Source organism: Streptomyces sp. NPDC029014 (assembly GCF_055564695.1).
Genome location: NZ_JBVHVT010000031.1, coordinates 1 through 92,696 on the forward strand (window position 1 = coordinate 1; position 92,696 = coordinate 92,696).

Sequence of the window (92,696 nt, forward strand, 5' to 3'; positions counted from 1 at the left end):
GTGAGGCACGGGAATCTCCAAGAGGCCAGCAAGGGGCCGGTTGGGGGGGGGGCTTTCCTGGGGGGTGGGGATGGGGACCGGGGGGGGAAACGCGCGGGATCAGTCGGTCGGGGGTCCGACTGATCCCGCGCTCCTTTTTTTGTCGGGGGCGGGTTGTGTCAGGGGCGGGCCGATCCGGCGCCGCCCCTCATTTCAATGGCTCCGTTATTCCAGTGGTCCCGTTCGGCCGGCTCCGGACAATGGGTCCATGCGCATCCGAGCCGTGCACCCGAGCGAACTGGCCGTCCTCCAGGACATCGAGAGGGCCGCGGGGCAGTGCTTCCGGTCCGTCGGCATGCCGGAGATCGCCGACGACGAGCCGCTCCCGCTCGACGAGCTCGCGCGCTACCAGCGGGCCGGGCTGGCCTGGGTCGCGGTCACCGACGCCGACGCCGACGCCGACGCCGGCACTCCAGTCGCCTACCTGATCGCCGACCGGGTCGACGGCAACCTCCACGTCGAACAGGTCTCGGTGCACCCGGACAGCGCACGGCGCGGCATCGGCCGGGCCCTGCTGGACCGGCTGTCGGAGCACGCCGTCCGCGAGGGGGCGCCCGCCCTGACCCTCACCACGTTCACCGAGGTCCCGTGGAACGCCCCCTACTACGCGCGCTGCGGCTTCCGGCTCGTGGACGACGGCGCGCTCACCCCCGGCCTGCGGCGGATCCGCGAGCGCGAGGCGGCGCACGGCCTGGACCGGTGGCCGCGGAGCTGCATGCGCCGGGCGGTGTGACGCCGTGGCGCCGTGACGCCGTCAGACGGCGGCGGCGCTCGGCGAGCGGTGCCGGCCGGCGGCCGCGGCCGCCAGGCGGCCCAGGGCCTCGTCGCGGGCGCAGGGGTGGGCACCGAGGGCCACGTGCCGGGCGACGATGCCCCGCTCGGCCCGCATCAGGCGCAGGCCCCGGCGCAGCAGGAACAGCACCGACTTGCGGCCCTCGCGCAGATCGCGCAGCAGGCGGCGGCGGAACGTGGTGGACGGGCGGCCGCGCAGGCAGATCGCGTCGGCGAGCAGCCCGAGCTCCTGGCAGCGGGCCGCGATGTCGGCCGCGAAGATCCCCTCGGCGATGAAGAGCGGGGTCCGGGAGATGCCGAAGGCCTCCGTGCCGGTCCGGGACGAGGTGGCGATGTCGTAGACGGGGACCTCGGTACGGCCGGTGCGGCACAGCTGCGCGATGGCTTCGACGGCGACGTCGGCGTCCCACGAGAGCGGGGAGTCCCAGTCGATGTCGGAGCTGCCCTCGACCAGGGGGAGGGACGGGTCGTCGCCCTCCTTGTAGAAGTCGTCCAGCCGCAGCACCGGGAGACCGGAGCGGGCGGCGAGCGAGGACTTTCCGGAACCTGAAGGTCCGGTCAACAGGACGACACGCGTAGGCAAAGGAGAGGAGGCGCTCACGGAACACCAGTCTGACGCATTCCCCCGCGCGTGGGATGCCATCTGGCACACGTTGGTATCGAGGATCACACCTCCACTACGCTGCGTGCACACCCGAACACGACCACAGGCGGGATCTCATGGCACGTCACGCAGCCCCCGGCACCTCCCCGGCCCTGCGCCTGCGCTCCGCGGGCCTCACGGTCTCGATGGCCAGTGCGGCCCTCGCGATGGCCGCGGGCGGCGCCCAGGCGGGCGAACTGTCGGTTCCGGCGGCGGTCGCCGGGGTCGTCGACCCGCTCGCGAACCTGAAGGTGAACCCGCTGGCCCACACGGGCGTGGACCCGCTGGACAACGGCATCGCCACGAAGGTGGCGGACTTCCCGTCGGTCGGCACCGGCATGGTCACCGGCACCCTCACCCAGGGCCCCTCGGTCGCCGAACTCCCCGAGGCGGCCGTCGGCTCCCTCCTCGGCCCCCTGACCGGCGGCAAGTAAACCGGACGGCAGAGAACGACCCCGGCAGCACGGGGGTTGCTGCCGGGGTCGGTTCATGGGGGCTCGGCCCTCGGGGGCTGCCTCAGTAGGACGAGCCGGAGGCGCCGAGCGAGCCCGTCGGGTGCCAGACCGTCTTGGTCTCCAGGAACGCCGTCATGCGCGCCGTGCCCTGGTCGCCGGTCCAGTCGCCCACAGGCTGTGGACGCAGGACGCGCTTCAGGTTGTCGGCGGCGGCGATCTCCAGCTCCTTGGCGAGGGCCGCGTCGGCGCCCGCCAGGTCGATCGCGTTGACGTCCTGGTGGGCCGCGAGGTGCGGGCCCATCTCGGAGGCCTTGCCGGACAGGATGTTGACGACGCCGCCCGGCAGGTCGGAGGTGGCCAGCACCTCGCCCAGGGACAGGGCCGGCAGCGGGGCCTTCTCGCTGGCGATGACGACCGCGGTGTTGCCGGTCGCGATCACCGGGGCGATCACGGAGACCAGGCCCAGGAAGGACGAGTCCTGCGGGGCCACGACCGTGACGACACCGGTCGGCTCCGGGGTGGACAGGTTGAAGTACGGGCCCGCAACCGGGTTGGCCCCGCCGACGACCTGGGCGATCTTGTCGGTCCAGCCCGCGTACCAGACCCAGCGGTCGATGGCCGCGTCCACGACCGCGGCGGCCTTGGACTTGGACAGGCCCTCGGCCTCGCCGACCTCGCGGACGAACTGCTCGCGGCGGCCCTCCAGCATCTCGGCGATGCGGTAGAGGATCTGGCCGCGGTTGTAGGCGGTCGCGCCGGACCAGCCGCTGAAGGCCTTGCGGGCGGCGACGACCGCGTCACGGGCGTCCTTGCGGGAGGACAGCGGGGCATTGGCCAGCCAGTTGCCCTTGGAGTCCGTCACTTCGTACACCCGGCCGCTCTCGGAGCGGGGGAACTTGCCCCCGACGTACAGCTTGTAGGTCTTGAAGACGTTCAGACGCGCGGTCGACTCAGACATCGAGGTAAGCCTCCAGGCCGTGGCGACCGCCCTCGCGGCCGAAGCCCGACTCCTTGTAGCCGCCGAAGGGCGAGGTCGGGTCGAACTTGTTGAACGTGTTGGCCCAGACGACACCGGCGCGGAGCTTGTTCGCGACCGCGAGGATGCGCGAGCCCTTCTCCGTCCAGATGCCGGCGGACAGGCCGTACTGGCTGTTGTTGGCCTTGGCGACGGCCTCGTCCGGCGTGCGGAAGCTCAGCACGGAAAGCACCGGGCCGAAGATCTCGTCGCGGGCGATGGTGTGCGCCTGGCTGACGTTCGTGAAGAGCGTCGGGGCGAACCAGTAGCCGGAGGACGGCAGCTCGCAGGCCGGGGACCAACGCTCGGCACCCTCGGCCTCACCGGTGTCCGCGAGGGCGGTGATCCGGGCCAGCTGCTCGGCGGAGTTGATCGCGCCGATGTCGGTGTTCTTGTCGAGCGGGTCGCCGAGGCGCAGGGTGCTCAGGCGGCGCTTGAGCGAGTCCAGCAGCTCGTCGTGGATCGACTCCTGGACCAGCAGGCGGGAGCCGGCGCAGCAGACCTGGCCCTGGTTGAAGAAGATGCCGCCGACGATGCCCTCGACGGCCTGGTCGATGGGGGCGTCGTCGAAGACGATGTTGGCGCCCTTGCCGCCCAGCTCCAGGGTGAGCTTCTTGTCGGTGCCGGCGACCTGGCGGGCGATGGCCTTGCCGACCGCGGTGGAACCGGTGAACGCGACCTTGTTGACGTCCGCGTGCCCGACGAGGGCCGCGCCGGTGTCCCCGTAGCCGGGGAGGATGTTGACGACGCCCTTGGGCAGGCCCGCCTGGCGGCAGATGTCCGCGAAGAACAGGGCGGACAGCGGGGTCGTCTCGGCGGGCTTGAGGACCACCGTGTTACCGGCGGCCAGCGCCGGAGCGATCTTCCACGCCAGCATCAGCAGCGGGAAGTTCCACGGGATGACCTGGCCGGCGACGCCCAGCGGGCGCGGGTTCGCACCGTAGCCGGCGTGGTCGAGCTTGTCGGCCCAGCCCGCGTAGTAGAAGAAGTGCGCGGCGACCAGCGGGAGGTCCGCGTCGCGGGTCTCCTTGATCGGCTTGCCGTTGTCCAGGGTCTCCAGGACGGCCAGCTCGCGGCTGCGCTCCTGGATGATCCGGGCGATGCGGAAGAGGTACTTGGCGCGCTCGGAGCCCGGCAGCGCGGACCACTTCTCGAAGGCCCTGCGGGCGGCCTTGACGGCGCGGTCGACGTCCGCGGCGCCCGCCTGGGCGACCTCGGCGAGGACCTCCTCGGTGGACGGCGAGACGGTCTTGAAGACCTTGCCGTCGGCGGCGTCGGTGAACTCACCGTCGATGAAGAGCCCGTAGGAGGGGGCGATGTCGACGACCGAGCGGGACTCGGGAGCCGGTGCGTACTCGAATGCAGATGCCATGGTGATCAGTCCACCGTCACGTAGTCGGGACCGGAGTAACGGCCGGTGTTCAGCTTCTGGCGCTGCATCAACAGGTCGTTGAGCAGGCTGGAGGCGCCGAAGCGGAACCACTCGTTGGTCAGCCAGGCCTCGCCCGCGGTCTCGTTGACCAGGACCAGGAACTTGATGGCGTCCTTCGTGGTCCGGATACCGCCCGCCGGCTTCACGCCGATCTGGATGCCGGTCTGCGCCTTGAAGTCACGGACGGCTTCGAGCATGAGCAGGGTGTTGGCGGGGGTGGCGTTGACGCCGACCTTGCCGGTGGAGGTCTTGATGAAGTCGGCGCCCGCGAGCATGCCGATCCAGGAGGCGCGGCGGATGTTGTCGTACGTCGACAGCTCGCCGGTCTCGAAGATGACCTTGAGGCGGGCGGCGGTGCCGTCCGGCCGGACGCAGGCCTCCTTGACGGCCTTGATCAGCTCGTACGTCTCCAGGTAGCGGCCGGCGAGGAAGGCGCCACGGTCGATGACCATGTCGATCTCGTCGGCGCCGGCGGCGACGGCGTCACGGGTGTCCGCGAGCTTGACCGGCAGCGCGGCGCGACCGGCCGGGAAGGCGGTGGCGACGGACGCGACCTTCACGTCGGCGCCGTTCAGGCCGGCCTTGGCGGTGGCCACCATGTCCGGGTAGACGCAGACCGCGGCGGTCATGGGCGTCGTACGGTCGGTGGGGTCGGGGTTGACGGCCTTGGCTGCGAGCGACCGGACCTTGCCCGGGGTGTCGGCACCCTCGAGCGTGGTCAGGTCGATCATCGAGATGGCCAGGTCGATGGCGTACGCCTTGGCCGAGGTCTTGATCGAACGGGTACCGAGGGCGGCCGCGCGGGCCTCCAGGCCGACGGCGTCCACGCCGGGCAGCCCGTGCAGGAACCGGCGCAGCGCACTGTCGGACGTCGTCACGTCGGCGAATGCGGGGATGGTGGGCATGGTCACCACATGAGCATATCTACGCGCGTAGCTTCCTGTCACCCCCTCGCGGTGCACATTTGTGCGGGGGTGGGCCCATCCGGGCGCGGGGCCGCGCGGGACACCGGCGGGTAACAAGCGGAATCCGCTGGTCAGGGCCGTTACAGGGCCATGACAGGAACCGCACGCTCCGGGTGAACAAGATCCGTAGATTTTTCTTCAGCAGCCCGCCAGACCTCACCGGATGAAAGCCCGACAGAGAAAACGCGGCATGCGACTCTCCCACCTATCCACGACAGAGCATTCTGGAGTCGTTATGCGTACCGCCCTCCGTACCTCGATCGTCACCGCCGCCCTCGCCGGGGCGCTGCTGGCACCCGCCGCCACGACCGCGTTCGCCGCGCCGGCCGTGCAGGGCCTGACGACTTCGGTGTACGGGACCGTCTCGGACAACGACCGCTACGCGGGCGAGCCGGTCTACATCGGCGCGGGTCTGGTCGCGGTGCTGCGCAACGGGCCCGAGGGCCCCGAGGCCTGGATCCGCGCCGTGGGCGAGCAGTGGAAGCCGGGCGACGCCTACATGGTCCGCGTCCTGACGACGCTGGACCGCTCCCACACCGGCGACACGATCAACGGGCTCAGCCTGAAGCTCACCAAGCTCGACACCTCCGCCCCGGTGCTGACGGTCACCACGGACGGCGCCACCAAGTCCTTCCCGCTGCCGAAGGCCGAGTCCGTGAAGACCCCGCAGAACCCGGTCAAGCCGGCCCCGGAGAAGCCGAAGTCGCCGGAGGCCCCGAAGACCCCGAAGACCCCGGCCACGACGGTCAAGGACCGCTTCGACGGCGAGATCGTGCTCGTCGGCAAGGGCCGGATCGCGGTGCTGCGCAACGACGCCGAGGGCCCCGAGGTCTGGATCCGCGCCGTCGCCGACGACTGGAAGCCGGCCGACGGCCGGGCGGGCCGCGTCCTGGCGACGCTGACCCTCTCCTCCCCCCACGCGGTGGTCGACGGCACCGACTACAAGCTCGCCAAGACGGACGACGGCCGCTACGGCCTCACCGTCCGCGTGCAGGGCGAGGGCGCCGCGGACTTCTACCTGCTGCCGGAGACCACGCGCTCCACCAAGACCGTCGCCACGACCACGGTCGCCGTGAAGTCGGTCGCCGACACGAAGCCGGCCGCCGACGTGAAGCCGCAGACGGTCGCCCAGACGGTGGTCGTGCCGCAGGGCTCGGTCGCCGCGGGCGCCGAGATCGCCGCCGAGGACACGGACGACAGCACCACCCTGGCTGCCGGCGGGGGCCTGGTCGCGATCCTCGCCGGTCTCGGGGCTGCCTGGGCCGCCCGCGGCCGCGCCGCCCGCAACCGCGCCTGACCCACCCCGCCGGCCACCCCGCCGGCACCACCCGCACCACCGCACGATCGGCACTACCCGCACCACCCGCACCACCGCATGTCCCGGCCCTCCTCAGGCCACACCGCACCACCCACACCCCAGCCGGCGGGCCGCCCCAGTGGCGGCCCGCCGGTCCCGTTTCCGGAGCACCCCATGGCCCACCGCACACGCCCGCCGCTCGCCGCCGCCCTCCTCGGACCGGCCGCCCTGCTCTGCCTGGCCGCGCTGACCGGCTGCGCCGGCGCCCCGGCCGGACCGGCCACGCCCCCGCCGCACGTCACGGCGGCGTCGGCGGCGCCCCCGGCCTCCGCCGGCGGCGACGCCCCGGCCGGGCCCGCGGCCGCCCTGCCCGCCTCCGAGCCCGTACGGGTGCGGGTGCCGGCGGCCGGCGTGGACACGGGACCGCTGCTCAGGCTGGGCCTGGCCGCCGACGGCACGGTCGAGGTGCCCTCCGTGGAGCAGGCGGACCGGATCGGCTGGTACACCAAGGGCGTCACGCCCGGGGAGACCGGCCCGGCCGTGCTGATCGGGCACTTCGACACCGCACGCGGCCCGGCCGTCCTGCGCGACGTGTCGCGGATCCGCACCGGCGACGAGATCACGGTGGACCGGGCGGACGGCACCGCCGCCGTCTTCCGCGTCCGGGAACTGGAACAGGTCGACAAGAAGCACTTCCCGACCACCAAGGTCTACGGGAACACCGCCGGCCCCGAACTGCGGCTCATCACCTGCGGCGGTGAGCTCACAGACGGCCACCGCCCCGACAACATCATCCTGTACGCCGACCTCGTGGGCCCCGGCGCCGTGAGGCAGAATCGGGCGCATGAGCAGCCAGCAGCCCGATGACGAGCCGGTCTACGACGACCGGGTCTACCGCTCCCCCATGGCCGTGGTCACGGGGCTCCTGCTGCTGGCCCTGATCGTGTGGCTGTGCGGGGACGCCCTGGTGCGCGGGTCGGACGACGCCCGCTGGGTCGCCGTGGCGATCGCCCTGTTCGCCGTACCGCTGACGGTGGCGTTCACGATCCGCCCGGCCGTCTTCGCCAACGAGAACCGGATGCGGGTGCGCAACCCCTTCCGGGTCATCGAGCTGCCCTGGGCCGCCGTGGACGCGGTCCGTGCCGGGTACTCCGCCGAGGTGCTGGCCGAGGGGGCGAAGTACCAGCTGTGGTCGGTGCCCGTCTCGCTGCGGGAGCGGAAGAAGGCGAACCGGCAGCAGCTCAGCCGTCGCGGCGGGCTCACCGGCAAGGGCCTGGGCGCGGACCACAAGGGCGCCGCCGGTTCGAACGGCGCCGCGGCGCCCGCCGAACCGCAGCGGGCGCACGCGGACCAGGTGGTCGACGAGCTGCGCGAACTGGCCGAGCGCGGTGCCTCGCGGGCCGGGGCGCAGGGCGGTGTGCGCGTGCGCTGGTCGTACGAGGTCATCGCGCCGGCCGTGGTGGGAGCGGTGCTCCTGATCGTGCTGCTCGCCGTCCGCTAGACCGTCCGGGCCGTCACCGTTCGGACCGTCACCGTCCCGATTCGTACGCGGTCGGCTTGCGCTCGGCTGCGGCTCACCAGCGCGCGGGCTCCTTGTCGGTGCACAGGGCCCAGATGATGAACACGGCCACGGCGATGACGACGAGCGACCACAGCGGCTGGTAGGGCAGCCAGAGGAAGTGGACGATCACCGACAGCGAGGCGAGGACGATACCGGCGATCCGCGCCCAGTTCGCACCCTTGAGCAGGAAGATGCCGACGATCAGGACCACGATGCCCAGGATCAGGTGGATCCAGCCCCAGCCGGACAGGCTGAACTTGTAGACGTAGTCGCCGATCCGGGTGTAGAAGATGTCGTCCCTCGCGATGGCGGAAATGCCTTCGATGATCGCGAAGACACCGTTGATCACCATCAGGACACCGGCGAGCATCGTGCCGCCGGACGCCCAGGGATGCGTGGCGCCGGGTTTTCCGGCGGGTGCGGGCGTGGGAGTGGTTGTCATCGCGCCACCTCGCCTCTCGCTCGAATGGGTGGGGGCCATTCGAGCGTGCGGGCGTTGCGGCCCCCCGGCGAGCGGCATTGCGCCGAACGGGTGACGGTCCGTCCCCGCCGCCCCGCCCGCCCGGACCTGCGCGGGGACTCCGGGAGGGCCGCGGGTCGCCGGGCCGCCCGGTTCAGATCTCGCAGGCCAGTTGCACGTTCGTGGCGCTCTCCCCGTCGCAGTCGTCCGTGTCCGCGCCGCCGTTGAGGGTGTCGTTGGCGGGTCCGCCGCGCAGGAAGTCGTCGCCGGCGCCGCCGGTGAGGAAGTCCATGCCGCCCGCGGTGCCGACGGAGTCGTTGGTGAACCGGGCGTCGGCGTTGTCGCCGATGATGCGGTCGTTCCCGCCGCGGCCGTCGATCACGTCGTGGCCCGCTGTCGCGCCGGCGGGGTCGCCGAGGCCGCTGTCCCCGGCGAGGACGACCTCGCCCGCCCTGCCGCCGAGGATGCGGTCGTTGCCGGAGCCGACGGCGGTGCCGGAGTAGGTCTGGTGGTCGCCCCAGGCGCCGAAGCCGCCGTCCTCGCCGAGGTCGATGACGTCGTCCCCGCCGCTGCCGCTGACGTTCCCCAGGATCGAGCTGCTGTCACCGGTGGCGAGGCCGTTGTCCCCGGGGCCCTCCAGCAGGACGTCGTCGCCGGCGCCGGCCGCGTCGTGGAACCCGGCCGAGTCGCCGGTGAGGTTGTCGCTGTCCCGGCCGCCTTCGAGGCGGTCGTCGGCGCCGCCGGTGGCCCGGTCGCCGACGCTGTCGCCGGTCAGGGAGTCCTCGCCGTCCCCGCCGAACAGCAGGTCGGCGGAGGCGCCGTTCGCGGTGCCCTGGACGGCGTAGTGGTCGCCGATCAGGGAGTCGCCCGCGGCCCCGCCGACCAGGCGGTCGCGTCCGGTGGGGCCGGTGGCGTCGCCGGTCCAGGCCATGTCGTCGCCGACCAGCAGGTCGACGCCGGCCCCGCCGTCCAGCTGGTCGTCGCCGGCGCCGCCCGCGATCTGGTCGTCCCCGCTCCCGCCGATCAGTACGTCGTCGCCGCCCAGACCGCAGATCTTGTCGTGGCCGCCCCGGCCGTCGATGACGTCGCGGCCCTCCGTGCCGATGAGCACGTCGTCCCCCGGGGTGCCGACGGTGCCCGTCGCGACCGCGTTGAAGCAGGTCGGCTCCGCGGCGTGCGCCGGGACCGCGCCGAACCCGGTCAGGGCGGCGGCCAGGGCGTGGGCGCCGGCCAGGGCGGCGATCCGCCGGACGGGCCGGGCGCGGCCCCTTCCGGCCCTGCGGTGTCCGAACATGGCTGCCTTCCTCCACTGCATCCGGTGTGCGTCGTCCCGCTCACTGTGCGTGATGACGGCCGGGCGGCGGGAAGGCTCGTCCACAACCCCGGTGTTTTCATCCGATCGGATTCTCATCAGCCCCCACCGTCCGGGGCATTTCGGAACCGAAGCCACCGCCCGCTGCGTCCTCGCCGGTGTGCAGCGTCATGAGGTCGGCCCCCGCGCCGCCACCGCCATACACCTGCGGCTCCGGCTCCTCGGCGGGGGCCTGCTGGTCGCTCATCTGCTCCTCGTCGGCTGGCTCACCCTCCGCCCCCTGGACGTGCCCTGGGCGGCTGCCCCGAACCTGACCCCCTTCGAGGGGATCCGGGCCGATCTCGCGCTCGGGCCGCTGGAGGCAGCCCGCCGGATCGGCGAGGGCCTGGCGCTGCTCGCCCCGCTCGGCGTCCTGCTGCCCCTGGCCGGCGGGAGCCTGGCGCCGTCGCCGCTGGCCGCGTGGTCCTCGCTGGCGCGGACGGCCGCCGCGGGCGCGCTGGTGTCGATCGGCATCGAGATGCTGCAGAGTGCGGTCCCGGGCCGGGTGCCCGACGTGGACTCGGTGCTGCTGAACACCCTCGGCGTGGTGCTGGCGCACGCGGTCGTCGTACCGGCGCTGCGGGCCCGGCTGCGCCGCTCGCAGCGGGCGCGCGCTTCCCGACCGACTCAGGGGTCCACCCCGAGAATTACCAGGGTCGGGCTGGGACCCTGGACCGACGTTCTGTCAGCGGTGCCGCGGGAGTATTGAGGCATCGCGGGAAACCCCCGCGAAATGCGACAGAGGAGACCCCATGAGCGCCCTTACGCGCCCCCGTGACGGCCGTTGGATCGGCGGCGTCTGCGCCGGCCTGGCGCGCCGCTTCGGAATTTCCGCGAACACGATGCGGCTGATATTCGTCGTCTCGTGCCTGCTGCCCGGCCCGCAGTTCCTGATCTACCTGGCGCTGTGGCTGCTGCTGCCGAACGAGAAGTCCTCGTCCGCCGCCTGGTGACCCTCCGCCGGCCCGCCGTCAGGTGGCGCGGCGGACCTTCTCCAGCTGCTTGTCCGCCACCTCGTGCGGCACCTGGGCCTGCTGCCCTGCGCCGGTCACGTTGAGGGCCATCAGCCGCACCACGGTGTCGCCCTGGCGCACGACGACGACGTGGACCTGGGCCGAGACGCCCTGGGCGGAGGCGGTCGTGGTCCAACTGACGGTGTCGTCGCCGGCGGTCCGGTAGTCGGCCGCGCGCACGTCCCGGTAGCTGCCGCTCTGCTTGTCGACGGTGGCCGTGAAGCCCGTACCGCAGGCGGCGACCGCGTCTTCGAGGCGGGTGATCAGGGCCTTCGCGTCGCGTTCGGCGTAGGAGCTGACGGAGGCGGAGACGGCGAGGCCGACCTGCTTCTGCGAGCCGATGCCGCGGTTGACGGTCTCGCGCGCCGCCGGGTCCGGCTCGTCGCCCATGATGTCGGCCAGCGGCTGACAGGTCTTCCGGTCGGCCTGGGGCTGGCCGTCGGGGGCGTTCGGGTTCTTGCCCTGCGCCGAGACCTGGTAGCCGGGCAGGTCGCCCTGTTCGAGGGCGGAGCGCTCCAGCCTGGTCCCCCCGGTCTTCGCCGGGGCGGCGGCACCGGACGGGGGGCCTGCGTCCGGAGAGCCGCCGGGTGTCGTCCCGGCCGGGGCGGAGTCCTTCTGGTCCGGGGCCTTCCCGCCCGCAGGGGCGCCCGCACCGCATCCGACAGCCCCCAGCAGGAGGGCGGGCAGCAGGGCGGCGGCGGCCGCTCCGACCGTGCTTCGGGGCATCAGGCGCATGACCGGTGACCTCTCCCCCGGCTACCGCCGGGTGGTACCCCCGCCCGTCCGTCGACGGGCGGTTGGCGGGGATCCTGGCACACCGCGCCGCGGGGCGCACACCCGGTCGAACCGGCATGCGCCCTGCGTGCGCGCGTACGAATCGGCGCGGATCCCGGGTGGATCCGGTGCGGAACCAGGTGCGGATCCGGCTGCGGGTGCGGGTGCGGATCCGGCGGGGATCCGGCGGGGATCAGCCTCCGCCGAGGGCGCCGACCGGCAGGCCGCCGACCAGGGGGCCGACGGTGTCGGTCAGCTGGGTGACCGCGGCGCCGGGGTCGCTGGCGTCCTGGCCCTTGGGGCTCACGTGCTGCTGGCTGGTGAGGCCCTGGAGCGCGCCGGTCGCGGTGCCCAGCGCGTCGGTGACGCCGATGGCGGGGACGGCGGCCGAGGCGGTACCGGCCGCGACGGCGGCGAAGGCGGCACCGAGGGCGGCGACACCGAGGGTCTTGGCAGCTGACTGCTTCATGGAGGTTGGTCCTTGGGACTGGGGAATCGGGCGGCTCCGCAAACTAGCCACTGGAAACCGCGGCCCGCAAACATCCTCAAATATGAGAAAGCGCCCGGGAATTGTTCCTCCCGGACGCTTTCCTTCGGTCAGGCCGTGGCCTAGGCCGAAACAGAACCGCTGGTCGAAGCGGTCTGCCGGAACAGCCATTCCGACTTCAGCTCGGCGTAGCCGGGCTTGATCACGTCGTTGATCATGGCCAGTCGTTCATCGAAAGGAATGAACGCGGACTTCATGGCATTGACGGTGAACCACTGCATGTCGTCGAGCGAGTAGCCGAAGGTGTCGACCAGGTGCTCGAACTCGCGGCTCATGCTGGTGCCGCTCATCAGCCGGTTGTCGGTGTTGACCGTCAGCCGGAAGTGCAGCTTGCGCAGCAGGCCGATCGGGTGCTCGGCGTACGAGGCGGCCGCGGCGGTCTGCAGGTTCGACGTCGGGCACATCTCCAGGGGGATGCGCTTGTCACGGACGTACGAGGCCAGCCGGCCCAGCTTGACGGAACCGTCCTCGGCGACCTCGATGTCGTCGATGATCTTCACGCCGTGGCCGAGGCGGTCCGCGCCGCACCACTGCAGCGCCTGCCAGATCGACGGCAGGCCGAAGGCCTCGCCCGCGTGGATCGTGAAGTGGTTGTTCTCGCGCTTGAGGTACTCGAACGCGTCGAGGTGGCGGGTGGGAGGGAAACCTGCCTCGGCGCCGGCGATGTCGAAGCCGACGACGCCGTTGTCGCGGTAGCGGTTGGCCAGCTCCGCGATCTCCAGCGCGCGGGCGGCGTGGCGCATCGCGGTGAGCAGCGCGCCCACGCGGATGCGGTGGCCGCTCTCCCGCGCCCGGCGCTCGCCCTCGCGGAAGCCCTCGTTCACGGCCTCGACGACCTCTTCGAGGGTCAGGCCGGCCTCCAGGTGCTGCTCCGGCGCGTAGCGGACCTCCGCGTAGACGACGCCGTCCTCCGCGAGGTCCTCGGCGCACTCGGCGGCGACCCGGAAGAGCGCCTCCTTCGTCTGCATGACGGCGCAGGTGTGCGCGAACGTCTCCAGGTAGCGGGGCAGGGAACCGGAGTCGGCGGCGTCCCGGAACCACACGCCCAGCTTGTCGGCGTCGGTCTCGGGGAGCTTGTCGTAGCCGACCGCGCGGGCCAGCTCGATGATGGTGCCGGGACGCAGGCCGCCGTCGAGGTGGTCGTGCAGCAGCACCTTCGGGGCGCGGCGGATCTGTTCCGGGGTGGGCAGTTCGGTGGTCTGGCTCGTCATCTGCGCACTCTAGCGCCTACGCGCGTAGAGCTGGGTCACGGCGCAGGTCCGATATCCAACAGAGACCGTACGGACGGGTCGCGTACACCTGTCAGTCTGAGACTGTTCCGCCATGTCTCATGATGCGCCTCCGGCGCGCGGGGCCCGCCTGGGGCGGGCGGCCGGCGCGAACGACTCGGTCTCGACGGTCAGCGGTGTGGTGCTCCTGCTCCCCGGGGCGACCCGGTGGCCCCCCGGTCCGGTGCGGCCGCTCGCCCGGGCCCTGGCCCGCGCGGGCCGGGCGGAAGGGCTGGTCACGCACACCGTGGCGTACGGCGGGGACGGCAGCCGGGAGGGCGACGCCCGGTGGGCGGCGGACGAGGCGGTCCGCCGCTACGGGGACGTGCCCCTCTGCCTCGCCGGCCACGCGGCGGGCGGCCGGGCGGCGCTGCTCGCCGCGGGCCACGGGGCCGTCAACTCCGTTCTGGCGCTCGCGCCTTCGCTGGACGAGGCGGCGGGACCGGACACACCTGAACCGGTGAAGCAGCTGTCCGGCCGGCAGGTGCTGATCGTGCACGGGACGAACGACGCGCGCAGCGCCCCTGAAGCATCGTTCCGCCTCGCGGCGCGGGCGAAGAAGGCGAACCGGACGACGTGCCGGTTCGAGGTCCACTCCGACGGCCACCGGTTACGGGACCACCAGGCGGAAGTCGTGGCGCTGTCCGTGGACTTCGTCCTCGGGGCCCTGTTCACGGGCCGGTACTCGCGACCGGTGACCGATGCCCTGGCGGCCCCGCCGCCGCTGGGCCTGCGGATGCCGCTCGCCGCCGGGTTCGGCCGCTCGCTGCGGGGTTGAGCCGCTCGCTGCGGGGTTGAGGAGGGCCACCGGCGTTAAAGTGAGAAATGGACTCGGGGCCCACCTCCGCAACCCCTTCGGGAGGCGATGGGGCATGACCATGGTGCGCAGGAACTTCGACGAGGCCGACGAGACGCGTCCCTTCGAGGACGGCAAGGGCCGGCTGGACCTGATCCAGACCGACGGCGGGCCCGTGGGCCGCGCCGTGTTCGAGCCGGGCTGGCGCTGGTCCGAGCACATCAAGCCGATCGCCGGCACCGACAGCTGTCAGTCCGCGCACACGGGGTACGTCATCAGCGGCCGCATGCACGTCGTCATGGACGACGGGGAGAGCAGCGACTACGGCCCCGGCGACTTCATGCAGCTGTCGCCCGGCCACGACGCCTGGGTCCTGGGCGACGAGCCGTGCGTGGCCGTCGACTGGACCGGCTACGGCGACTACGCGAAGCCCTCCGGCGGCTAGCGCCCGTCCTCCGGAGGCGGGCGCGCCGGTCCGCCGGTGCCCTCCGCTCCGCCCCCGTGCGGCCGGATGGCACGGCGGGGTCCGGCGCACCCATCACCGCGCGCGCGTCCGCACAGCGGACGGCCCGATGTTCCACTGTGCCGGTCTCGGCCCGCGGGCGGCCGGGGCGATCACCGAGCTGGCCGCCGCCCACCTGCTCCAGCAGGCCCCGGCGGCGACCCGGACCGGTGGAGCGCCGTGGCCCCGCGGGCGGCGGCGTCCCGGGCCGCGGCGCCGCTGGCCCTGCTCGTCCGGGACGCCCACGACGAGGTGGACCGGCCGCGCGGCCGCCTGGATGCGCTGGTGCCGGCGTACGAGGCAGAGGCCGCGCAGCGCGACCGCAGCGGGCCGGGGCGGCAGGAGCTGGAGACGGTCACCGACCTGGGGGCGGTGCGCGCGCTGGTCCCGGAGCACACAGGGCTGATGACGGTGCCGGACCGCGCGGGGGCGGCGCTGGTGGTGCGGGGGCCCGGCGTCGTGCACTTCATGGCCTCGGCCTTCGAGCGCTGCTGGCTGAAGGCGGACCGGTTCCCGGCGACGGTGAGCCGGGAGGCGGCCCGCTCGCTCTCGGACCAGCTGCGGCAGACGATCGTGCGGCTGCTGTCGGAGGGGCTGGAGGACAGGGCGATCGCGCGCCGTCCGGGCATGTCCGAGCGGACCTGCCAGCGCCACATCGCGGAGATCATGCGGGCGGTCGGCGCCAAGTCCCGCTTCCAGGCGGGCTACCTGCTCTCCGCGGTTCCGCTGTCGGGCGCGGCGGCCGCTTCGGAGGCCGGCGCGTCCTGAACCGGGCCGTGGTGGGTCTCCGGGATCAGCCGGCCCCGCCGGGACAGCAGGAACCGCTTGAACTGGGCCACCGGCGGGGTGTCGGGGTGGCCGTCGAGCCAGGCGACCCCGATCTCGCGGACCGCCCGCGGGGCCGTCACCGTCAGCTCGACCACACCGGGGCGCGGCACCGCCGGCGGCGGCAGCAGGGCCACGCCGAGACCGGCCGCGACCAGCCCGCGCAGCGTCTCGGCCTCCTCGCCCTCGAAGGCGACCCGGGGGGTGAACCCGGCCTCGGCGCACAGGTCGTCGGTGATGCGGCGCAGCCCGTAGCCGGGTTCCAGGGTGACGAAGGTTTCCTCGGCGGCCTCGGCGAGGCGGATCCGCTTGCGGGTCGCGAGGCGGTGGTCGTCGGGGACGACCAGGCGCAGCCGCTGCTCGTCCAGCCGGCGGGCCACCAGGTCGGGGGCGACCGGGAGGGGCGAGGTCAGGCAGAGGTCGAGCTCGCCGGCCCGCAGCCGCTCCAGCATCGCCTCGCCGTAGTTCTGGACGAGGGAGAAGCGGACGCCGGGGTGGTCGGCGCGGAAGGCGCGGATCAGGCCGGGTACGGTCTCGGGGCCGAGGGTGTGCAGGAATCCGAACGCCACCTTGCCGTAGGCGGAGTCGGCGTCGTGCTGGACCGATCCGGCGGCCCGGGCGATCTCGGCGAGCGCCTTCTCGGCCGCGCCGAGGAAGGTCCGGCCGGCGGTGGTGAGCGCGACGGTACGGCCCGTACGGGCGAACAGCGCGACGCCCAGGTCCTGTTCGAGCCGGACCATGGCCCGCGACAGGGTGGACTGCGGAACGCCCAGCTCGTGGGCGGCGCGGGTGACGTGCTCGTGCCGGGCGACCGCGGCGAAGTACGCCAGCCGCGGGGCCAGCAAAGCTGTCACAGCGGTGTCTTCTTCGTAACGGTTCATTGACAAGCGCCCCTCTGAGCTGTGCTGATGCACCAGAGGATCGATTATCGCGATTTCGTGCATTGGACGCATGAAACGGGGCGGGTCTACGGTCGAGACATGCCTCCCGTTCATACCGGGGCACCCGTCATCCCGGGTGCCTCCACCCCGTCGTCCCCGCAGGAACCCCGGGCCCACGCCCCCGGCCGCCCCGGCTACCGCCGGATGAGCCTCGCGCTCTTCGCCGCCGGTCTCGCGACGTTCGCCCTCCTCTACTCCACGCAGGCCCTGCTGCCCGCCGTCTCCGAAGGCTTCGGCGTGACGGCCGGCCAGGCCAGCTGGACCGTCTCCGCGGCCACCGGTGCGCTCGCCCTGTTCGTACTGCCGCTCAGCGCGCTCTCCGAGCGCTTCGGCCGGACCCGGATGATGACGGTGTCCATGGCGGTCGCCGTCGGCATCGGGCTCCTCGTGCCGTTCGCGCCGAACCTGGAGTGGCTGGTGGCGCTGCGCGCCGTGCAGGGTGCGGCGATCGCCGGCATCCCCGCCTCCGCGATGGCGTACCTGGCGGAGGAGGTGCAGCCGAAGGCACTGGTGGGAGCGATCGGCCTGTTCGTGGCGGGCAACTCCATCGGCGGCATGAGCGGCCGCCTCGTCACCGGCTGGGCGGCCCAGGCCTGGGGCTGGCGGGCCGGCCTGCTCGCCGTCGGCGCGATGGCGCTGGCCTGCGCGGTCGCCTTCTGGGTGCTGCTGCCGCGGGCACGGTTCTTCCGCCCGGCCTCGCTGGACCCGCGCGCGGTGGGCGCCGCCGTCGCCGGACACCTGCGCAATCCGCTGCTACTGCGCCTGTACGGGATCGGCGCCCTGTTCATGACCGTCTTCGGCGCCGTCTACACCGTCATCGGCTACCGGCTGGTCGACGAGTTCTCCCTCGGCCAGGGCGCGATCGGCTCGATCTTCCTGATCTACCTGGTCGGTACGGTCTCCTCCGCCGCCGCGGGCCAGCTCGTGGCCCGCATGGGGCGGCGCGGCGCCCTGTACCTGGCGGTGGCCACCACCGCCCTCGGGCTGCTGCTCTCGCTGGCCGACTCGGTGGCCGCGATCGTCGCCGGGCTCGTCCTGATCACCGCGGGCTTCTTCGCGGGCCACGCGGTGGCCTCCGCCGCGGTCAGCCGGACCGCCGTGTCGGGCCGCGCGCAGGCCTCCGCGCTGTACCAGTCCGCGTACTATCTCGGCTCCAGCGCGGGCGGCACGCTGGGCGCGCTCGCCTACCACTCCGGGGGCTGGGCGGCCACGGCCGCGATCGCGCTGCTGGCGGTGCTGGGCGTCGTGTCGATCACCCTGTACGGCTCGCACGCGGCCCGGGCGGAGCGGCGGCTGCTGGCGGCCCGCTGAAGCGGGAACGGCCCGGTGGCGCCGGGCGGTTCCGCGCCGGGCTGCGGCTGTCGGACCCCTCCGGTAGGTTCCGTTGCACGGGGACCGACCAGGGGAGCGACACAGATGACGGACACCGCCGGCCTCGCCGCCAGCCGCGCCGCCGACGCCGACGCGGGACTGGACGCGGCGCTCGACCGCTACCGCGTGGAGCTCACCGGCTACTGCTACCGCATGCTCGGCTCCTCCTTCGACGCCGAGGACGCGGTGCAGGACACGTACGTCCGCGCCTGGCGCGCCTACGGGAAGTTCGAGGGGCGGTCCTCGCTGCGCTCCTGGCTGTACCGCATCGCCACCAACGTCTGCATGGACCTGCTGAGCGCCGGCAACAAGCGGGCCCGCCCCATGGACCTCGGCGCCCCGCAGCACCAGGCCTCCGCCGTGCTGAACGAACGGCCCGAGGTGACCTGGCTGGAGCCCGTCCCGGACGGACGGGTGCTGCCGCAGACCGCCGACCCGGCGGAGGCGGCGCTGGCGAAGGAGTCGGTGCGCCTCGCGTTCGTCGCGGCGCTGCAGCACCTGCCGCCGAAGCAGCGGGCCGTGCTGATCCTGCGCGAGGTGCTGGCCTGGAAGGCCGACGAGGTGGCGACCCTGCTGGACACCACCACCGCCTCGGTGAACAGCGCCCTGCAGCGCGCCCGGGCCACGCTGGCCGCCCGCCCGGCCCGCGACAGCCAGCCCGCCGACCCGCTCGACGCGGAGCAGGCGAAGCTGCTGGAGCAGTACGTGTCCGCCTTCGAGGCGTACGACATCTCCCGGCTGACCGCACTGCTCCACGAGGACGCGGTGCTGTCCATGCCGCCGTTCGACCTGTGGCTGCAGGGTCATGCGGACATCGCCGCGTGGCACCTGAACCAGGGCATCGGCTGCAAGGGCTCCCGCCTGGTCCCCACCACGGCCAACGGCCTGCCCGCCTTCGGCCAGTACCGGCCGCGGCAGGACGGCCGGCCGGGCCACGTCCCGTGGGCGCTGCAGGTGCTGGAGGTCTCAGGCGGGCGGATCACCGGGCTCAACGCCTTCCTGGACACCGACCGCTGGTTCCCCCTCTTCGGCCTCCCCGAGGAGCTCGGCGAGTCCCACGAGGCCGAGCAGGGCGCGTAGCCCGGGCCCCGCGCCGGTCACCGTCAGGCCGCGGTCCCAGCGGCGGGCGGTCAGCCGCAGCCGGGCCAGGGTCTCGACGGCGGCCAGTGCGGGCGGGCCGGGGAGGACCGCGAGGTCGCACTCCACGGAGCCGGCCCCGGCCCCGTACAGCTCCGCCAGGCGCAGGCACGCCGCGTCCGCCCCGCCCGCCGCGACATCGGCGCCGGTCAACTCCAGGATCCGGTTCGTCATACCGGTCCGACCGGTCGGGACGGCGGAACTCATCGGTGCGGGGGCAGGCTTCGACGGTTCACCCGTCGACAGGGCCGTCGACGGGGCCGTCGACGGGGATCTCCCACACGCCGCGGTTGCGGGTTCCGGCGCGCAGCAGCCGGGCGTTCGGGTGCAGGACGATGTCGCCGACCAGGGCGTTGGGCAGCCGGTCGGCGAAGGGCTCCCAGCCGGCCCCGGCGTCGACGGACCGGTAGACGCCCAGGTCCGCGGCGACCCAGAGCCGGTCATGGTCGAGCGGGTCGACCTCGACGGCGTTGAGCGGCAGCGGCGGCAACCCGGCGGAGCGGTCGTCCCAGGTGGCGCCGCCGTCGGCGGAGTGCCAGATGCGGCCGCCGCCGATGGTGCTGTGCGTGATCCAGATCCGGTCGGTGTCGGCGGGGTCGACGTGGATGTCGCTGATCCAGGCGTCGGCGCGGGGCGTCGCCAGCGCGGTGAGCGGGCTCCAGGCGCCGCCCTGCCAGCGGGTCCGGTACAACCGGCCCCGGGTGGTGCCGACCAGGACCTCGTCGGCGTGCGGGACGTACATGGCGCTGCCCACGCCCGGGGCGGGGAACGGCAGCCGCTTCCAACTGCCCGCGTCGTCCCGGGAGACGTACAGGGCCCCGCCGCCGAAGGCGACGGTCCGCCCGGCGGTGGCGCTGGTCTCCAGGGGCGGGTAGAACAACGCGGCCTCCCCGGCCGGCACCGGGGGCGACACCCCGGTCCAGGTGCCGAAGTCGCCGCGGCTGCGGGAGCGTTCCAGGTTCATGTCGTAGAAGGTGTGGAAGACGGTGCGCGGGTCGTCGCGGTTGACGGCGCAGTCGCCGCCGTCGCCGTCCTGGACGTGGGTCCAGCTCGGGGAGCCCGTCCAGCGGTTGGTGCCGTTGTCCTGGGTGCCGCCGAGCAGCCAGGTGTCGGAGGCGTGGTCCTGCGCGAGGTACTCGAACTCGCCGATGACGAGGCCGTGGTTGAGGTCCTCCCAGTGCACGCCGCGGTCGGGGCTGCGGAACAGGCCGCCGTCGTTGCCCACGTACACCACACCGGGGGCGCCGGGTTCAAAGGCGATGGCGTGCTGGTCGGGGTGGATGGAGTCGCCGCCGGTCTCCCGGCTGGAGACGTCCTGCCAGCTCCAGGTCGTCCCGGTGCGGTCGCCCCGGTAGATGTCGATGGCGCCGAGGTAGACCTGGTCCGCGCGGTCGGGGGAGACGCCGAGGAACCAGTCGTACCAGGCCTGCCCGGTGGCCAGGCCGGGTGGCACCGGGATCCGCTTCCAGGCCGTCCCGCCGGACCTGCGCCACAGCCGGGCCACGTGGTCGGCGTCGGCCGCCCAGGCGTACGCGACGCCGGGGTCGGACGGGGCGACGGCCGCGGCGAACCGCGCGTACGGGAAGGAGCCCGGGGTGGGCAGGGAGACGGGGAGCCAGACGGCCCCGCCGTCGTCCGAACGGAACATCCCGTCCGAACGGGCCGCCAGGGCCTCGCCGTTCGCGGACACCGCGACCGACCAGGTGGCGCCGGCCCGGCGCAGGGTCCAGCTCGCGCCGCCGTCGGCGGAGCCGTACAGGCCGGCGGTGGTCCCGGCGAGGACGGTACCCGGGCGGGTGGGGTCGAAGGCCAGGTCGTAGAAGCCCTGGCCGGTGAACGGGTCGGTGCACAGCGGCGCCCAGGTCGTGCCGCCGTCGGTGGAGCGGATGACCCCGGTGCCCAGCCAGGACCAGGCGTTGCCCTCGCCCGTGCCGGCGAGCACGGTGCCCGGGGCGGCGGGGTCGAAGGCGAGGGCACCGGTGGTGAGGGTGGCCGCGTCGTCGGTGCGGGGCGCCCAGGAGGCGCCGCGGTCGGTGCTCTCCCAGATGCCGCCGCCCGCGGCCCCGGCCAGCAGGTGCGCGCCGTTGGCCGGGTCGACAGCGATCGCGGAGATCCGGCCGGAGACGTTGACCCGGCTCAGCCCGTACGTCTGCCCGCCCGGCACGGTCCAGGGGCCCAGGGAGCGCCAGACCGGGCCGGGGGCGCGGGGCGGTGCGGCCAGCCGTTCGGCCGTCTCCCGGTACACGACGGCGAGGGACTCCGCGTCCGCGGCGCCCGCCCGGACGCGCTCGGCGGCCTCCCGGGGCGGCGGGGCCCCCTCCTCCCGGCCGTCCTCCGCGACGGGCGGGCGCGGGGCCCGGTCCCGGGCGGGCGGCCGGACCTCGGGCGGCCCCACGGCCTCGGTGATCAGCTCCTGGCGGCGGCTCCCGCCGAGTCCGGGCACGGCCCTGTCGACCGCGGCGGCGGCCTGCCGGCCGCGGCCCGTGCGTTCGAGTTCCTGCACCAGCCGGGTCAGCGCCTTGCCGCCGGGCGGGCGGGGCCGCCGGGCGCGGGTGCCGCGCCCGCCAGGGGCGCCGTCTTGCGTGCCGTCGGGTCCGCGGTCGTCGGGAGCGGTCGGATCCTGCATCGCTGCACCTCTTTCGGCCTCTCGGCCCCTTCCGGGGCGGGCGCCGCCGCCGTCGCGGGGGGCGCGGTGCTCGGCCGTGACCGGGATGCGGCGGGCGCGGGGGTGCCGGGTCCTGCTGCGGGGTCTTGCGCGGGCTCGGGGGCACGGGCTCGGGGGCACGGGCCGGGAGGCCGAGGGCGCCGCGGGGGTCCGGCCGGGTCCGGCCCGGGCCCGCGGGCGCCTTCCGCGTCCCGGACCCGGGCCGGGTCCCGGCCCTCACCCCGGTCCCGGTCCCCTGCCGTCCGCGGGTGCTCCGGCGGGCCCGGGGGGCTCCGCCGGCGGCTCCCGGGCGGCGGAGGACTCCTCCGGCCGCCGCGCGGCCCGGCCGCCCCTCCTGCCCGGTGCGGGACCGTCGGCCGGCTCCGGGGACCGTCCCTCGATCACACCTCAGGCTACGTCCGGGGTACCGCCCCCGCATGCGGGAACGCCGGCCCCGGTGGACGGGGCCGGCGTTCCGGCGGGGCGTGCGGACCGACCGGATCAGGCGATGCGGTCCAGGACGATCGGGTTCGCGGTGAACGCCGTGCCCGCCGGGGCGATGTCGTACGAGCCCTCCAGCGAGGCCAGGGCGTAGTCGAACTTCTCCGGGGTGTCCGTGTGCAGCGTCATCAGCGGCTGACCGGCGACGACCTGCTCGCCCGGCTTCGCGTGCAGCTCGATGCCGGCACCGGCCTGCACCGGGTCCTCCTTGCGGGCGCGGCCGGCGCCCAGGCGCCAGGCGCCGACGCCCACCGCGTACGCGTCCAGGCGGGTCAGCACGCCCGACTCGGGCGCGGTGACCACGTGCTGCTCGCGGGCGACCGGCAGGGTCGCGTCCGGGTCGCCGCCCTGCGCCTGGATCATGCGGCGCCACACGTCCATGGCGGAGCCGTCGGCCAGGGCCTTGGCCGGGTCGGCGTCCTTGATGCCGGCGGCGTCCAGCATCTCCTTCGCCAGGGCGATGGTCAGCTCGACCACGTCGGCCGGGCCGCCGCCGGCCAGGACCTCGACGGACTCGCGGACCTCCAGCGCGTTGCCGGCGGTCAGGCCGAGCGGAGTGGACATGTCGGTGAGCAGGGCGATGGTCTTCACGCCGCTGTCGGTGCCCAGCGCCACCATGGTGGAGGCGAGCTCGCGGGCGTCCTCGATGTTCTTCATGAAGGCGCCGGAGCCGACCTTCACGTCGAGGACGAGGGAGCCGGTGCCCTCCGCGATCTTCTTGGACATGATGGAGGAGGCGATCAGCGGGATGGCCTCGACGGTGCCCGTCACGTCGCGCAGCGCGTACAGCTTCTTGTCGGCGGGGGCGAGGCCGTCGCCGGCCGCGCAGATGACCGCGCCGGTGGTGTCCAGGACGTTCAGCATCTCCTCGTTGGAGAGCAGCGCGCGCCAGCCGGGGATGGACTCCAGCTTGTCGAGGGTGCCGCCGGTGTGGCCGAGGCCGCGGCCGGACAGCTGCGGCACGGCCGCGCCGCAGGCGGCGACGAGCGGGGCCAGCGGGAGGGTGATCTTGTCGCCGACGCCGCCGGTGGAGTGCTTGTCGGCGGTCGGGCGGGAGAGGGAGTCGAAGTTCATCCGCTCGCCGGAGGCGATCATCGCGGCGGTCCAGCGGGCGATCTCGGACCGGTTCATGCCGTTGAGCAGGATGGCCATGGCCAGCGCCGACATCTGCTCGTCGGCGACGACGCCGCGGGTGTACGCGTCGATGACCCAGTCGATCTGCTCCGGGCTCAGCTCGCCGCGGTCACGCTTCGTACGGATGACGGAGATGACGTCCATGTGGTGCTTCCTTCTACGCGCATAGAGGGTGGTGCGGGGGTCCGCTGGAGTACGGAAGTGCGACGGCCCCTCGCCTCGCGGGGCGAAGGGCCGTCGGCACGGTTATCTCAGATGGTCCGGCCCGAAGGCCTGCGGCAGCATGTCCGCCAGCAGGAGGATCCCCTTCGGGGTCTCCACCAGCAGTTCCGGTCCGCCGAATTCGTAGAGCAGCTGGCGGCAGCGCCCGCACGGGACGAGGACGTCGCCCTTGCCGTCGACGCAGGTGAAGTGCGTCAGGCGGCCGCCGCCCGTGGCATGGAGCGAGGACACCAGCCCGCACTCGGCGCACAGGCCGAGTCCGTAGCTCGCGTTCTCGACGTTGCAGCCGGTCACGATCCGGCCGTCGTCCACCAGGGCCGCGACTCCGACCGGGAAGCCCGAGTAGGGGGCGTAGGCCCGGGACATGGCGTCCCGGGCGGCCTCGCGCAGGGCCTCCCAGTCGGGAGTGAGCGCCGTCGTCACTTGCCTTGTCCCTTGCGGTACGGCATGCCGTCCGCCTTCGGCATCCGCAGGCGCTGCGCCGACAGGGCGAGCACGAGCAGGGTCGTGACGTACGGGGCGGCGTCGACGAACTGGCTCGGGACGGCGTCGACCAGCGCGTACCAGACGAACAGGCCGGCGGCGCAGGCGGCGGCGATCGCGGCCTGGACGTGCTTGCGCTTGTACAGCTGCCAGACGACGACGGCCACGAGCAGGATCGCCAGGAGCAGCAGCATCGCGTGGACGTTCTCGGCGCCACCGCGCAGCTTGAGGCTGTAGGTGAAGCCGAACAGGCCCGAGCCGAGGGCCATGCCGCCCGGCATCCAGTTGCCGAAGATCATGGCGGCGAGGCCGATGTAACCGCGGCCGCCGGTCTGGCCCTCCTGGTAGATGCCGGTGGAGACGATCGCGAGGAACGCGCCGCCGAGGCCGGCCATCGCACCGGAGACGACCACGGCGATGTACTTGTACTTGTACACGTTGACGCCGAGGGACTCCGCGGCGATCGGGTTCTCGCCGCAGGAGCGCAGTCGCAGGCCGAAGGCGGTGCGCCACAGCACCCACCAGGTGGCGGGGATCAGCAGGATCGCGACGACCGTCAGCAGCGACAGGTTGGTGACCAGGCCGCCGAGGACGCCGGCGAGGTCCGAGACCAGGAACCAGTGCTTGGCCTGGAGCGTGGCCAACCCGTCCGACAACCCCGGGACGGTGATCTCGGTGATCGGCTCGATGCGCGGGGACTGCTTGGAGGAGCCGCCGGGGACCGTGTCGAAGGTGAAGTTCGACAGGTACTGGGTGAAGCCGATGGCCAGGATGTTCACGGCCACACCGGAGACGATGTGGTTGACGTTGAACGTGACGGTGATGATCGCGTGCAGCAGGCCGCCGAGGGCGCCGCCGACGATGCCCATGAGGACACCGGTCCACGGGCCCCACTGGTAGCCGGCCCAGGCACCGAACCAGGTGCCGAGGATCATCATGCCTTCGAGACCGATGTTGACCACGCCGGCGCGCTCGGCCCACAGGCCGCCGAGACCGGCCATGGCGATCGGCACGGCGAGCTGCAGCGCGCCGGAGACCTGGCCGACGGAGGTCAGGTCGTTGGCGCCCGAGATCGTCCGGACCAGCGAGATCAGGACGAGGCCGCCCGCGATGATCAGCAGGATCCAGGGCAGGGTGAGCTTGCGGCGGCCGCCGCCCGTGGGCGCGGCGCTCGTCGCGGAAACGGTGCTGGTGCTCACGCCGCGACCTCCTTGTCGGTCTTGATGGCGTGGCCGGCGGCCAGCTCCTCGCCGACCTTCTGCTGCTGGCGGCGGATGCCGTAGCGGCGGACGAACTCGTAGCTGACGACGACCGCGATCACGATCAGGCCCTGCATGATCGTGCCGATCTCCTTGGCGTAGCCGGCGGTGTCGAGACCGGCGGAGGCCTTGTCGATGAAGGCGATCAGGAGGGCGGAGAAGAAGATGCCGAGCGGGTTGTTGCGGCCCAGCAGGGCGATGGTGATGCCGGTGAAGCCGATGCCCGCCGGGAACGACAGGTTGTACGTGTGGGACTCGCCGAGCAGCAGCGGCATGCCGGTGAGGCCGGCGACGGCGCCCGAGATGAGCATCGAGGTCATGATCATCTTCTTGGCGTCCACACCGGAGGCCTGTGCGGCGGACTCGCTGGCGCCGGTGGCGCGCAGGTCGAAGCCGAACCGGGTGCGGTTGAGGACGAACCAGTAGACGATGCCGAGCGCGAAGGCGACGAAGGTGAAGCCGTAGACCTCCAGGCCCGGGCCGATCTCGACGGCCGGGAACCAGCCCGACTCCGGGATGTCACCGGTGGTCAGGTCGTTGGAGCCGGGCAGCTGGACGCCCAGGTTCTTGGGCAGCAGCAGCCAGGCGATCACGGAGGTCGCGATGGCGTTCAGCATGATCGTCGAAACGACCTCGCTCACGCCGCGCTTGGCCTTGAGGATGCCCGCGATACCGGCCCAGAAGGCACCGGTGAGCATGGCCACGACCACGATCATCAGGATCTGCAGCGGACCGGGCAGCGTGACCGCGGCGCCCACGACGGCCGAGATCATCGCGGCGAGTCGGTACTGGCCGTCGACGCCGATGTTGAAGAGGTTCATCCGGAAGCCGACGGCCACGGCCAGGGCCGCCAGGTAGTAGATGCCCGCCTGGTTGAGGATGAGGACCTGGATGTCCTCGTAGCCGGCCTGCTCGATCATGATGCGCAGCGGGTCGATCGGGTCCACGCCCGAGGCGGCCAGCACGATCATGGTCAGCACGAAGGCGCTGACCAGGGCGAGCACCGGGCCGGCAGCTGCCAGGAGCAGCCGGTCCTTGTCGATTTTCTTCATCGGGCCTCATCCTCCGTCGTGTCACCGTCGGCAGCGACAGAGCCTTGGTCGGGGTGGGTGTCGGTGGCTTCCAGGTGGCCGCGCGCGGCACCCGTCATGGCGGTGCCGAGCTCCTCCGGCGTGATGGTCGCCGGGTCGGCGTCCGCGACCAGGCGGCCGCGGTAGATGACGCGCAGCGTGTCGGACAGGCCGATCAGCTCGTCGAGGTCGGCGGAGATCAGGAGCACGGCCAGGCCCTCGCGGCGGGCCTCGCGGATGGCGTCCCAGATCTGCGCCTGCGCACCGACGTCCACACCGCGGGTGGGGTGGGCGGCGATGAGGAACTTCGGGTTGTGGCTCATCTCGCGGCCGACGATCAGCTTCTGCTGGTTGCCGCCGGAGAGCGAGGCCGCGGTCACGTCGATGCCCGGGGTGCGGACGTCGTACTCGCGCACGATCCGCTCGGTGTCCTTGCGGGCGGCCTTCGGGTCGAGGATGCCGCGCTTGGAGTTGGGCGCCTCGGTGACGTGGCCGAGGATGCGGTTCTCCCACAGCGGGGATTCCAGCAGCAGGCCGTGGCGGTGGCGGTCCTCGGGGATGTAGCCGATGCCGTCCTCGCGGCGCTTGCGCACCGGGTGCTTGGTGATGTCCTGGCCGTCGAGGGTGATCACGCCGGAGTCCGCGGCGACCATGCCCATGAGGGCCTCGATCAGCTCGGTCTGGCCGTTGCCCTCGACACCGGCGAGGCCGAGGACCTCGCCCTTGTGGATCGTGAAGTCGACGTCGTCCAGCAGCAGGCGGCCGGCGGGCACGTGCTCGTGGACGTTCTCCGTGTCCTCGTTGCGGTCCGCGTCAGCAGCCACCAGCGGCGCGGTCACCGCGCTCCCCGTCTCGGCCAGGGTGAGGCCCTTGACCTGGAGCATCGGGACGTCGGTGACCGTCGACTCGCGGGTCTCCGGGGTGGGCAGCTCGCTGCCGACCATGAGCTCGGCGAGCTGCTTGGTCGTGGCGGTCTTCGGGTCGGCGGTGCCGACCGTGGTGCCACGGCGGATGACGGTGATGTCGTCGGCGACCTTCAGGACCTCGCCCAGCTTGTGCGAGATGAAGATGACGGTCAGGCCCTCGGCCTTGAGCTCGCGCAGGTTGTCGAAGAGCGCGTCCACCTCCTGCGGCACGAGCACGGCGGTCGGCTCGTCGAGGATCAGCGTCCGGGCGCCGCGGTAGAGGACCTTGAGGATCTCCACGCGCTGCCGGTCGGCGACACCGAGGTCCTCGACCAGCGCGTCGGGGCGGACACCGAGGCCGTAGGCGTCCGAGATCTCCAGGATCTTCTTGCGGGCCTTGGACCCGATGCCGTACAGCTTCTCGCCGCCGAGGACCACGTTCTCCAGGACGGTGAGGTTGTCGGCGAGCATGAAGTGCTGGTGGACCATGCCGATGCCGCGGGCGATGGCGTCACCCGGGTTGTTGAAGGAGACCTGCTCCCCGTCGATGGCGATGGTGCCCTCGTCCGGCTTCTGCATGCCGTAGAGGATCTTCATCAGGGTCGACTTGCCGGCACCGTTCTCACCGATGAGGGCGTGGACCGTGCCCTTGCGGACGGTGATGGCGATGTCCTTGTTGGCGACGACGCCGGGGAAACGCTTGGTGATGCCGTGCAGTTCTACGGCAGGGGGGCTGGACGCGTTGATGACGCACTCTCCTTGGCGCGAAAGGAGCTGGAAAGATGCCGCTGGGCGGGGGGACAGGGCGGGGAGAGAAGGTATCGCGTCCACGATGCCTCTACGCGCGTAGCACTGTCGAAAGTGAAAACTTGCGGCCAAGTGGCCACAAGGAATCACGGAATGCGGTTCGGGGGGGGGGGGGGGGGGAAAAAACCCCCCCCCCCCCCCCCGACCCCCCCCCCCCCCCCCCTCTCCCCCCCCCCCCCCCCCCCCCCCCCCCCCCCCACCCCCGAGACCTTACTTCACGTCAGGGACGGCCTTACGGCGCGGTCTTGACGTTGATCTTCTTGGCGATGATGTCGGCCTTGGCCTTCTCGACGGCAGCCTGGACATCGGCCATGTTCTTGTACTCCGGGTTGGACGGAGCCAGGCCCACACCGTTGGTGTCGAGGCCGTAGCGGACCTCACCGGTCTGCGGCTTGCCGTCCTGGACCGACTTGATCAGGTTGAAGACGGCACCGGACACGTCCTTGGTGACCGAGGTCAGGATCTTGTCCTTGTACTTCGCCAGACCGGCCTGGTTGTACTGGTCCGAGTCGACACCGATGGCCCACTTGCCGGCGGTGGCGGTGGCCTCGATCGCACCGGAGCCGGCGAGGCCCGCGGCGGAGTAGATCACGTCGGCGCCGTTGTCCAGCTGGCCCTTGGCGGCGGCCTTGCCGAGGTCGGGCTTGGCGAAACCGGAGAAGTCCGGCGGCTGGGTCAGGTAGGTCGACAGCACCTTGGCGTTCGGGTTGGTGTCCTTGACGCCCTGGGCGAAGCCCGCCTCGAACTTCTTGATCAGCGGAACCTCGACACCGCCGATGAAGCCGACCGTGCCGGACTTGGAGGCCTTGGCGGCGGCGACGCCGGCCAGGTAGGAGCCCTGCTCCTCGTTGAAGACCAGGTTCGCGATGTTCTTGTCGGTCACCGAGGTGTCGTCGATGAGGCCGAACGTGGTGTTCGGGAACTTCGCCGCGACCTTCTTGATCGCCGGCGCGTAGGCGAAGCCGACGCCGATGACCGGGTTGTTGCCCTTGCGCGCGAGCTCGGTGAGGCGCTGGACCTTGTCGGCCTCGCTCTCGCCCTCGGTGGGCTCCGCCTCGGCGCCCTTGATCTTCAGATCCTTCTCGGCCTTCTCCAGACCCGCGAACGCGGCGTCGTTGAAGGACTGGTCGCCACGGCCGCCGATGTCGTAGGCGATGGCTGCGGACTTCTCCGCCGAGTCGGTGGACGACGCGGTGTCGGAGGACTTCTTTCCGCCACAGGCGGTGGCCGAGAGGGCCAGCGCCGCGGACGCGAGGCCCACGGTGGCGATCCTGGTGATCCGGCGCAAGGGGAGGCTCCTTCAAAACCTGACCGAAAGCGCCTACTGACCGGCGCTGGTTTTCGCGGCGATCGTAACGCGCGTAGATGTCAGTTAAAGGCCCGTTCATGAGTCGTTATCGGATCGTCGCGAACCGGACAGTGACCGATCAGTGACGCGTACTGCGTCCAGCCCTTGGGACACAAGGGCTGGACAGGTGTGCCGGGCTTCGCTCAGATGAGGTAAAAATTCCTACGTGATCGGCCTCGAACGGTGCCCGTCGATCACTGCGGCGGCCGTGAAGAACTCCACGCCGACCCCGATCGCCGCCTCGTCCACGTCGAAGTCTCCCCGGTGGAGATCCTTCTTCACGCTGGCGCCCGGCGGGTGCACGCCCAGGCGGGCCATGGCCCCCGGCACGTGTTCGAGGTACCAGGAGAAGTCCTCCCCGCCCAGGCTCTGCTCGGTGTCCTCGACCGACTCCGTGCCCCGCCGGGCGGTCATCGACTCGCGCAGCAGCTCCGTGATCACCGGGTCGTTGACGACCGGGGGCACCCCGCGCACGTAGGTGATCTCCGACTTGGCCCGGTGCACCGCGGCGATCTCGTCGATCGCGGCGTGGATCTGGTCGGGCGCCTCGTGCCAGGCCTTGATGTCCAGGCAGCGGATCGTCCCGGAGAGCTCGGCGTGCATCGGGATCACGTTGCAGGCGTGCCCGGACTCGATCCGGCCCCAGGTGATCGACATGCCCGAGCGGGCGTCCATCCGGCGGGCGACCACCGCGGGCAGGTCGGTGGCGACCCGGGCGGCGGCCGTCACCAGGTCGGTGGTGAGGTGCGGCCGGGCGGTGTGCCCGCCCGGGCCCTCCAGCGTGATCTCCAGGCGGTCGCAGGCGGAGGTGATCGGCCCGGCCCGCAGACCGATCTTCCCCGCGTCGACCCGGGGGTCGCAGTGCACCGCGATGATCTTGCCCACGCCGTCGAGGACCCCGGACGCGATGGCGTCGGTGGCCCCGCCCGGCAGCACCTCCTCGGCGGGCTGGAACAGCAGCCGCACCGGCCGGGGCAGCAGGCCCTGCCGGTCGAGCTCGGCGAGGACCAGCCCGGCGCCGAGGACGACCACCGTGTGCACGTCGTGGCCGCAGGCGTGCGCCCGGTCGGGGAAGGTCGACCGGTACGCGACGTGCGTCTTGGCGTCGGGGATGGGCAGGGCGTCGATGTCCGCGCGCAGCGCCAGCATCGGCCGGCCGCCGTCCCAGGTGCCCACGTCGCAGATGAGTCCGGTCCCGGACTTCAGTACGCGTGGCCGGAGGCCGGCTTTCTCCAGTCGGGCCTTGATGGCCGCCGTGGTGCGGAACTCCTGGTGTCCTAGCTCCGGGTGCATGTGCAAGTCCCGGCGGAAGGCGATCAGTTCGGCACGCAGGTGGTCCGGAAGAGTGCCGGGCAGCTCGGGCTGGGCGGGCGTGCCGGGCAGGACGGGCTGGGACTCGCGGGACATCAACTGGTTCACCCGTTGAAGGGTAGGCGCACGAATGGCCCAACTGGATGGAGATCAGGAAAAGTTCATGCCGTCAGGGGAAAAAAACCAGACCTCTGGACGCATGAGCGCATGCAGCCGGGGGTAAACTCGCGCGCTCAACCGGCCGCCGGGACCGTCCCTGCGTGGATTCTGCGCACATCGCGGGCGGTGTCGGTGACGCCCGCGAGGAAGCTCTGCGCCCGCGGCGACGCGGAACCCGTCAACCAGGCCGGGTCGACGTCGCATACGGCAACGGTCACACCCGTGCCGCTCAGCGCGTACGGCAGTGTGTGGACGACCGTGGACGGGAAGCTGACGACCGTTCGGCCGATCGGTCCGCGGCGGGCGATCAGCTCCAGCGGCAGGTCCGGGCGGACGATCTCCAGGCCGGTCGCCTCGCTCAGGGCCCGCAGCTTCTCGGCCGACTCACGGCGGTGCGCGAAGTAGCGGGTGGCCCCGTGGCGCTCCGTCAGGGCGCGTACGGCCTCCAGGTAGCCGGCCGCGTCCACCACCCCGGTCTCCACGAGCGAGGTGCCGACCAGGTCGGTGCCGCGGGTCAGCCGGGGCGGGCCGAACCGGGCGCGGGTCCAGGCGAAGTCGTTGACCCGCAGGGTCATGGTGCCGTGCACGGTGACGGGCATCGAGGTGAACACCTCGACGCGGCGGCCCGTGCCGGGCCCCGGGGTGAAGCGGCGCCGCGCGGCCGACGACACCGGCGCGTAGGCGAGCTCGCGCAGCGTGCCGACCGCTCCGCCGCGGCCGATGCGGTGCCAGCGGACGAGGCGTTCGCCGCGGGCGGTCTGGGCGGCGAACTCCATGGTGGCGGTGCCGTCGTCGACGACCACGAGCTCCTCGGCGCGCACCAGCGTCAGCAGCAGCTGCACGTACCGGGAGAACGGGTCGCCGACGATGACCCGCGCGGCGGCGCGCACGTCGCGGGCGAGCGCGGCGAGCGCCTTGACCGGGGCGAGCCGGCTGCCCCGGGCCTCCTGCCAGCGGACCTCGTACCCCTCGTCCCGGGCGAGCGCCGCCATGCGGCGGAGCTGACCGCGGGACATCGGGTCGGTCGGCGGCAGCACGACGATCCGCAGCCCGCCGGCCGCGCCGCCCGCGGCGGCCGTGGCCGCCGCGGGCGGCGTGCCGCCGTCGGGGGCGTCGGCCGTGCCGCCGGACCGGGACCCGGGCCTGCCCGCGGTCCGGGCGGGCTGGCTCGGGACACCGTCCAGCAGCGGGGCGCCGCCGTCCGGGCGGGTTCCGTACGCGTGCGCCCACTCCAGCACGTTCAGGAGCTGGACGGGGCTCTCGACGAAAGCCAGGGTGGTGGCGGAGGGGGTCACCGTGCACTCCTCGTCAGGGACGGGTTGGGGCAGGGGCGCGGGGCTTCGTACGGGCACCGGGCGCCGGGTCAGACGGCGATCGGCTCGCCCTGGACGCGGCGGAGCTTGCGCATGGGGGCGAGCTCGGAGTCGTAGACCCGCTTGACGCCGTCGCCGAGCGCGGTCTCGATGGTGCGGATGTCGCGGACCAGGCGGGTCAGGCCGCCGGGCTCGACGGAGGCGGCCTGGTCGGAGCCCCACATCGCGCGGTCGAGGGTGATGTGCCGCTCGATGAAGGTGGCGCCGAGGGCGACGGCCGCGAGGGTGGTCTGCAGGCCGGTCTCGTGGCCGGAGTAGCCGATCGGGACGTTGGGGTACTCCTCCTGGAGGGTGTTGATCACCCGCAGGTTGAGCTCCTCCGCCTTGGCCGGGTACGTGGACGTGGCGTGGCAGAGCAGGATGTTGTCGCTGCCGAGCACCTCGACGGCGTGCCGGATCTGCCTCGGGGTGGACATGCCCGTGGACAGGACGATCGTGCGGCCGGTCGCGCGCAGGGCGCGCAGCAGCTCGTCGTCGGTGAGGCAGGCGGAGGCCACCTTGTGGGCGGGGAGGTCGAACTTCTCCAGGAAGGCGACCGCCCCGGTGTCCCACGGGGAGGCGAACCAGTCGATGCCGCGCTCCTTGCAGTGCTCGTCGATGGCGCGGTACTCGGCCTCGCCGAACTCGACGCGGTGGCGGTAGTCGATGTACGCCATCCGGCCCCAGGGGGTGTCGCGCTCGATGGCCCACTGGTCGCGCGGGGTGCAGATCTCCGGGGTGCGCTTCTGGAACTTGACGGCGTCGCAGCCGGCCTCGGCGGCGGCGTCGACCAGCGCGATGGCGTTGTCCAGCTCGCCGTTGTGGTTGATGCCGATCTCGCCGACGACGTAGACGGGGCGGTCCGGGCCGACGATGCGCGAGCCGAGGGTGCGCAGGCGGGGGTGCAGGGTGGTGGCGACGCTCATGGCAGCAGGGGTCCTTCGTTCGGTGCGGGGTGCGGTGCGGGGTGTCATGGGGCCGGCGGGGTGGCCGGTGAGGAGGCAGAAGGAGAAGGGGAAGAAGGGGAGGGGGTGTCGAGGAGCGGGGCGAGGAGGCGCGCCCGGGCCAGGTCATGGGGGTCGTCGATCTCCAGGACCCGGGCGGGGTCCGTGGCGACGGGAAGGGTGCGGCCGAAGAAGCGGTGCCGGACGCGGCGGAAGCCGGCGGCGTCCATGGCGTAGGCGGCGCCGGTCTCCAGCAGGTCCTGCGGGCGGTCCTGGCGGCGGGGGCGGACGGAGCGGTCGTGGTTGACGCCCGTCGCGCCGGGGTCCTCGGCGGCGGGGCCGCCGGGGCCGGAGGAGCCGGGGGGCTGCGGGGTCGTCTCCCGCCACAGGAAGCCGTGGAACGGGGCGACGGTGAGGGCGGTGTCGGCCGCACCGGAGGCGACGGCGGCCGCGACCGACTCGACCTCCGAGGAGGTGATGAACGGGCTGGTGCACTGGACGAGGAGGACGACGTCCACGGCCACGGAGTGCAGTTCCTCGAAGGAGTCGAGGGCGTGCATCACGGCGGTCTCGCTGCTCGCCGTGTCCCCGGAGAGGGCCGCGGGCCGGCGCAGCGGCTGGGCGCCGGCGGCTCGGGCGGCCGCGGCGACGGCCTCGGAGTCGGTGGAGACCAGCACGTCCGTGACGGTCGCCGCGCCCCTGCAGGCGGCCACGGCCCGGGCCACGAGCGGTACGCCGCCCACCTCCGCGAGGTTCTTCCCGGGGACCCCCTTGGAGCCGCCGCGGGCCGGGATCACCGCGAGCACCCGCTTGCGGGGGCCGCCGCGGTCGGCGTCGGGGGCGTGCTCCGCGCGGGGTGCGGGCGGGGCGGCCGGTGCGGGCACGGGCGCGGGTGCGAGCACGGGTACGGGTACGGGCGCGGGTGCTTCGGTGCGGGTGGTCACAGCTCCCCCAGTCGGCGGATCACCGGGGCCACGCGCTGCACCCCGTGCCGGTAGGCCCCGCGGGCGGCCTCGCGCAGGTGCCGCCGCAGCAGCCGCCGCAGCCGGGACCCGCCGGCCGGGTCGCGCAGGGCGCCCGGCAGCGGGGTCCCGTCGGGGGCGAGGTGCTGGCGGGCGAGGATCCCCGGGAGGTACCCGGGGGCGGTGGTGCGGGTGTAGTACGGGTCGACCGGCGGCAGCCAGGGCCGCGCGGCCAGTTCGGCGACCCGGGCCCGGGCGGCGGCGTACGGGTCCGCGGCGTCGGCCTCGGTGTCGGCCGCGGTGTCGGCGGCGGCCGTGCGGTCTCCCGGGACCCCGTGCGCGGCGAGCCAGGACGGGTCGGGCTGCGGGAGCAGTCCGGCGTCCAGCTGGTCCCAGGAGGCGAGGCAGCCCGAGCCGATGAAGTGGTGGTTGCCCAGGGCCTCGCGGATGCCGAGGTCGGTGAGGACCGCGGTCGGGATGCCCCGGTGCAGGGATTCCAGCGCGGCGGTGGAGGAGACGGTGACCAGCAGGTCGGTGCCGTCCAGGACCTCGCCCATGTTCCCGTAGGCGAGCCGGCAGTTCGGCGGCAGCCCGCCGGGGATCCGCTCGGCGAGCCGCTGGTACGGCTGTTCCTCCAGGTGCGTGGTGTGCTCCCCGGGGCGGCTGCGTAGTTTGACGAGCACCTCGCGGTCCGGGTGCGAGCGGGCGTGGGCGGCTGCCCGTCCGAGCAGGTACGCCCGGTCCCCCCGGGTCTCGGGCACCGAGGGCTGGACCGCGAAGACGACCCGCAGGGCGCGGCTCGGGGCCGCACCCGCCGCCCGGTAGGTGCCGCCGGGGCCGGCGTCGGCGAGGAAGGGGAGGGCGGTCTCCGTGACGGAGTCGGCGGCGGCGCCGACGCCCTCGTACACGGCGCGGAAGCGTTCGGCGTCGTGCCGGGAGTTGGCGAGCACGAGGTCGGCGCCGTGCCGCAGCAGCAGTCCGTCGGCGAGCTTCTCGTAGACGACGCCCACGTAGCCGGTGACGAGGACCGGGCGGGCGGCCGGCTCGGGCCACAGGGCGCGGATGCCGTGCAGGACGGCCTGGACCGCGCCGCCGACGAGGGCGAGGACCACCACGTCGGGGCGTTCGCGTTCCAGGGCGGCCAGGAACTCGGGGCAGGTCACCTCGGTGATCCGGTCGACCCGCACCCCCACCTCGCCGAGCTGGCGGGCGGTCGGGGTGGCGCGGCCGCGCAGCAGGTACCCGGAGAGTTCGCCGTGGTCGGGCACGAGGCGGCGGGCGGTGAGGGCACCCCATTTCCAGCGCGTGTCGGAATCCGCGAGGACCGCGACGGAGAGGCCGGTGCGCGGCGTGCGCGATGCACGTGATGCACGGGATGCGATGGTGTCTGCGCGATTGCTGACTGGCACCTGGCAGAAGTTATTCGGGGATTTCGCAGATAGGCCCAACGACCGCACAACATCGGGTTAACAGGCCGTCGACGAAATACGAATCCGCGCCGGTTAACGCTCCCGCCCCGCACCGTTCACGCGGAATACGCACGCGGGTCACGGTGAATGCCACACGGCGTCTTAATGTCTCACAGGTGCCCAAGCTCTCTGTTGTCGTGCCGTTCTACAACGTGCAGACATACGCGCCGGATGCCCTGAAAAGCCTCGAACTCAATGCGCGGGACGATTTCGAGTTCCTGCTGGTCGACGACTGCTCGACGGACGGGACGCCCGCGCTCCTGGAGCGGGCGGCGCGCGAGCTGCCGGGGGCGGTGCACGTCGTGCGCGACCGGAACGGCGGCCTGGCCACGGCCCGCAACACGGGCCTGGACGCGGCCCGCGGCGAGTACATCGCCTTCCTGGACGGCGACGACTGGCTGGCCCCCGGCCACCTGGCCCGCACCCTGGCCGCCATCGAGGCCCTGAACTGCGATTTCGTCCGCACCGACCATGTCACGGTGACGGGCCGGACGCGCGCGGTCCGGCACGTCCCGCACGGACCGCAGCTGGTGCCCACCGATCCGCGGGCCGGGATCCTGCCGGCCGCCCGGTCGACCTGCGTGGACTACCCGTACGCCTGGGCCGGCATGTACCACCGGCGGCTGCTGGACCAGGGGCTGCTGCACTTCACGGACGGGCTGCGCACGGCGGAGGACCGGCCGTGGATCTGGCGGCTGCACCGCCGGGCGCGGTCCTTCGCGGCGGTCGGGCAGTCCGGGGTCTTCTACCGGCGCGGCATTTCCACCTCATTGACGCAGATCAAGGACGAGAGGCAGCTCGATTTCATCCGGGCATTCGATCAAGTACTGGACGACACGGCAGCCGATCCCGATTTCGAACAACTGCTCCCGAAAGCCGTCCGAACATATTGTGCAATCATCGCGCACCATGTCGGGTCCATCGAAAGGTTCGAACCACCCGTGGCCGAAAAACTCCGACTCATGAGCGCGGGCGCCCTCCGGCGCATGCCCCCTGAGCTGCTGGACCAGGCCCTGGACGTGATGGACCCGGCGCGCAGCACCCTGCTGCGCCGCCTGCGCCGCCTGCGCCGCCTGCGCAGCGGCAGGGGGTCCGCCTGATGCCCGTCCCCGGACACGCACCGGGGCCGGCCCCCCGCCCCTTCCCCGGCACCGGCCCCCTCCCCGGCACCGGCTCGGTCCCCTGCACCCAGGTCTTCCTCGCCTCCACCCTCTACGGCACGGCCACGCTCGCCGCCGGTATCGACGCCGGCTGCTTCCCGCCCGCCCACCGCCGCATCCTGCTGACCAGCAACCACGCCGTCGCCGCCGAGGCCACCGCCGGCCTGGCCGACATGCCCGGTTTCGCCGAGCTGCGCACCCGCTTCGACGAGGTGATCGACTGGAACGCGGTCATCGCCCCGCTGCACCCCAGCTCCTGGACCCCGCGCCCCGAGGACGTACCCGCGTGGGAGCGCCAGCTGCGCGCCCTCTGGGACCTCGGCGACGACCGCGTCGAGCTGATCGTGGAGTCCCTCCAGGTCCCGCCGGCCCGCGCCCTGTGCCAGCTCTTCCCCGGAGCCGCCGTCGACGTGTACGCCGACGGCCTGATGAGCTACGGCCCCACCCGCTTCCGCCTCGACGCCCAGCTCGGCACCCGCGTGCGCCGGGTCCTCCACCCCGACCTGGTGCCCGGTCTGGAGCCGCTGCTGCTCACCGAGTTCGGCGTGCCCGCCGAACTGCTGCCGACCGAGGCCCTGCTGAAGGTCCTCGACGGGCTCCCCGCCGAGGCGCCCGAGCTCGCCGGGGTCGGGGAGGGTCCGGCGCTGCTGCTCGGCCAGTACCTCTCCGCGCTCGACCTGCTCTCCCCGCGTGAGGAGGAGGACCTGCACGTGGGCATGGTCCGCGGGGCGCACGCCCTGGGCCACCACGAGCTGGTGTTCAAGCCCCACCCCAGCGCCCCCGCCGAGTACTCCCGGCGCGCCGCCGCCGAGGCCGAGCGGCTCGGCGTCCGACTCACCGTCGCCGCCGCACCGGTGCTGGCCGAGTGCCTGTACCGGCGGCTCCGCCCGGCCCTGGTCGTCGGCTGCTTCTCCACCGGACTGCTGACCGCGGCCACGCTGTACGGGCTGCCCGTCGCACGCACCGGCACCGAGGCCGTGCTGGCCCGCCTGACCCCGTACCAGAACAGCAACCGGATCCCGCTGACGGTGGTGGACGCCCTGCTCCCCGACCTCGCGGACGCGACCGCCGTCGCCGGCTGGGCCGCCCCCGGCCCGGACCAGGTCCGCGGCCGGCTGGCCGGGCTGGTCACCGCCGTCGGCTACGCCATGCAGCCGCAGGTCCTGGCCGAGCGCCGCGCCGAAGCCGAACGGCACCTGGCCGCGCACCCGGACCGGCGCACCCGCGGCTACATCACGCGCCGACGCCTGACCGCCCTCGCACTCCCCGGCGGCATCCCGGCCGGCCTGGCGTTCCTGCCGCAGAACCCGACGGTGCGGCGCGTGGTCCGCAGGCTGCGGCGGCTGCGCGTCGCGGCGCGCTCCTGAGGCCGGGCGGTCGGGCAGCCGGAGCCACTGCGCCGTCGCCCGGCCGTCAGCCGGTGGCGAGCTTGGCGGCGAAACCGAGGAAGAGGACGCCGGCGGCCGAGGTCGCCCCGGCCGACAGCCGCCTGCGGCGGCGGAACGCCGCGGACAGCCGGGTCCCGCCGAATATCAGCAGCGTCAGGTAGAGGAAGCTGCCGAGCTGGAGCAGCGTGCCCAGCAGGAGGAAGGAGAGCGCCGGGTAGGCGTAGGCCGGGTCGACGAACTGCACGAAGAAGGAGACCAGGAACAGGATCGCCTTCGGGTTGAACAGGCTGATCAGCAGCGCCCGGCGGTACGGCCGCTCGGCCTCGCCCGCGTCCGCCTCCACGGCCGCGGCGGCCTCCGGCTCCGGCTGCGGCCCGGTCCGCGACCGCCACAGCGACCAGGCGCCGCGCAGCATCCCGACGGCGAGCCAGGTCAGGTAGCCGGCGCCGAGCAGCTTGACGACACCGAAGAGGACCGGGCTGGCCTGGAGCAGGGCCCCGGCCCCGGTGGCGGCGAGCGCCATGAGCACGGCGTCGCCCGTGAACACCCCGGCGGCGGCCTTGTAGCCCGTACGCACCCCGCGCCGGGCGGCGACGGAGAGCACGTACAGGGAGTTGGGACCCGGCAGGAGGATGATCAGGACGAGGCCGATGAGGTAGGTCGGCAGATCGGTGACACCCAGCATGCGCAGGAGTGTCCCATGCAGTTGCTCCTGTCGCACGGGTGTTCCAGCATGCGGTCACCAGCGCGATTCGGACGGCTCGTAGGCACCCCACACCTCCCGGAGGGTGGTGCAGACCTCGCCCACCGTGGCCCGGGCGCGCAGGGCCTCCTTCATCGGGTAGAGGACGTTGGCCGTGCCCCGCGCCGCCTCGCGCAGGGCGGCGAGGGCCGCCGCGACCGCCCCGGCGTCCCGCTCGGCGCGCAGGGCGGCGAGGGACTCGCGCTGGCGGACCTCGATGGCCGGGTCGACGCGCAGCGGCTCGTACGGCTCCTCCTCGGCCAGGGCGAAGCGGTTCACCCCGACCACCACCCGCTCGCCGCCGTCGGTCTCCTGCGCGATGCGGTACGCGTTGCGCTCGATCTCCGCCTTCTGGAAGCCGGCCTCGATCGCGGCCACCGCCCCGCCGAGGTCCTCGACGCGGCGCATCAGGTCGAGCGCCGCCGCCTCCACCTCGTCGGTCATCCGCTCCACCGCGTAGCTGCCGGCGAACGGGTCGACGGTGTGCGGGACGTCGGTCTCGTGGGCGAGCACCTGCTGGGTGCGCAGGGCCAGCCGGGCCGCCTTCTCCGTCGGCAGGGCGATGGCCTCGTCGAAGGAGTTCGTGTGCAGCGACTGGGTGCCGCCGAGCACGGCCGCCAGGGCCTGGACCGCCACCCGTACGAGGTTCAGCTCGGGCTGCTGCGCCGTCAGCTGGACGCCGGCGGTCTGGGTGTGGAAGCGCAGCATCAGCGACTTGGGGTCCCGCGCCCCGAACTCCTCGCGCATGACGCGGGCCCAGATCCGTCGGGCGGCGCGGAACTTCGCGACCTCCTCCAGCAGGGTGGTGCGCGCGACGAAGAAGAACGACAGGCGGGGGGCGAACTCGTCGACGGCCATCCCGGCGTCCAGGGCGGTGCGCACGTACGCGATCCCGTCGGCCAGGGTGAAGGCGATCTCCTGCGCGGGCGAGGCCCCGGCCTCGGCCATGTGGTAGCCGGAGATGGAGATGGTGTTCCAACGGGGGATCTCGGCCCGGCAGTACCGGAAGGTGTCGGCGGTCAGCCGCAGCGAGGGCCCGGGCGGGAAGATGTACGTCCCGCGGGCGATGTACTCCTTCAGGACGTCGTTCTGCACGGTCCCGGTCAGCTGCCCGCCCGCGATCCCCTGCTCCTCGGCGACCAACTGGTACAGCAGCAGCAGGAGGGCGGCCGGGGCGTTGATGGTCATCGAGGTGGACACCCGGTCGAGCGGAATCCCGTCGAACAGCATCCGCATGTCGTCGATCGAGTCGACGGCGACGCCGACCTTGCCGACCTCGCCGTGCGCGAGGGGCGCGTCGGAGTCGTGGCCCATCTGGGTAGGCAGGTCGAAGGCGACGGACAGGCCGGTACCGCCGCCCGCGATGAGCTGCCGGTAGCGGGCGTTGGATTCGGCCGCCGTCCCGAAGCCCGCGTACTGGCGCATCGTCCACGGCTTGCCGGTGTACATCGACGGGTAGATCCCCCGTGTGTACGGATACGCCCCTGGTTCGCCCAGTTTGGCGTGCGGGTCCCACCCCGTCAGAACCTCCGGCCCGTAGACCGGTTCGATCGGGATGCCGCTCTCGGTGTTCGACATGTGACCAAGCCCTCCGTAGAGCAAAGGGACCCGGGGCTGGTACAACCTTCCCCGCGACGGCTGCCGGCCGTCTCCCTGACGGCTGCTGGTCACAATGGCGCAACATCCCCGCACTCCGTGCAACTCTCCACGCCCGCCAGGCATCACCTAGACACACGACGACCGCAGAATTCGGGGGGACAGCAACATGCACCGCCAGAGAGCCATAGTCCGCACACTCGGGGCGGCCGCCGCCGTCGCGCTCGCCGCGACCGCGTGCGGGCCGAAGGCGACGCCGGCCGGCTCGGCCTCCCCGGTCGCCCCGTCCGCGGCGACGAGCACCTCCCCCGAGGCCTCGCCCTCGGCCGACGACAAGCAGGCCTCGCCGTCCGCGTCGCCGTCGCAGTCCGCCTCCCCGTCCGCCTCGGCCTCGGCCTCGGCCTCGGCTTCCCCGACGGTCAAGCCGATCATGGCGAACGGCGACGACAGCGACCAGGTGCGCGAGCTCCAGGCCCGCCTGAAGCAGCTCAAGTTCATGTCGGTGAAGCCGACCGGCTTCTACGGCACGAAGACGACCACCGCGGTCAAGAACTTCCAGTCGAAGTACGGCCTGCCCGCCACCGGCTCGGTCGACGAGGCCACCTGGAAGAAGCTGCAGGGCGCCAGCAAGAAGCCGACGGCCGACGAACTGCGCCCGCCGGAGGTCAACGAGGCCGACGCGCCCGACCCGCGCTGCATGCAGGGCCGCGTCCTGTGCATCAGCAAGGAGAGCCGCACCCTGGCCTGGATGATCGACGGCAGGGTCGTCTCCACCATGGACGTCCGCTTCGGTTCGGAGAACACCCCGACCCGCGAGGGCGAGTTCAGCGTCGGCTGGAAGGCCAAGGACTGGACGTCGACGATCTACCACACGCCGATGCCGTACGCGATGTTCTTCAGCGGCGGCCAGGCGGTGCACTACTCGGCGGACTTCGCGGCGCGCGGCTACAAGGGCGCCTCGCACGGCTGCGTCAACGTCCGCGACAAGGGCAAGATCGCCGCGCTGTTCGACCAGGTGAAGGTCGGCGACAAGGTCGTCGTCTACTGGTGAGCCGTGGCGGCCTAACGGCCCGAGTCCGGACCCGGGGGGGGCGGACCCGGGCCGTTTTTCTTTGTCCGTGGAACCGGCGGCGCCGGGGGCTCGAACGGGCCGCGCGCGGGTGGTGCCGGGCTGCGCACGGCCCGGGGCCGGAGCCCGGAGGGCCGGGGGAACGGAAGGAAGAAGGGGGGCGCGGGCAGGGCCGGGGGAACGAACCCCGCCCGCGCCGGGTGCGCAGAGCCCAGGGGTACGGGGGGAACCCCGGCTCATGCGCCGCCGATGACCAGTCGGCTCGTTATGTACTGCGCCACGGGTTCGAAAAGTGTTACAGGGTGTTCGTGGCACCTGCCGCGAACAGCGCGAAGGCCCCGCACGGAGCGTCGTCGCGGGGCCTTCGGAGTACGTCGGGGCGGGCGGTCAGCGCGGTACGCGCACGCCCGGGGAGGCGGTCCCGACCGCCGGGGACGGGTGGGTCATCGGTGCCGCCCGGCCGGGCGTCGGGGCCTTGAGGACCTCGCCACTGCCCTCGGTGCTGCGGGGCGCGGTGCCGGTCTTCGACCCGCGGGGCCCGTCGAGCAGCACCTCGCAGTACTGCGGGATCCGCGAGAGCCCCTTGGCCAGCTTGGACAGCTTGTCGCGGCGGTCGGTGTTCATGCTGCCGGAGCGGTACGCCTCGCACAGGTCCACCGCCTTGAGGCGGGTCTGATTGTCCTGGCCGTGCAGCTCGGTCGCACCGCCGCCGAGGGTCTCCTTGCCGACGCCGCCGGTGCCGCCCGCGGAGGCCGTGCCGGACGAGGTGTCCGTGCCGGGGCCGAAGCGGGAGTCGGCTCCGGTGGCGCCGCCGTCGGCCGTGTCCGGACCGGCCGCCAAGCCGTCCGGGGTGCCGGGCGCGGTGCTCCCGCCGTCGGCGCTGCGCAACGGGTTGGGGCGCAGCTGCGGTGCGGAGGTGGGGCCGACGCCGCCGGACAGGGCCGGGTTCTCCTCGGCGCTGAGCGTCGCGGCCGGCGCGGGTCCCGCGGAGGTGTGGGTGGCGCGGTCCAGCAGGCCGGCGCCGGCGGCCGCCGCGATCCCGCCGACGGCGACGCTGGCCAGCGCCGCGGCCAGCGCGAACCGCACGGGGCGGCCGCGCCGGGACGACGGGGCGGCTCCGGCCCGGGGTGCGGGCAGGGGGATCACGGGGCCGAGGTCCACGACGGGCCCGACCTCCGGGGCGGACCCTGCGGACCCTGCAGACCCGGCGGGCCCGGCGGCCCGGGCGTCGGCGGCGCCCGGCGCTCCTGCGCGGGCGGCGCGGAACGCGGCCAGCGCGGCGTCCTCCCCGGGCAGTTCCGTCCCGGCGGGGGCCTGCGGCGGCACCAGCATGTCGAGGGCGGCCCGCAGCCGCAGCTCGGCATCCCGGGCGTGGCGATCGGCGTCCGGGGCGGCCGGCGCGCCGCGCAGCACGCGCTCCGCCGCCGCCCCGTCCAACCACCTGTTGCGCTCGTCGGCCATCACATGTCCTTCTGCGTCCGCCAACGTGAATGCGTCACACCGGTTTGTTCTACGAGGCCGCCGCCCCGGCCGCGCTGGGCGGGAACGGCGTCGAGGTCGCGCTGACCCCCGCCCTCCCGGATCGGGCCACCGGCATTATGGCCGACCGTCGGCGCCCGGTCCGACGCAGGCTCCGCTTCCGGCCCGCCCACGCCCTCGGCGCACAGCAGCTCCGCCAGCTTCTTCAGTCCTCGGTGGGCCGCGGTGCGCACCGCTCCGGGCCGCTTGCCGAGGGTCTCGGCCGCGCTCTTGGCGTCGAGTCCGACCACCACGCGCAGCACCACCGCCTCGGCCTGGTCCTGCGGGAGCCTGGCGATGAGGGCCATGGTCCGGCCGGTGGAGAGGGCCTCCATGGCCTCGCCCGCGGTGTCGCTGTCGGCGGCCCGGCCCGTCAGCTCGGTCTCGTCGCCGCCGATGGCGGGGCGGCGGCCGCGCATGCGGACGTGGTCCAGGGCCCGGTTGCGGGCCACCCGTGCCGCCCAGCCGCGGAAGCGGTCGGCGTCGCCGGTGAAGGAGTCGAGGTCGCGGGCGATCTGCAGCCAGGCCTCGGAGGTCACGTCCTCCGCGTCGCCGTCGCCCACGAGCGTGCGTACGTACCCGAGCAGGCGCGGGTGCACGGTGCGGTACACAGCACGGAACGCGTTCTCATCGCCGTCCTGTGCCGCGAGCACCGCGGCGGTCAGCTCCGCGTCGTCCCCCAGCAAAGTCCCCAACCCGTTCACTGACTGTCCTGTACGTGTGGCGCAAATCAGCACGTTACGGCTTTCAAGTACCTTCGTCCACGAGTTGTACGGGGAGCAACCAATCGTGCGCGAACCGGGGTGTGACACAAAACGCATCCGCGACGCTGTCATGGGTACGGGCTTGTCGCACGAGTCCGTACGGACGGCGACCGGGGCCTCTCCTGTGGGGGGTGGCGGCCTCGGTCGTCTTCCACCCCGTTCCCGTGGACCTCACCACGTCATCCTTTCGGCTCACTTCCGGGGGAAAACCCCGCACCGGCCCGGCGCACCCCGTCCGGCGTCGCTAGCGTGGCGGTACGCCCGTACCGCGCCCCGAGGAGCCCCCGCTGTCCAGCCATCTTCCGGCACCGGCCGGCGGCCTGGCGCGTTTCAACGCCCTGTCCGCCGAAGCGGCCGAGGCCGTCCTGATGGAGTGCTGCGGCAGCCGGCGCTGGGCGCACCGGGTGGCCGCCCACAGACCGTACCCGGACTCGGGCGCCCTGCGGGCGGCGGCCGACGAAGCCTCGTACGACCTCAGCCAGGCGGACCTGGCCGAGGCGCTCGCCGCGGAGTTCCCGCCGGAGCTGGGCCACGGCGCCCCGTACGCGGCCCTGCTGGCACTGGACGCGGCCCACGCGGAGTACGAGCGCACCTTCGGGCACGCCTTCGTGGTCTGCCTGGACGGGCACCCCCCGGAGGAGCAGGCCGACCAACTGCTGGGGGCGATCCGCCGGAGGATGGTCCTGGACCGCGAGGAGGAGCGGGCCATCTCGGCGGACGAGCTGCGCCGGCTGGCCCTGGCCAGGCTCACCGACCTGACGGATTGGCTCACCTCCCCGGACGGTGTGTCTGCGGCCGAAACGGGGCTATTCGCCCCGGTGGGATAGGCCGTCCGTGCCTGTTTGATCACACCGGAGGACCCCGGGCGAAGGAACCGACAAAGCGTCGCTACGATGTCCGGGGCCGGTGGACCGTACCCGGCCGGGCCCGACCGACAACGAAGCCGGCAGGCCCCCGCCCCGCTTCCGGAGGGTTTTCCGTGCCGGCTGGAACGTTGTACCGCGGCCGGGAAGGAATGTGGTCCTGGGTGGCTCATCGAGTCACCGGCGTCCTCATTTTCTTCTTCCTGTTCGTACACGTCCTCGACACCGCTCTCGTCCGCGTCTCCCCTGAGGCGTACGACGATGTCGTGGCTACCTACAAGACGCCGATCGTCGCGTTGCTGGAATACGGCCTCGTGGCCGCCATCCTGTTCCACGCGCTGAACGGTCTCCGTGTCATCGCAGTGGACTTCTGGTCCAAGGGCCCCCGCTACCAGAAGCAGATGCTCTGGTGGGTCCTGGCGATCTGGCTGGTGCTGATGGTCGGGGCGCTGTACCCCGTCCTCGGCCACGCTTACCTCGAACTGTTCGGGAAGTGACGCGCATGTCTTCTGACACTTCTTCCGCTCAGGCCATCGGCGACGTGGAGGGCGTGAGCCTCTACGACGTCGACAACCCGGCGCCGTACATCGAGGCACCGCGCAAGCGCACCGCTAAGACCCCGCGTTCGACCCGCGGCAACTTCGAGATGGCCGCATGGCTCTTCATGCGCCTGTCCGGCATCGTCCTCGTCGTCCTGGTCATCGGCCACCTGCTGATCCAGCTGGTGCTGGACGGCGGCGTGTCCAAGGTCGGCTTCGCCTTCGTGGCCGGCCGCTGGGCGTCCCCGTTCTGGCAGGTCTGGGACCTGCTGATGCTGTGGCTGGCGATGCTGCACGGCGCCAACGGCCTGCGTACCGTCATCAACGACTACGCGGAGCGCGCGAACACGCGTCTGTGGCTGAAGGGCCTGCTCTACACCGCCACGGTGTTCACCATCCTCCTGGGCACGCTGGTGATCTTCACCTTCGACCCGAACATCCGCTAGGCAACGGGGCTGAGGCGACACATCTCATGAAGATCCACAAGTACGACACCGTCATCGTCGGCGCCGGTGGCGCGGGCATGCGCGCCGCCATCGAGGCGACGAAGCGCAGCCGCACCGCCGTGCTGACCAAGCTGTACCCCACCCGCTCCCACACGGGCGCCGCGCAGGGCGGCATGGCCGCCGCGCTGGCCAACGTGGAGGAGGACAACTGGGAGTGGCACACCTTCGACACGGTCAAGGGCGGTGACTACCTGGTCGACCAGGACGCCGCCGAGATCCTGGCGAAGGAGGCCATCGACGCCGTCCTCGACCTGGAGAAGATGGGCCTGCCGTTCAACCGCACCCCGGACGGCACCATCGACCAGCGCCGCTTCGGCGGCCACTCGCGCAACCACGGCGAGGCCCCGGTCCGCCGGTCCTGCTACGCCGCGGACCGCACCGGCCACATGATCCTCCAGACGCTGTACCAGAACTGCGTCAAGGAGGGCGTGGAGTTCTTCAACGAGTTCTACGTCCTGGACCAGCTGATCACCGAGGTCGACGGCGTCAAGAAGTCCGCCGGCGTGGTCGCGTACGAGCTGGCCACCGGTGAGATCCACATCTTCCAGGCGAAGGCCGTCGTCTACGCCTCGGGCGGCAACGGCAAGTTCTTCAAGGTGACCTCCAACGCGCACACCCTCACCGGTGACGGCCAGGCGGCCTGCTACCGGCGCGGCCTGCCGCTGGAGGACATGGAGTTCTTCCAGTTCCACCCGACGGGCATCTGGCGCATGGGCATCCTGCTGACGGAGGGCGCCCGCGGCGAGGGCGGCATCCTCCGCAACAAGGACGGCGAGCGCTTCATGGAGAAGTACGCGCCGGTCATGAAGGACCTCGCGTCCCGTGACGTCGTGTCCCGCTCCATCTACACGGAGATCCGCGAGGGCCGCGGCTGCGGTCCCGAGGGCGACCACGTGTACCTGGACCTGACGCACCTGCCGCCGGAGCAGCTGGACGCCAAGCTCCCGGACATCACGGAGTTCGCGCGCACCTACCTCGGCATCGAGCCCTACACGGACCCGATCCCGATCCAGCCCACCGCGCACTACGCCATGGGCGGCATCCCGACCAACGTCGAGGGTGAGGTCCTGTCGGACAACACCACCGTCGTCCCCGGCCTGTACGCGGCCGGCGAGGTCGCGTGCGTGTCGGTGCACGGCGCCAACCGCCTGGGCACCAACTCGCTGCTGGACATCAACGTCTTCGGTCGCCGCGCGGGCATCGCCGCCGCCGAGTACTCCGCCACGTCCGACTACGTCGAGCTGCCGGAGAACCCGGCCGAGGTCGTCGTCGACCTGGTCGAGCGGCTGCGCAACTCCACCGGCTCGGAGCGGGTCGCCGACCTGCGCAACGAGCTGCAGGAGACGATGGACGCGAACGTGTCGGTGTTCCGCACGGAGCAGACCATCAAGACCGCGGTCGAGAAGATCGCGGAGCTGCGCGAGCGCTACAAGAACGTCTCGATCCAGGACAAGGGCAAGCGGTTCAACACGGACCTGCTGGAGGCCATCGAGCTGGGCAACCTGCTCGACCTGGCCGAGGTCATGGCCGTCTCGGCCCTGGCCCGCAAGGAGTCCCGCGGCGGTCACTACCGCGAGGACTACCCGAACCGCGACGACGTCAACTTCATGCGCCACACCATGGCGTACCGCGAGGTGGCGGCCGACGGCAAGGACTCCGTCCGGCTCGACTACAAGCCCGTCGTCACCACCCGCTACCAGCCGATGGAGCGTAAGTACTGATGGCCACCCCGACCCTCGAAAAGGCGGAGACCGGTCCCTCGGCGTCTGCCGCCTCCCCGTACATCACGGTCACCTTCCGGATCCGCCGCTTCAACCCCGAGGTCTCCGACCAGGCCGAGTGGCAGGACTTCCAGGTCGAGATCGACCCGAAGGAGCGCGTGCTCGACGGTCTCCACAAGATCAAGTGGGAACTGGACGGCACGCTCACCTTCCGCCGCTCCTGCGCGCACGGCATCTGCGGCTCCGACGCGATGCGGATCAACGGCAAGAACCGCCTCGCGTGCAAGACGCTGATCAAGGACATCAACCCGGAGAAGCCCATCACCGTCGAGCCCATCAAGGGCCTGACCGTGATGAAGGACCTCGTGGTCGACATGGAGCCCTTCTTCCAGGCGTACCGGGACGTCATGCCGTTCCTGGTCACCAAGGGCAACGAGCCGACCCGCGAGCGCCTGCAGTCGGCGGAGGACCGGGAGCGCTTCGACGACACGACGAAGTGCATCCTGTGCGCGGCCTGCACCTCCTCCTGCCCGGTGTTCTGGAACGACGGCCAGTACTTCGGCCCGGCGGCGATCGTCAACGCGCACCGCTTCATCTTCGACTCGCGTGACGAGGCCGGCGAGCAGCGCCTGGAGATCCTGAACGAGAAGGACGGCGTGTGGCGCTGCCGCACGACCTTCAACTGCACGGACGCGTGCCCCCGTGGCATCGAGGTCACGAAGGCGATCCAGGAAGTCAAGCGCGCCCTGATCACCCGCCGCTTCTGACCCTCCGGTCACCCGCGTTGCACACACGAGGGCCCCGCACCCGGTTCACCCCGGGCGCGGGGCCCTCGCGCCGTACCGACCCCCGCGGGTGAACGCCCGACGGGATGAACCTTTCATCGGGCCGGGCGGCCGCCCGGAGGGAGTAGCGTCGCCGATGCTGCTCGTACCGGGGGTGCTTCTCATGTCTGCTCTCGCCCACGGGGCGCCGGACGACCCGGGCCTCGACGAGGTCCTCTGGCAGGCCTGGAAGGCGATGGACCTCCCGGAGGGCTACCGGGCCGAGATCATCGAGGGCACCGTGACCGTGTTCAGCTGCCCGGATCCGGAGAAGGGCGTGTACGCCACGAAGACCACCGCGGCCTACGGCACCCCCACGGCCGTCCCCGACGGTCCCGCCAAGGGCCTCGAACTGACCGCGGACCTGACCCGAGCCCGAGCTGGCGGAGGCCCTCGCCCGTTCGGGTGAGGGCGCGGAATGCGGCCGCCGGAGGGGTCCGCGTCCTACGATGATGCCCTCGACAGCAGCCCACGGGAGGCACGTGATGTCCGCAGCACCCGCTGAGCAGCCCTACGGCGACCGGTCCCTCCTCGACGAGGCCAACCGGCTCATGGAGCGGAACCCCGGCTACCGCGTCGAGATCATCGGAGGCGTCATCGTCGTGACTCCGCCAGCCGACCTGGCCCATTCCAGGGCCGTCAAGAAGCTCGACCGTCCCTTCCTGGCCGCAGGCCTGGACGACGGCGAGACGGAGGTGCACCAGGGCATCGGCCTGTGGCTGCCTGCCGGCCCCTCGGACTACGCCATCCCCGATCTCTGCATCGTCGACGCCGACGCGGACGAGTACCTCGTCGAGAACAACTGCTACGACCCCGTCGTCTTCCGCCTGGTCCTGGAGGTCACCTCCTCCAACTACCAGGCCGATCTGCGCACCAAGGTCACCGCCTACGCAGACGCCAAGGTCCCGGTGTACGTGATCGTCGACCGCAGGCACAACCGCCTGCACGTCCTCACCGACCCGACCGCCGACGGGTACGGCACGCACCGCGTCCATGCGCCCGGCGAGCTCGTCACCCTGCCCGAGTCGATCGGCGCCAAGGTCACCCTGGACGTCGCCGAGATCCTCGCGGCCGGTGGGCGCAGGGACGGAGCGGGGTAGTGCGGCCGGGAGGGTCTCGGTGGCCAGGTTCTGCGTAACGGCCGCATGAGCGATCAGCAGCCGAATCCCTAACCCTCCGTCAGCTGCTCCCGGCCGGATCCCGGGATGCCGTGCGGGACTCCAGCGCCGCGTCGAGGAGCTTGCGGGTCGGCTTGTGGGTGACACGGCCGGCCAGCCGGGCCAGTTCGGCGAGGGCGGGCTCGCCGTCGGTACGGGCCAGTGCCGTGATGCAGGCGCCCGCAACCCTCGGGCGCAGGGCCCCGTGCCCCTCCAGCCAGCACAGCGCGGCCTCGGCGAGGCGACCGAGGGCGGGCACGGAATCGGGGTGCGGGGGCAGGACGGCCAGCATCCAGGCCAGCCCGCGCAGGGCGGTGGCGTTGTGCGGGTCCCACATCGCGTTGGCGTCGGGCTCGTACCCCCCTTCCTCGACCAGCGGCACGGTCCGCGGCGTTCCCACGAGTTCCAGCCAGCCGAGCACCTGCTCGCGCACCGGCCCGGCGCCGACGGCGTCGCACAGCGAGCGGGCGGTCCGCTCCCAGCGGGCGGAGGGCCTGACGGCGGTGGCGGTCATCGCGTGGGCCAGCAGCGGCTGCCAGCGCTCCCCGTCGGCCAGGGCCCGGTCCGCCCAGGCCTCGCCGACGTTGAGCACCGGCCCGGCGAGCTTGGGGACGACCGCGTCCAGGCCCTCGCAGTAGTAGGGCGACAGGTGGCTGCGGCGCAGGGTGGCGACGACGACGGGCGCCAGGTTCCGCCCGGCGGCCAGCTCACCGTCCACCAGCGCCCGCTCCCAGGCCGAGTAGCTCGTGCGCCACCAGACGCCGACCGTGTCGAGCTGCCGCCGCCGCTCGGTGACGAGCACCTCCTCGGACAGGCCCCGGCCGATGAGGGCGACCAGGGCCAGCAGGTGCCTCCCCGGCTCGGTGTCCGCGTCGGCGGTGCGGAAGTGTCCGGCCAAGGCGTCCCTGAGGCGTCGGCGCGCCGGGGCGGGGCGGGCGCACAGGTCGGCGAGCACCTGCGCCACGAGATCGTCCCGGTAGTTGAACTGGCGGCGGAAGGACGCCTCCAACAGCGCGGCGGCGAGCTCCTCGGCGGCGCCGCCCCCGGCGATGACGCGGCGCACTTCGTCGGTGTGTACGGGGTCGTACCCCATGATGCCCCCTGACCCGTCGTCAAACCCGCCTGCCCTGGAGCGTACCCCCGGGCGCCGACAGTGGCCGTCCGGGGGATTTCCGCAGGCGGCGGTCGGTCGCTGAGGGACCACCTCGGCATCGGGCGGGCGCCCCCGACGGGTGACCCGTCCGGCCCCCGCGCGACACGGCTCCCCGGGCCGTGAACAGCTCCGGGCCGCCCCCGCACAACAGGCTTGAACCTGTTCAAAAAGAGGTCTACAGTCAGTCCTGCCAACGAGTTGAACACGTTCAAGGGGGGCGAGGGCATGGACCTCACCGTCGTCGCATACGTCATCTACCTGCTCATCAGCATCGGCCTGACCATCTGGGTCGCCAGGACGCTCAGCCGCAACGGACGGGTCTTCATCGCCGACGTCCTGAACGGGAACGAGAAGCTCGCGGACGCCGTGAACCACCTCCTGGTGGTCGGCTTCTACCTCGTCAACATCGGCTTCGTGACCCTCTACCTGCGGTCGGCCGACACCATCGACTCCGCCCGCACGCTCTTCGAGGTCCTCTCGGTCAAGCTCGGCGTCGTCCTGCTCGTCCTCGGCGTCATGCACCTCGGCAACGTGTGGGTGCTGAACAAGATGCGCCGCCGCGGGATCATGGAGCGCCAGCAGACGCCGCCGGTCGCACCGCAGGCCTGGACCGCTCCGGCTGCCGGAGCCTGACGATGGCACCGGCAACAGGGGCTACCGCCACCCGGCACCTGACCGTCCTGTACGACGCGGACTGCCCGCTGTGCGTCCACATCCGGCACTGGCTGCTCGGGCAGCCGTGGCTGGTCCCGCTCCGGCTCGTGCCGGCCGGGTCCGCGCAGGCGCGGCGGCGGTTCCCCGGCCTCGACCACGCCTCGACGCTCCGCGAGATCACCGTGGTCGGGGACGCGGGCCAGGTGTGGACCGGCACCGACGCCTTCATCGTCTGCCTGTGGGCGCTGGCCGAGCACCGGCCGAAGGCGAACTGGCTCGCCACCCCGGCGGGCCGGCCCTTCGCCCGGGGCGCCATGTACACCGCCTCCGCCTGGCGGCAGGCCGTACGGACCGAACCCGGCTCGGAGCCCGGCTCGGAGCCCGGCTCGGAGCCCGGACCGGGCGCGGAGGCACCCGCCTGTGGCGAGCACTGCCCCGCACCCCGATAGGCTCGGACACCGTGACTGATCAGAAGGCTCCCAAGAGCGAGCAGACCCGCACGCTCATCCTCGAAACCGCGCTCCGCCTCTTCCAGGAGCGCGGCTTCGACAAGACGACCATGCGGGCCATCGCCAAGGAGGCCGGAGTCTCGGTCGGCAACGCCTACTACTACTTCGAGTCGAAGGAACACCTGGTCCAGGGCTTCTACGACCGGATCGGCTCCGCCCACCAGGCGGCGGTCCGGCCCATCCTGGACAACGAGACCGACCTGCAGAAGCGGCTCGCCGGCGTACTGCTGAGCTGGCTCGACATCGCGGCGCCGTACCACGAGTTCGCCTCGCAGTTCTTCAAGAACGCCGCCGACCCGGAGAGCCCGCTCAGCCCCTTCTCCCCCGAGTCCGAGCCCGCCCGCAAACTCGCGATCGACATGCACCGCGAGGTCCTGGCCGGCGCGAAGACCAAGGTGCCGGACGAACTCGTCGACGTGCTGCCCGAGCTGATGTGGCTCTCGCACATGGGGCTCGTCCTGTACTGGGTCTTCGACCGGTCCCCCGACAGCGTCAAGACCCGGCGGCTCGCCGAGCGCGGCGCCCAGCTCACCGCCCGCGGCATCGTCCTGGCCCGCTTCCGGGTGCTGCGCCCGCTGGTCCGCGAACTGCACGAGCTGTTCGCGGACTTCCTGCCCGGCATGGCGCAGACGGCCGTGTCGAAGAAGAAGCGCGCCTCGGACCCCGCCCCGGAGCCGGGGACGGAGACGGAGACGGCGCCCAAGTCCTAGGGGCGCGCCGGTTCCGCCGGGCGGACCGTGATGGCGGTCTTGCCACGGGCCTGACCCGCCGCCAGGCGGCGTACCGCCTCGGGTACGTCGGCCAGCGGGTGGGTGGCGCCCACGACCGGGGTCAGCCGCCCGGCCTCCACGAGCTCGTTCAGCGCTTCGAGGTCGGCCCGCCGGGTCTTCGCGACGAACATCGTCAGCCGCTGCCGCACGAAGGGCGACAGCACGACCGCCCGGAACTGCCGACCGAGCCCGATCCAGTCCCCGGCGTCCTCGCCGCCCGCGATGACGAGGGTCCCGCGCGGGGCGAGGGCCCGGCGCAGCCGGGACAGGCTGCTGCTGCCGCCGATGTCGAGGACCACGTCGTAGCGCGGGCCGCCGGCCGCGAAGTCGGTGCGGGTGTAGTCGACCACGTGGTCCGCGCCGATCGAGCGGACCAGCTCCGTCTTGGCCGTGCTGCACACCCCGGTCACCTCGGCCCCCAGGGCCTTGGCCACCTGCACGGCGTACGTCCCCACCCCGCCCGACGCGCCGATCACCAGGACGTGCTGCCCCGGCCGGACCCGGCCCGCGTCCCGCAGGCCCTGGAGCGCGGTGAGCCCGGAGACCGCCACCACGGCGGCCTCCTCGAAGCCGAGCCGGGCCGGCTTGTGCACGATCCGGTCGGCGCGGGCGACCGCGTACTCGGCGAAGGAGCCGGACGCGACGCCGTACACCGCGTCGCCCTCCGCGAAGCCGGTCACGCCCGGCCCCACCGCGACGACCGTGCCCGCCACGTCCTGCCCGACCGCCGGGTTCCGCGGCCGGCGCAGTCCGAGGGCCAGCCGCACCGCGTAGGGCCGCCCCGCCATGAGGTGCCAGGTGCCCCGGTCGACGCCGGCCGCGGCGACCCGGAGCAGCACCTCGCCCTTCCCGGCGGAGGGCCGCGGGAGCTGCGCCAGCCGCAGGACCTCGGGGGGGCCGTAGCCCTCCTGGACGACCGCCTTCATCAGGTCCATTCCGCCCGCCTCTCTTCCGTACTAAGTACGACTTACTTAGTACGGTAGCCTCCGGGCAGCAGGAAATCCATGAGGCGTCCGGACGGAAGGCGATATGGCGAAGCAGGTTCCGCTCAGCCGCGAACGGGTGCTCGCCGCGGCGGTCCGCGTCGCGGACGAGGGCGGCATCACCGCGCTGACGATCAGGTCCGTGGCGCAGGAGCTCGGCGTCAAACCGATGTCGCTGTACCACCACGTGCCCAACAAGGAGGCGATCGTCGACGGCATCGTCGACGCCGTCTTCGCCGAGATCGACCTGCCGCCCGAGGGCACCGACTGGCGGACCGCGCTGCGCCACCGCGCCCACTCGGCCCGGGCCGTACTGCGCCGCCACCCCTGGGCGACCGCGGTGATGGACTCGCGCGCCCACCCGGGCCCGGCCACGCTCCGGCACCACGACGCGGTGATCGCCACCCTGCGGGGCGGCGGCTTCCCCTTCGCGCTCGCGGCGCACGCGTTCTCGCTGCTGGACAGCTACGTCTACGGGTTCGCCCTGACCGAGGCCGCCCTGCCGTTCGAACCACAGGACGTGGGTGAGGCCGTCGTCGACTTCCTCGCGCAGTTCCCGGCCCGGGAGTACCCGCACCTGGCCGAGTTCGCCCGGGAGCACGTCATGCAGCCCGGGTACGACCACGGGGCCGAGTTCGACTACGGGCTGGACCTCGTCCTCGACGGCCTGGAACGGCGCCTGGCGGGCGGCTGAGCGGCTGCCGGCGCCGTCCGGTCAGGCCTGGTACGAGGCGAGTTCGACGACGGTGATGTCCGAGGGCGCGCCGACCCGGACCGGCGGCCCCCACGCGCCGGCTCCGCGGGACACGTACAACTGGGTGTCCCCGTAGCGTTCGAGGCCGGCGACGGTCGGGTTGGCCAGCTCGGCGAGGTACTCGCCGGGCCACATCTGCCCGCCGTGGGTGTGCCCGGACAACTGGAGGTCGACGCCGTGGCGGACGGCGTCGTGGATGACCACCGGCTGGTGGGCGAGGAGCACCGCGGCGCGGGACCGGTCCCGGTCCCCGAGGGCCGCGCGGAAGTCCGGGCCGCTGCCCTCCCGCTCGCCCTGGACGTCGTTGACCCCGGCGAGGTCGAAGTGCGGCAGGGCGCGGCGGGCGTTCTCCAGCGGGGTCAGGCCGAGCTCGCGGACGTGGTCGATCCACTGCTGCGCCCCGGAGAAGTACTCGTGGTTCCCGGTGACGAAGTACGCGCCGTGCCTCGCCCGCAGTCCTGCCAGGGGTTCGGCGGCGGGGCCGAGGTCGGCCACGTCGCCGTCGACGAGGTCGCCGACGATGGCGATGAGGTCGGGCTGGGTGCGGTTGACGGTCTCGACGATCCGGGCGGCGTGCGCCCGGCCGAGGACGGGCCCGAGGTGGACGTCGCTGACGACGGCGATGCGGAAGCCGTGGGCGGCGCGGGGCAGTTTGGCGAGGGGGACCTGCACCCGCTTCACGCGCGGCCCGCGCATCACCCCGTACGTCCCGTACCCGACGGTCCCGGTGGCGGCTGCGACGGCGACGCCGGCGACGGCGCGGGCGACGAACAGCCGCCGGCCGATCCCGGCCTCCGACGGCTCCTGCGAGCTCTCCTCCGAGGGTTTCTCCGAGGACTCCCCCGACCGCCCGGACGGCCCCGACGGCCCTTCCGGCGCGGGTGCCGCCGGGCCCGGCTCGGGGGCGGCCTGCGCCGCGGCCCCGACCGGGGCGGAGGCCTGCGGCTGCGGCTCGCGCGCCCGTTGGGCCGCCGGCCCCGGCTGCGGACCGCCCGCCGGGCGGCGGCGCAGGAGCACGGCCCGGACCGGCTCCGCGACCAGCAGGGCCATGCTCAGGTACAGCAGGACGGCCAGCCACAGGTAGCCCGGCCAGGCCACCACCTGCTCCAGCACGAAGGGGGCCCCGGCGCGGCCCGCGGTCAGGGCGGCCAGCGACAGCAGCGGCAGTACGACGGCGAGGACGGTGCCCACCGTGCGGGCCCGGCTCCCGGGGCGGGTGGTGTCGCGGACCAGGCGGACCCACAACCACCGGTGGACCAGCCCCAACAGGGCCAGTACGAGCAGGGCGACGACGGCGAAGAGCACGACGGTCACTGCTGCGGCCCGCCGCGCGACTCACGGCGCAGTGCCAGCACCCCGCGCAGCCCGATCACACCAACGGCCGTCCCCAGGAGAAAGGACGTCACGGCCAGGAGAAGGTGTACCCAGAAGTACGCGGTGGGCTCGCCCGCCGCGTCGAAAGCCATACCGCTGCTGTCCTTCCACAGGTTCCGGACGAAAGACACCCAGATGAACCAGCTCCACACGCCGAAGGCGAGCAGGAACCAGGAAGCAGCACGGCTGAGTTTCATGCGACCAGTATCGGTTCGGTCCCCAGGACGGACGCGCCGGGGTGGGCTGTCCCGGCGGTGGTTGGGCCGACTTGGCCGGTCCCCGGCGGTGGCATGCCCATCTGCATGTACGTTCACCTGCGTGTCTGCCAAGAAGACCGCGATGGCGGTCCTTTCCGCCGCGCTCCTGGCCCCCGCCCTCCTCACGGTGCCCGCGCACGCCTCGCCCACTCCCCCGGCCGACGGCAAGGGGCAGCCGCAACAGGCACCGGGCGCGCCCGCACCGCCCGCGTCGATGTCGACCGTCGGCGGGGCCCTGCTCGGCAAGCCGGGCGTGCAGGTCAATCCGCTCGCCGGGGCGCCCACCCTGCCGGCGAACCTGACCGGACGGTCGTGGATCGTGGCCGACGCCGAGACCGGGGAGGTCCTCGCGGCGAACAACGCGCACTGGCGGCTGCCCCCGGCCTCCACGATGAAGATGCTCTTCGCCGACACGCTGCTGCCCGGCCTCCCCAAGGACCGGCTCCACAAGGTCACCGAGCAGGAGCTGGCCGGTGTCGGGGCCGGCTCCAGCCTGGTCGGCATCAAGGAGGAGCTGGAGTACTCCGTGCACGACCTGTGGCTCGGGGTGTTCCTGCGGTCCGGCAACGACGCCGTGCACGTGCTGTCCGCCATGAACGGCGGCATCGAGAAGACCGTGCGGGACATGCAGGCGCACGCCGAGGAACTCCAGGCCCTCGACACCCACGTCGTCTCGCCCGACGGGTACGACGCCCCCGGGCAGGTGTCGAGCGCGTACGACCTCACCCTGATCGCCCGCTCCGGCCTGCAGAAGCAGGACTTCCGCGAGTACTGCGGCACGGCCAGCGCCCGGTTCCCCGGCGAGCAGGAGACGGGCAAGCCGCGCGAGTTCTTCGAGATCCAGAACACCAACCGGCTGATGACCGGTGCCGGCGGCCTCACCCCGTACAAGGGCATCGCGGGGGTGAAGAACGGCAACACGACGATGGCCGGGGCCACCTTCACCGGCCTCGCCCAGCACGGCGACAAGAAGCTGCTGGTCACGGTGATGAACACGGACGGCGGGGCGAACTCCGTCTACGAGGAGACCGCCCAGCTCCTCGACTGGGGCTTCGCGGCGGCCGGGAAGGTCAAGCCGGTCGGGGAGCTGGTGCCGCCCCACGGCGCCGACAGCTCCCCGCACGGCTCCCCCGCCCAGTCGCACGACCGGGACCCGTCGGCGGACGGCGCCGGCGGGGGCGGCGGGCTCGGCACCGCGCTCGGCGTCGCGGGCGGGGCGCTGGCCGTCGTCGCGGTCGGGGCGTACGCCGTCAACCGGCGCTGGCCGCTGGCGGTACGCGGCCGCCGCGAGGAGCGGGCCGGAACCGACGTGCCCTGAGCCGGGCCGGGAGGGTCAGTTCTCGGTCGCGCCCCGGCCCCCGGCCCCCTGCCCGCCCCCGGGCTCGGCCTCGTGCCCGTGCCCGTTCCCGCCCTCGGCCTCGCCCCCGTCCGCGGGGCGGGGACGGGTCGCCGTCCAGGCCGCGCAGAACAGCAGCAGCTTCGCGGTGAAGTTGATCCAGAGCAGCAGGGCGATCGGCACGCCGAAGGCCCCGTACATGCTCTTCGTGGCGACGCCCCGCATATAGCCGCCGAGCAGCAGTTTCAGCAGTTCGAAGCCGACCGCGCCGATGAGGGCGGCCTGGATCAGGCTGCGGCGCGGCGGCTCCACCCCGGGCAGCAGGGTCAGCAGGTACAGCAGCACCAGGAACGCGGCGACCACGCCGACCAGGAAGGCCGCGGTGCGCAGGACCACGCCGCCCGCGCCCTGCTGGGGGATGCCCAGCCAGCCGCCGAACTTGCCGACGGCGGTGGCGCCGATGATGGAGGCGGCGGCCGAGGCCAGGCCGACGGCGCCGAGGCCGAGCAGGACGAGGGTGTCCTTGCCCTTGCGGACGAGGGCGTTCTCCTCGCCCTCGTCGTCCTTCTCCCAGACGGCGCGCAGGCACTCCCGCATGCTCCCGATCCAGCCGATGCCGGTGAGGAGCAGCAAGGCGCCGGCGACGAGTCCGATGGTGGCCGCGTTGTCGACGAGACCGGCGATGTTGAGCTGGTCGGAGATGCCGGGGACCTGTTCGGCGAGGGTCTTCTGGAGCCGGTCCAGCTGCTCCTGGCTGAGCAGGGCCGCGCCGACGGCGGCGGCCACGGCGAGGAGCGGGAAGAGCGCGACGAAGCTGATGAAGGTGATCGCGGCGGCGAGCCGGGTCCAGTGGGTGCGGTCCAGGCGTTCGTACGAGCGCCATGCATGGGTTTGCATCAGCCGGGTGGCCGCCGGGCCGACCACCGGGAGGTTCTTCAGCCAGTCCATGGGCTCACCGTAAAGGAGCCGACGCAAATCGCCGGGATTGCGACCTTCTGGGACTACGGTCGTCGATTGTGACTTTCCGCCACGGTCTTCGCCCGTTCCACCAGCTGGTCCTGCGCTCGATCGGATTCCGGGCCCGCCGGGTCCTGCGGCCGCTGCGGCAGGAGCCGCGTCAGGGCTGCTGTACGGAGGTGTCCGCGACGGCCTCATCGGCCGGGGCGCCGGCCTGCGCCGGGACGGTGCCCGCCGCGCCGCTGCCGAAAGGGTATTCGCGCAGCTTGCGCCACACCCCGTCCGAGCCCTGCTCGTAGAGCGCGAAGCCGGTGCACATCCACCCGGCCGCGTAGTCGGCGAGCTCGGCGAAGGCCAGGTCCATCGCCTCCTCGGAGATCCCGTGGGCGACGGTGACGTGCGGGTGGTACGGGAACGCCAGCTCCCGGTCGAGCGGCCCGGCGGGGTCGCGGACCAGGCCCTGGAGGCGGGTGCAGCCCGCGCCGCCCTCGGCGACCTTCACGTAGACGACCGGGGAGAGCGGGCGGAAGGTGCCGGTGCCCTCCAGCCGCATCGCGAAGGGCCCGAAGGCTTCCGCGACCTCGGCGAGGTGGGCCCTGATCTGCGGCAGCCGGTCCGCGTCCACCTCGGTGGGCGGGACGAGGGTGACGTGCGTGGGGATGCCGTGCGCGGCGGCGTCACCGAAGCCTGCGCGCAGCTCCTGGAGCTGGGTGCCGTGCGGCTCCGGGACCGCGATCGAAACGCCGAGCGTTACGGTCCCCACGTAGCTCTCCTTGGTCGTCCGTGTGCCGGATGTGTGCGTGCCGTGCCGATCCAGTGTGCGGCCGAAGGCCCCCGGAATGCCAGGGGCCTTCTTCCGCCGGGACTCCGCCGGGTGCTCCGGCGGGGCCGGGTCAGTGCTTCGCGGGCAGGAAGCCGAGGCGGTCGTACGCCTGTGCCAGGGTCTCGGCGGCGACCGCACGGGCCTTCTCGGCGCCCTTGGCCAGGATGGCGTCGAGCGTCTCCGGGTCGTCCAGGAACTCCTGGGTGCGCTGCTTGAACGGCGTGACGAAGTCGACCATCACGGCGGCGAGGTCGGTCTTCAGCGCGCCGTAGCCCTTGCCCTCGTAGCGGGCCTCCAGGGCCGGGACGGTCTCCCCCGTCAGGGTGGAGTAGATCGTGAGCAGGTTGCTGACGCCCGGCTTCTTCTCCGTGTCGAAGCGGATCTCGGCCTCGGTGTCGGTGACCGCGCTCTTGATCTTCTTCTCGGTGGCCTTCGGCTCGTCGAGGAGGTTGATCAGGCCCTTGGGGGAGGACGCGGACTTCGACATCTTGATCGTCGGGTCCTGGAGGTCGTAGATCTTCGCGACCTCCTTGACGATGTGCGCGGCCGGGAGGGTGAACGTCTGCCCGAAGCGCTGGTTGAAGCGCTCGGCCAGGTCGCGGGTCAGCTCGATGTGCTGGCGCTGGTCCTCGCCGACGGGGACGGCGTTCGCCTGGTAGAGCAGGATGTCGGCGACCTGGAGGATCGGGTACGTGAACAGGCCGACGCTGGCTGCGTTGACACCGCCCTTGGCGGACTTGTCCTTGAACTGGGTCATCCGGCTGGCCTCGCCGAAGCCGGTGATGCAGTTCATGACCCAGGCGAGCTGCGCGTGCTCGGGGACGTGGCTCTGGACGAAGAGGGTGCAGCGCTCCGGGTCGAGGCCGGCGGCGAGCAGCTGCGCCGCGGAGAGCCGGGTGTTCGCCCGGAGCTCCTTCGGGTCCTGCGGCATGGTGATCGCGTGCAGGTCGACGACCATGTAGAACGCGTCGTGCGTCTCCTGGAGGGCGACGTACTGGCGGATCGCTCCGAGGTAGTTCCCGAGGTGGAACGAACCGGAGGTGGGCTGGATGCCGGAGAGCGCGCGAGGACGATCAGAAGCCATGGCTTCATTCTCTCAGGTGCGCGCACCGGCTCGGGCCGTTTACTGGCCGGAAGCCGTGCGCTGCCCGCGGGGGTGCGACACGGCTCACACCCCCGCGGGCCTGCCCGGCCCGGCCCCCGTCCACGTACCGGGCGGTAGCCGGGCGGCCGGATCCCGCCCCGGCCGAGCGACCGCTTCCGGCCGCGCCGCGTTCGAGGTGCGGGGGTCCGGGGGCCGAGCCCCCGGGAAGCCGGCCCGCGGGGTCGGGACGACGGGGAGCCGGGGCGGTGTCAGGACAGCGGCAGGCCCGGCGCCGGGTGCGCGGCCATGAGGTCGGCGACCTCGGCCCGGATCGCGGCCAGAGCCACCTCGTCGCCGCCCGCGGCGGCAGCCACGGCCCGCGCGATCCAGTCGGCGACCTGCGGCATGTGCTCCGTGGTCAGACCGCGCGAGGTCAGCGACGGCGTACCGATCCGGATCCCGGACGGGTCGAACGGCTTGCGCGGGTCGAACGGCACCGTGTTGTAGTTCACGACGACGCCCGCCCGGTCCAGCGCCTTCGCCGCGACCTTGCCCGGAACCTCCTTGCGGGTCAGGTCGATCAGGATCAGGTGGTTGTCGGTACCGCCCGACACCAGGTCGAAGCCGCGCTCCAGCAACGCCGCGGCCAGCGCCTTCGCGTTGGCCACGACCGCGTGCGCGTACGCGGTGAACGACGGCTGCGCCGCCTCGTGCAGGGCCACCGCGATGCCCGCCGTCGTCTGGTTGTGCGGGCCGCCCTGGAGGCCGGGGAAGACGGCCTTGTCGATGGCCTTGGCGTGCTCCTCGCGGCACATCAGCATCGCGCCGCGCGGCCCGCGCAGGGTCTTGTGGGTGGTCGTGGAGATGACGTCGACGTGGCCCGCCGGGGAGGGGTGGGCCCCGCCCGCGATCAGGCCCGCGATGTGGGCGACGTCGGCGACGAGGACCGAGCCCGCCTCCTTGGCGATGGAGGCGAAGGCCTCGAAGTCGATCGTGCGGGGCAGGGCGGTGCCACCACAGAAGATGATCTTCGGGCGTTCGGCCAGCGCGAGGTCGCGCACGGCGTCGTAGTCGATCAGCCCGGTCTCCGCGGTGACCCCGTACTGCACGCCGCGGAACCAGCTGCCCGTCGCCGAGACGCCCCAGCCGTGCGTCAGGTGGCCGCCCATCGGCAGGGCCATGCCCATCACCGTGTCGCCGGGCTGCGCGAAGGCCAGGTACACGGCCAGGTTCGCGGGCGAGCCGGAGTACGGCTGGACGTTGGCGTGGTCGACGCCGAACAGGCCCTTGGCCCGCTCGACGGCCAACGCCTCGATCCGGTCGATGTTCTGCTGGCCCTCGTAGTAGCGGCGGCCCGGGTAGCCCTCGCTGTACTTGTTCTGCAGGACGGTGCCGGAGGCTTCGAGCACCGCGGCCGACACGTAGTTCTCACTGGGGATCAGACGGAGCGTCTGCGCCTGGAGCTGCTCCTCGGCGGCGACGAAGGACGCGAGTTCGGGATCGGTCGCGGTCAGGGCGGGGTGGCGGTGCGCGGTCACGGCGGCTCCTCCGGGGTCGATGTCGGTTCTCGTCCCCGCGAGGCCCAGGCGAGCGGCCCTGTATGCGGTCGTGCGCGCACGACTCCCCCGGAGTTCGTTCTCCGTGCGCCAGTCGCCGTGCGTACCGCCCACCTTAGCGGGCACGCCACCGGAAAGGTTTCCGCGTCCGGTATACGAGCGACGTATAGCCGTATACAAGGGGACACCACCGTGTCACCCCTCCCCGCCCGCTGACGACGATCGGAGACCCCGTGTCGACCACTGCAGAGAGCATCGCCGCCGCCGAGGCCCACAGTGCGCACAACTACCACCCGTTGCCCGTGGTCGTGGCGACCGCGGAGGGTGCGTGGATGACCGATGTGGAGGGCCGGCGCTACCTCGACATGCTCGCGGGCTACTCGGCGCTCAACTTCGGCCACGGCAACCGCCGTCTGCTCGACGCGGCACGGGCGCAGCTGGAGCGGGTCACGCTGACCTCGCGGGCCTTCCACCACGACCGGTTCGCCGACTTCTGCACCGCCCTCACCGAACTGTGCGGCAAGGAGATGGTGCTGCCGATGAACACGGGCGCGGAGGCCGTGGAGACGGCGGTGAAGACCGCCCGGAAGTGGGGGTACGAGGTCAAGGGCGTACCCGACGGCCACGCCAAGATCGTGGTGGCGTCCGACAACTTCCACGGCCGGACGACGACCATCGTGAGCTTCTCCACCGACCACGAGGCCCGCGACCACTTCGGGCCGTACACGCCGGGGTTCGAGATCGTCCCGTACGGGGACCTCACCGCCCTCGCCCACGCCATCACCTCCAACACGGTGGCCGTGCTGCTGGAACCGATCCAGGGCGAGGCGGGGGTGCTGGTGCCGCCGGCCGGCTACCTGCAGGGCGTACGGGAGCTCACGCGCGAGCGGAACGTGCTGTTCATGGCGGACGAGATCCAGTCCGGGCTGGGCCGCACGGGCCGCACCTTCGCCTGCGACCACGAGGAGGTCGTGCCGGACGTCTACGTCCTCGGCAAGGCGCTGGGCGGCGGCGTGGTGCCGGTCTCGGCCGTCGTCGCCGACCGGGACGTGCTCGGCGTCTTCAAGCCCGGCGAGCACGGCTCCACCTTCGGCGGGAACCCGCTCGCCTGCGCGGTCGCCCTGGAGGTCATCGCGATGCTGCGGACCGGCGAGTACCAGCAGCGCGCCACCGAACTCGGCGACCACCTGCACCGGGAGCTGAACCTGCTGGTCGGCGGGGGCGCAGTGACCGCCGTACGCGGCCGCGGCCTGTGGGCCGGCGTGGACATCGAGCCCGGCCACGGCACGGGCCGGGAGGTCTCGCAGCGGCTGATGGAACGGGGCGTCCTGGTCAAGGACACGCACGGCGCCACGATCCGCATCGCCCCGCCGCTGGTGATCAGCAAGGAGGACCTGGACTGGGGCCTGGACCAGCTGCGCGCGGTCCTCGCCGCCGGCTGACGACCACCCCGGCGGGCCCGGCCGCGGTGGTGTGCCGCGCCGGCCCGCCGGAGGGTCCGCCGGCGGAGAGGAACGGCGTACGGGGGCGCGCCCGGGCGGGAGCCGTCAGAGCGGCAGCCCGACCAGCCCCCACCGGCGCCGCCCGGCCTCCCCGACCACCTCGGCCCAGCCCGACAGCAGCCGGGTGAAGTCCTCGAAGTCCGCGATCCACCGTCCCGGGCCCGCGGCGTGGCGCGCGTACGGCTCGCGCAGGCTCGGCAGGGCCATCGCGGCCTCCCGCCAGTCGCGGCCCAGCCGGGCCACCGCGTCCGGCCCGCGGGCGATGAGCGGCCCCGACCGCCACAGCGGGGCGAGGGAGGGGAACAGCCCGGGGTCCACGTGCTCGGCGTCGGTCCCGGGATCGGGCCCCGACCAGACCAGCGCGCCCAGGAACGCGTCCAGGGCCGCCCGCAGCCCGGGATCGGCGGCGCCCCGGACGTCCTCCCACGCCTCTGCGGCCCAGAAGTGCGGCTTGTACGAGCCGAGCGTGCCGGCGAACTCGTACCGGCCCAGCCAGGACCTGTCCGGCTCGGCCGGCCACACCCAGCCGGCGTCGAGGACCGGGGCGTCGCCGACCCCGTCGTCGTCCGGGTACGCCGACTCCTGCAACACGGTGAGCCGCTCGTCCGGCGGGATCCGCACGAGGTGTGCCCAGTCGACCGCCAGGACCGTGATGTCCGCACCCATGCGGCGAGGTTAGCCGGGGCCGGCAGACCCCCGGCGACGGCACTAGAGGATGACGTGCGGAAGGAAGCGGGCGTACTCGTCCGTGACGGGGCCCGCGGACTCGCGGATTCCCAGGCCCGCGGCCTCCTCCTCGACGACCCAGGCACCGAGCACGACCCGGTTGCCGTCGAAGTCGGGCAGCGGGGCCAGCCCCTGGTACACGTACCGCTCGCCCTCGGCCGGGGTGAACGGCTCGCCGCCGGGGGTGTGCAGGCTGACGCCGGCGCCCTCGCGGCCCAGCAGCGGCTTCGCCGCGAAGCCGGTGGTGTCGGCCAGTTCGCGGGGGCCGTCGAGGTAGGCGGGCAGCAGGTTGGGGTGTTCGGGGAACAGCTCCCACAGGATCGCCAGCAGCGCCTTGTTGGACAGCAGCATCTTCCACAGCGGTTCGATCCAGCAGGTGGTGCCGGAGCCGCCGCCCTGGTCGTAGGTGTCCAGGACGTGCGGGCCGAACTCGTCGGCGGCCAGCCACTCCCACGGGTAGAGCTTGAAGATGCCGCGGATGAACCGCAGGTGCTGGTCGACGAACCGGCCCGAGAGGGTGTCCCAGCCGATCTGCTCGACGGACAGCGCCTCGGTGTCCAGGCCCGCCTGCTCGGCGGTCTCCTGGAGGTAGGCCACCGTCATCAGGTCCTCGCCGAGCTCGTCGGCCGCGGAGTGCGCGAAGTGCACGGGGCCGGGCGGCAGCAGCTCCGCCTGCCGGCGCCAGGCGTCGACGAGACGTTCGTGCAGGGAGTTCCACTGGTCGGCGCCGGGGAAGCGCTCCTCCATCCAGAACCACTGCGGACTGGCCGCCTCCACCAGGGAGGTGGGGGTGTCGGCGTTGTACTCCAGCATCTTGGCGGGGCTGCCGGAGCCGTCGTAGCGCAGGTCGAAGCGGCCGTACAGGGACGGCTGCTCGGCCCGGCGCCGCCAGGACTCGGCGATCATCGCGGCGAGCTTCGGGTCGGTGATGCCGAGGTCGGCGAAGCGGTCGTGCTCGACGATGTGCGCGGCCGCGGCCAGGCACATGGCGTGCAGTTCCTCGACGACGTTCTCCAGCGCCTCGACCTCGGGGAGCGAGAAGGAGTAGTAGGCGCTCTCGTCCCAGTACGGGCGCAGGGAGTCGTCGGGGTAGCGGGTGAGGGGGTAGACGAGCCCCTGCTCCTCGACGGTCTTCTGCCAGTCGGGCCGCGGCTCGATGGTGTGGCGCTGCACGGGTTCAGCCTCCGCTGGAGCTCTTGCCGCCGCCGATGCCGCCGGTCTTGACGGCCGACTTGTCGAAGCTCCCGCCGCCGACCCTGTTGTTGGTGACGGTGCCGCCGTAGTAGTACGAGCCGCGGCCGCCGCTCCTGCACTCCTTGGTGTTGAGCTTCTCCAGGGTCACGCGGTCGGCGCAGCGCTTGTCCGGCTCGCTGCTGCTGCCGCAGGCGACGAGGGCTGCGGCGAGCAGGCCCATGCCGCCGAGGGCGACGCCGCCGGAGCGCATGCGTCGGGTGGTGCTGCCACTGCTGCTGTCCATGGCCGACAGACTAGAACGGGGCATCGAAGGGATGGAATCCGGCCGTCGAAACCGTCACCGAGACTCCATGATCTAGAGTCGATTCGTGCTGATCGGTATGGTTTGCGCCCTCGGAGCAGCGGTCTGCTTCGGCACGGCATCGGTCCTGCAGGCGGTCGGCACCCGGGCCGTCGAGCCCGGGTCCGGATCCGGCGTGGACACCGCGCTGCTGCTGCGCGCCGTGCGCCAGTGGCGGTATCTGGCCGGTCTGGGACTGGACGCCGCCGGGTTCGTGCTCCAGATCATCGCCCTGCGGCACATCCCGATCTACGCGGTGGGCGCCGCCCTGGCCGCGAGCCTCGCGGTGACGGCGGTGGTCGCGGCGCGGATGCTGCGGATGCGGCTGAGCGGGGCCGAGTGGTCCGCGGTGGGCGTGGTGTGCGCGGGGCTCGCGATGCTGGCGCTGTCCGCGGGCGAAGAGGGCCCCGGGCAGGGGTCGTCCGCACTGGAGCTGGGCCTGCTGCTGACCGCGGGCGGGGTGCTGGCCGTAGGCGCGCTCTGCGGCGGCCTGCCGGACCGGCCGCGGGCGCTGGTCCTGGGTCTGGCCGCCGGGACGGGCTTCGGGGTGGTGGAGGTCGCGGTCCGCCTCATCGACGGCTTCTCCCCCGCCGAACTGCGCAACCCCGCCCTGTACGCGCTCCTGCTCGGCGGGGGCGCGGCCTTCCTGCTGCTGACCTCGGCGCTGCAGCGCGGCTCGGTCACGGTGGCCACGGCGGGCATGGTGCTGGGCGAGACGATCGGCCCCGCGGTGGTCGGGGTCGTCTGGCTCGGGGACCGCACCCGCGAGGGGCTGACCTGGCTGGCGGTCCTCGGCTTCGTCGTGGCCGTGTCCGGAGCGCTGGCCCTGGCCCGCTTCGGCGAACTCCCGGGGCCGGGGCCGGGGCCGGGGCCGGGTCCGGGTCCGGAACCGCGGCCGGGGCCGGCGGCGGGGAGCGCCCCGTAGTGCCGCGGCCGGCGCCGGACCGTCAGGGCAGGGAGGCCACCAGGGCCGCCAGGGACGCGGACCAGGCGCTCGTCGAGGGGGTGCCGTAGCCGACGACCAGGGCCTCCCGCGGCGGCTCCGCCGCGTCCGGGTGGGCGTAGCGGGACAGGGTCTCCAGGGCGACGTCGTGCCAGGCCGCCGCCCGCAGCACCGCCTCCTGCGCCCCCGCCGGGAGGTCCAGCACCGCGTGCAGGCCCGCCGCGATGCCCGAGACGGCGACCCGCCCCGACACCGCCGCCAGCAGCTCGTCCCGGCGGCGCCGGTAGCGCAGCCGCATGCCGCGCACGTGGCGGTCGTACGCGCCCGAACGGATGAACTCCGCCAGGGTCAGCTGGTCCAGGGCGCTCGACGCCCAGTCGAACCGGCCCTTGGCCGCGAGGACTTCCTCCAACAGTCCCGGCGGCACCACCATCCAGCCCATCCGCAGCCCCGGGGCCAGGGACTTGCTCGCCGTGCCGAGGTACACCACCCGGTCGGGGTCGAGCCCCTGGAGGGCGCCGACCTGCTGGCGGTCGTAGCGGAACTCCCCGTCGTAGTCGTCCTCCAGGATCAACCCGCCCGTGGTCCGGGCCCAGTCGACCGCCGCCGCCCGCCGGGCCGCGGTCAGCGCCACCCCGGTCGGGAACTGGTGGGCGGGCGTGAGCAGCACCGCCCCCGCGTCGCCGGCGGACAGCTCCGGGGTGCGGGCGCCCGCCCCGTCCACCGCCAGCGGGGCCGTCCGCAGCCCGGCCCGGGTCAGCAGCTCGCGGTGCTCGCCCAGGCTGTACCCCTCCACCGCCACCTCCCGTACCCGGCGCGACCGCAGCACCCGCGCCAGCACCGACAGCCCGTGCGCGAAGCCGGAGCACAGCACGATCCGGTCCGGGTCGGCGTACACCCCGCGCGCCCGCGCCAGGTAGCCGGCCAGCGCCTCGCGCAGCTCGACCCGGCCGCGCTGGTCGATCCCGTAGCCGAAGGCCTCGTTCGGGGCGTCCGTCAGCGCCCGCCGGGCCGCCGCCAGCCAGGCCGCGCGCGGGAATCCGCCCAGGTCCGGGGTGCCGGCCAGCAGGCTGTGCGCGGCCCCCCGGAGCGCCGGCGGCCGGACGCGGGCCGCGGCCACCGCGGACCGGCGGGGCCGCGCGCGCTCCGCGACCCGGGTGCCCGAACCCTGGCGGGCCGTCAACCAGCCCTCGGCGACCAGTTCGGCGTAGGCCTCCGCGACCGTGTTGCGGGCGATCCCGAGGTCGGCGGCGAGCGACCGCGAGGACGGCAGCCGGGTTCCGGGAGCGAGCCGGCCGCTGCGCGCGGCGTCGCGCAACGCCTCGGTGAGACCGGCCCGCAGGCCGCGCCCGGCGGACAGGTCCAGATGCAGGTCGGCCCCGAAATTGGCCCATGATTCCGTCATGAACATGGACCATATCCGCGGGCCGCCTGCGCCCTAGGGTGGGGGCATGACCACGACTCACGACCACAGCACCGACTACGCCCCCGAGCACACCCCCCGCATGGGCTGGACCAAGCACGTGCCCGAGGTCTACAAGGCGATCGTCGCCCTGGAGGTTGCGTCGAAGAAGGGCCTGGACCCGCTCCTGGTGGAGCTCGTCAAGATCCGTGCCTCGCAGCTGAACCACTGCGCGTTCTGCCTGGACATGCACTCGAAGGACGCGCTGGCCGCGGGAGAGAGCCTGCAGCGGATCGTCCAGCTCAGCGCCTGGGAGGAGTCGCGGCACTTCTACACCGAGAAGGAGATCGCCGCGATCGAACTGACCGAGGCGGTGACCGTGCTGACGGACGGCTTCGTGCCGGACGAGGTGTACGAGAAGGCCGCGAAGCACTTCGAGGAGAAGGAACTCGCCCAGCTGATCGCCGTGATCGCGACGATCAACGTGTGGAACCGCTTCGCCGTCACCACCCGCATGGTCCCCGGCCACTACACCCCGGGCAAGCACCACTGAGGCGACCCCCGACAGGGGAACGGGGAACGGGGGAACCGGGGGAACGGAGGGAACGGGAAAGGCCCCGGCGCGCAAGTGCGCCGGGGCCTTCGCCGTGATCGGTCCGGATCAGATGAGGCCGAGCTCGCGGACCGCGTCGCGCTCCTCGGAGAGCTCCTGCACCGAGGCGTCGATGCGGACGCGGGAGAACTCGTTGATGTCCAGGCCCTGGACGATCTCGTACTTGCCGTCCTTGCAGACCACCGGGAAGGAGGAGATGAGACCCTCCGGCACGCCGTAGGAGCCGTCCGACGGGATGCCCATGGAGGTCCAGTCGCCCTCGGCGGTGCCGTTGACCCAGGTGTGGACGTGGTCGATGGCGGCGTTGGCGGCGGAGGCGGCCGAGGACGCGCCACGGGCCTCGATGATGGCCGCGCCGCGCTTGGCGACGGTCGGGATGAAGGTGTCGGCCAGCCACGCCTCGTCGGCCACGACCTCGGCGGCGTTCTTGCCGGCGATCTCCGCGTGGAAGACGTCCGGGTACTGGGTGGCGGAGTGGTTGCCCCAGATCGTCAGGCGCTTGATGTCGGAGACGGCGGCACCGGTCTTGGCGGCCAGCTGCGAGATCGCGCGGTTGTGGTCCAGGCGGGTCATCGCGGTGAAGCGCTCCGCCGGTACGTCCGGGGCGGCCGACTGGGCGATCAGGGCGTTGGTGTTGGCCGGGTTGCCGACGACGAGGACCTTGATGTCGTCCGCGGCGTGGTCGTTGATGGCCTTGCCCTGCGGCTTGAAGATGCCGCCGTTGGCGGAGAGCAGGTCGCCGCGCTCCATGCCGGCGGTGCGCGGGCGGGCGCCCACGAGCAGGGCGACGTTCGCACCCTCGAAGCCCTTGTTCGGGTCGTCGAAGATGTCGATGCCCTTCAGCAGCGGGAAGGCGCAGTCGTCGAGCTCCATGGCGGTGCCCTCGGCGGCCTTCATGCCCTGGGGGATCTCCAGCAGGCGGAGCTTGACCGGCACGTCCGCGCCGAGCAGGTGACCGGAGGCGATGCGGAAGAGCAGCGCGTAGCCGATCTGGCCGGCGGCGCCGGTGACGGTGACATTCACAGGAGTGCGGGTCATGGCCTTCTCCGTTAGACAGCTGTGGGTGGGGCGTCCCTGCCCCATGTGCTGGCGGACGCCGCTTCCCTGCGAATCTTGACGTGAAGAGACATCCGGCGTCAGGCTATCCGACTCCCAAGGGCCCCAACCCCCCGGTCCGTGTGGTCCGTGGCACACGGACCGGGAGTTCGAAGGCGAGCAGCCGTACACGCCCCCGCAATTCGCCCGCCCGGCTCATCCGGACGGGTGGATCCGGTGGGTCCGGCGCCGCTGGTGGGGCGGCCGCCGGACCTGCCTGCGGGTCAGCGGACGGTGAAGCGGACCGCGTCCTCCAGGAACGGGACGTCCAGCCACGGCTTGGGCGCGACCACCAGCGCGAGCAGCGTGATCGCCGCGCCCAGCAGCCCGTACGTGATCATGTCCGTGAACCGGGAGCGCACGGCGAGCATGCCCACGTCCGGCAGGACGCGCCGGAGCACCGCGGCGCCCAGCAGGGCCACGCCGATGACCAGGCAGCCGACCCGCGGCTGGTCCAGCGCGGTGAGCAGCAGCCCGATCGCGGTCGCGGCGAGCACGCTGAGCATCGGCCACTGACGGGCCGCGAGCGCGTCCCCGGGCCCGGCCCGGCCCGCGCCCTCGGGGCGGGCCGTGTCCTGCGTGACGGAGGGGAAGCGGCGTGACCTCGGGGTCTGCTCCGCCGACCCGTCGGCGCCGGTCCCGGCCTCGGCGCCGTTCCCGGTTCCGGCCTCGGCGCCGGTCCCGGTTCCGGCATCGGCCTCGGCGCCGGTTCCCGCCTCGGCGTCGTGCTCAGCCCGCACTGGTCGCCGTCCGTTCGGCCGCGTCGACGACGTTGACGAGGAGCTGGGCACGGGTCATCGGGCCGACGCCGCCCGGGTTCGGGGAGATCCACGCGGCGACCTCGGCGACACCGGGGTGCACGTCGCCGACGATCTTGCCGCTCTCGTCGCGGCTGACGCCCACGTCGAGGACGGCCGCACCCGGCTTGATGTCCTCCGGCTTGACCAGGTGCGGGACGCCGGCCGCCGCGACGACGATGTCGGCGTGACGCAGGATCCCGGACAGGTCGCGGGTACCGGTGTGGCACAGGGTGACGGTGGCGTTCTCGGACTTGCGGGTGAGCAGCAGGCCGATCGAGCGGCCGACCGTGATGCCGCGGCCGACGACCACGACGTGGGCGCCGTTGATCTCCACGCCGTGGTGGCGCAGCAGCTCGACGATGCCGTACGGGGTGCAGGGCAGCGGTCCCGGCTCGTTCAGGACCAGCCGGCCCAGCGACATCGGGTGCAGGCCGTCGGCGTCCTTCGTCGGCTCCATCAGCTCCAGCACGCGGTTGGTGTCGATGCCCTTGGGCAGCGGGAGTTGGACGATGTAGCCGGTGCAGGCAGGGTCCTCGTTCAGCTCGCGGACGACCGCCTCGATCTCCTCCTGGGTGGCCGTGGCGGGCAGTTCGCGGCGGATGGACTCGATGCCGACCTCGGCGCAGTCCTTGTGCTTTCCATTGACGTACCAGCGGCTGCCCGGGTCGTCGCCGACCAGCAGGGTGCCGAGTCCGGGGGTGACGCCCCGGGCCTTGAGGGCCGCCACACGGGCGGTCAGTTCGGACTTGATCGCGGCCGCGGTGGCCTTGCCGTCGAGAATCTGGGCGGTCATGTGTCCATCCTCCCGGATGGGGCGGCCCCGGTTCCACTCAAGGGGCGGCCGTACGGTCACAGGCTTGAACCAATCGTTGCACTTGCACAACAAGTGACGGTGCGGTTGCAATAGACGCTGGACAAGTCCGCCCCGGTCGGCCGACGATGAGCAAAAAGAGTGCCGCGGGCAGTGCCGGGGGGCGGGCCGCAACAGCAGTACCACCTCCGTGCGTGCCGTGCGTCCCCGCACTTCCACGGAGGAACACCCCAAGATGAGCTTCGGCGATCCGAACAACCCGTACGGGCAGCAGCCGCAGGGCCAGCCCGGTTACGGCTACCCGCAGCAGCAGCCCCAGCAGGGCTACCCGCAGCAGGGCGGCTACGCCTACCCGCAGCAGCCCCAGCAGGCGTACCCGGGCTACCCGGCCGGCCCCGGCGGCTACCCGGGCATGCCGATGCAGATGCCCGGCCTGCTGAAGACCGCGCGCGTGTTCCTCTACATCATCGCGGGCATCCAGCTGCTCGTCGGCGTCTTCGCCCTGCTGGGCGCCGCCTTCCTCTCCAGCAGCGACTCGCTCGGCAGCAGCTCCACCGGCGACGCCGCGGCCGGCGTGATCGCGGCCATCGCCCTGGTCTCCATCGCGCTCGCCGTCTGGGCGATCGTGCTCGCCGCGAAGTTCGCCAAGGGCGGCAACGGCGTGCGCGTCACGACGATCGTCTACTCCGTGCTGTTCCTCCTGAGCAGCCTCGGCAACTTCGCCAACCTCGCGGGCAGCGAGGCCGCCCCCGGCTCCATGGTGGGCGGCGTGGTCGGCCTGGCCATCGGCGTGCTGATCCTGGTCGCGGCGGTCAACAAGGACTCCGTCGCCTGGTTCAACCGCCCGCGGTACTGAGCCCGGCGGGGAGTTCCCCGTACGGGGGAACGTGGCAAGAGCGGCGAAGGCCGCGTCCCGCAGTGGTGCGGGGCGCGGCCTTCGCCGTAGGCGCCGTTGCTCAGTGGAAGAAGTGGCGGGTGCCGGTGAAGTACATGGTCACGCCCGCCGCCTTCGCGGCCTCGACGACCTGCTCGTCACGGACCGAACCACCCGGCTGGACCACGGCCTTGACGCCCGCCGCGGTCAGGATCTCCAGCCCGTCCGGGAACGGGAAGAAGGCGTCGGAGGCGGCGTACGAGCCCTGCGCGCGCTCGGCGCCGGCCCGCTCGACGGCCAGCTTGGCGGAGTCCACGCGGTTGACCTGGCCCATGCCGACGCCCACCGAGGCGCCGTCCTTGGCGAGCAGGATCGCGTTGGACTTCACGGCCCGGCAGGCCTTCCACGCGAAGGCGAGCTCGGCGAGCTCCTCCGGGGCGAGGGCCTCTCCGGTGGCCAGAGTCCAGTGCTTCGGGTCGTCGCCGTCGGCCTGGAACACGTCGCTCTGCTGGAGCACCGCGCCGCCCGAGATCGGCTTGAGGTCGCCGGGCTGGTGCGGGCTGCCGTCGACGCGCAGCACGCGGATGTTCTTCTTCTTGGACAGGATCGCGAGCGCGCCCTCCTCGTAGGCGGGGGCGGCGATGACCTCGGTGAAGATCTCCGCGACCTGCTCGGCGAGCTGGACGGTCACCGGCCGGTTGACGGCGATGACGCCGCCGAAGGCGGACAGCGGGTCGCAGGCGTGGGCCTTGCGGTGGGCCTCGGCGACGTCCGCGCCGATCGCGATGCCGCACGGGTTGGCGTGCTTGATGATCGCGACGCAGGGCTCGTCGTGGTCGTGGGCGGCGCGGCGGGCGGCCTCGGTGTCCACGTAGTTGTTGAAGGACATCTCCTTGCCGTGCAGCTGCTCGGCGTTGGCGAGCCCGCCCGGCTGCCCGTCGGTGTAGAGGGCCGCGGCCTGGTGCGGGTTCTCGCCGTAGCGCAGGACGGCCTTGCGGTCCCAGGCGCCGGCCAGGAACTCGGGCAGCACGGCCTCCGGCTCCGGGGCGTACGCGTTGGTGAACCAGGAGGCGACGGCCACGTCGTAGGCGGCGGTGTGCTGGAAGGCCTCGGCCGCCAGCCGCTTGCGGGCGCCGAGGTCGAAGCCGCCGGCCTTGGCGGCCGCGAGGACGTCGGCGTACCGGGCCGGGCTGGTGACGACGGCGACGGACGGGTGGTTCTTCGCGGCGGCGCGCACCATGGACGGGCCGCCGATGTCGATCTGCTCGACGCACTCGTCGGGGGTGGCGCCGGAGGCGACGGTCTCCCGGAACGGGTAGAGGTTGACGACCACCAGGTCGAAGGGCTCGACGCCCAGCTCGGCGAGCTGCTCGCGGTGGCTGTCGAGGCGCAGGTCGGCGAGGATCCCGGCGTGGACGCGCGGGTGCAGGGTCTTGACGCGGCCGTCCAGGCACTCGGGGAAGCCGGTCAGCTCCTCGACCTTGGTGACGGGCACGCCGGCGTCGGCGATCCGGGAGGCGGTGGAGCCGGTGGAGACGAGGGAGACACCCGCCTCGTGCAGGCCGCGGGCCAGTTCTTCCAGTCCCGTCTTGTCGTAGACGCTGACGAGGGCGCGCCGGATCGGTCGCTTCGACGAGGTGGTGCTGCTCTCTGCGGCGGTCACTGGATTGTTACCTTTCGTCCCTCAATGCGGTAGCCGTGCCGGGCCAGGCGCCCCACGACGTCGACGAGCAGCTTGCGCTCGACTTCCTTGATGCGCTCATGGAGAGCGGCTTCGTCGTCCTCGTCCCTGACTTCGACCACACCCTGGGCGATGATCGGACCGGTGTCCACGCCCGCGTCCACCAAGTGGACGGTGCAGCCGGTGACCTTCACGCCGTAGGCGAGGGCGTCCCGGACGCCGTGGGCCCCGGGGAAGGCCGGGAGGAGGGCGGGATGGGTGTTGACGATGCGACCGCCGAAGCGGCCGAGGAACGTCTTGCCCAGGATCTTCATGAACCCGGCGGAGACGACGAGGTCCGGCGCGTGCTCCTCGGTCGCCGCGGTGAGCGCGACGTCCCATTCCGCGCGGCTCGCATGGGCCTTCACCGCGCACACGAAGGTGGGGATGCCGGCCTTCTCGGCCCGTTCGAGGCCGGCGATGTCGTCGCGGTCGGCCCCCACGGCGACGACTTCGGCCCCGAAGCCCTCGGCTCCGCCGGGGTGGGCGTCGATGGCGTCGAGCAGGGCCTGGAGGTTGGTGCCGGAGCCGGAGACCAGCACGACCAGGCGGGAGGCGGCCATGGGAGGCCCTTTCTCGCGGAGATCGTCGTTCGTTTTTGTATGGTCATACGAAACTTCGATGCCCTGTTTTACGGGGGACCCTACGAAGCCACCGACCGCCTGCAACGATACCGGCACACGGGACGGCCCCCGCGGGACGGGGGGACGGCCGAGGGGTAGCGTCTGGCATACAAGCCGCGCACGGTGCGGTGTTGAGGGGGCCGCGCAACCCCCGACGCGCCGCGCACGACCACCCGCGACGCATTTCGACGCCGCCGCCCCGGCCCCGGCCGGACGCGCCGGCGTCCACGACACAGGGGAAGTAACGCACTCGATGCCGGACCGCCGTCAGCCCGACTCCTCCACCGACGACAACCCCTTCGCGGCGCCCCCGGAGGGCCGGCCCGACCAGCCGTGGCAACCGCGCGGCGGCGACGGCGGGCGCCCGGGCCAGGACCCGGGGTCCGGTCCGGGCGGACCGGGCGGACCGGGCGGCGGCGCCGGCGGGCCGGCGCGCTGGGACCCGACCGACCCGGTCCAGCGGCGCGCCCGCTACGCGCTGCTCGCCGGCATGTGGGGCTTCTTCTTCGGGATCTTCGGGATCCCGTCGGTGGGACTGCTGCTCGGCGCGCTCGCGGTGTACTGGGGCATCAGCGGCCTGCGCGGCCGGACCGCCCCGGCGCGGACGGACGCGGTCGCGGCCCTGACGGGCGCCGCCGCGGCCGGCGGTACGAACGGCGGCGCGGTCGGCGGCGCCACCCCGGAGCAGGCGGCCCGGGGCGGGCTCGCGGAGTTGGGGCCCGCGGCCGGCCCCCAGCGCGCGGCCGCGGTGAGCGGCCTGGTGACGGCCACCCTGGCGATCCTGCTGGCGCTGGGCTCGTACGGGGTACAGCTCGCCTACAAGGACTTCTACATCTGCCGCGACGACGCCCTGACCAAGCAGGCGGAACTCCAGTGCAACGCGCTGCTGCCGGACAACGCCCTCGGCGAGATCCTGAAGGTCCGCCCGTAGCCGGTCAGGCCGGGGGTCTGCGGCGCGGCAGCACCCGGGCGCCCGCCACCGGGAGCACCGGACGTTCCCGCAGCGCCGGTGCGGCGGCCACCTGCCGCACCGGGGGCGGAAACTGATCCAAATCCAGGTGAAGTCCCGTCACGAGGGTGACCGGGCGGGGCCGTTTGGCCGCTCCGTCTCCCCGATCGGGTGCCGTCGCAGAACCGGGCGCGGGTGCGGGTGCGGGTTCCGGTGCGGGTGCCGGGACGGGTGCGGAGGCGGGCGGCGGGGCGCCCCCGGCCGCCGGGACGGCAGCCGCGGACCGGTCGTCGGCGGCGGGGGCCCCGGGCCGGGCGGCCGGGTCCTGCGGGAGGTCCGGGACCAAGGTGTCCGCCGCCCGCCGCAGCGCCTCCCAGCGGATCTCCCGCACCCCGGCCGCATGCCACGCGTCGTCCTCGGCGGGCTCCGCCCGTCGGACCGGCCGCATCCGCCAGGCGTGCACCGACACCGCCAGCGGCACGGCGGGCAGCAGCGTCCAGCAGCAGGCCGCCGCGCCGGTCGCCCACCACACCGGCCCGAACCGCGCCAGCTCGCCCGAACCCAGCGGGCCGCCCGAGGCCGCCGCGAGGCCGGCCATCACCAGCCCGCACACCAGCGCCCCCAGGGCCGCCGTCAGGGCCGTCTCCCCGTACGAGACGTCACGCGGCCTGCGTACCGCGAACCAGCCGACCACCAGCCCGGCCGCCACCGGAACCACCGCGGTCGCGCAGGTCAGCGGGGTCCCCGGCCCCTGCGGCGGGAGCGCCGCCAGCAGCGGGAAGTCCGGCAGCGCGGGCGATCCGGCGAAGCCGAGCGGGGTGGCGCTCACCCCGCTGCCGAGGGAGAATCCGGGCCCGAGGGCGTACGCCGCGCCCCACACCATCGCGTTCGGGAGCAGTGCGAGCGCGAGCAGCAGGACCGCGAACCGGCCCGACCACACGCTGGTCAGCGCCAGGAACCCGTCCTCGACCGCCCGGCCGTGCCAGCCGAGCGAGAAACCGACCAGCAGGGCGCCCCCGCCGACCAGGACGAGCGCCCCGGCCGCCCCGGCCCGCAGTGCGACCGCGTAGCGGGGGCGGGCCACCGCCCTGCGCACGGCCGCGGGGACCCGGCGGGGCAGCGGTCCGACCGGGTGGCCCCTGGCGGCCCACACCCCGGCGCCGGCGGCGAGCACCGCGACGAGCGGGACGTGCCAGGCGGCACTGAGCGGGTTCGCGGGCATCGGGCCGGCGGCCGCGTAGGCCGTGGCCAGGGAGCCGACGGCCAGGTACCCGCAGAGCACCGCGGAGAAGACGGCGCTCGCGGGCAGTCCGCCGTCGGGCGGACCACCGCCGGCACCCTCGCCACCGGCACCACCGGCTCCGCCGGCACCACTGCCGGCTGCGCCGGCTCCGCCGTCGGCGTCGGCGTCGGCGTCGTTCCCGGCGTCGGCGCGTGCGTCGCCGGAGGCGCTGCCGAGGCGGCCGGCGCGGCGCATGAGCAGCGCGGGCAGGCCGATGAGGAGCAGCGGGGTCACCCCGACGGGGGCCGGCACCCCCGACAGGGTGTCGTAGCGGACCAGTTCGGTGCCGTGGGCGAGGAGCCACAGGCCGGCGGCCAGGTGCAGGGCCCCGCCGGGGCCGCTGTCGGGGTACGGGGAGCTGATCCACAGCACGATGACGAGCACGGCGAGGAAACCGAGCCCCAGCCCGGCGGCCAGCGCGCCGCCCAGCACGCAGGCGGCCGCCTCGGGCGAGCGGCGCCGCCGCCGGGCCGCGGCGTGGCGGGGCCCGGGCCGCAACGGAGTTCCGCGTTCGGTCACTTGTGTCACCCCGTCATGGTGCACAACGACACGCGATATGGGCGGTTAATAGGCGAATGTCTGTTGTGTCGCTAAAGATACGTTTATGTACTTTTTCGGCATCGCCGGGAGTGTGGCATGACAGAGAGCGTCGAGGAGCCGGACAACACCCGCTTCCTGCCCCCGCCTCCGGCGGACCCCCCGTCACACCGGGGTCCGTCGCCCCGCGTTGCCGAACCGCCCGGCGCGCACGGCGGGCCGGACGCGGCCGAGGAGCTCCCCGCGGGGCCCCGCGGCGCGTTCGATGCGCTGTACCGGCAGGCCGCGCCCGGGCTCGTCCGGCAGACCTACCTGCTGACCGGGCGCCGCTTCCTCGCCCTCGAGGCCGTGGAGCGGGCGTTCCAACAGGCCTGGGCGCGCTGGCCCGAGGTCGCCACCGATCCCGACCCGGCCGGGTGGGTGCGCGCGGTCGCGTACGACTACGCCCTCTCCCCCTGGCACCGGCTCCGCCGCGGCATCCAGGACCCCCACGATCCGGACCTCGCCGATCCGGACGACGCGGGCGACCCGGACGCCCCGGACGGCCGGTACGGCCGGGGTGACGCGGCCGACCCGGACGACCCGGACGACCCGGACGACCGGATCCTGATGGACGCCCTGCTGGGGCTGTCGCCGATCCACCGGCGCACCGTGCTGCTCTACCACGGCGTCGGCCTCGACCTCCCCGACACCGCCGCCGAGACCGAGGCCAGCACCCCCACCGCCGGCATCCGCCTCCTGAACGCCCACGACGAGCTCGCCGCCCGCGTCCCCGAACTGGCCGGTGCCCCGCCCGAGGAGCGGCTCGCCCTGCTGGAGCAGCGGCTCGGCGCCCTGGAACCGGGCGTGCCGCTGGTGCCGCGCCCGGCGGCCGCCGTCCGCGGCACCGCCGAGCGCCGCACGCGGCGCTGGACCCGCGCCGTCGTCGGCGTGACCGCGATGATCACGGTCGCGACCTCGTACACCCTCTCGACCGCGCCCACCCGGTACGAGGCCCCGGTCTCGCCCGGCGTCAGCGTGTCCGGGGTGCCCCCGCTGAGCGGCCCCCAGCAGCTCACCGAGGAGCGCAGACAGCTCCACGACAAGCTGCGCGACGACCCGGCCGCCGGGCCCGCCCGGCTCGCGCCGCTCAGCGAATAGGGCGCCGGGAAAAGGGCGTGGGCCGCACCCCCGAAGGGATGCGGGCCACGCCCGTACGCAGGTCGCCGGACGGCAGAAGGGTTACTTCGCGCCGTTCAGGATCTCGCGGGCCAGCTTCGCGGTCTCGGTCGGGGTCTTGCCGACCTTGACACCGGCGGCCTCCAGGGCCTCCTTCTTGGCCTGCGCCGTGCCAGAGGAGCCGGAGACGATGGCGCCGGCGTGGCCCATGGTCTTGCCCTCGGGGGCGGTGAAGCCCGCGACGTAGCCGACGACCGGCTTGGTGACGTTCTTCGCGATGAAGTCCGCCGCGCGCTCCTCGGCGTCGCCACCGATCTCACCGATCATGACGATCAGCTCGGTGTCGGGGTCGGCCTCGAAGGCCTCCAGGGCGTCGATGTGCGTGGTGCCGATGACCGGGTCGCCACCGATGCCGACGGCGGAGGTGAAGCCGATGTCGCGCAGCTCGTACATCATCTGGTAGGTCAGCGTGCCGGACTTGGACACGAGACCGATCTTGCCGGGCTTGGTGATGTCGCCCGGGATGATGCCGGCGTTGGACTGGCCGGGGGTGATCAGACCCGGGCAGTTCGGGCCGATGATGCGGGTCTTGTTGCCCTTGGCGGTCGCGTACGCCCAGAAGGCGGCGGAGTCGTGGACCGCGATGCCCTCGGTGATGACGACGGCCAGCGGGATCTCGGCGTCGATGGCCTCGACGACGGCGGCCTTGGCGAAGGCCGGCGGGACGAAGAGGACGGAGACGTTGGCGCCCGTCTTCTCCATCGCCTCGGCGACCGAGCCGAAGACCGGGACCTCGGTGCCGTCGAAGTCGACGGTGGTGCCGGCCTTGCGCGGGTTCACGCCACCGACGATGTTCGTGCCGTCGGCGAGCATCAGCTTGGTGTGCTTCATGCCCGTGGCACCGGTCATGCCCTGGACGATGACCTTGCTGTCCTTGTTGAGGAAGATAGCCATGGTGAGTCTGTGACCTCGTCCCTTTACTTCGCAGCCGCAGCGAGCTCGGCGGCCTTGTCGGCCGCGCCGTCCATGGTGTCCACGCGCTGGACCAGCGGGTGGTTGGCGTCCGAGAGGATCTTGCGACCCAGCTCGGCGTTGTTGCCGTCGAGGCGGACGACGAGCGGCTTGGTGACCTCTTCGCCCTTGTCCTTGAGCAGCTGCAGGGCCTGGACGATGCCGTTGGCGACCTCGTCGCAGGCGGTGATGCCGCCGAAGACGTTGACGAAGACGGACTTGACGTCCGGGTCGCCGAGGATGATCTCGAGACCGTTCGCCATGACGGCGGCGGAGGCGCCACCGCCGATGTCCAGGAAGTTGGCGGGCTTGACGCCACCGTGGTTCTCACCGGCGTACGCGACGACGTCCAGGGTGCTCATGACGAGACCCGCGCCGTTGCCGATGATGCCGACCTCGCCGTCGAGCTTGACGTAGTTGAGGCCCTTCTCCTTGGCAGCGGCCTCCAGCGGGTTGGCGGCGGCCTTGTCCACGAGCTCCTCGTGGGACGGCTGACGGAACTCGGCGTTCTCGTCCAGGGAGACCTTGCCGTCGAGGGCGATGACGTCGCCGGAGACGACCTTCGCGAGCGGGTTGACCTCGACGAGGAGCGCGTCCTCGGCGACGAAGGTGTCCCACAGGGTGACCAGGACCTCGGCCACCTTCTCGGCGACGTCGGCCGGGAACTGGGCCAGCGCGACGATCTCGCGGGCCTTCTCGATGGAGACGCCCTCGTTGGCGTTGACCGGGACCTTGGCGAGCTTCTCGGGGGTCGTCGCGGCGACCTCCTCGATGTCCATGCCGCCGGCGACCGAGGCCATGGCCAGGAAGGTGCGGTTGGTGCGGTCCAGCAGGTAGGAGACGTAGTACTCCTCGACGATCTCCGGAGCGGTCTCCGCGATCATCACCTTGTGGACCGTGTGGCCCTTGATGTCCATGCCCAGGATGTCCGTCGCGCGGGCGACGGCCTCGTCCGGGGTGGCGGCCAGCTTGACGCCGCCGGCCTTGCCGCGGCCACCGACCTTCACCTGCGCCTTGACGACAGACTTGCCGCCCAGCCGCTCGGTGGCCTCGCGAGCCGCCTCAGGCGTGTCGATCACTTCACCGGCCAGCACCGGTACACCGTGCTTGGCGAAGAGGTCCCTCGCCTGGTACTCGAACAGGTCCACGCGCGTCCGTCCCTTGTCTTCAAAGATTCGCAGTAATTCGCGGTTGTCTGCGTGGGCGTGCCGCGGAGGGCAACGTGACGGCGCTGTCACAGGGGATGCGCACACGGTGACCGTGGACGCGGCATGTCCGTCCCGCAGGTTATCCCCGGGACACCTGCCTCCCTAAATCGCAGATCACACCTGAGCGGTGATACCTGTCACAGATCCGCTCAGGGTCGGGCCGCACATTCGTGCGATCCGCCGATGTCCCGCCGGGGCCGGTCGGGCACGGATCGAGCCACCGATCGGCCTCCGATCGGGCCCCTGCTCAGGGCGCCGGTCGGGCCGTCGGTCAGGGCGTCGGGAGGGGGCGCCTCTCCAGGGCCGCCGCCATGACCTCCGGGAACAGGTCGGGGGTACAGGCGAAGGCCGGGGCGCCCAGGGCCGCCAGGGCCGCGGCGTGCTCCCGGTCGTAGGCGGGGGCGCCCTCGTCGGACAGCGCGAGCAGCGCCACGAACTCGGTCCCCGCCGCCTTCATCGCCGCCACCCGCCGCAGCATCCCGTTGCGTATGCCGCCCTCGTAGAGATCACTGATCAGGACCACGACCGTGTCGGCAGGGCGGGTGATCTTCGACTGGCAGTGGGCCAGCGCGCGGTTGATGTCGGTGCCGCCGCCGAGCCGGGTGCCGAAGAGGACGTCCACCGGATCGTCGAGCTGATCCGTCAGGTCGACGACGGCGGTGTCGAAGACGACGAGGCGGGTCGCGATCGAGCGCATCGAGGCCAGCACCGCCCCGAAGACGGAGGCGTAGACGACGGAGGCCGCCATCGACCCCGACTGGTCGATGCAGAGGACCACCTCCTTCTTCACCGATTGGGCCGCACGGCCGTACCCGATCAGCCGCTCGGGGACGACCGTCCGGTACTCGGGCAGGTAGTTCTTCAGGTTCGCCCGGACGGTCCGGTTCCAGTCGATGTCGGCGTGCCGGGGGCGGCTGGTGCGCGCGGACCGGTCGAGGGCGCCGCCGACGGTGGCCCGGGTCCGCGCGGCCAGCTTCTCCTCCAGCTGCTCGACCACCTTGCGGACCACGGCCCGGGCCGTCTCCCGGGTCGTCTCGGGCATCGCCTTGTTGAGGGAGAGCAGCGTGCCGACCAGGTGCACGTCCGGTTCGACGGCCTCCAGCATCTCCGGCTCCAGCAGCAGCGCGGACAGGCCGAGCCGCTCGATGGCGTCGCGCTGCATCACCTGGACGACGGGGGCGGGGAAGTACGTACGGATGTCGCCGAGCCAGCGGGCCACCGAGGGAGCGGAGCCGCCGAGCCCCGCGGACCGCTCCCCGGACGCCCGGCGCGGGCCGCCGGCCGCCCCGCCGCCGTAGAGGGCGCCCAGCGCGGCGTCCATCCCGGCGTCCCGGCCGGTCAGGGTGCACCCGGTACCGTCCGCCTCGCCCCCGCCGAGCACCATCCGCCACCGGCGCAGCCGCTCCGCCTCCTCCGCCGTGCCGTCCACACCGTCCGCACCGTCCACACCGTCCGCAGCCACCACGTGCCCCGTCCCGCTCATCCGTCCGTCCCCCTTCGTGTCCTGTGCGCCGCCGGTCACCGGCCGCCGGCCCTTCCTGCCCGCCGCTGGCCTCAGGGGCCCGCGGTCCGGGTGCTGGCTCCGGCTCCGGCTCCGGCGAGGATCAGGTGGACCAGGTCCACGACCGCGTCCGCGCGGGCGGGGTCCAGCTCCGGGGCGAAGCCCTCGGGGGCCGCGCCCGCACCGACCGGTCCGGGCCGGGCGCCGGGCCCGCGGCGGGCCAGTTCGCCGAGGGTCCGCCGGACGCCCGGCTCGTACGCCCCGAAGGTCCGCCGCAGCAGCGGCAGCACGTCGGTGAACGCCCCCGCCGGCACCGAGACGAGCCAGGCGTCGATCAGCCCGAGCAGCCGCTCGTCGTGGACCAGCAGCGTGCCTCCGCCCGCACCGCCCCCGGCGAAGCCGTCGATCCAGCCGGCCGCGTCGGCGGGGGCGGCGGCCGGCGACAGGGCGAGCCCCATCAGCCGGGCCGTCTCCTCGGCCGGCAGCCGTCCCTCGTCGAGCAGCAGCCGGGCCGCCCGCCCCCGGATCAGCCCGGGTACGGATTCCCGCCCGGCCAGCGTCCGCAGCACCGCCGACCACCGCTCGCGCAGCCCGCCGTCCGCCAGCAGGGCGACCGCCCCGTGCACCGCGTCCACATGGCCGCGCAGCTCCGCCGCCGCGTCGGCGTCCAGGCCGGCGGAGCAGGCGGGCGGCAGCGCCACGCAGATCCGCTCCGCGAGCCCGCCCGCCACCGCGCCCAGCGCCGAGGCGTCGGTGCCCCGGACGTCCCCGTAGCGCAGGGAGCGGGCCAGGGCCGGCAGGGCCTTGGAGAGCCGCGCCACGTCCGTGTCCAGCGCGGCCAGGTCGGCGAGGGCCCGCAGGACCGCGGGCAGCGCCTCGGACAGCCCCGCCAGCAGGCACCGCTCGGCCAGCGCCGTGACGTCGCCCAGCTCCGTCGCCGAAGCCGCGTCCGCCTCCGCCTTCGCGGTGGCCGCCGCGAGGACGGTGGTGCCCCAGATCCCGGCCTCGGCCACCCGCACCGACAGCTCCGGCTCCCAGCGCAGCCGCCACGTCTCCCGGAAGGTCCCCGTGCCGGCCCGCGAGGCGGTGGGTCCGCCCCAGTCGACGCCGAGCAGCCTCAGCCGGTGCAGCAGCAGTGACCGGGCCGCGTCGGTGTCCTTGCGCAGGTCGAGCTCCAGCTCGCGCTCCTGGGCCTCGACCTTGAGGCGCAGCGAGCGCTGCTGCCGGGTCAGGTCCCGCTGAAGTGGCACGGCGGGCGCGCCGTCCGGGACGCTGCCCAGCACGTCGCCGACGACCAGGCGGTCCTCGACGAGCGCGAGCGGGACGTCGGAGCCGTCGCACATCACGGCGCGGACCGCCTCCAGGGTCTCGGCCAGCCCGGGCAGCGGCCGGCCGCGCACCGCAGTCAGCGTCTCGGCGAGCCGGACCGCCTCGATGACGTGCGCCGTGGAGACCTGCCGGTCCTCCTCCCGCAGCAGCCCGGCCACCTTGGTCAGCCACCGCTCGACCGGCCGGTCCCGGGCGGCGAAGAGGTGGGCGTACCAGCCGGGCGAGGCGATGCCCGCCCCGTACCCCCCGGACCGGGCGAGGCGCCGGTGCGTCCAGGGCACCCAGGTCGTCTCCACCTTGGTCCTGGGCAGGCCGGTCAGCAGCTTCCTGTCGGCCGCCGCCGTGGTCCCGGCGCGCAGGGCCGGGACGTGCCAGGCGCCGCACACCACGGCGTAGGAGTCGCCGAACTCCCGGCGGGCGGCCCGCATCCGCTGCCGCATGTGGGCCTCGCGCACCAGGTCGCGGGGGTCCTCGCGGTCCGCGTACGTCTCGCGCAGCGCGGCCATGGCCTCGCCGAGCACCTCGAAGACGGCCGCCGGGTCCTGCGGCCCCGCGCCCGTGCCCGTGCCCCGGTGCTCGACGACGTCCTCCCACCAGCGCTCGGGGTCGTCGTACCCGGCGGTCCCGGCCAGTGCGGCGAGCGGGTCGGGCCGCACCGCGCCGGGCGCGCCCGGCCCCTCCTCCCCTTCCCCGTCGGACGCGGATTCCGGCCGGACGGCCAGGGTGTGCGCGGCGGGCAGGTCGATGAAGCGGACCGGGACCGGTTCGGGCTGCTGCTGCGCCCAGCGGATGGCCACCCATTCCGGGGAGAACTCGGCCAGCGGCCAGAACGCGGCCCGGCCCGGGTCGCCGGCGGCGTGCGCGAGCAGCGCCACGGGCGGCCGCATCGCGGGGTCGGCGGCCAGCGGCAGCAGCGCGTCCCCCTCCGGCGGCCCCTCGATCAGGACGGCCGCCGGCCGGGCCGCGTCCAGGGCGGCCCGCACGGCGCGGGCCGAGCCGGGCCCGTGGTGGCGCACGCCCAGCAGCAGCGGCCCCCGCGCGGGCGCCGCCGGACTCATGCCGTCACCTCCCGGCAGGCGCGGTAGAAGTCCTTCCAGCCGTCCCGCTCGCGCACCACGGCCTCCAGGTACTCCTGCCAGACCACCCGGTCGGCGGCCGGGTCGCGGACGACCGCGCCGAGGATCCCGGCGGCCACGTCGGACGGGCGCAGCACGCCGTCCCCGAAGTGGGCGGCCAGGGCCAGGCCGTGGGTGACGACCGAGATGGCCTCGGCGGTGGACAGGGTGCCGCTCGGCGACTTCACCTTCGTCCGGCCGTCGTCGGTGACGCCGTCGCGCAGCTCGCGGAAGACGGTGACGACCCGGCGGATCTCGTCCAGCCCCTCGGGCAGGGCCGGCAGGTCGAGGGCGCGGCCCAGCTGGTCGACGCGGCGGGCGACGATGTCGACCTCGGCGTCGGTGGAGGCGGGCAGGGGCAGCACGACGGTGTTGAAGCGGCGGCGCAGCGCGCTGGACAGCTCGTTGACCCCGCGGTCGCGGTCGTTGGCCGTGGCGATGAGGTTGAAGCCGCGCACGGCCTGCACCTCCTGGCCGAGCTCCGGTATCGGCAGCGTCTTCTCGGACAGGATGGTGATGAGGGTGTCCTGGACGTCGGCCGGGATGCGGGTGAGCTCCTCGACGCGGCAGGTCGCGCCCTCGGCCATGGCCCGCATGACCGGGCTCGGCACGAGCGCCTCGCGGCTGGGCCCGTGGGCGAGGAGGCGGGCGTAGTCCCAGCCGTAGCGGATGGCCTCCTCGGGGGTGCCGGCCGTGCCCTGGACGAGCAGGGTGGAGTCCCCGCTGACGGCGGCCGCGAGGTGCTCCGAGACCCAGGTCTTGGCGGTGCCGGGGACGCCGAGCAGCAGGAGGGCGCGGTCGGTGGCGAGGGTGGTGACGGCGACCTCGACGATGCGGCGCGGGCCGACGTACTTGGGTGTGATGACGGTGCTGTCGTCGAGCGTGCCGCCCAGGAGGTAGGTGGCGACGGCCCACGGGGAGAGCTTCCAGCGGGCCGGGCGGGGCCGGTCGTCCGCCGCTTCCAGGGCTTTCAGTTCGTGCGCGAAGGCGTCCTCGGCGTGCGGGCGCAGTGCCTCGGCGCCGGTGGCGTTCCCCTGCGTGGTCATGGTCCCCCTCCAATGCTCCGCAGCCGCTCCCGACTGCTGCTCCCACGGTGCACCACGGCACTGACAACAGCCGCTGATGGCAACGTCGTTGCAGGTCAGAGCGATTGTCAGTGGGGGTCCCTACGGTGGTTGCCATGACCGATCAGCAGGTCCGCTGGACAGCGGAACAGGTACTGGCCCTGGCTCCTGACGTTGCGTCACGCAAGGCCGGCGCCAAGCTGGGCGGGGCAGGCCCCTGGTCCGAGACCGGAAGTTCCGCTTCCGGTGCGGTGTGGGGGGCGTGCAAGGGCAGCGGCGCCACGCCGTACCGGACGGTGGTGGACCTCACCGGCCCCGCCTTCAAGTGCTCCTGCCCGAGCCGGAAGTTCCCGTGCAAGCACGCGCTGGGACTGCTGCTGCTGTGGGCCGCCGAAGGGTTCGGCGAGCCTGCCGGGGCACCGGAGTGGGCCGGCTCCTGGCTGGCCGGACGGGCCGCGAGGACCGCCCGCCCGGCGGCCGCGGCGGCCGGGCCGGCCGATGCGGAGGCGGCGCACCGCCGGGCCGAACGGAGGGCGGCCCGGATCGGCGCGGGCGTCGCGGAGCTGGAGCAGCGGCTCGCCGACCTGGTCCGCGGCGGACTCGCCGGCCAGGAACAGGCGGGATACGCGCCCTGGGAGGAGACGGCGGCCCGCATGGTCGACGCCCAGGCGCCCGGACTTGCGGCCCGCGTCAGGGAGTTGGGGACGATACCCGGTTGCGGCGCCGGCTGGCCCGCCCGGATGCTGGAGGAGGGCGCGCTGCTGCACCTGCTGAACCGGGGCTGGCTCGGGGTGGCAGGCCTGCCGGAGCCGCTCGCCGCGACGGTACGGAGCAGGGTGGGGCTCCCGAACGCCGCCGCGGAGGGGGAGGCCGTACGGGACCGCTGGCTGGTGCTGTCCCAGTACGACTCGGTGTCGCCGGACGGCCGGCTCACCACCCGCCGGACATGGCTGCGCGGGCTGGAGAGCGGGCGCCCGGCCCTGGTCCTGGACTTCGGGCCGCCCGGGCGGCCGCCGGCGCTCGCGCTGCCGGTCGGACTGGCGGTGGAGGCGGAAGCCCGCTTCCGCCCCGGTTCGGCGGGGCTGCGGGCGGACCTCGGGGAGAGGTTCGCCCCGGCCGCGCCGTGCGACCTGGTCCCGGCCGGGACCGACACAGGGACGGCACTGGAGGCGTACGGGGCTGCGCTGCGGGAGGACCCGTGGCTGGAGTCGTGGCCGGTGGTGCTGGGCCCGGTGGTCCCGATACCGGGAGAGCTGGGCTGGCAGCTGGCGGACGCCGAAGGCTCCGGCGCACTGCCGGTCCCGCTCTCCGGGGCGGGCAGCCGGCCCCGGTCGGGCCTGTGGCAGCTGGCCGCACTGTCGGGCGGGGGGCCGCTGACGGTGTTCGGCGAATGCGGCCACCGCGGATTCACCCCGCTGACGGCCTGGCAGCCGGGCTGCCCGGAACCGGTCGCGCTCGGCTGACCGGACGGCCCGGACCACCACCGACAACACGACCGACAACACGACAACACGACAACACGACGAGACGACGGGGGACCAGGAGACGAGGCAGACGGTGCACAGGGGGCCACGGGGAACCGAGGACGGGCGGCGCGGGGGCGCCGTCCGAGGAGGGGCGCGCGGACGCGGGGGCGTCGGCGCGAACGACGACGAAGCCGGGGGGCTTGAAATGAACGACAACCACGCCAGCTGAAGGGCCGGCCGGGGGGACGAGAGCGGCTCCGGTCCCGCGGAGGGGGCGGGACCGGAGCACGGAAAGAGCAACGAGAGGGAGGGAACCGATGGCCACCACGGCCGAGTACACGGGGTGCGGGGAGTGGGAGGAACTGGTCGGCGCCGCGCTGCTGGGCACCGAGCGGCGGCAGGGCGATCCGGCGGCCCTGCTCGACGCGGCGGCCCTGCAGACCGTACGGCGCCGGGCCGGGCTGCGGCCCGCCGCCCCGGGACCGCGGCCGCAGCCCGCTCCGACAGATCCGCGGCCGGAACCGCCGGAGCCGGCCCGGCGGCGGCTCGCCCAGCTGCTGGCCGGGCGGACCGGCGCGGGCAGCGGCGGCGGGCGGCGGGGGGCCGCCCCGGACCTGACGGAGCTGCTCCCGCAGTGGCTGGCCGCCGCCGGACGGCACGGCTACCGGGCGCCGGCGGCACTGCTGCCGGCGCTGCTCGACGCGGCCCGGGCCCGGACGGACCTGCGGCCGCAGGCCCTCGCCCTGGCCGGGCCGCGCGGGGTGTGGCTGGCCCGGCTCAACCCCGACTGGCGGTTCGCCCTGCGCGGCGGGTCGGGCGGCGCGGAACTGCCCGACCCCGAGGACCGGGCGGGGGTGGAGCAGCTGTGGCAGGAGGGGCTGTTCGCGGAACGGGTGGCCCTGCTCGGCGCCGTACGGACCCATGAGCCGGCCGCGGCCGTGCGGCTGCTGTCCGGCACCTGGGGCACCGAGCGGGCCGAGGATCGGCTGATGTTCCTCGACTCCCTGCGGCAGGGGCTGTCGGAGGACGACGAGCCGTTCCTGGAGGCCGCCCTCGGCGACCGGAGCCGCAACGTCCGGGCGACGGCCGCCGAACTGCTGTCCGCGCTGCCCGGATCGGCGCTGGCCGGGCGGATGGCAGAGCGGGCCACGGCCTGCGTGGGGCCGGAAGGAGTGGTCCCGCCGACCGCGTGCGATGCGGGGATGCAGCACGACGGGGTGGTGAAACGGCCCCCCGCCGGGCGCGGGGAGCGGGCCTGGTGGCTGGGCCAGCTGGTGGAGGCGGCGCCACTGTCCTGCTGGCAGGACCGGTTCGGTGGGCTCGACCCGCAGCGGATCGTGGAACTGCCGATCGCCGACGGCGAGAGCTGGCGGGAAGAACTTCACGCGGCGTGGTGCCGGGCGGCCATGCGGCAGCGGGACGCGCAATGGTCCAGGGCGCTGCTCGGCGCGGCGTCGGCGCCGCCCGCCACCGCGCCGGGGACGGCGTCGCTCGCGGAGCGGGCCAAACTGCTGTCCGTCCTGCCGGACGGGGAACGGGCCGACTGGGTCGGGCAGTTCGTGCGGGCGCACGGGCTGTCGGAGGCGTTCCAGCTGCTCGGCGTGTGCGACGTGCCGTGGGCGGGGACGCTCGGGCGGGCCGTCGTCGACGCGTTGGACGCGGCGCGGGAGGCGGGCAGCTACCCGTGGAGCTTCAGCGGGGTGATGGGGCTGGCCGAGCGGTGCCTGGATCCTGCGGAGGCGGACCGGTTGGATGCACTCACCGCCACCGCCGGCGCGGCGGACTACCCCGGGGAGGGGGCTGCCGGGGCGGCTGCGTACTGGGCCGAGGCGTTCCAGCGGCTCGTCGCCACGCTGCGGTTGCGGGCCGCCATGCGGGCCGAACTGGCTCCGGCGCCGCCCTTCCCCTGACGGGTCGAGCAGGGTCGGGCCGTACCCCTGGCCGGGGATCCCGCCGCGTCCCGGTGCGGCGCCGTTCCGGGGGCGCCGCCCCCGCGCCCCCGCGCCTCAAACGCCGGCGGGGCTGGAATTGCCCCGGCGGGGTTGGGATGGCGCGGGCGCGTGGGATTGCCCCGGCCGGGTTGGGATGGCGCGGGCGCGTGGGATTGCCCCGGCCGGGTTGGGATGGCGCGGGCGCGTGGGATTGCCCCGGCGGGGTTGGGATGGCGCGGGCGCGTGGGGGTTGCCTCCCTGGTTGGGAGGGCGGGGATGGCCGGGTTAGCGGCGGATGTTTTCGCGGACCCAGTCGACGATGGACGTCGTCGTGGCGCCCGGGGTGAAGATCGCGGCCACGCCCTTCTCCTTGAGGGGGGCGATGTCGTCCTCCGGGATGATGCCGCCGCCGAACACCTTGATGTCCTCGGCCTCGCGCTCCTTGAGGAGTTCCAGGACGCGGACGAACAGGGTGTTGTGCGCGCCCGACAGGATCGACAGGCCGATCGCGTCGGCGTCCTCCTGGATCGCGGTGTCCACGATCTGCTCGGGGGTCTGGTGCAGGCCCGTGTAGATGACCTCCATGCCGGCGTCCCGCAGGGCGCGGGCGATCACCTTCGCGCCGCGGTCGTGGCCGTCGAGACCCGGCTTCGCCACCACCACACGGATCGGACCGGTCACACCCATCGCACTGCCTCCTGAGTGAACGAACGTTAAGTACAGCATCGCGCACACCGCCGTTTCGCGGTCAAGCAGGAGGGGGAAATCACACGTGGGACGGCGTGATTCACCGCCAGGAGCCGCACCGCACCGGATCGCCGCGCCACCGTACCGACAGCCGCACGGCACGGCGGCGCGGCCGGCCGCAGTCCCGTTCACGGTCATGGGGAGGCCAGGGGAGGCCGTCGATGGGGCTGTCCACACCCGTATCCACATCCACATCTGCGTCCACATCTGCGTCTGCATCCGGGGTCGGGGGCGGGGGTGTGTCGGGGGCCCTGCTGCGGGCCGGGGTCCTTGAGGCGATCCTGTTCGGCGCCCACCTCCTGCACTATCCGACCGGGATCCGGCAGGAGCGGCCCGTCGGCGCGGACTGCGGATCCGACCCGCGGCCGCCCGTGTTGCTGCTGCACGGGTTCAGCGACAACCGGTCCGTCTTCGTCCTGCTGCGCCGCGCCCTCGCCGCCGGCGGCCTACGGCGGGTGGAGGCGCACAACTACTCGCCCCTCACCCTCGACCTGCGCGTCGCCGCCCGCGGCCTCGCCCGGCGGGTCGAGGACCTGTGCGAGCGCACCGGCCGCGAGCGGATCGACCTGGTCGGGCACAGCCTGGGCGGGCTGGTCGGCCGGTACTACGTCCAGTGCCTCGGCGGGGACGCCCGCGTCGGCACCCTCGTCACCCTCGGCACGCCCCACGCCGGCACGCGGATCGCACCCTTCATGGACGCGCACCCCCTGGTCCGCCAGCTCCGCCCGGACTCCGCGGTGATGGCCGAGCTGCGCGCGCCCGCGCCCGGCTGCCGCACCCGGTACGTGGCGTTCTGGACCGAGTTCGACGAACTGGTGGACCCGCCCGGGGCGGCCCGCATCGAGCATCCGGACCTGCGTACCGAGAACGTCCTGGTGACGGGCATCGGGCACCTCGCGCTGGCGGCCCATCCGGCCGTCGCGGCCGCCGTCCTGCGCGCCCTCGACGGCCCCGGTCCGGCGGCCGTCGAACCCCCGGGAGACACAGCCTCCGTCGCCTGAACACCAACCGGCCGGAAGTCGAACGAATTTCGAACTCAAGGCCAAGGCTGCGCATGAAGTCGACCGAAACACGGCCGAATGCCCGGTTCCGCTCAGCTTGGAGCCCGCCGAAGATTGTCGTGGCCAGTGACCGCCGGGTACAGTCACGCCACTGCTCTCCCCAGGGAACCTCCCCCGATCCCTGGCCACCCAGGCCCCCCACTGCCGAGGCGAAAGAGAAGTTGGTGAACGACCGCCCCTCGTCGGGCCTGTACCCGGAACCCGGGTACGACGGCCTTTCCACCACCAGCTTCGCCGGCGATTCGTCCTACGCCGCCTATGAAACGCAGGGTCAGGGCTACGCCTACGCCTCGTACGGCTCGTACGACACCGGCACGTACGACACCACCGCCTGGGCCCCGCAGGCCACTTACCCCCAGGACGGCTACCTGTCGACCGTCCCCGCGCAGGGCTCCTCCACGGACGCCGGCACGGGCACGGGCCAGTGGGACACCACCGCCTGGACGGCGCAGACCCCGGACTACCAGTCCACCGCCACCGCGTTCGGCTACGAGCAGACCGGCCAGTGGGCGGCGCCCGGCTACGGCGCCACCGGCACCGAGACGGGCGCGTACGACGCCACCGCCTGGAACACGGTCCCGCAGGACCAGCAGCAGACCCAGACGTTCTCCTTCGAGTTCGACCAGCAGCAGCAGTACGGCTACTCGGAGCCGGCCGCTGCCCCTGACGCGTACACGGAGACGGCCGTCTTCCAGGCCCTCGACGACGAGTCCGCCGAGCCCGCCCAGGTCGCGGACCAGGACCTGGACCTGGACCTTGATGCGGACCTGGACCTGGACGTCGACCCGGCGCTGGACTTCGACGCGGAGTCCGACCTCGGGCTGCTCGACGGCCAGGTGCACGACATGCCGACCCAGGCGATGCCCGTGACCCCGGCCGCCTCCCCCTCCGGCTCCCCTGCCGGACCGCGCGCCTCGCGCCGCGCCGGCTCCAAGGGCCCGCAGACCTCCGGCAACAGCCGGCGCCGCACCCCGGCGAAGCGTTCCGCCCTGCTGACGGTGGCCGTTCCGTCGGCCTGCGTGATGGGCATCGCCGGTGTCGCGGCCGCCTCCGTCGGTGGCCTCACCGGCGGCGAGAAGCCCTCCGAGGACACCACGACGATGGCCGCGCCCGACCCGGCGTCGGTCAAGCCCGTTGCGGCCAACAGCAAGCTCGACACCCAGCTGGCGGCGCTCAGCGCCGACGCGGGCGACTTCGCGGACCGCGCGAGCCGCACCCAGGAGCGCATCGACCTGCGCCAGCGCCAGGACGAGGAGCGCAAGCGGAAGGCGGCCGAAGAGGCGGCCAAGGAGGCGGCCCGCCCCAAGTTCGCCATCCCCGTCGCGCAGCACGGCCTCAGCGCAAGCTTCGGCCAGGCCGGCGGCATGTGGATGTCCGTGCACACCGGCATCGACTTCCCGGTCGGCTACGGCACGCCGGTCATGGCGGCCACCGACGGCACCGTGCGCACCCAGTGGAACAGCGCCTACGGCAACATGGCGATAGTGACGTCCCCCGACGGCACCGAGACCTGGTACTGCCACCTGGGCAGCACCAAGATCCGGTCCGGCAAGGTCAAGGCCGGCGACGTCATCGCGTACTCGGGCAACTCGGGCAACTCGACCGGCCCGCACCTCCACTTCGAGGTCCGGCCCGGCGGCGGCTCCGCGATCGACCCCGCGGCCTGGCTGCGCAGCCACGGCCTCGACCCGAGCTGAGCCGAGCGACCTCCGGTCCCGCACTCGCACCCGTACGCACTCCGCAGGTCCTGCACGCCGCGCGCACGCCCGTAGGCCCCGCGCGCCCGGGGGGGGGGGGGGGGGGGGGGGGGGGGGGGGGAGGGGGGGGCGGGGGGGGGGGGGGGGGGGGGGGGGGGGGGGGGGGGGGGGGGGGGTGGGGGGGGG

General features: G+C 73.2%; 86 protein-coding genes, 2 pseudogenes and 1 riboswitch. Of the genes and pseudogenes, 37 read left to right on the forward strand and 51 right to left on the reverse strand.

The features are described from left to right. Positions 1–247 precede the first annotated feature (247 nt). On the forward strand, positions 248–772 hold the full coding sequence (locus ACZ4VL_RS18580) for a GNAT family N-acetyltransferase (RefSeq protein ID WP_468200825.1): 525 nt from the start codon (positions 248–250) through the stop codon (positions 770–772). 21 nt (positions 773–793) lie between these two features. Here the strand turns inward: ACZ4VL_RS18580 and ACZ4VL_RS18585 are convergent, their stop codons facing one another. Beyond that, on the reverse strand, positions 794–1,474 hold the full coding sequence (locus ACZ4VL_RS18585; RefSeq protein ID WP_361093425.1) for a uridine kinase family protein: 681 nt from the start codon (positions 1,472–1,474) through the stop codon (positions 794–796). A 77-nt stretch (positions 1,475–1,551) separates the two neighbouring features. On the opposite strand from ACZ4VL_RS18585, the gene ACZ4VL_RS18590 reads away from it, so the two are divergent. Next, positions 1,552–1,908, forward strand: a complete 357-nt coding sequence (locus tag ACZ4VL_RS18590) for a hypothetical protein (RefSeq protein ID WP_468200827.1) — start codon at positions 1,552–1,554, stop codon at positions 1,906–1,908. Between the two features lie 82 nt (positions 1,909–1,990). Here the strand turns inward: ACZ4VL_RS18590 and ACZ4VL_RS18595 are convergent, their stop codons facing one another. From ACZ4VL_RS18595 to deoC, 3 genes are read right to left on the reverse strand one after another with little or no spacing between them, the layout of a single operon-like run. Continuing rightward, positions 1,991–2,887 (reverse strand): aldehyde dehydrogenase family protein, encoded by an 897-nt coding sequence (locus tag ACZ4VL_RS18595; RefSeq protein ID WP_468200830.1) that lies wholly within the window; start codon positions 2,885–2,887, stop codon positions 1,991–1,993. Then, a complete protein-coding gene (locus tag ACZ4VL_RS18600; RefSeq protein WP_468200833.1) occupies positions 2,880–4,316 on the reverse strand; it encodes an aldehyde dehydrogenase family protein in 1,437 nt (478 codons plus the stop codon). The genes ACZ4VL_RS18595 and ACZ4VL_RS18600 overlap by 8 nt, the downstream gene beginning before the upstream one ends. Positions 4,317–4,321: 5 nt before the next feature. Continuing rightward, a complete protein-coding gene (gene deoC, locus ACZ4VL_RS18605; RefSeq protein ID WP_361093671.1) occupies positions 4,322–5,281 on the reverse strand; it encodes a deoxyribose-phosphate aldolase in 960 nt (319 codons plus the stop codon). Between the two features lie 295 nt (positions 5,282–5,576). On the opposite strand from deoC, the gene ACZ4VL_RS18610 reads away from it, so the two are divergent. From ACZ4VL_RS18610 to ACZ4VL_RS18620, 3 genes are all read left to right on the forward strand, one after another. Continuing rightward, the gene (locus tag ACZ4VL_RS18610; RefSeq protein WP_468200835.1) at positions 5,577–6,638 is read left to right on the forward strand and encodes a hypothetical protein; all 1,062 of its coding nucleotides are present in this window, start codon (positions 5,577–5,579) and stop codon (positions 6,636–6,638) included. A gap of 174 nt (positions 6,639–6,812) precedes the next feature. Beyond that, complete coding sequence (locus ACZ4VL_RS18615) at positions 6,813–7,505, forward strand: class F sortase (protein ID WP_468200838.1); 693 nt, start codon at positions 6,813–6,815, stop codon at positions 7,503–7,505. After that, positions 7,483–8,139, forward strand: coding sequence for a PH domain-containing protein (locus tag ACZ4VL_RS18620; protein WP_468200840.1), 657 nt, complete (start codon positions 7,483–7,485; stop codon positions 8,137–8,139). Before ACZ4VL_RS18615 ends, ACZ4VL_RS18620 begins: the two co-directional genes overlap by 23 nt. Before the next feature lie 73 nt (positions 8,140–8,212). On the opposite strand, the gene ACZ4VL_RS18625 is transcribed toward ACZ4VL_RS18620, so the two are convergent. Beyond that, positions 8,213–8,641 (reverse strand): DUF7144 family membrane protein, encoded by a 429-nt coding sequence (locus ACZ4VL_RS18625; protein WP_468200842.1) that lies wholly within the window; start codon positions 8,639–8,641, stop codon positions 8,213–8,215. A 172-nt stretch (positions 8,642–8,813) separates the two neighbouring features. After that, entirely contained in the window at positions 8,814–9,953 is a 1,140-nt protein-coding gene (locus ACZ4VL_RS18630) for a calcium-binding protein (protein ID WP_468200845.1), read from the reverse strand. A gap of 178 nt (positions 9,954–10,131) precedes the next feature. On the opposite strand from ACZ4VL_RS18630, the gene ACZ4VL_RS18635 reads away from it, so the two are divergent. Then, positions 10,132–10,719: a VanZ family protein gene (locus tag ACZ4VL_RS18635; protein ID WP_468200848.1), complete on the forward strand. Its 588-nt coding sequence runs from the start codon at positions 10,132–10,134 to the stop codon at positions 10,717–10,719. A 43-nt stretch (positions 10,720–10,762) separates the two neighbouring features. Beyond that, positions 10,763–10,963, forward strand: coding sequence for a PspC domain-containing protein (locus tag ACZ4VL_RS18640; RefSeq protein WP_468200850.1), 201 nt, complete (start codon positions 10,763–10,765; stop codon positions 10,961–10,963). Between the two features lie 18 nt (positions 10,964–10,981). On the opposite strand, the gene ACZ4VL_RS18645 is transcribed toward ACZ4VL_RS18640, so the two are convergent. The 3 genes from ACZ4VL_RS18645 to ACZ4VL_RS18655 all read right to left on the reverse strand — a co-directional run bounded on the left by ACZ4VL_RS18645 (position 10,982) and on the right by ACZ4VL_RS18655 (position 13,555). After that, on the reverse strand, positions 10,982–11,749 hold the full coding sequence (locus tag ACZ4VL_RS18645) for a hypothetical protein (protein WP_468200852.1): 768 nt from the start codon (positions 11,747–11,749) through the stop codon (positions 10,982–10,984). Positions 11,750–11,990: 241 nt separating this feature from the next. After that, positions 11,991–12,266, reverse strand: coding sequence for a hypothetical protein (locus ACZ4VL_RS18650; protein ID WP_468200855.1), 276 nt, complete (start codon positions 12,264–12,266; stop codon positions 11,991–11,993). 140 nt (positions 12,267–12,406) lie between these two features. Further along, positions 12,407–13,555: an adenosine deaminase gene (locus tag ACZ4VL_RS18655; RefSeq protein ID WP_385847578.1), complete on the reverse strand. Its 1,149-nt coding sequence runs from the start codon at positions 13,553–13,555 to the stop codon at positions 12,407–12,409. A gap of 112 nt (positions 13,556–13,667) precedes the next feature. Here ACZ4VL_RS18655 and ACZ4VL_RS18660 point away from each other — a divergent pair, with 112 nt between their 5' ends. The 3 genes from ACZ4VL_RS18660 to ACZ4VL_RS18670 all read left to right on the forward strand — a co-directional run bounded on the left by ACZ4VL_RS18660 (position 13,668) and on the right by ACZ4VL_RS18670 (position 15,678). Continuing rightward, entirely contained in the window at positions 13,668–14,390 is a 723-nt protein-coding gene (locus tag ACZ4VL_RS18660) for an alpha/beta hydrolase (protein ID WP_468200858.1), read from the forward strand. A 94-nt stretch (positions 14,391–14,484) separates the two neighbouring features. After that, positions 14,485–14,853, forward strand: coding sequence for a cupin domain-containing protein (locus ACZ4VL_RS18665; protein WP_468200860.1), 369 nt, complete (start codon positions 14,485–14,487; stop codon positions 14,851–14,853). A gap of 237 nt (positions 14,854–15,090) precedes the next feature. Next, positions 15,091–15,678 carry a helix-turn-helix transcriptional regulator gene (locus ACZ4VL_RS18670; RefSeq protein ID WP_468200863.1) on the forward strand — a complete coding sequence of 196 codons (588 nt, stop codon included), beginning with the start codon at positions 15,091–15,093 and terminating at the stop codon, positions 15,676–15,678. A gap of 17 nt (positions 15,679–15,695) precedes the next feature. Here the strand turns inward: ACZ4VL_RS18670 and ACZ4VL_RS18675 are convergent. Continuing rightward, positions 15,696–16,652 (reverse strand): annotated as a pseudogene (locus tag ACZ4VL_RS18675) (LysR family transcriptional regulator); the annotation flags it as partial. 63 nt (positions 16,653–16,715) lie between these two features. Between ACZ4VL_RS18675 and ACZ4VL_RS18680 the strand changes: the two are divergent. After that, positions 16,716–17,987: an MFS transporter gene (locus ACZ4VL_RS18680; RefSeq protein WP_404238542.1), complete on the forward strand. Its 1,272-nt coding sequence runs from the start codon at positions 16,716–16,718 to the stop codon at positions 17,985–17,987. Positions 17,988–18,092: 105 nt separating this feature from the next. Further along, entirely contained in the window at positions 18,093–19,127 is a 1,035-nt protein-coding gene (locus tag ACZ4VL_RS18685; RefSeq protein WP_468200866.1) for a sigma-70 family RNA polymerase sigma factor, read from the forward strand. Here ACZ4VL_RS18685 and ACZ4VL_RS18690 read toward each other — a convergent pair. The 13 genes and pseudogenes from ACZ4VL_RS18690 to ACZ4VL_RS18750 all read right to left on the reverse strand — a co-directional run bounded on the left by ACZ4VL_RS18690 (position 19,014) and on the right by ACZ4VL_RS18750 (position 35,667). Further along, complete coding sequence (locus tag ACZ4VL_RS18690) at positions 19,014–19,391, reverse strand: STAS domain-containing protein (protein WP_468200868.1); 378 nt, start codon at positions 19,389–19,391, stop codon at positions 19,014–19,016. The two genes, ACZ4VL_RS18685 and ACZ4VL_RS18690, sit on opposite strands and share 114 nt — an antisense overlap. Positions 19,392–19,416: 25 nt before the next feature. Continuing rightward, the gene (locus ACZ4VL_RS18695; protein WP_468200871.1) at positions 19,417–21,810 is read right to left on the reverse strand and encodes a WD40/YVTN/BNR-like repeat-containing protein; all 2,394 of its coding nucleotides are present in this window, start codon (positions 21,808–21,810) and stop codon (positions 19,417–19,419) included. Positions 21,811–22,329: 519 nt separating this feature from the next. Next, the gene (locus ACZ4VL_RS18700; protein WP_468200873.1) at positions 22,330–23,607 is read right to left on the reverse strand and encodes a thymidine phosphorylase; all 1,278 of its coding nucleotides are present in this window, start codon (positions 23,605–23,607) and stop codon (positions 22,330–22,332) included. Between the two features lie 102 nt (positions 23,608–23,709). Beyond that, positions 23,710–24,108 (reverse strand): cytidine deaminase, encoded by a 399-nt coding sequence (locus tag ACZ4VL_RS18705; protein WP_468200876.1) that lies wholly within the window; start codon positions 24,106–24,108, stop codon positions 23,710–23,712. Beyond that, the gene (locus tag ACZ4VL_RS18710; RefSeq protein WP_468200878.1) at positions 24,105–25,367 is read right to left on the reverse strand and encodes an ABC transporter permease; all 1,263 of its coding nucleotides are present in this window, start codon (positions 25,365–25,367) and stop codon (positions 24,105–24,107) included. Before ACZ4VL_RS18710 ends, ACZ4VL_RS18705 begins: the two co-directional genes overlap by 4 nt. Beyond that, complete coding sequence (locus ACZ4VL_RS18715) at positions 25,364–26,479, reverse strand: ABC transporter permease (protein WP_468200881.1); 1,116 nt, start codon at positions 26,477–26,479, stop codon at positions 25,364–25,366. The genes ACZ4VL_RS18710 and ACZ4VL_RS18715 overlap by 4 nt, the downstream gene beginning before the upstream one ends. Then, complete coding sequence (locus ACZ4VL_RS18720) at positions 26,476–28,149, reverse strand: ABC transporter ATP-binding protein (protein WP_468200995.1); 1,674 nt, start codon at positions 28,147–28,149, stop codon at positions 26,476–26,478. The genes ACZ4VL_RS18715 and ACZ4VL_RS18720 overlap by 4 nt, the downstream gene beginning before the upstream one ends. 292 nt (positions 28,150–28,441) lie before the next feature. Further along, on the reverse strand, positions 28,442–29,497 hold the full coding sequence (locus ACZ4VL_RS18725; protein WP_468200884.1) for a BMP family lipoprotein: 1,056 nt from the start codon (positions 29,495–29,497) through the stop codon (positions 28,442–28,444). 222 nt (positions 29,498–29,719) lie between these two features. Continuing rightward, positions 29,720–30,964 (reverse strand): amidohydrolase, encoded by a 1,245-nt coding sequence (locus tag ACZ4VL_RS18730; RefSeq protein ID WP_468200997.1) that lies wholly within the window; start codon positions 30,962–30,964, stop codon positions 29,720–29,722. Between the two features lie 137 nt (positions 30,965–31,101). Next, positions 31,102–32,322 carry a hypothetical protein gene (locus ACZ4VL_RS18735; RefSeq protein ID WP_468200887.1) on the reverse strand — a complete coding sequence of 407 codons (1,221 nt, stop codon included), beginning with the start codon at positions 32,320–32,322 and terminating at the stop codon, positions 31,102–31,104. Positions 32,323–32,390: 68 nt separating this feature from the next. After that, on the reverse strand, positions 32,391–33,305 hold the full coding sequence (locus ACZ4VL_RS18740) for an N-acetylneuraminate synthase family protein (protein WP_468200890.1): 915 nt from the start codon (positions 33,303–33,305) through the stop codon (positions 32,391–32,393). Positions 33,306–33,394: 89 nt separating this feature from the next. Next, positions 33,395–34,129: pseudogene (locus ACZ4VL_RS18745) on the reverse strand (acylneuraminate cytidylyltransferase family protein); the annotation flags it as partial. Positions 34,130–34,263: 134 nt separating this feature from the next. After that, positions 34,264–35,667, reverse strand: a complete 1,404-nt coding sequence (locus ACZ4VL_RS18750; RefSeq protein ID WP_468200999.1) for a DUF6716 putative glycosyltransferase — start codon at positions 35,665–35,667, stop codon at positions 34,264–34,266. 203 nt (positions 35,668–35,870) lie between these two features. Here ACZ4VL_RS18750 and ACZ4VL_RS18755 point away from each other — a divergent pair, with 203 nt between their 5' ends. After that, positions 35,871–36,854, forward strand: coding sequence for a glycosyltransferase family 2 protein (locus ACZ4VL_RS18755; RefSeq protein ID WP_468200893.1), 984 nt, complete (start codon positions 35,871–35,873; stop codon positions 36,852–36,854). Next, entirely contained in the window at positions 36,854–38,281 is a 1,428-nt protein-coding gene (locus ACZ4VL_RS18760) for a polysialyltransferase family glycosyltransferase (protein WP_468200894.1), read from the forward strand. The genes ACZ4VL_RS18755 and ACZ4VL_RS18760 overlap by 1 nt, the downstream gene beginning before the upstream one ends. A 46-nt stretch (positions 38,282–38,327) precedes the next feature. Here the strand turns inward: ACZ4VL_RS18760 and leuE are convergent, their stop codons facing one another. Together leuE and ACZ4VL_RS18770 are read right to left on the reverse strand one after the other, a co-directional pair. Beyond that, positions 38,328–38,987 carry a leucine efflux protein LeuE gene (gene leuE, locus ACZ4VL_RS18765; RefSeq protein ID WP_468200897.1) on the reverse strand — a complete coding sequence of 220 codons (660 nt, stop codon included), beginning with the start codon at positions 38,985–38,987 and terminating at the stop codon, positions 38,328–38,330. A gap of 54 nt (positions 38,988–39,041) precedes the next feature. Continuing rightward, on the reverse strand, positions 39,042–40,622 hold the full coding sequence (locus ACZ4VL_RS18770; protein WP_468200899.1) for an acyl-CoA mutase large subunit family protein: 1,581 nt from the start codon (positions 40,620–40,622) through the stop codon (positions 39,042–39,044). A gap of 187 nt (positions 40,623–40,809) precedes the next feature. On the opposite strand from ACZ4VL_RS18770, the gene ACZ4VL_RS18775 reads away from it, so the two are divergent. Further along, positions 40,810–41,691, forward strand: coding sequence for a L,D-transpeptidase family protein (locus ACZ4VL_RS18775; protein ID WP_468200902.1), 882 nt, complete (start codon positions 40,810–40,812; stop codon positions 41,689–41,691). 405 nt (positions 41,692–42,096) lie between these two features. Here ACZ4VL_RS18775 and ACZ4VL_RS18780 read toward each other — a convergent pair whose 3' ends face one another. Together ACZ4VL_RS18780 and ACZ4VL_RS18785 are read right to left on the reverse strand one after the other, a co-directional pair. Beyond that, a complete protein-coding gene (locus tag ACZ4VL_RS18780) occupies positions 42,097–43,170 on the reverse strand; it encodes a hypothetical protein (protein ID WP_468200904.1) in 1,074 nt (357 codons plus the stop codon). After that, entirely contained in the window at positions 43,170–43,913 is a 744-nt protein-coding gene (locus ACZ4VL_RS18785) for an RNA polymerase sigma factor (RefSeq protein ID WP_468201002.1), read from the reverse strand. The genes ACZ4VL_RS18780 and ACZ4VL_RS18785 overlap by 1 nt, the downstream gene beginning before the upstream one ends. A gap of 398 nt (positions 43,914–44,311) precedes the next feature. On the opposite strand from ACZ4VL_RS18785, the gene ACZ4VL_RS18790 reads away from it, so the two are divergent. From ACZ4VL_RS18790 to ACZ4VL_RS18820, 7 genes are all read left to right on the forward strand, one after another. Continuing rightward, entirely contained in the window at positions 44,312–44,818 is a 507-nt protein-coding gene (locus tag ACZ4VL_RS18790; RefSeq protein WP_468201004.1) for a 2-oxo-4-hydroxy-4-carboxy-5-ureidoimidazoline decarboxylase, read from the forward strand. 152 nt (positions 44,819–44,970) lie between these two features. Continuing rightward, positions 44,971–45,351: a succinate dehydrogenase, cytochrome b556 subunit gene (gene sdhC / locus ACZ4VL_RS18795; RefSeq protein ID WP_361093522.1), complete on the forward strand. Its 381-nt coding sequence runs from the start codon at positions 44,971–44,973 to the stop codon at positions 45,349–45,351. A 5-nt stretch (positions 45,352–45,356) separates the two neighbouring features. Continuing rightward, positions 45,357–45,839 carry a succinate dehydrogenase hydrophobic membrane anchor subunit gene (locus ACZ4VL_RS18800; protein ID WP_361093525.1) on the forward strand — a complete coding sequence of 161 codons (483 nt, stop codon included), beginning with the start codon at positions 45,357–45,359 and terminating at the stop codon, positions 45,837–45,839. A gap of 26 nt (positions 45,840–45,865) precedes the next feature. After that, the gene (gene sdhA, locus ACZ4VL_RS18805; RefSeq protein WP_468200908.1) at positions 45,866–47,620 is read left to right on the forward strand and encodes a succinate dehydrogenase flavoprotein subunit; all 1,755 of its coding nucleotides are present in this window, start codon (positions 45,866–45,868) and stop codon (positions 47,618–47,620) included. Then, positions 47,620–48,387: a succinate dehydrogenase iron-sulfur subunit gene (locus tag ACZ4VL_RS18810; RefSeq protein WP_468200911.1), complete on the forward strand. Its 768-nt coding sequence runs from the start codon at positions 47,620–47,622 to the stop codon at positions 48,385–48,387. Before sdhA ends, ACZ4VL_RS18810 begins: the two co-directional genes overlap by 1 nt. A 181-nt stretch (positions 48,388–48,568) precedes the next feature. After that, positions 48,569–48,853 carry a hypothetical protein gene (locus ACZ4VL_RS18815; protein WP_468200914.1) on the forward strand — a complete coding sequence of 95 codons (285 nt, stop codon included), beginning with the start codon at positions 48,569–48,571 and terminating at the stop codon, positions 48,851–48,853. Between the two features lie 76 nt (positions 48,854–48,929). Further along, a complete protein-coding gene (locus ACZ4VL_RS18820; RefSeq protein WP_468200917.1) occupies positions 48,930–49,544 on the forward strand; it encodes a Uma2 family endonuclease in 615 nt (204 codons plus the stop codon). Between the two features lie 79 nt (positions 49,545–49,623). Here the strand turns inward: ACZ4VL_RS18820 and ACZ4VL_RS18825 are convergent, their stop codons facing one another. Next, entirely contained in the window at positions 49,624–50,694 is a 1,071-nt protein-coding gene (locus tag ACZ4VL_RS18825) for a hypothetical protein (protein ID WP_468200919.1), read from the reverse strand. Positions 50,695–50,979: 285 nt separating this feature from the next. Between ACZ4VL_RS18825 and ACZ4VL_RS18830 the strand changes: the two genes are divergently transcribed. The 3 genes from ACZ4VL_RS18830 to ACZ4VL_RS18840 are packed head-to-tail and all read left to right on the forward strand — an operon-like array spanning position 50,980 to position 52,627. Next, positions 50,980–51,387: a hypothetical protein gene (locus ACZ4VL_RS18830; RefSeq protein ID WP_361093542.1), complete on the forward strand. Its 408-nt coding sequence runs from the start codon at positions 50,980–50,982 to the stop codon at positions 51,385–51,387. 2 nt (positions 51,388–51,389) lie between these two features. After that, entirely contained in the window at positions 51,390–51,857 is a 468-nt protein-coding gene (locus tag ACZ4VL_RS18835) for a thiol-disulfide oxidoreductase DCC family protein (RefSeq protein ID WP_468200922.1), read from the forward strand. A gap of 11 nt (positions 51,858–51,868) precedes the next feature. Continuing rightward, a complete protein-coding gene (locus ACZ4VL_RS18840; RefSeq protein WP_468200924.1) occupies positions 51,869–52,627 on the forward strand; it encodes a TetR/AcrR family transcriptional regulator in 759 nt (252 codons plus the stop codon). On the opposite strand, the gene ACZ4VL_RS18845 is transcribed toward ACZ4VL_RS18840, so the two are convergent. After that, positions 52,624–53,613, reverse strand: coding sequence for an NAD(P)-dependent alcohol dehydrogenase (locus tag ACZ4VL_RS18845; RefSeq protein WP_468201005.1), 990 nt, complete (start codon positions 53,611–53,613; stop codon positions 52,624–52,626). The genes ACZ4VL_RS18840 and ACZ4VL_RS18845 overlap by 4 nt on opposite strands. Positions 53,614–53,716: 103 nt before the next feature. Here ACZ4VL_RS18845 and ACZ4VL_RS18850 point away from each other — a divergent pair, with 103 nt between their 5' ends. After that, positions 53,717–54,364: a TetR/AcrR family transcriptional regulator gene (locus tag ACZ4VL_RS18850; RefSeq protein ID WP_468200927.1), complete on the forward strand. Its 648-nt coding sequence runs from the start codon at positions 53,717–53,719 to the stop codon at positions 54,362–54,364. A 21-nt stretch (positions 54,365–54,385) separates the two neighbouring features. Here the strand turns inward: ACZ4VL_RS18850 and ACZ4VL_RS18855 are convergent, their stop codons facing one another. Together ACZ4VL_RS18855 and ACZ4VL_RS18860 are read right to left on the reverse strand one after the other, a co-directional pair. Continuing rightward, on the reverse strand, positions 54,386–55,729 hold the full coding sequence (locus ACZ4VL_RS18855) for a metallophosphoesterase (RefSeq protein ID WP_468201008.1): 1,344 nt from the start codon (positions 55,727–55,729) through the stop codon (positions 54,386–54,388). 5 nt (positions 55,730–55,734) lie between these two features. Then, entirely contained in the window at positions 55,735–55,995 is a 261-nt protein-coding gene (locus ACZ4VL_RS18860) for an SCO4848 family membrane protein (protein ID WP_361093551.1), read from the reverse strand. A 142-nt stretch (positions 55,996–56,137) separates the two neighbouring features. On the opposite strand from ACZ4VL_RS18860, the gene ACZ4VL_RS18865 reads away from it, so the two are divergent. Next, complete coding sequence (locus ACZ4VL_RS18865; protein WP_468201011.1) at positions 56,138–57,373, forward strand: D-alanyl-D-alanine carboxypeptidase family protein; 1,236 nt, start codon at positions 56,138–56,140, stop codon at positions 57,371–57,373. A gap of 15 nt (positions 57,374–57,388) precedes the next feature. Here the strand turns inward: ACZ4VL_RS18865 and ACZ4VL_RS18870 are convergent, their stop codons facing one another. From ACZ4VL_RS18870 to ACZ4VL_RS18885, 4 genes are all read right to left on the reverse strand, one after another. Further along, positions 57,389–58,339 carry a YihY/virulence factor BrkB family protein gene (locus ACZ4VL_RS18870; RefSeq protein ID WP_468200930.1) on the reverse strand — a complete coding sequence of 317 codons (951 nt, stop codon included), beginning with the start codon at positions 58,337–58,339 and terminating at the stop codon, positions 57,389–57,391. Positions 58,340–58,508: 169 nt separating this feature from the next. Continuing rightward, positions 58,509–59,111 carry a 2'-5' RNA ligase family protein gene (locus ACZ4VL_RS18875; protein WP_468200932.1) on the reverse strand — a complete coding sequence of 201 codons (603 nt, stop codon included), beginning with the start codon at positions 59,109–59,111 and terminating at the stop codon, positions 58,509–58,511. A 130-nt stretch (positions 59,112–59,241) separates the two neighbouring features. After that, on the reverse strand, positions 59,242–60,255 hold the full coding sequence (trpS, locus tag ACZ4VL_RS18880; RefSeq protein ID WP_468200935.1) for a tryptophan--tRNA ligase: 1,014 nt from the start codon (positions 60,253–60,255) through the stop codon (positions 59,242–59,244). Positions 60,256–60,524: 269 nt separating this feature from the next. After that, the gene (locus ACZ4VL_RS18885; protein WP_468200936.1) at positions 60,525–61,793 is read right to left on the reverse strand and encodes a serine hydroxymethyltransferase; all 1,269 of its coding nucleotides are present in this window, start codon (positions 61,791–61,793) and stop codon (positions 60,525–60,527) included. A 35-nt stretch (positions 61,794–61,828) separates the two neighbouring features. Then, positions 61,829–61,919: riboswitch (ZMP/ZTP riboswitch) on the reverse strand. A gap of 125 nt (positions 61,920–62,044) precedes the next feature. On the opposite strand from ACZ4VL_RS18885, the gene rocD reads away from it, so the two are divergent. Then, positions 62,045–63,253: an ornithine--oxo-acid transaminase gene (gene rocD, locus ACZ4VL_RS18890; protein ID WP_468200939.1), complete on the forward strand. Its 1,209-nt coding sequence runs from the start codon at positions 62,045–62,047 to the stop codon at positions 63,251–63,253. A gap of 105 nt (positions 63,254–63,358) precedes the next feature. Here the strand turns inward: rocD and ACZ4VL_RS18895 are convergent, their stop codons facing one another. Genes ACZ4VL_RS18895 through ACZ4VL_RS18905 form a run of 3 tightly spaced genes read right to left on the reverse strand, consistent with a single transcriptional unit; the run spans position 63,359 to position 65,516 of the window. Beyond that, on the reverse strand, positions 63,359–63,979 hold the full coding sequence (locus tag ACZ4VL_RS18895) for a hypothetical protein (protein ID WP_468200941.1): 621 nt from the start codon (positions 63,977–63,979) through the stop codon (positions 63,359–63,361). 42 nt (positions 63,980–64,021) lie between these two features. Continuing rightward, positions 64,022–65,212 (reverse strand): glutathionylspermidine synthase family protein, encoded by a 1,191-nt coding sequence (locus ACZ4VL_RS18900; protein WP_468200944.1) that lies wholly within the window; start codon positions 65,210–65,212, stop codon positions 64,022–64,024. Between the two features lie 4 nt (positions 65,213–65,216). Further along, complete coding sequence (locus ACZ4VL_RS18905) at positions 65,217–65,516, reverse strand: hypothetical protein (protein WP_361093578.1); 300 nt, start codon at positions 65,514–65,516, stop codon at positions 65,217–65,219. Positions 65,517–65,613: 97 nt separating this feature from the next. Between ACZ4VL_RS18905 and ACZ4VL_RS18910 the strand changes: the two genes are divergently transcribed. Then, positions 65,614–66,498 (forward strand): DMT family protein, encoded by an 885-nt coding sequence (locus ACZ4VL_RS18910; protein WP_468201013.1) that lies wholly within the window; start codon positions 65,614–65,616, stop codon positions 66,496–66,498. A gap of 22 nt (positions 66,499–66,520) precedes the next feature. Here the strand turns inward: ACZ4VL_RS18910 and pdxR are convergent, their stop codons facing one another. Continuing rightward, positions 66,521–67,921 (reverse strand): MocR-like pyridoxine biosynthesis transcription factor PdxR, encoded by a 1,401-nt coding sequence (gene pdxR, locus ACZ4VL_RS18915; protein WP_468200947.1) that lies wholly within the window; start codon positions 67,919–67,921, stop codon positions 66,521–66,523. A 46-nt stretch (positions 67,922–67,967) separates the two neighbouring features. On the opposite strand from pdxR, the gene ACZ4VL_RS18920 reads away from it, so the two are divergent. After that, the gene (locus ACZ4VL_RS18920; RefSeq protein WP_468200950.1) at positions 67,968–68,471 is read left to right on the forward strand and encodes a carboxymuconolactone decarboxylase family protein; all 504 of its coding nucleotides are present in this window, start codon (positions 67,968–67,970) and stop codon (positions 68,469–68,471) included. 108 nt (positions 68,472–68,579) lie between these two features. On the opposite strand, the gene ACZ4VL_RS18925 is transcribed toward ACZ4VL_RS18920, so the two are convergent. From ACZ4VL_RS18925 to ACZ4VL_RS18935, 3 genes are all read right to left on the reverse strand, one after another. Further along, a complete protein-coding gene (locus tag ACZ4VL_RS18925) occupies positions 68,580–69,569 on the reverse strand; it encodes a malate dehydrogenase (protein ID WP_468200953.1) in 990 nt (329 codons plus the stop codon). Positions 69,570–69,850: 281 nt separating this feature from the next. Continuing rightward, positions 69,851–70,366 (reverse strand): DUF3017 domain-containing protein, encoded by a 516-nt coding sequence (locus ACZ4VL_RS18930; RefSeq protein WP_468200956.1) that lies wholly within the window; start codon positions 70,364–70,366, stop codon positions 69,851–69,853. After that, positions 70,356–71,219 carry a bifunctional methylenetetrahydrofolate dehydrogenase/methenyltetrahydrofolate cyclohydrolase gene (locus tag ACZ4VL_RS18935; protein WP_468200958.1) on the reverse strand — a complete coding sequence of 288 codons (864 nt, stop codon included), beginning with the start codon at positions 71,217–71,219 and terminating at the stop codon, positions 70,356–70,358. Before ACZ4VL_RS18935 ends, ACZ4VL_RS18930 begins: the two co-directional genes overlap by 11 nt. 253 nt (positions 71,220–71,472) lie before the next feature. On the opposite strand from ACZ4VL_RS18935, the gene ACZ4VL_RS18940 reads away from it, so the two are divergent. Continuing rightward, the gene (locus ACZ4VL_RS18940; protein WP_468200961.1) at positions 71,473–72,093 is read left to right on the forward strand and encodes a hypothetical protein; all 621 of its coding nucleotides are present in this window, start codon (positions 71,473–71,475) and stop codon (positions 72,091–72,093) included. A 100-nt stretch (positions 72,094–72,193) separates the two neighbouring features. Here the strand turns inward: ACZ4VL_RS18940 and purH are convergent, their stop codons facing one another. Both purH and purN read right to left on the reverse strand, forming a co-directional pair. Further along, positions 72,194–73,774 (reverse strand): bifunctional phosphoribosylaminoimidazolecarboxamide formyltransferase/IMP cyclohydrolase, encoded by a 1,581-nt coding sequence (purH, locus tag ACZ4VL_RS18945; protein ID WP_468200962.1) that lies wholly within the window; start codon positions 73,772–73,774, stop codon positions 72,194–72,196. After that, the gene (gene purN / locus ACZ4VL_RS18950) at positions 73,771–74,394 is read right to left on the reverse strand and encodes a phosphoribosylglycinamide formyltransferase (RefSeq protein WP_468200965.1); all 624 of its coding nucleotides are present in this window, start codon (positions 74,392–74,394) and stop codon (positions 73,771–73,773) included. Before purN ends, purH begins: the two co-directional genes overlap by 4 nt. Positions 74,395–74,707: 313 nt before the next feature. Between purN and ACZ4VL_RS18955 the strand changes: the two genes are divergently transcribed. Continuing rightward, positions 74,708–75,385 (forward strand): hypothetical protein, encoded by a 678-nt coding sequence (locus tag ACZ4VL_RS18955; protein ID WP_468200967.1) that lies wholly within the window; start codon positions 74,708–74,710, stop codon positions 75,383–75,385. A gap of 4 nt (positions 75,386–75,389) precedes the next feature. Here the strand turns inward: ACZ4VL_RS18955 and ACZ4VL_RS18960 are convergent, their stop codons facing one another. Continuing rightward, positions 75,390–77,213 (reverse strand): cell division protein PerM, encoded by a 1,824-nt coding sequence (locus ACZ4VL_RS18960; protein WP_468200970.1) that lies wholly within the window; start codon positions 77,211–77,213, stop codon positions 75,390–75,392. Between the two features lie 108 nt (positions 77,214–77,321). Between ACZ4VL_RS18960 and ACZ4VL_RS18965 the strand changes: the two genes are divergently transcribed. Then, positions 77,322–78,362 (forward strand): SigE family RNA polymerase sigma factor, encoded by a 1,041-nt coding sequence (locus tag ACZ4VL_RS18965; protein ID WP_468200973.1) that lies wholly within the window; start codon positions 77,322–77,324, stop codon positions 78,360–78,362. 81 nt (positions 78,363–78,443) lie between these two features. Here the strand turns inward: ACZ4VL_RS18965 and sucD are convergent, their stop codons facing one another. From sucD to ACZ4VL_RS18990, 5 genes are all read right to left on the reverse strand, one after another. Beyond that, positions 78,444–79,334 (reverse strand): succinate--CoA ligase subunit alpha, encoded by an 891-nt coding sequence (gene sucD / locus ACZ4VL_RS18970; protein ID WP_468200975.1) that lies wholly within the window; start codon positions 79,332–79,334, stop codon positions 78,444–78,446. 23 nt (positions 79,335–79,357) lie between these two features. Beyond that, positions 79,358–80,539 carry an ADP-forming succinate--CoA ligase subunit beta gene (sucC, locus tag ACZ4VL_RS18975; protein WP_468200977.1) on the reverse strand — a complete coding sequence of 394 codons (1,182 nt, stop codon included), beginning with the start codon at positions 80,537–80,539 and terminating at the stop codon, positions 79,358–79,360. A 331-nt stretch (positions 80,540–80,870) separates the two neighbouring features. Next, on the reverse strand, positions 80,871–81,983 hold the full coding sequence (locus tag ACZ4VL_RS18980) for a VWA domain-containing protein (protein ID WP_468201015.1): 1,113 nt from the start codon (positions 81,981–81,983) through the stop codon (positions 80,871–80,873). A gap of 170 nt (positions 81,984–82,153) precedes the next feature. Further along, positions 82,154–84,487, reverse strand: a complete 2,334-nt coding sequence (locus tag ACZ4VL_RS18985; protein WP_468200979.1) for a DUF5682 family protein — start codon at positions 84,485–84,487, stop codon at positions 82,154–82,156. Then, complete coding sequence (locus tag ACZ4VL_RS18990) at positions 84,484–85,590, reverse strand: ATP-binding protein (protein ID WP_468200982.1); 1,107 nt, start codon at positions 85,588–85,590, stop codon at positions 84,484–84,486. The genes ACZ4VL_RS18985 and ACZ4VL_RS18990 overlap by 4 nt, the downstream gene beginning before the upstream one ends. Positions 85,591–85,724: 134 nt before the next feature. On the opposite strand from ACZ4VL_RS18990, the gene ACZ4VL_RS18995 reads away from it, so the two are divergent. Together ACZ4VL_RS18995 and ACZ4VL_RS19000 are read left to right on the forward strand one after the other, a co-directional pair. After that, on the forward strand, positions 85,725–87,071 hold the full coding sequence (locus tag ACZ4VL_RS18995; RefSeq protein ID WP_468200985.1) for an SWIM zinc finger family protein: 1,347 nt from the start codon (positions 85,725–85,727) through the stop codon (positions 87,069–87,071). Between the two features lie 320 nt (positions 87,072–87,391). Then, positions 87,392–88,984, forward strand: coding sequence for a DUF5691 domain-containing protein (locus tag ACZ4VL_RS19000; protein ID WP_468200987.1), 1,593 nt, complete (start codon positions 87,392–87,394; stop codon positions 88,982–88,984). A gap of 306 nt (positions 88,985–89,290) precedes the next feature. On the opposite strand, the gene ACZ4VL_RS19005 is transcribed toward ACZ4VL_RS19000, so the two are convergent. Next, the gene (locus tag ACZ4VL_RS19005; RefSeq protein WP_468200989.1) at positions 89,291–89,692 is read right to left on the reverse strand and encodes a cobalamin B12-binding domain-containing protein; all 402 of its coding nucleotides are present in this window, start codon (positions 89,690–89,692) and stop codon (positions 89,291–89,293) included. A gap of 299 nt (positions 89,693–89,991) precedes the next feature. Between ACZ4VL_RS19005 and ACZ4VL_RS19010 the strand changes: the two genes are divergently transcribed. Together ACZ4VL_RS19010 and ACZ4VL_RS19015 are read left to right on the forward strand one after the other, a co-directional pair. Then, on the forward strand, positions 89,992–90,753 hold the full coding sequence (locus ACZ4VL_RS19010) for an esterase/lipase family protein (protein ID WP_468200990.1): 762 nt from the start codon (positions 89,992–89,994) through the stop codon (positions 90,751–90,753). A gap of 224 nt (positions 90,754–90,977) precedes the next feature. After that, positions 90,978–92,510: a M23 family metallopeptidase gene (locus ACZ4VL_RS19015; protein ID WP_468200991.1), complete on the forward strand. Its 1,533-nt coding sequence runs from the start codon at positions 90,978–90,980 to the stop codon at positions 92,508–92,510. Positions 92,511–92,696 lie beyond the last annotated feature (186 nt).

Coding starts and splice junctions, on each gene's coding strand:
- ACZ4VL_RS18620 (WP_468200840.1), top strand. CDS start 7,483: ATGAGCAGCCAGCAGCCCGATGACGAGCCGGTCTACGACGACCGGGTC.
- ACZ4VL_RS18940 (WP_468200961.1), top strand. CDS start 71,473: ATGAGCTTCGGCGATCCGAACAACCCGTACGGGCAGCAGCCGCAGGGC.
- ACZ4VL_RS18925 (WP_468200953.1), bottom strand. CDS start 69,569: ATGACCCGCACTCCTGTGAATGTCACCGTCACCGGCGCCGCCGGCCAG.
- sucD (WP_468200975.1), bottom strand. CDS start 79,334: ATGGCTATCTTCCTCAACAAGGACAGCAAGGTCATCGTCCAGGGCATG.
- purN (WP_468200965.1), bottom strand. CDS start 74,394: ATGGCCGCCTCCCGCCTGGTCGTGCTGGTCTCCGGCTCCGGCACCAAC.
- ACZ4VL_RS18935 (WP_468200958.1), bottom strand. CDS start 71,219: ATGACCGCCCAGATTCTCGACGGCAAGGCCACCGCGGCCGCGATCAAG.
- ACZ4VL_RS18595 (WP_468200830.1), bottom strand. CDS start 2,887: ATGTCTGAGTCGACCGCGCGTCTGAACGTCTTCAAGACCTACAAGCTG.
- ACZ4VL_RS18815 (WP_468200914.1), top strand. CDS start 48,569: ATGTCTGCTCTCGCCCACGGGGCGCCGGACGACCCGGGCCTCGACGAG.
- ACZ4VL_RS18640 (WP_468200850.1), top strand. CDS start 10,763: ATGAGCGCCCTTACGCGCCCCCGTGACGGCCGTTGGATCGGCGGCGTC.
- ACZ4VL_RS18845 (WP_468201005.1), bottom strand. CDS start 53,613: ATGAAGGCGGTCGTCCAGGAGGGCTACGGCCCCCCCGAGGTCCTGCGG.
- ACZ4VL_RS18645 (WP_468200852.1), bottom strand. CDS start 11,749: ATGCCCCGAAGCACGGTCGGAGCGGCCGCCGCCGCCCTGCTGCCCGCC.
- ACZ4VL_RS18810 (WP_468200911.1), top strand. CDS start 47,620: ATGGCCACCCCGACCCTCGAAAAGGCGGAGACCGGTCCCTCGGCGTCT.
- leuE (WP_468200897.1), bottom strand. CDS start 38,987: ATGCTGGGTGTCACCGATCTGCCGACCTACCTCATCGGCCTCGTCCTG.
- ACZ4VL_RS18580 (WP_468200825.1), top strand. CDS start 248: ATGCGCATCCGAGCCGTGCACCCGAGCGAACTGGCCGTCCTCCAGGAC.
- ACZ4VL_RS18830 (WP_361093542.1), top strand. CDS start 50,980: ATGGACCTCACCGTCGTCGCATACGTCATCTACCTGCTCATCAGCATC.
- ACZ4VL_RS18985 (WP_468200979.1), bottom strand. CDS start 84,487: ATGAGTCCGGCGGCGCCCGCGCGGGGGCCGCTGCTGCTGGGCGTGCGC.
- trpS (WP_468200935.1), bottom strand. CDS start 60,255: ATGGCTTCTGATCGTCCTCGCGCGCTCTCCGGCATCCAGCCCACCTCC.
- ACZ4VL_RS19000 (WP_468200987.1), top strand. CDS start 87,392: ATGGCCACCACGGCCGAGTACACGGGGTGCGGGGAGTGGGAGGAACTG.
- ACZ4VL_RS18695 (WP_468200871.1), bottom strand. CDS start 21,810: ATGCAGGATCCGACCGCTCCCGACGACCGCGGACCCGACGGCACGCAA.
- ACZ4VL_RS18965 (WP_468200973.1), top strand. CDS start 77,322: ATGACAGAGAGCGTCGAGGAGCCGGACAACACCCGCTTCCTGCCCCCG.
- ACZ4VL_RS18680 (WP_404238542.1), top strand. CDS start 16,716: ATGCCTCCCGTTCATACCGGGGCACCCGTCATCCCGGGTGCCTCCACC.
- ACZ4VL_RS18905 (WP_361093578.1), bottom strand. CDS start 65,516: ATGGACAGCAGCAGTGGCAGCACCACCCGACGCATGCGCTCCGGCGGC.
- ACZ4VL_RS18730 (WP_468200997.1), bottom strand. CDS start 30,964: ATGTCCCGCGAGTCCCAGCCCGTCCTGCCCGGCACGCCCGCCCAGCCC.
- ACZ4VL_RS18860 (WP_361093551.1), bottom strand. CDS start 55,995: ATGAAACTCAGCCGTGCTGCTTCCTGGTTCCTGCTCGCCTTCGGCGTG.
- ACZ4VL_RS18660 (WP_468200858.1), top strand. CDS start 13,668: ATGTCTCATGATGCGCCTCCGGCGCGCGGGGCCCGCCTGGGGCGGGCG.
- ACZ4VL_RS18850 (WP_468200927.1), top strand. CDS start 53,717: ATGGCGAAGCAGGTTCCGCTCAGCCGCGAACGGGTGCTCGCCGCGGCG.
- ACZ4VL_RS18690 (WP_468200868.1), bottom strand. CDS start 19,391: ATGAGTTCCGCCGTCCCGACCGGTCGGACCGGTATGACGAACCGGATC.
- ACZ4VL_RS18990 (WP_468200982.1), bottom strand. CDS start 85,590: ATGACCACGCAGGGGAACGCCACCGGCGCCGAGGCACTGCGCCCGCAC.
- ACZ4VL_RS18770 (WP_468200899.1), bottom strand. CDS start 40,622: ATGTCGAACACCGAGAGCGGCATCCCGATCGAACCGGTCTACGGGCCG.
- ACZ4VL_RS18630 (WP_468200845.1), bottom strand. CDS start 9,953: ATGTTCGGACACCGCAGGGCCGGAAGGGGCCGCGCCCGGCCCGTCCGG.
- ACZ4VL_RS18590 (WP_468200827.1), top strand. CDS start 1,552: ATGGCACGTCACGCAGCCCCCGGCACCTCCCCGGCCCTGCGCCTGCGC.
- ACZ4VL_RS18895 (WP_468200941.1), bottom strand. CDS start 63,979: ATGGGTGCGGACATCACGGTCCTGGCGGTCGACTGGGCACACCTCGTG.
- ACZ4VL_RS18600 (WP_468200833.1), bottom strand. CDS start 4,316: ATGGCATCTGCATTCGAGTACGCACCGGCTCCCGAGTCCCGCTCGGTC.
- ACZ4VL_RS18650 (WP_468200855.1), bottom strand. CDS start 12,266: ATGAAGCAGTCAGCTGCCAAGACCCTCGGTGTCGCCGCCCTCGGTGCC.
- ACZ4VL_RS18760 (WP_468200894.1), top strand. CDS start 36,854: ATGCCCGTCCCCGGACACGCACCGGGGCCGGCCCCCCGCCCCTTCCCC.
- ACZ4VL_RS18870 (WP_468200930.1), bottom strand. CDS start 58,339: ATGGACTGGCTGAAGAACCTCCCGGTGGTCGGCCCGGCGGCCACCCGG.
- ACZ4VL_RS18585 (WP_361093425.1), bottom strand. CDS start 1,474: ATGGCATCCCACGCGCGGGGGAATGCGTCAGACTGGTGTTCCGTGAGC.
- ACZ4VL_RS18665 (WP_468200860.1), top strand. CDS start 14,485: ATGACCATGGTGCGCAGGAACTTCGACGAGGCCGACGAGACGCGTCCC.
- sdhA (WP_468200908.1), top strand. CDS start 45,866: ATGAAGATCCACAAGTACGACACCGTCATCGTCGGCGCCGGTGGCGCG.
- ACZ4VL_RS18820 (WP_468200917.1), top strand. CDS start 48,930: ATGTCCGCAGCACCCGCTGAGCAGCCCTACGGCGACCGGTCCCTCCTC.
- ACZ4VL_RS18955 (WP_468200967.1), top strand. CDS start 74,708: ATGCCGGACCGCCGTCAGCCCGACTCCTCCACCGACGACAACCCCTTC.
- deoC (WP_361093671.1), bottom strand. CDS start 5,281: ATGCCCACCATCCCCGCATTCGCCGACGTGACGACGTCCGACAGTGCG.
- ACZ4VL_RS18625 (WP_468200842.1), bottom strand. CDS start 8,641: ATGACAACCACTCCCACGCCCGCACCCGCCGGAAAACCCGGCGCCACG.
- ACZ4VL_RS18655 (WP_385847578.1), bottom strand. CDS start 13,555: ATGACGAGCCAGACCACCGAACTGCCCACCCCGGAACAGATCCGCCGC.
- ACZ4VL_RS18715 (WP_468200881.1), bottom strand. CDS start 26,479: ATGAAGAAAATCGACAAGGACCGGCTGCTCCTGGCAGCTGCCGGCCCG.
- pdxR (WP_468200947.1), bottom strand. CDS start 67,921: ATGACGGAATCATGGGCCAATTTCGGGGCCGACCTGCATCTGGACCTG.
- ACZ4VL_RS18610 (WP_468200835.1), top strand. CDS start 5,577: ATGCGTACCGCCCTCCGTACCTCGATCGTCACCGCCGCCCTCGCCGGG.
- ACZ4VL_RS18685 (WP_468200866.1), top strand. CDS start 18,093: ATGACGGACACCGCCGGCCTCGCCGCCAGCCGCGCCGCCGACGCCGAC.
- ACZ4VL_RS18980 (WP_468201015.1), bottom strand. CDS start 81,983: ATGGTGCTCGGCGGGGGCGAGGCGGACGGTACCGGGTGCACCCTGACC.
- ACZ4VL_RS18995 (WP_468200985.1), top strand. CDS start 85,725: ATGACCGATCAGCAGGTCCGCTGGACAGCGGAACAGGTACTGGCCCTG.
- ACZ4VL_RS18775 (WP_468200902.1), top strand. CDS start 40,810: ATGCACCGCCAGAGAGCCATAGTCCGCACACTCGGGGCGGCCGCCGCC.
- ACZ4VL_RS18825 (WP_468200919.1), bottom strand. CDS start 50,694: ATGGGGTACGACCCCGTACACACCGACGAAGTGCGCCGCGTCATCGCC.
- ACZ4VL_RS18835 (WP_468200922.1), top strand. CDS start 51,390: ATGGCACCGGCAACAGGGGCTACCGCCACCCGGCACCTGACCGTCCTG.
- ACZ4VL_RS18780 (WP_468200904.1), bottom strand. CDS start 43,170: ATGGCCGACGAGCGCAACAGGTGGTTGGACGGGGCGGCGGCGGAGCGC.
- ACZ4VL_RS18920 (WP_468200950.1), top strand. CDS start 67,968: ATGACCACGACTCACGACCACAGCACCGACTACGCCCCCGAGCACACC.
- ACZ4VL_RS18615 (WP_468200838.1), top strand. CDS start 6,813: ATGGCCCACCGCACACGCCCGCCGCTCGCCGCCGCCCTCCTCGGACCG.
- ACZ4VL_RS19005 (WP_468200989.1), bottom strand. CDS start 89,692: ATGGGTGTGACCGGTCCGATCCGTGTGGTGGTGGCGAAGCCGGGTCTC.
- ACZ4VL_RS18740 (WP_468200890.1), bottom strand. CDS start 33,305: ATGAGCGTCGCCACCACCCTGCACCCCCGCCTGCGCACCCTCGGCTCG.
- ACZ4VL_RS18865 (WP_468201011.1), top strand. CDS start 56,138: ATGGCGGTCCTTTCCGCCGCGCTCCTGGCCCCCGCCCTCCTCACGGTG.
- ACZ4VL_RS18800 (WP_361093525.1), top strand. CDS start 45,357: ATGTCTTCTGACACTTCTTCCGCTCAGGCCATCGGCGACGTGGAGGGC.
- ACZ4VL_RS18700 (WP_468200873.1), bottom strand. CDS start 23,607: ATGGACGTCATCTCCGTCATCCGTACGAAGCGTGACCGCGGCGAGCTG.
- ACZ4VL_RS18910 (WP_468201013.1), top strand. CDS start 65,614: ATGGTTTGCGCCCTCGGAGCAGCGGTCTGCTTCGGCACGGCATCGGTC.